Here is a 113,567-nt window from a genome sequence, read left to right on the forward strand (position 1 = left end):
CTGGCTGCCGGCCTGCTGGCCAAGAAAGCCGTGGAAGCGGGCCTGAAGGTCGCGCCGCACATCAAGACCTCGCTGGCTCCCGGCTCGCGCGTCGTCACCGAATACCTGACCGCCGCCGGCCTGCTGCCGTACCTGGAAAAGCTGGGCTTCGGCGTGACCGCCTACGGCTGCACCACCTGTATCGGCAATGCGGGCGACCTGACGCCCGAGCTGAACGCAGCGATTGCCACGCACGACATCGTCGCGTCGGCCGTGCTGTCGGGCAACCGCAACTTCGAAGCGCGCATTCACCCGAACATCCGCTCGAACTTCCTCGCTTCGCCACCGCTGGTCGTCGCCTACGCCATCGCCGGCAACATGACGCGCGACCTGATGACGGAACCAGTCGGCAAGGGCAAGGGCGGCAAGGACGTCTACCTGGGCGACATCTGGCCGACCTCGGCTGAAGTGTCGGCCATGATGAAGTTCGCCATGAACGCCAAGGTGTTCAAGGACAACTACGCCGACGTCAAGGGCGCGCCAGGCAAGCTGTGGGAAAAAGTCACGACCGTGTCCGGTCAAGTCTACAACTGGCCGAAATCGACCTACATCGCGGAACCGCCGTTCTTCGACAACTTCTCGATGACGCCAGCGGCAGTGGCCACCGGCATCGAAGGCGCGCGCGCACTGGGCGTGTTCGGCGATTCCATCACCACCGACCACATCTCGCCAGCCGGCTCGATCCAGGAAAACGGTCCTGCAGGCAAGTGGCTGAAGGAAAACGGCGTCCTGAAAGCGGACTTCAACTCCTACGGCTCGCGCCGCGGCAACCATGAAATCATGATGCGCGGCACGTTCGCCAACGTGCGCATCAAGAACCGCATGATCCCTGCCAAGGCAGACGGTTCGGCGGTCGAAGGCGGCATCACGATCCACCAGCCTTCCGGCGAACAGATGTCGATCTACGACGCAGCGATGAAATATGTTGCTGAAGGCACGCCAACCATGGTCTTCGGCGGCGAAGAGTACGGCACGGGCTCGTCGCGCGACTGGGCAGCCAAGGGCACCCAACTGCTGGGCGTGAAAGCCGTGATCACCCGTTCGTTCGAGCGCATCCACCGTTCGAACCTGGTGGGCATGGGCGTGCTGCCGCTGCAATTCATCGGCGACGACAGCGTGCAGACGCTGGGCATCACCGGCAATGAAACCTTCGACCTGAAAGGCCTCGAAGGCGAAATCAAGCCACAGCAACTGGCTACCCTGGTGATCCACCGCGCCGACGGCAGCAGCCAGGAAGTCAAGGTCCTGCTGCGCATCGATACGCCGATCGAAGTCGATTACTACAAGCACGGCGGTATCCTGCCATTCGTGCTGCGTCAACTGCTGGCCGAGTAATCAGCCCAGCCGTGAGGTAAGATAAAAGCGCCGGTTCCGACCGGCGCTTTTTTTTGCCCCCATGCCCCGTTCTGACTTGAAATTTCGACTATTGGCATGATCTGAGGACAGCTTATGTATTGCGTGCGGCTGAATCCTCTACAATACGGTTATAAGGGTTTATCATTGTTTGACTGATCCATTTTTTTCACTTTCCGAGACTCTTATCCCGCTATGCGTCGTCCTTCCAAAGATTCATCCCATAAACTGACTGCCGACAGCCAGCGCCTGGTCACCTTTGCCCAGGCGATCGTACAGGCAGCCAGCCGTCTCGAAGAGCGGTCCTGGGAACACAGCCTGGATACGCAGCTCCAGAAATTACTCAAAACCGGCCACCAGGACACCATCGACAACACCCTGGGCAGCCTGTTCAAGGAAGACTTGAACGCCTACGACGTGCTGATGGACTGCGTTGAAGCCGTCAGCGAATCGACCGTCGTCACGCATGAAGACGTGCGCTACGACGCCCTGCTGGTGGCCGTGCCCATCCTCGCGTGGACGCGCTTTTCCATCGCCTCCGGCCCCATGGCCGGCGATGCGCACGGCGTGCTGTCGGCGCATTTCGCCGCCCACCTGCTGGCCGACGGCACGAAGATGGCCATGGCGCCCACCCTGTACTCGATCGACCAGTTGCCGCGCAGCCACGTCGAAACCTATGCCAAGACGCAGAAACTGGCCCTGGCCGCCCTGAAGGGCACGGCCGTCAAGCCGTCCAGCAAAGAGGCGGAAACGGCGCCTTTCCTGGCCGACACGCGCTACCTGCTGGTGGCCGTGGTCGCGCCTGCCGGCGCACCGTTGTTCCGCTGGCAGACGCCTTCGAGCCAGCTCGACTTCATCGCCGAGCGCAGCGCCGCCCTGGAACAATGGCGCACGCAGGCGACGCCGACCATCGCCCGCCTGCTGCCCGGCTGCGGCCTGGAATTGCTGCTGCCGGAAGCATATTATGTGGCGTGCCGCGAAGCGGACAAGCTGATACGCCCCGTCTCCGTGCGCGCGGCCGTGCACTACCTGACGCATACGCTGGCCATCGAGCCGTCGGAACTGCGCGCCGTCATCGCGGGCTTCGGCGAGGAAGCGGCCGACGGCCAGGTGGACGAGTACCGCATCGCCTTCACCCTGCGCCAGGCGCCGGACGTCATCTACGGCATCGTCTGGCCCCTGTACGGCCAGGAAGACGAGGATGGCACGCCGATCGAAGGCCTGATCCAGGTCGGCATCGCCGCGCTGGACAAGCAAAAGACGCCCGTCGATGAAATTATCGAGCACCTGAACGCCGCCGGCGTGACGCAGATCAAGCGCCACGCGGAACGCTTCGTCGGAGAGTACTGCGACGACTGCGGCGCGCCCCTGTTTGCCGACCCGGTCGGCGAGCTGGCGCATGCGGAAATGCCGGAAGATACGCCGCAGGGTACCGAGCATTTCCATTGATCTGATGACACACTCTTCAAACCTACTGCGCAGCCCGCTCTCGGGTCGGCGTTACTCGCTGTACCTTTAGTACAGCTGCGTTACTCAACCCGATATCGGGCTTGCTCGCTACGGTTTGAAGAGGTGTCGATGCAATAGGTGTCGATGCAATGGTTGAAAGGCAGGCCGTAGGTCGGATTAGCCGGAACGGCGTAATCCGACAACAGCGTTGGCACATAAAAAAGGCGGAACTTCGGTTCCGCCTTTTTCATTTCAACGTCATTTAAAACACTATCACCACTGCGAGAACGGGTGGCGGATCAGATTCGCGTTGTAATAGCGCGCGTCGCCCGACACTTCCGCGCCTATCCATTCCGGCTTCTCGAAGGGCTGGTCTTCCGACGCCAGCTCGATCTCGGCCACGAGCAAGCCCGCATTGGCGCCGAGAAATTCATCGACTTCCCACACCATGCCCGCGTGCTCGATGCGGTGGCGGTATTTTTCGATCAGCGGCTGTTCGCACAGGCCGTCGAGCAGCTCGACGGCGTCGGCCAGCGGAATCGGATACTCCCACTCGCCGCGCGTCGCGCCCACGTTGGCGCCCTTGATGGTCAGCATCGCCTGCTCGCCTTCGATGCGCACGCGCACCACGCGCTCGCGCGCGGACGACAAATAGCCCTGGCGCAGCAGCACCGCCTGGCCCAGGCCGCGCCAGGCATCGCCTTGCAGCAGGAATTTACGCTCGATCTCGACGCCCATGATCAACGCCGTTCAATCCAGCGACAGCAGGATAGGCTGCAGCATGGCCGCGCCCAGAGCCGCGCTGCGCGCGCCATTCCAGCCCACGGCCGGATCGGGCAAGTCGGCGTTTTCCTTGAACGGCATTTCCAGCGTCAAGGCCAGACAGCCGAAGTGGTGGCCGATGTATTTCGACGCCAGGGTCAGCATGTCCGACTTGTACTTGCTGGCCGCATAGCCGAACTTGTCCTGGAAGTCGGGGCTGGCCTGCTTGTAGCGCTCGATGAAGGCTTTCTGGTGCGCCGCTTGCGCCGGCGTGAAGTTTTCCAGCATTTCGTTGCCGGCCACAAAGTTGTACGGCAGCGCTTCATCACCGTGGATATCGAAGAACATATCGACGCCCGTTTCGTGGATCTTGTTTTTCACGCACAGCACTTCCGGGCTGGACGCCAGCGATGGCGTCATCCATTCACGGTTCAGGTTGGCGCCGGCCGCATTCGTGCGCAGGTTGCCGCGGATGGAGCCGTCCGGGTTCATGTTCGGCACGATGTGGAACACGGCGCGCTGCAAGAGCTTGCGCGCGATCGGGTTGGCATCGTCCAGCAGCGAGTCGATCAAGCCTTCGACGAACCATTCGGCCATCGATTCGCCCGGATGCTGGCGCGCGATGACCCAGATTTTCTTTTCCGCCTGCGGATTGCCGATGGTGACCATGTTCATGTCGCGGCCGTCGACCGTGCTGCCCAGGTCGGAGACGCGCGCCAGCGGATGCTCGGCCACTTCGCCCAGCAGACGCAGATGGCGTTCCCACGAGTACGGCTCGAAATAGGCGTAGTACACGCTGTCGAGTTCCGGCGTGTGCGAGATCGTCATGACCTGGCCGTCGAACGCCGTCGGCACGCGGAACCAGTTTTCGCTGTCGTAGCTGGCCACGGCCTGGTAGTCTTCATAGCCGGCCGGATACGTGGCCTGGCCCGCGTTCAGGAAACGCATCGTGCATGCCTGGCCGCGCGCGCCCTGCAGGCGGAAGTGGAACCACTGGTGGATGTCGGCGTGGCTATCCTTGCGCAAGTTCAGGTCGATGGCGCTGGCGCTGGTGGCGCTCACCACGTCGATGGCGCCCGAGTCGAAGTTCTGGCTGATTTTAATGGTCATCAATGATCCCGTCCAAATGTAAGTGTTCCGGCGCTGCCTCGTGGGCCACCGCCGTCGCGCTAAAAAACGCAGTGTAAGGTATCCCGCTATTTTCCGCCCTTTGGCCCCATTCGCAAAGCCTGCCCCGGCGATTTATGCACCAATCCGGGGCATCGATGGAAAAGCACGGATCAAAAGCGCGAAAAATCGGTCCACTGTCGCATCCGCCGGACAAAAAACTGAATTGTAACAATGCCAGACACATTGGCAGCCCATCGCCCCCCTATAATTCCAGCTTTCATAGAGTCGCCAGGAAAGAGTCGTGGACAAGAAGCTGACCAATATTCAGGAAAGAAAGTTACGCGAAGCGCAGGCGCGGCGCGAGCACATCATCGACGTCGTCAAAGACCTCATCAAGAAGGGCGGAGCGCGCGCCGTTTCCATCCGCAAGGTGGCCGAGGCGGCCGGCTTTTCCACCACCGTCGTGTACGCCTTGTTCCGCGACAAGGCCACCCTGATCGCCCAAGCCATGGACAAGGATTTGCTGGAACTGGTACGCGCCATGCGCACTGCCTGCGACACCAGCATGGACCCATGGGAACGCATCAGCCTGGTCGGCCGCGCCTACATCGAGTACGGCTTCCAGCATCCCGACGAGTATTCGCTGATCTTCATGGAGCTGCGTCCGCACGCGGAAGTCGACGCCGTCGAAGTGGAACACGGCAATATCGAGCAAGACCCGTATGCCTACGCGCTGCACCTGTTCGGCGAACTGGCGCAGGCGGGCCAGGTACGCCAGGACGAGCCGGCGCTGCACACCATGACGCAAATCTTCTGGCAGTCGCTGCACGGCCTCGTTTCGCTGCGCATCGTCATGGATGCGGGCGACCCATGGACGCCGCACCCGGAAATGAACGCGCATATCGACGACTTGCTGGCCGTCGTCACGGCAGGCATCCGCCTGCGCTTTGCACCAGCTTCCTGACGTTTGATCCAGCGCAAACCGGGCCGCTCAAAAAGGCGGACAGTGGGGTGACGCCGCCTGCGCTGGTGCAGCGCGGCCCGCGCGAAGGGGTGCGAGATGAACGATGCCTATGCCACGGACCGGCTTGACAAACAGCAAAGCGCGAACAATGCTGTACGCATGGAAGCGCGCCTGACAAAACTGGAAACGGACCGGGAACATGACCGGCAATGGTTCAAGACCCTGGAACAGCGTCTTGGCGAGGGCCTCGACAAGGTGCGCACGGAGTTGCGCGACGAGTCGCAGTTGCTGCGCGCCGACCTGACGCAATTTCGCGGCGACCTGCGCGGCGACTGCCATGCCTTGCGCACGGAACTGGGCGACATCCGCAAGCACATGCATACCCACTTCCTGTGGTTCATGGGCATCCAGGCCACCACCACGTTTGCCCTGCTGGGCCTGGGCGCCAAGGCGCTGCATATGTACTGAATAGTGAAAAAGGCAGGTGCGGTGCTGCACCGCCCTGCCCTGTGTTTGCGCTGACGCAAACTTACTGCGCTGCCAGCATACTCTGCGTTTCCTGATAGCGCGTATGCCACGACAGCGCCTGTTCCAGGATGTGCGGCGTGTGGCCGCCGCGCTGGCATGCCGCGTCGTAATACGCGCGCAATTGGTCCCGGTAAGCGGGATGGGTGCAGCGCTCGATGATCAGCGGCGCCCGTTCGCGCGGCGCCAGGCCGCGCAAGTCCGCATAACCCCACTCCGTCACCAGCACGTCGACATCATGTTCCGTATGGTCCACGTGCGAGACCATCGGCACGACGCTGGAAATGCGCCCGCCCTTGGCCGCCGATTTCGACACGAACATCGACACTTGCCCGTTGCGTGCGAAGTCGCCCGAGCCGCCGATGCCGTTCATCATGTGCGTGCCGCACACGTGCGTGGAATTGACGTTGCCATAGATATCGAACTCGAGCGCCGTATTCAGGGCGATGATGCCCAGGCGGCGCACGATTTCCGGATGGTTGCTGATCTCTTGCGGGCGCAGCACGATTTTCGAGCGGTAATGGTCGATATTGTCCATCAGCTTCTGGTGCACGGCGGCCGACAGGGTGATCGACGAAGCCGAGGCGAACGCCAGCTGGCCCGAATCGAGCAGTTCAATGGCGCTGTCCTGCAGCACTTCCGAATACATCGTCATGTTCTGGAAGGGCGAACCGATCAGGCCGTGCAGCACGGCGTTGGCGATGGTGCCGATGCCCGCCTGCAGGGGCAGCAATTCCGGCCCCATGCGTCCGGCCGCCACTTCGCCTTCGAGGAAGGCGATCACATGGCCGGCGATCGCCTGCGTTTCCGCGTCGGGCGGCAAGGCGTTCGACGGGCTGTCGGGGCTGTCCGTGATGACGATGGCGGCGATGCGGGCCGGGTCGATGGCGATGGCCGTGCTGCCCAGGCGCTGGTCCACGCGCGTGAGGGGGATCGGCTCGCGGCCCGGCAGGGTTTGCGGAATATAAATGTCGTGCAAGCCTTCCAGCGCCAGCGGCGTGGACAGGTTGATTTCGATGATCACTTGCGTTGCCTGCTGGGCGAAGGCGGCGGAGTTGCCGACCGACATGGTCGGGATGATGGCGCCGGCCGCCGTGATGGCCGTCGCTTCGATGACGGCGATATCGACGGCGGCCAGGTTGCCCGAGCGCAGCTGCTCGGCCGTTTCCGACAGATGCTGGTCGATGAACATGACTTCGCCGTTGTTGATCTTGCCGCGCAGCACAGGGTCGACTTGGAACGGCATGCGGCGCGCCAGCACGCCCGCCTCGGCCATCAGGCCGTCGCTGCCATTGCCCAGCGAAGCGCCCGTGATCAAGGTCAGGCTCAATGGATCTTGCAGGGCGCGCTCGGCCAGTGCACGCGGCAGGGCCTTGGCGTCGCCGGCACGGGTAAAGCCGCTCATGCCGACACGCATGCCGTTGTGGAACAATTTGGCTGCCTCATCGGCGCTCATGATTTTGCTGAGCAAGCCTGGGTGGCGGATACGGTCCTCGTACATCGTGATGCTCCTGATATTCTTAATATTCTCAAACTGGATGGCTGTCATACACCAGCCCCATAAGTGGTTTCAGTATAAAATCCCGCTTACATGCATGGCATGAATTAATTTCGCCACATCCAGTCGATATTTTCATGTCTTGCCACTGCCGAGCACCCTCTTGGATATCCGTTCCCTGCGCTATTTCGTGGAAACCGTGCGCCTGTCGAGCTTTACGCAGGCGGCCGAATCGCTGCACCTGACCCAGTCGACCATCAGCAAGATGGTGCGCCAGCTGGAAGACGAGGTGGGCGCGCAGCTGCTGGTGCGCGACGGGCGCAAGCTGACCCTGACGGACACGGGCCGCATCGTCTACCAGCACGGCCAGGAAATGCTGGCGAACATGCGCCAGCTGACCCTGGAAGTGCGCGACACGCAGGCCTTGCAGCGCGGCAGCCTGACAGTGGGCATCCCGCCCATGATCAATGTGCTGTTTACGCCCGTATTAAAGGCCTTCCGCGCGCGCCATCCCAACATCAGCCTGACCCTGCAGGAAGACACGGGCCAGCAGATCGAGCGCAAGGTGGCGGCCGGCGAACTGGAAATCGGCATGACGGTGCTGCCGGCCGACCCGGAGCTCGATCTCGTGGCCGTGGAAGTGGCCAGCTACCCGATCTGGGCCCTGGCCGAACCGGGCACGTTCCAGAAAAAACGCACGACGCTGCCCTTCAAGGCGCTGGCCGACTTGCCGCTGGTGTTATTGAAAGATGATTTCGCGCTGACGCGCAGCCTGCGCCAGCATTTCGCGCAAGCGGGCTTCACGCCGACGATCGCGGCGCAGAGCGGCCAGTGGGACTGGCTGGTGGCGATGGCGTCGGCCGGCCTGGGCGTGGCCCTGTTGCCCGAGCCGTTCATCCACCGCCTGGCCGGCGAACCGTTGGAGGCGGTGCGCATCGTCGAGCCGGAAGTGGCGTGGCAGGTGGCGCACGTCTGGAGCGGGCGCTATCTGTCGCACGCGGCACGCGCCTGGCTCGAAGTGTGCCAGGACGTGCTGGGCACACAATTCGCGCACTGACGCACGCACTGACGTAAAAAAAGGGTGGCCGAGGCCACCCTTTTGCTTGCTCGCGACAGCGCGGTTTATTTGGCGTCGTCGTTGTACATGCTGGCGTATTTCCAGCCGAAGTACAGAATGAAGGTATAGCACAGGGCCGGCACGAGGAAGGACAACTGCAGGTTGATGTGGTCGGCCAGGAAGCCCTGGATGAACGGCACGATGGCGCCGCCGACGATGGCCATGCACAGGATGCCCGAACCTTGCCCCGTTTGCGCACCCAGCTTGTTCAGGGCCATGCTGAAGATGGTCGGGAACATGATGGAATTGAACAGGCCGACGGCGATCAATGCCCACATGGCCGTATGACCGCTGGAGAACACGGCGACGAGGATCAGCGCGATGACGACGGCGGCGTTGAAGGCCAGGGTCTTGCCCGGGCTGACATAGCGCATCACGGCAAAGCCGACGAAGCGGCCCAGCATGGCGCCACCCCAGTAATAGCTGACGAAATAGGCGGCGTCGGCGTGGCTGAGGCCAGCGATATGGCTCTCGCCCAGGAAGTTGATCAGGAAGCTGCCGATGCTGACTTCACCGCCCACATACAGGAAGATGGCCAGCGCGCCCAGCACCAGGTGGCTGTGCGACCAGATCGAGACCTTGTTGCCGTCCTGCGCCAGGGCGGCCGCATCGTCGGCATGCGAAATCTTCGGCAGCTTGGCCAGCGCGAACAGCACGGCCAGGATCACCAGGGTGGCGGCCAGCACCAGGTACGGGCCCTGCACGGAAGCGGCTTCCTTGGCGCGGTAGGCCAGTTGCTCGGCCGCCGGCAGCAGGTCGAACTGCTGCACCGTCAGCACGGTGCCGGACAAAATCAGCATGCCGCCCAGGGCCGGCGCCACGGTGGTGCCCAGCGCATTGAACGCCTGCGTCAGGGTCAAACGGCTCGACGCCGTCTGCGGGTCGCCCAGTTCCGTCACGTACGGATTGGCAGCCACCTGCAGCACGGTGATGCCGGCCGCCAGGATGAAGAAGGACAACAGGAACAGCGCATAGCTGCCGGTGGACGCCGGGTAGAACATGGCGCAGCCGGCGGCGGCGATCAGCAGGCCGGCGACGACGCCGCGCTGGTAGCCGATTCTCTTGATCAGCATGCCGGCGGGCAGCGAAACGATGGCGTAGGCGCCAAAGAAGCAGAACTGCACCAGCATCGCCTGGACATAGGTCAAGGTGTAGATCGAGCGCAGATGGGGAATCAGCACATCATTGAGCGAGGTCAGCAGTCCCCACATGAAAAACAGTACCGTGACAATGATCAGGGCGCCTGTATTGTTTTGCGTGCCAGCCTGTGCGGACTGGACGCCCTGGCCTTGCTTTACGTATTCCATACCTTCTCCATTTTTCAATTCCAAGTTGATCTTGCCAGGCATGGAAGCGTTTCCACCCGGGCAGCACCAGGACGCGCAAGCGCCACGCAGATATCAGCGTGGGCCATGACTGCCATCAGCGATACGGGGGCAGGCACGGCAATCGCGCGCGCGGCAGGCGCACGGCCGACCGTTTCTCGTCAGAATGATGTCTTGTGGGCGCGGCACGCCTGCGGGCTGCGTCTGAAAACAACATCCGGGATAAAACAGTTTTGTAGTAAAACTACGATACTTGGCCGGCATTATGCCTTAAAGCCCCGTATTGCGCAGCTTTCCCGCCTGTTATTTCAAAATTGAATAGCTGACATTTGAAATCAAAAGTAGCCTTATAACTTGGAATCGCTATACTTATATTGCAGTGCAGCACAACGCGGCACGCCACATAAGGAGTCTGCCATGTCTACCGCATTTACCTACCACACCACGCAAAACAGCAATATCGTCGCCACCCTGGTCCACGCCGCAAAACGCGTCGGCGCCTGGCTGAACCAAAGCAGCGACCGCCGCGAGCGCGCTTACGAAGAAGCCTATCTGGCCGAATCGACCGACCGTTACGATCTGGAATACCGCATGCGCGAACTGGCCCGTGCCAACCCGCAGCCAAGCTGGATGAGCGGCCTGAGCCGTTAAGAGTGCCGCCATACCTGGCCACTCATGGCAGCCCATTATTGGCTGTTGCAACATCGATAGCGCCATCCTGCTCGCCTTGCGCTTGAGCACAGGATGGGCTATACAGGCGGGATGCAAACACCCATTACCATCCTCGCCATCGCCGGCAGCCTGCGCACCGCCTCCCTGAACACCGCCCTGCTGCGCGCCATTGCCGGACTTGCTCCAGCGTCATTCGACGTCCGCATCTATCCGGGACTCGGTGAACTACCCCTGTTCAATCCCGACCTCGACGCCGACAGCCTGCCGCCCGTGACGGACCTGCGCGACGCCATCCTGGCGGCCGACGTGCTGATGCTGTCCAGCCCCGAGTACGCGCACGGAGTGAGCGGGCCCATGAAGAATGCGCTGGACTGGATGGTGGGAAATGAGTCGTTCATCGACAAGCCGCTGGTGCTGCTGAACGCCTCGCCGCGCGCCACGCACGCACAGGCGGCCCTGCGCGAAACGGTGCGCACCATGTCGGCGCGCCTGATCGACGAGGCCTGCATCAGCCTGCCCCTGCTGGGGTCGGGACTCGATGCGGAGGGCATTGCAGCGGACCCGGCATTGCGCCGGGCCATCCTCGATATGCTGCAGTGCATCAGGTCATTTTCATGACCGTCTGCACGTTTTACTATCAATTCATCTAGTTTTACTACGTACTTCTACGGACCGCTCAATGCGGGATCATGCCGGTAAACACATAGGCTTGCAGCATGGTGATGATGCCGATGATCACGGCAAACAACAGGCTGTGCTTCAAGGTGAAGCGGAACAGGTCCGATTCCTTGCCCACCAGGCCCGTTGCCGCGCAGGCGACGGCGATCGACTGGGGCGAGATCATCTTCGCCGTCACGCCGCCCGTCGTATTGGCCGCCACCATCAGGGTGTCGGACACGCCGATCTGGTGCGCCGTCGTGTTTTGCAGGGAGCAGAACAAGGCGTTCGACGAGGTGTCGGAGCCCGTCAGGAAAACGCCCAGCCAGCCCAGGAAGGGCGAAAAGAACGGGAAGGCAGCGCCGCTGCCGGCCAGCAGCAGGGCCAGCGTGGACGACATGCCCGAGTAATTGGCAACGAAGGCAAACGCCAGCACCAGGCCGATCGACAGCACGGGACGGCGCAATTCCACCACGGTTTCCACGAACGCCTTGACGCCATCGCGCGGCTTCATGCGCAGCATCAGCATCGACAGCACGGCCGTCAGCAAGATCGCCGTACCCACGGCCGACAGCAGATCGAGCTTGAACACGGCGTCATACGCTTTCGGCTGCGCCACGATGGGCATCGTCTTCATCACCAGTTTATCGAGGTAGGGCACATGGATCTTCATGACCAGGCCAGACAGCGCGCCGCCGGCGGCAAACAGGGCCTTGAAGCCGGGCAGGCTCCACACGGTGACGATGGCCGTCAACAGGCCGAACGGCGCCCAGGCGCGCATGGTCTGCGCCGTCGTGTAAGGCGAAGCGGCGCGGTTGCCGCCGCCGCGCAGGTCCGCAGCACCGCCCGCGCCGCCAAAACCGGACAGCGCGGCCGTGCCGCCGCCGACGGCATGCGCCACTTTTGCATTCTTCGGCTGCCACACCTTCAGGAACAGGGTCAGCGACACCAGGCTGACGAGGGCCGAGGTGATGTCCGGCAGTTCAGGGCCGATATGGTTCGACGTGAAGTACTGGGTCACGGCAAAACTGAAACCCGTCACCAGGGCGGCCGGCCACACTTCGCGCACGCCGCGGAAGCCATCCATCATGAAGACCAGCCAGAACGGCACCAGCAGCGACAGCAGCGGCAGCTGACGGCCCGCCATGGCGCCGATCAGGAATGGGTCGATGCCCGTCACCTGGCCCGCCACGATGATGGGAATGCCCATGGCGCCGAAGGCCACTGGCGCCGTATTGGCGATCAGGCACAGGCCCGCCGCGTACAGCGGGTTGAAGCCCAGGCCCACCAGCAACGCCGAGGTGATGGCCACCGGCGCGCCGAAGCCGGCCGCCCCTTCCAGGAAGGCGCCGAAGGCAAAGCCGATCAAGAGCACCTGCAAACGCTGGTCGTCCGTCACCGACAGCACGGAGGCGCGGATGATCTCGATCTGCCCCGTCTTCACGACGATTTTATACAGGAAGACGGCCGTGACGATGATCCAGGCGATGGGCCACAGGCCATACGCGAAGCCGTAACCGGCCGCCGCCAGCGCCTGCGGCACGGGCATGCCGTAGGCGAAAATCGCCACGGCCAGCGCCAGCACCAGGGTGACGGCGGCCGCCACGTGACCCTTGATGCGCAGCGCCGCCAGGGCGATGAAGAAGAAAATGATGGGAACGGCTGCCGCCAGCGACGACAGCCACAGGCTGCCGAGCGGTGTATAAAGTTGGGTCCAGGTTTGCATGTCGGGTCTCCTCCGGTGGATGCGGGTTGAATGAAAAAACGGCTTTTGATGTAATTGTGTGCAGCGTGTTTTTCGCGGTATGGCGGGGCGTCGCTATTCTTCCTGCCCCCGTGCATTGAGCAGGTCGGCCAGGCTGCGCGGCGCCGGCGTCAAGGGCTTGCGGTGCTGCGTCCAGCCCAGCTGCGCGCGCGGCGTCAGCATCCGCAAGCGCGTGGCGGCCCAGCGGAACAAGCGGTAGCTGGCGGGGCGCGCGAAGGCGCCGCTCCAGAAGCGCCAGATCAGGCTTTCGCCGCGGCTGAACTTGGCCCCCTGACCGCGCAGCGGATGCGCCACCTGTTCGTCAGGATTGCGGTTCGCCTCCGTGCGCAGGCGCACCAGCAGCTGCGGAATCGGGATGCGCACGGGGCACACTTCGCCGCAGGCGCCGCACAGGCTCGACGCGGTGGCCAGGTCGGCCGTCGCGTCCAGCCCCAGCAGATGGGGCGAAATGATCTTGCCGATCGGCCCCGGATACGTGGTGCCGTAGGCGTGGCCGCCGATGCGCGTGTAGACGGGACAGTGGTTCATGCAGGCTCCGCAACGGATGCATTGCAGGGTGGCGCGCAGCTGCTCGTCGGCATAGGCCTGGCTGCGGCCGTTATCGAGCAGCACCAGGTGCACTTCGCGCGGGCCATCCAGTTCACCGGCGCGGCGCGGGGCGGAAATCAAATTGAAATACGTGGTGATGGCCTGCCCCGTCGCGGAGCGCGTCAACAGACTCGCCAGCGGCACGATATGTTCCAGCTTGGCCACCACCTTTTCCATGCCCATGATGGCGATGTGGACCTCCGGCACGGACGTCGTCAGCCGGCCATTGCCCTCGTTTTCCACCAGCCACAACGTGCCCGTGTCGGCCGCCGCGAAGTTCACGCCCGACAGGCCGATGTCGGCCTCGACGAAGGCCTGGCGCAGGGCGCGCCGCCCCGTCTGGATCAGGCTGTCGACGTCTTCCGTGTAGGGCGCGTCGGGAATGTGCTCGGCGAACAGGCCGGCGATGTCGGCCTTGGTCTTGTGGATCGCCGGCATGACGATGTGCGACGGCTTTTCGCCTGCCAGCTGCACGATGTATTCGCCCATGTCCGATTCCAGGCAGCGCATGCCGCGCGCTTCCAGGTAGTGATTAAGCTCGATTTCCTCGCTGGCCATCGACTTGCCCTTGATGAAGCGCGTCGCCTGATTGCGCTGTGCGATGGCGTGGATGATGGCGTTGGCCTGTTCGCCATCCTCGGCCCAGTGCACCTGCACTCCGGCCGCCGTCAGTCTGTCTTCCAGCTGCACCAGCAAATCGGGCAGGTGCGCCAGCGCGTGCCGGCGCACGGCTTCGCCGATGTCGCGCAGGCGTTCCAGCTCGTCGCCGTCGGGGAACTGGGCGCTGCGCTTGTCCTGTAAAAAATCCATGGCGCCGCGAAAGCTCTGGCGCAGTTTCGGGTCGTCCAGCGCGGCGCGGGCGCGCGCATGGAAATCGGCCGGTTTGACGAATTGCAGGGGCTTGGCGTTCATGGCTGGCCTCCTTCATGGGCTGGCAAGTCATCGACGATCAGCACCCACAGCCAGCGCGGGCCGTGCGCGCCATACGCGAGGGTTTGCTGGATATCCGACGTTTTCGAGGGGCCCGACACCAGCACCAGGTTCGATGGCATGCCGTCCATCCAGCGCTCCGCGCGCGCCGCCGCGTGCAAGTCCACGTGCAGGCTGCTCGCATACACGAGGCAGATGTGCAGCGGAGGCGCCAAGGACACCGTGCGCGGCGTCGCCGCGTCGGGCGCGATGACCAGGGTGCCGGTGGCGGCGATGCCGGAACGGGCGACGGTAAAACCCGCATCGACGGTGTCGAACAGTTCGCCCTTCCATTGCGCCAGCGGACGGTCAAAGGACAGCGCTTCCACGCCCTGCGGCAAGGCGGCGCGCAAGGCCTGCCCTTCGGCGCTGCCGGTATCGAACAGCAAACGGCGCACGCCGTGTTCACCGAGGCGATGCGCCAGCAGGGCCGGCCAGGCATCGCCACGCACGCAGTCGACCTGCGCATGCGCGGCGCGCAAGGCTGCCTGCATGGCGGCTATCCTGTGACGCGGCGACAAGGGCGCTGCGGCGCGGCGCGCCTGGTAGTGATTGTCGATGGCCGTATCGATGGTATCCACCGCTTCGGGCGCCGAGGGCGCGGCGGCGCGCAGGCGTCCCAGCATGCGTTCGCGGGCGGTCAATGCCGTACTCATGGCGCGCCTCCCGTGCGGCGCCACAGAAAGCTGGCCAGGTGCTCGACGGGCAGCGGCGCGCCCTGGTGCTGGGCGGCGTGGCCGATATTGAGCAGGCAGCCGCAGTCGGCCGAAACGAGCCGGTCGCAGCCCGTGGCGCAGGCCGAGGCGATCTTGTCGCTGACCATGGCGCCGGAAATGTCCGGATGTTTTAGTGAAAACGTGCCGCCAAAGCCGCAGCATTCCGATTCGCGCTGGTGTTCGATACGCGTCACGCCGGGCAAGGCGTCGAGCAGCGCCACGCCGTGGGTGCGCGTGCCCATTTCGCGGCGCGCCCCGCACGAGGTGTGCAGCACCACGTTTTCATCGGCCTGCCCGACCGCAGCCAGGCCGGCCAGGTCGAGCTGCAGCACGCAGACGAGAAATTCGCTCAGTTCATACACGCGTCCGGCCAGTTCGACCGCCTTGGGGCCGGCCACGGGATCGTCGTGGAACAGCTGCGGCCAGTGGTGGCGCATCATGCCGGCGCAGGAGCCGGACGGCACGATCACGGGCCAGGGCTGCGCAAACAGGTCCAGCTGGGCGCGGGCCACGGCGCGCGCCTGTTCCGGGTTGCCGCTGCTGTAGGCGGGCTGGCCGCAGCAGCTCTGGCCGCGCGGATAATGCACCAGCAAGCCTTCCCGCTCCAGCAGGCGCACCGCGTCGAGCCCCGCCTGCGGCACGAACAGGTCGACCAGGCAGGTGGCGAACAGGTACACCTCGTGTGGTGATGGCGGATAGTGACGCGGCTGGCGCGGGTCTGGCTGCATGAGTGTGTCTCCCCCGGCGCTCTGTGTGTTGCTGCGGCGCCGCTGTGTGTTGTTAAGAATGACCGGTTCACGCATAATTCCAGCTTCCGCAAGCCACTTCAAATTGCTCGGACCACTTTAAAACAACACCGGAAGACAGTGATGGCGACAGGCATGCAGACGCGGGGCAGGGTCGAGATGACGATGCGCAGGCTGGAGACGGCCCTGCTGGACGGCAGCTTGCCGGCGGGCGCGCAATTGCCGGCCGAGCGCCTGCTGGCGCAGCAATATGGGGTCTCGCGCAACACCGTGCGCGAAGCGGTGCAGCGGCTGGCGGCGCGCGGCCTGGTGCGCAGCCGGCGCGGCGCCGGCGTGTTCGTGACGGATCAATTGCGCACCGGCATGGCGTCGCCGTGGAGCCAGCTGGTGGCCGACCACCCCGCCCTGCGCGACGACATCCTGGAATTTCGCCGCGTACTGGAAGGGGCGACGGCCTACTTTGCGGCGCAGCGGGCCAGCGGCGACGAGCGCGCACAGATCATGGCGCTGCTGGCCGAACTGGAACAGGCGCGCGCCAGCGACGACAAGCACGGCGAGGCGCAGGCCGACGCGCGGCTGCATGAAGTCATCGCGCAGGCCTCGCACAACACCATGTTTCTGCACTTGCACACCAGCATCATCGGCATGCTGCGCGAACACATCACCATCAACGGCACGGGCTTGCGCCAGCAGGACGACGCCACCTCGCTGCAGCTGCTGTCGCAGCACCGCACCCTGTGCGTCGCCATCTGCGCCAGCCAGCCCGAGGAAGCGCGCACGGCCATGCAAAGCCACATCGATTTCGTGCGCACGCGCGTCACCGGCGATGACGATTGAGGCCACTGGTAGGACCAGTGCATGCGCACAGCGGCGGCGAAAGCTGCTAACATCGCGCGCCGCCAACTGATCCGTCCTGCCATGACCGTCCTCGCCCACACCCATCCGCTGGTGCTCCAGCTGGAAAACGACTTGCTGCCCCTGTTCCGCGCCGCCCTGCCCGCACTCGCGGCCGCCGCGCCACGGGCGCTCGCCTCCGTGTTCGCATTTTCCAACGGCACGGCCAGCGCCTTCCACGATTATCATTTCGGCATTTCCTGCCTGCTCGAAGACGTGCCAGACGATGCCCCGGAAGAAGTCGCCCTGCTGGTCAGCGTCACGGGACTCGACGCCATCGCCAGGCTCAGCGCACAGGTCGTCTGGGGCCAGCCATCGGGCCGGGTGGAAACGCAGGCCGAACTGGCGGCGAGCGACCTGCCGGCCTTGCATGCGGCCCTGCCCGGCTTGCTGGCCAGCCTGCAAGAGGCAGCCAGCCGTGGCGGACCGGGAATGTAACAAGCGCATGTGACAGGCGCATGAAAAAGTGCCAGGAAACAACAACTTACGCTTTCCGCAGCGCAACTTTATTGACTTCCACTAGTCCCAGCCCCTATCCTTTCAGTTACGTTTGGTGAGAATGTCTGACTGCTCCTGCGAGCATGCGGACAGGCCGCCTCGCCTCTGCAAAAGTCCATTCCGCATTTTTATTGCAACCATCAGGGCAACGCGCCTGGACGGCCGCTGCCAGCAAATACGGAGCTGACTGCCATGCCATCGCACCACCATTTTCCTGGAATATCCTTGCTGGGCTGCCTCTTCCTGCTGGCCGCCCTGCCCGTGCAGGCGCAGACTGCGGACAGCCCTGCCGCCAGCCTCACCGCCAATGCCAGCCTCGCCTCGCAATACATTTCGCGCGGCTTTCGCCAGACCTGGGGCAAGCCCGCGCTGCAGGCGGGGGCCGACTACGCGCACCCGAGCGGCTGGTCGCTCGGCACCTGGGCTTCCACCGTCAGCGACCGCTATATCCAGGATGCGAGCATCGAATGGGACCTGTACGGCGGCTACGGCGGCACGGTGGGCGAGTTGGGCTACAGCGTGCTCGCGTATTACTACAAGTATCCGGGCGCCGTCTACCGCGCCACAGGCGTCAAGTACGACTATGGCGAACTGTCGCTGGGCCTCAGCTACAAGATGCTGTACGCCAAGTACAACCATACCGTCACGCGCGACTTCTTCGGCATCACGCATGCGCGCGGCACGGGCTACCTGGACGTGGGCGCGAATGTCGACCTGGGCAATGCCTGGACCTTGAACCTGCACGCCGGCAATGGCCGCGTGGCGGGCACGGGCAATGCCATCTGGAACTGGCGTGACGCCAAGGTCGGTGTCACCCGCGCCTTCGACGGCGGCTGGAGCCTGAGCGGCGCCGTGACGCGCGCCTGGGGCGCCACCGATGCCTACGATCACTACACCTTGGGCATCCCGAATGCGGCCGGCCAGTTCGACACCTCGAATCCCGCCGCGGCCACGCTGGTCGTGGCCATCAGCAAGACGTTCTAGGCGCGCCACCCGCGACGCCCACGACACCGATACCCCTCCCCATCAAGGAACAGCATCATGCAACTCTCACTGAACAGTAAAATCTGCGTCGCCGCCACCGCGCTCGCCGTCCTCAGCCTGGGCGTCACGGCGGCCGTGATCGGCTACAAGAGCAGCGCCAGCGCCGAGGCGGCCGCGCTGGACCTGGCGCGCACGTCGGCGCGCGAAGTGGCCGGCGCGCTGCAGGCGCGCATCGCCAGCAACCTGTCCAGCGTTTCCAGCCTGGCCGGCGCCATGCGCGGCACCAGGAGCGCCAGCCTGCCCCTGCAGCGCGAGCAGATCAACGAACTGACCAAAGCCACCCTGACCAGCTCGGAAGACTTGCTGGGCGCGGCCGTGACCTGGGAGCCGAACGCGCTCGACGGCAAGGATGCGGATTTCGCCAACCAGAAGCCGAATTACGACGCCAGCGGCCGCTTCATGCCCTACTGGACGCGGGGCGCCGGCGGCAAGCTGCAAGTGGAACCCATCGTCTTCGACCCGAAACCGGGCGCCAACGACTGGTATGACGTGCCCAAGCGCACGGGCAAGACCTACTTTACGGAACCGTACATCTACCCCGTCGACGGCAAGAATGTGCTGATGGCCTCGCTGGTGGCGCCCATCATGATCGACGGCGGCTTCAAGGGCACGGCCAGCGCCGACTTCATGCTCACGCGCCTGGCGAAGATCCTGGCCGACCTGAAGGTGATCGAGGGCGGCAAGCTGGCCCTGATCTCGAACGGCGGCCTGTACGCCAGCCATCCCGTGCCTGAGCGGCTGGGCAAGAAGGCCGACGACGTGCCGGCCGCCGGCCTGGAAAAGGTGCGCCAGGGCCAGCCGTACGAATATGAAGACGGCCAGGGCTACATCCATTTGCTGCAGCCGCTGCAGATCCACCCCGATATCGCGCCGTGGAGCGTGGAATTGAATTTCCCGAAAAGCGTGGCGACGGCCTCGGCGCGCGACCTGATGATCTACACGCTGATCGTCGCCCTGCTGTGCGCGGCGGCCACGGCCGGCATTTTGATCCTCGTCGTCAACCAGCTGACGCGCCCCCTGCGCACCTTGGGCCGCACCATGACGGACCTGTCCAGCGGCGACGCCGACCTGCGCGTCAAGCTCGAAGTCAAGGGCACCGACGAGCTGGCCGTGATCGGCAAGGGCTTCAACGCCTTCGTGGAAAAGATCCACGCCGTGCTGCTGCAAGTGCAGGCCAGCGCCGACAACGTGGCCCGTGCCAGCGCGGAAATTGCGCAAGGCAATAACGACCTGTCGGCCCGCACGGAACAGCAAGCCAGTTCGCTGGAAGAAACGGCCGCTTCGGTGGAAGAATTGACGGGCACCGTCAAGGAAAACGCCGACCATGCGCGCCAGGCGAATCAGCTGGCCGCATCCGCGTCGAGCGTGGCGCAAAAGAGCGGCGAAGTGGTCGGCAAGGTCATCGAAACGATGACGTCGATCAACGACTCGTCGAACAAGATCGTCGACATCATCAGCGTCATCGACGGCATCGCTTTCCAGACGAATATCCTGGCCCTGAACGCGGCCGTGGAAGCGGCACGCGCGGGCGAACAGGGCCGCGGCTTCGCCGTGGTGGCGACGGAAGTGCGCAACCTGGCGCAGCGCTCGGCGGCGGCCGCCAAGGAAATCAAGCTGCTGATCGACGATTCCGTCGGCAAGGTAGCGGCCGGCAGCAAGCTCGTCGATGAAGCGGGCGCCACCATGGAACAGGTGGTCGACAGCGTGCGCAAGGTGACCGCCATCATGGCCGACATCAGCGTTGCCACCACCGAGCAAAGCGACGGCATCGCCCAGGTCAACCAGGCGCTGGCGCAGATGGATGGCGTGACGCAGCAGAACGCGGCCCTCGTCGAGGAAGCGGCGGCGGCCGCCGAAAGCCTGCAAGACCAGGCCAGCCACCTGGCCGAGGTGGTCAGCGTGTTCAAGCTGGGCGCGCAAACGCAGCAACAAGTGACAGCGGCGCCAGTGGCGGCAGTCGCGCCGCGCACGCCACCCGTCGTCAAGGCGCCGGCGCCAGGCAAGCGCCTCGCTGCGGCCAAACCGGCGCCAGCAGAAAGAACGCAGGCCAAGGCGCCAGCCGGGGACGACTGGGAAGAGTTTTAAGCCTGCCATCCCGGGCGACAGCCGGTGCCGGAGCGTGGCGCCGGCCTGCGCACTGATGTTGATCCAAATCAAGTCACCAATACATTCGGTGAGAATTGCCCCTTATCCATCCTTTTATACTGTTGCCGCGCCTACGGCACGCATGCTTGCCGAAATAAAAGGATGGGGCATGAAAAAAATCGTGGCAGTCTTCTTGACATCAAGCACCGCACTGCTGGCTGGCTGCGGCGGTGGCGGCGGCAGTGGCGATGCAGGCAATATCAATGCCGGCTCGACACTGGCCTCCTACGTCGGCACCTGGCAAGCGCCATGCGACGAGCATGAACGCGAGACCGTGGTCATCGCGGCCAAGGCCGATGGCAGCGGCGCGATGGAACTGACCTCCACCACCGAAACCTATCTCAAGACGGGCTGCAGCGGCACCTTGCTGGGCACGGAAACCATGAGCGCGAAAATCACGGCGACACCCGATGGCGTGGCTGACGTTCTCGCCAAGCTGACGGAAAACGGTACCGCGAGCAACGTGCGCATCGACAAGCTGAACCTGTTCATCCCCGCCTATAGCTTCAGCGTCGCGGGACCTGGCGTGCAATACGTGAAAAAAGATGGCAAGCAGCAATGGTGCATCGATTATGAAGGCGGCTCCACCTGCCTGCTTGATGAAGGCATGCGCCCGGCGCAAACCATCAAGGGCGGCATCTTCTTGCGCGACAACAACCTCTACACCTTCTCGCATAACGGCACCAGCTATGTGCCCGACATGCTGTATGTAAAAAAGTAAGCGCGCGACTTGCCGCGGGACCCATGGCCCTGCGGCTTCATGGCCCCCGGGTCCGTCGGCGGGGGAGGTGTAGAATCGGACAGACATTGCAAAAGCAAAAAGCTATCCTGCTGAAAAAGGAGCTTGCCATGTCGATCGACGCTTTCTCCCTGCCGTCCAGCGCTGCGCTGGCCACCCTGCTGCAGCCGCAGGACAGCGCTTTTCTCCCCATCGAAGGCTTGCGGCGCCTGCGCGACGCGGGGCTGGACCAGTTGCCCCCGCCCGGCCATGGCGCCACCCTGTTGCGCTGGCAAATGCTGGCCGCCGTCGCCGCCATCGACCTGTCCCTGCTCAAGCTATATGAAGGCCATACGGACGCGCTGGCCATCCTGGCGGAAATCGGCGGCCCCGGCGTGCCGGCCGGCAGCCTGTGGGGCGTCTGGAGCGCGGACCTGCCGGGGGCGCGCGTGCGGTTGCGGCAGATGGCCGATGGCCGCCATGTGCTCGACGGGCGCAAGGCCTGGTGTTCCGGGGCGAAGGGACTCAGCCATGCCTTGATCAGCTGCTGGAACGACGATCGCCAAGCCTGCCTCGCCTCCGTCGCCCTGTCGCAGCCGGGCGTACACGTCACGGACGAAGGCTGGCGAGCCGTCGGCATGGCCGCCTGCGCCAGCGTCGACGTGACCTTTTCCGCCGCGCGCGCCTTTCCCGTGGGCGCGCCGGGTGCCTATCTGGCCCGCCCCGGCTTCTGGCATGGCGCCGCCGGGATCGCGGCCGCCTGGTATGGCGCCGCCTGCGCCATCGCCGGCCACCTGCACGCGCGCGCGCAGCACGCCGCCCCCGATGCAGTCCGTCTGGCGCAACTGGGCCAGATCGACTGCGCGCTGCGCGCCGTGGCCGCCCTGCTGCGCGAGGGTGCCGCCGAGATCGACCGGTGCCCGCATAGCGATGCGATGGCCCTGGCGCTGCGCCTGCGCCTGGCAACGGAAGACGCGGCCACGCTGGTGCTGCACCTGGCCACGCGCGCGCTGGGGGCCGGCCCCCTGTGCCGCGACGCCCACTTCGCGCGCCTGGCGGCCGACCTGCCCGTATTCCTGCGCCAGAGCCATGCCGAACGCGACCAGGCCGTGCTGGGCGGCATCGTCGCCGGTGCGGAAGAACATCCGTGGGCGCTGTGACGGCGCACGAGCAAAAAAAATCGCCGGACCGGAAGTGTTTCCCGGGCCGGCGATCAGGGTTAGCCTGACTGCGTGACTGATTACTTGAGCGGCATGGCGATCCCGAATATCACCGACTGGGTACGACCGCTATCGATATTCAGATTGCTGTTGTAGTCCAGGGTGATGGTCATGCCGTTCGACAGCAGCAATTTGACGCCCAGCCCCGCCGCCCAGTTACCCGTCTGCTGCGGCACGGTGCGGATCACGTACACGGGGCCGTCGGCCACCAGGTCGGCATATGCCAGGCGCGCATCATCGGCGCCCTGGAACTGGTGGCGGTACTCGAGCCGCGCACGCGGGAACCACGTGCCCAGGCCGCCGACATAGATGCCCTCGGCCCGCACGCCCAGCGCGCCGATGCGCGAACGCACGGTTTGCTTGAAGTAGCTCAAGGCATTGATGCCCGCCGCCTTCTCCGTGTACGGGTCGAGCTTGGCCGACATCAGTTCCACGCGGCCATATGGCGACCACATCCAGGTGTCATGGCGCATCTCGATACCGCCCACCAGCGCGCCGAACACCTGTTTGCCGTCGCGTTCGCCCGTGGCGAAACCGCTGCCATCGGACAGGTAGCGCGAAGCGTCGTACTGCAAGGTGCCGTAGCCAAGCACGCCGTCGAGGAAGACGCCCTTGCTCGGACGCAGGCTGCCATACACGGCCGCCACGGCGCTGTCGGCCGTGCTGCGGCTGCCGTTCTGGCCCACGTCGCTGCGGTCATGGCTGAAACCGGCGCCCACGCCCAGGGTCGCCAGGTCGCTGAGGCGGTAATCGCCCCCCACGCTGACGCCATTGGTGCGGAAGCGGAAGCCCGTGTCGCGGCCATTCACATAGTGCTGGCCGAAGTCGACCGCGCCGCCGAGCCACAGCGCCAGCGCCTGCTTCTGCGTGTCCGGCTTCTGCGGCATGTCCGGCAAGCCGCTGGTGGCCTGGCTCACATCCACAGGCTGCCGCTCGCTGCTGAAACCGGCGTCAGGCTGGCGCAAGGCCGCCTTGCGCATGAACGGTTTCACCGCCGTGCCGAACACGCGGTCCGCTTCCTGCTCCTGCCAGCGCGCCAGCGCCGCCGTCGGATTGCCGCTGTCGTTCGGCGGCGTCAGGCTCAGGCCAAAGTTCGAGCGTCCCCAGCCATCGCCATGCAGGCTTTCCAGGCGCTGCGTGAAGTTCGACAGCTGCGCGCTGGCGAAGCGCCGCGCCGCATCGGCTTGCGCCGCCTGCAGGCCGATCACTTCCGGATCGACCGACGGGTCGCGGCGCGCCGTCACGGTGACGTTGACCACGCCCGGCTTCGAGGTGGCAAAGGCATTGCTCAGGGTGTAGCTGACGACGGCCGCGCCGGAGAACTTGCCCGACGCCGCAAAGCTCAGCTGGTACGACGGCTTGCCGGCCGTGCCCGCGTCGCGCACCACCACCTTGCCCGCCTCCGCCGGCGCCACGCTCAGTACATTGGCTGCCGTGAACGGGCCGCCCGTGGCGCCCGCCGTCAGGTCGACCGTCACCGTCAGGCCGGCCACCACCGTGACGCTCTGGCTGACCACTTGCGGCATCGGATTGACGGTAATCGTCGATTTCACCGGCGCCGAGGTGCCGAACACGTTCGACAAGGTGTAGCCGATGCTGACGTCGCCGCTGGTATTGATGCCCGGCGTGTAGACGATGTCCATGCCATTGACGACCGCCGTGCCGCTGGCAGGCGCCGTGGTGATAGCCACTGCCGTGAACGGCCCGCCCGTCGCGCCTTCCGTCACATGCAGGGTCACCGGCGTGCCGGCCAGTACCGTCGCCGTCTTGGCGACAGGTACCGGCACCGGCTGCGGCGCCACCGTCAGGCTGAAGGTGGCAGGTGCCGATACGCCGCCGGGGCCCGTCAGCGTATAGCTGAAGCTGTCAGGACCGAAGTAATCCTTGTTCGGCGTATAGGTGACGATGAAGCGGCTGACAGCAGGGGCTGCTACTGCTGCTGCGACGCCGCGTGCCATGCTTGCCATGCGCGCCGACGAAACGATATCGACCCGCCCATGGCTGGGCGGCGTGACGATGGTGACTGCCGTGATGGGACTGCCGTCGGCCGCATCAATGGTCAGACTCACCTCCTGGTTGGCCGAAGTCGTCCCCGACTCATTGACCACGGGCGGCGGCGCCTGGTTCACCAGCAAGGTCAGCGCTTGCTGCACCGTGAACTGGTGCGCATCTTTCGCTTGCACGGTGAAGCTGAAGCTGCCGAACGCGGTCGGTGTGCCGCTCAGCACGCCACTGGCGGCATCGAGCACGAGGCCGGCCGGCAAGGCACCGCTGCTCACCGCATACGCATACGGCGCGACGCCGCCGGCCGCCGTGAATGGCTGGCTGTAGGCATCGCCGGCGCGGATGGCGGCCAGGCTGGACGGTGTCAGGCTCAAGGCGGGTGCCGCCACGGCCAGCGTGTAGCTGTTGCTGGCGCTGAACGGCGCCCCCACGCCCGTGCTGCTGTCCGTCACCTTGATGCCGAACGTGAAACTGCCCGCCACATTCGTCGTGCCGGACAGCACGCCGGTGGACGCATTCAGGCTCAGGCCGGCTGGCAAGGTACCGCTGCCGACGCTGAACGTGTATGGCGCCGTGCCGCCCGCCGCCGTCAGGGTGGCGCTGTAAGGCGCTTCCGCCGTCGGATTCGGTAGGCTGGCCGGCGTCAGGCTGACCGTGGCCGACGCCACGACCAGGGTATAGCTTTGCGTGCCGGCAAACAGGTGTGCATCTTCCGCCTGCATCGTCACGGTGAAACTGCCGGCCGCCGTCGGCGTGCCACTGAGCAAGCCGCTGCTGTTCAGCGTGAGACCGGCAGGCAGGCTGCCGGCGGACACGGTGTAGGCATACGGAGCGACGCCGCCGCTGGCCGTCAGTTGCTGGCTGTAGGCCGTGGCCACTGTCGCTGCCGGCAAGGTGCCGGGTGTCAGCGCGATGGCTGGCGCGCCGACGCTCAGGGTATAGCTGTTGGTGGCACTGAACGGCGCGCCAGTGCCCGTGCTGCTGTCGGTGACCTTGATGCTGACAGGGAAGCTGCCGGCCACATTGGTCGTACCGGACAACACGCCGGTGGACGCATTCAGCGTCAAGCCGGCAGGCAGGTTGCCGCTGCTGACACTGAAGGTGTACGGCGCCGTGCCGCCCGCCGCTGTCAAGGTTGCCGTATAGGCTGCCTCAGCCGTGGCATTGGGCAAGGTCGCTGGCGTCAGACCGACATTGGCCGACGACACCACCAGGGTATAGCTTTGCGTACCGGTGAACTGGTGCGCGTCGGCCGCCTGCACGGTCAAGGTGACGCTGCCGGCCGCCGTTGGCGTACCGCTGAGCAAGCCGCTGCCGCTCAAGGTGAGGCCGGCAGGCAGGCTGCCGGACGACACCGTATAGGCATACGGAGCGACGCCGCCGCTGGCCGCCAGTTGCTGGCTGTACGCCGTGGCCACTTTCGGCGCCGGCAAGGTACCTGGCGTCACCGCGATGGCGGGGGCAACGACAGTCAAGGTGTAGCTGTTGGTGGCGCTGAACGGCGCCCCCGCCCCCGTACTGCTGTCGGTGACCTTGATGCTGACAGGGAAGCTGCCGGCCACATTCGTCGTGCCGGACAGCACGCCGGTGGATGCATTCAGCGTCAAGCCGGCAGGCAGGCTGCCGCTGCTGATGCTGAAGCTGTACGGCGCCGTGCCGCCCGCCGCCGTCAGGGTTGTCGTATAGGCCGCTTCCGCCGTCGCATTCGGCAAGGTGGCCGGGGTGAGGCTGACGCTGGGAACGCCCACCGTCACTGTCACAGTGGCGGGCGCCGACGTGCCGCTGCCATTGGTGACCGTATAGGTAAAACTATCCGGACCGGCATAGCCGGCCGCTGGCGTGTAAGTGATGCTGGTGCCGTTGGCCGTCGCCGTGCCGTGCGCCGCGGCGGAGGCCACCGCCACCGACGTCGCCGCCCCGCCCGTCAGATTCAGGGTAATCGCAGTGGCGCCGCTGCCGTATGGCACCGTAGCGTTGACATTGCCCGCCACCGGCAGCGCCACCGCCACCGTTCCCGTGTAACGCATCGTGCCAGCATACGGACCGCTGCCCGTGCTGTGGTCGGTCGCCGTGACGGTAAAGTCATACGCGCCTGCGGTCGTCGGCGTACCCGACAAAGTACCGTTCGGATTCAAGGTCAGGCCGGCGGGCAAGGTGTTAGGAGTGACGGCAAAGTCATACGAGCCGGTACCGCCGGAAGCGCTGATGGTCTGGCTGTAGACGGTACCAACCATCATTGCCGGCAGGCTATTAGTCGTCACAGTCACCGTCGGCGCGCCGACCGTGATCGCCACGGTCGCCGTCGCGGACGTGCCGGCGCCATTGCTGGCCGTGTAGCTAAAACTGTCGGAACCGGCATAACCAGCCGCCGGCGTATAACTGATACCGGTGCCGTTGATCGTCGTCGCACCATGGCTGGCGGCGGACGCCACCGCCACCGATGTCGCCACGCCGCCGGTCAGGTTCAGCGTGATCGCAGTCGGGCCGCTGCCGTAGGCCACCGTGGCGTTGACGGCGCCGGCAATGGGCACAACGTTTGCCACCGTGCCGGAATAGGTGCGCGTCCCCGTGAACGGAGCGCTTGCACCGGTGCTGCTGTCGGTCGCCGTGATGGTAAAACTGTACGCGCCTGCCGCCGTCGGCGTGCCGGACAAGGTGCCGTTCGACGCCAGGCTCAGGCCCGCCGGCAGGCTGCCGCTGGAGACATAGCCATACGGCGATGCCCCGCCACTGGCGGTGATGGTCTCGCTGTAGGCGACGCCGAACGTCATCGCCTGCAAGGCCGCCGGCGCCAACGTGATCACCGGCGGACTGACCGTGATTGTCACGGTAGCTTGTGCCGAAGTGCCGACGCCATTGCTGGCCTTGTAGCTAAAACTGTCGGTCCCGGAAAAACCTGCCGCCGGCGTATAACTGATACCGATGCCGTTGACCGTCGCCGTGCCATGGCTGGCGGCAGACGCCAACGTCACCGACGTCGCCACGCCACCGGTCAGGCTCAGAGGAATCGCCGTGCCGGTGCTGCCGTAGGCCACCGTGGCGTCGACGTTACCGGCAATGGGCGCAACGTTCGCCACCGTGCCGGAATAGGTGCGCGTCCCCGTGAACGGAGCGCTTGCACCGGTGCTGCTGTCGGTCGCCGTGATGGTAAAACTGTACGCGCCTGCCGCCGTCGGCGTGCCGGACAAGGTGCCGTTCGACGCCAGGCTCAGGCCCGCCGGCAGGCTGCCGGTGGAGACATAGGCATACGGCGATGCCCCGCCACTGGCGGTGATGGTCTCGCTGTAGGCGACGCCGAACGTCATCGCCTGCAAGGCCGCCGGCGCCAACGTGATCACCGGCGGACTGACCGTGATTGTCACGGTAGCTTGTGCCGAAGTGCCGACGCCATTGCTCGCCGTGTAGATAAAGCTGTCGGAACCGACATAACCAGCCGCCGGCGTATAACTGATACCGATGCCGTTGATCGTCGTCGTGCCGTGGCTGGCGGCGGAGGCCACCGCCACCGATGTCGCCACGCCACCGCTCAGGTTCAGCGTGATCGCAGTCGGGCCGCTGCCGTAGGCCACCGTGGCGCTGACGGCGCCGGCAATGGGCGCGCCAGCCGCCACCGTGACGGAATAGGCGCGCGATCCCGTGTAAGGCGAACCCACGCCCGTGCTGCTGTCGGTGGCCGTGACGGTAAAGTTATATGCTCCCGCCGTCGTCGGCGTGCCGGACAAAGCGCCGTCCGGCGCCAGGCTCAAACCCGTGGGCAGACTGCCGCCGGTGATGGCATAGCTGTACGCGGACGTTCCGCCACTGGCGACAATGTTCTGACTGTAGGCGACCCCTGCCGTCATTGCAGGCATGACCGTCGGCGTGATACCGATCGTCGGCGCGGCCACCGTCATCGAATAGGCGCGCGCGCCCACGTACGGGCCGCTGCCCGTCGAGCTGTCCGTGGCCCGCACGGTAAAGTTGAAGGTGCCGGCGGCTGTCGGCGTGCCGGACAGCGTACCGCCGCCGGACAGGCTCAGGCCGGCCGGCAAGGCGCCGGCGCTGATCGCATACGTGTACGGCGCCAGGCCGTTCGCGGCGGTGATGCTCTGACTATAGGCCGCGCCCACGGTAGCGCCGGGCACGGTTGATGGCGCGACCGTGATGGTCGGCGCACCGACGGTGATCGTCACGGTGGCCGGCGCCGACGTGCCGCTGCCATTGGTGGCCGTGTAGGTAAAGCTGTCGCTGCCGCCATAACCTGCCGTCGGCGTATAGGTGATGCTGGTGCCGCTGGCCGTCGCCGTGCCATGCGCAGCAGCGGACGCCACGGCCACCGAGGTCGCGGTACCGCCGCTCAAGGCCAGGGTGATCGGATTGGCGCTGCTGCCATACGCCACCGTCGCACTGACGGCGCCGGCAACGGGTGCCGCCACAAAGGTGAACTGGTCCGCCGCGCTGGTGGCGCTGGTGCCGCCTGCCGTGGTGACGCGCACGTCCACCGTGCCGGCGCTGCCGGCCGGCGCCGTCGCCGTGATCTGCGTGGCGCTGTTGACCGTGAAGCCCGTCGCCGCCGTGGCGCCGAAGGTCACCGCCGTGGTGCCGCTAAAGCCCGTGCCCGTGATGGTGACCGTAGTGCCGCCGGTTGCCGGACCGGCAGTCGGCGAAATGCTCGTCACCGCCGGGGCCGCCACAAAGGTGTACTGGTCCGCCGCGCTGGTGGCGCTGGTGCCGCCGATGGTGGTCACGCGCACGTCGACCGTGCCGCTGCCGGCCGGCGCCGTCGCCGTGATCTGCGTGGCGCTGTTGACCGTGAAGCCGGTCGCCGCCGTGGCGCCGAAGGTCACCGCCGTCGTACTGGCAAAACCCGTGCCCGTGATGGTGACGGTAGTGCCGCCAGCGGCCGGGCCGGCAGTCGGGGATATGCTCGTCACCGTCGGTGACGCCACAAAGGTGTACTGGTCCGCCGCGCTGGTGGCGCTGGTGCCGCCCGTCGTGGTGACGCGCACGTCCACCGTGCCCGTGCCGGCTGGCGCCGTGGCCGTGATCTGCGTGGCGCTGTTGACCGTAAAGCCGCTCGCCGCCGTGGCGCCGAAAGTCACCGCCGTGGTGCCGCTAAAGCCCGTGCCCGTGATGGTGACCGTGGTGCCGCCGGCGGAGGGCCCGGCCGTGGGAGAAATGCTGGTGACCGTTGGCGCAGGAATATACGTGAACTGGTTCGCGGCGCCGGTGGCGCTGGTGCCCCCGGTCGCCGTAACGGTCACGTTCACGGTGCCGGCACTGCCGGCTGGCGAGGTGGCGGTGATGGTCGTGGAATTGACGACGGTGACGCTGACGCCATTGTTGGCGCCAAACTTCAGCGCCGTGACGCCCGTAAAGCCGGTACCGGTGATGGTGACGCTCGTACCGCCGGCCGTAGGGCCGGAGGCGGGCGACACGCCGGTGATGGTTGGCGGCGGCTGGGCGTTGATCACCATCGAATAGCTTCTGGACGTGTTGTACGGTCCATTGCCGCCCGTGACATCCGTCGATTTGATCACAAAGTTATAGGTGTTGATGGCGCTGGGCGTGCCTGATAACAAACCGCTGGCCGACAAGGTCAGGCCCGGCGGCAAGGACCCCGATTCCACCACATACGTGTAGGGCGCGGTGCCGCCGGAGGTGCTCAGTTGCTGGCTGTAGGGCGTCGATATTCCGCCCGCCGTCAGCGTGGTGGGCGTGATGGACAGGGTGGGCACCGCGATCGACACCGAATAATTCTTGGTGACGGTCAGCGGCGTGCCTGATGTCGAGTCCGTCACCTTGATGGCGAACACATAGGCGCCGGTCGCCGTCACGGTGCCGGAAATCACGCCACTCGACGACACGGTGATACCTGGCGGTAAGGTGCCGGAATCCAACGCGTAGGTGTAGGGAGCCACACCGCCGCTGGCCGACATGGCCTGGCTGTACGGCACGCCAATCACGGGCGCCGTCAAACTGCCCGGCGAAACGGTAAAGGCCGCCGCGGCAGGCAAGACGGTCACCGTAAACGTCATTGTCTGGCTATCCTCATCCAGCAGGACAAAACTGTCGGACAGCGCCCCGTCGCCATTGTTGATATAGGTCGCGATGCCGGTACCGTTATTGACAAGGCCGGTAATCGTGCCGTGCAGCGCCCCGGGGTTGTTTTCCGTCAGGCCAAAGCTGCTGCACGCTGACATATCAATCACATGGGAGCCGCCGGAGGCGACGGTAAAACTCTGATTGGCAGGACATTTTATGCTCGGCCCCGCCTGTGCCGGGCCTGCGCCGAACGCCAGCACCAGCAGGCACAGCGAAGCGAACCAGTGCACGAAACGGCCGGACACTGACGGCCCGTCAGCGGCACGGCTTGGCATGCACCCCTTGTTTCCAGAAAAAAAATAAAGCAAAAAAGAAAACGCCGGGCGGACGAGGATATCGTTGCTAATACGCAACATATTTTCTCCAATACACAGTTTTTTAGACAAAAAAGGAACGTGAATTCAGGCTGCAAGCCAGGCCTGTCAAGGCTCTTCTACAGGGTCAACAGATGTTGACGCTTGCCATATGACAACGTATGCTACTCCGAGATTTCAATAAAGTAACTATAACAAAAAGGGTTTTTCAAAAAACAATATTGATTGCAAATGGAAAATGTTAACCATTTGGCATTTGATGACATTGCAACCGTGGGAGAACGACGATGGCTGATGTATATCTGGGACAAATCATGATGAGCGGATTTGGTTTTGTGCCGCGTGGGTTTGCAGCATGTAACGGGCAATTGCTACCAATTGCGCAGAATCAGGCGCTATTTGCACTGCTGGGCACCTACTACGGGGGCAACGGCTCGACCACCTTCGCCTTGCCCAACCTGCAGGGCAGCACCCCTGTCGGCGCAGGCGCTTCGGTGGACGGTTCCTGGCAACCTGCGCCCTATCCGATCGGTATGCGTGCCGGTGCGGAAGCTATCACTTTGACACTGACTGAGATCCCGGCGCATACGCATGCGCTGAATGCCTCGACCACTCCCGGCACCACGAAGAACCCGACCAACACGCTGTATGGCGGCAGCGGCGCGGAATTCATCTATGGCACGGCGGGCCCGCAAGTGTCCTTGAACAGCCAGACCCTGGGCCAGACAGGCGGCAACCAGGCGCATAACAATATGCAGCCATTCCAGGTGCTCAATTTCAATATCGCCCTGAGCGGTATCTTCCCGTCGCGCAACTAACGTGCCAGCCACTTCCCACGGAGCATAGTCATGTCCACACCCTATGTCGGCGAAATCCGCCTGTTTTCCTTTCCCCGCATTCCTTCCGGCTGGTTTGCCTGCGACGGCAGCCTGAAACCGATCGCCAATAACGAAGTGCTGTACACCCTGCTGGGCACCACCTACGGCGGCGACGGCGTCAATACCTTCGCCGTGCCCGACCTGCGCGGCCAGGTTCCCCTGCACCAGGGTACGGGTCCTGGCCTGACGCCACGCGTCCTGGGGCAAAAAAGCGGCAGCGAAACGGTGACCTTGCTGCAGACCCAGCTTCCCGCGCATACGCACGTGGTCAGTGCGCTCAGCTCGCTGGCGACGGTGGATACGCCAGCGGTCAACACGCAGCTGGCGGCCCCGGTCAATAACGACAAGATGTACACCAGCAGTCTGGCTGGCCTCACCACCTATGCATTGGCGCCGGCGGCAACAGGCAGCGCAGGCGGCAACTTGCCGCATGAGAACACCATGCCAACCCTGACCGCGTCATTTTGCATCGCATGGGCAGGTATTTTCCCATCCCAGCAATAACAGCCAGCAAGCATACGCTGCCAACAGAATCGATCAGGAGAAACTACCGTGACATCACCATACATTGGCGAAATACAAGTCTTCGGGTTCAATTTCACGCCCTACGGGTGGGCCAGCTGCAATGGCGCCACTTTGCAGATACGGCAATACGCCGCCCTGTTTTCATTAATCGGCACGCAATATGGCGGCGATGGAGTCAATACCTTCCAGTTGCCCAACTTCACGGGACGTGCGCCCTGCGGCCAGGGACAAGGACCGGGACTCACCCCGCGCGTGATGGGCGAGACGTTCGGCAGCAACACGGTCCAGCTGGGCGCCACGCAGATTCCTGCGCACACCCATCAACTGACATTGAGCCGCCAGACCAATGCCAGCCTGCAACGCAACGTGCCGCAAACGGGCGATGGCCTCACCAGCATCACCGGTACGAACGCCTTCGTGCCGGCGACAACACCCAACACGACGTTCTCGCCACAGACCGTCGCCTCGGCGGGCGGCGGGCAGGCGCACGAAAACCGCCAGCCCATGCTGGCGCTGAATTTCTGCATCGCCCTGCAAGGCGAGTTTCCCGCATTTGATTGATACTTAACGGGGGGCCAGGCGGCGCCGGCACGGCGCCCGCCTGGCCCTGCCTGCCTCCGCGTCTGCCCCCTCCGGCAACACGCTCAGTTGAACACCGCCTGATACAGAAAACCGTCGCTGTCACGTGCCACCGGCACCAGAAAGATGCCCACTTCGCCCAACGCATCATGCCGCAGCTGAAAGATTTTTTGGCTGAAGAGGATGGGGGATCGATTGTGGAACACCAAGCTGAACGGCGCGCGCAGCATGCCCTCCAGCGTGGCGGACGGCAAGGGACGCACTTCCTTCAGGATGAAAGCGGCATTCCCGTCGCTAACGGCGGCAAATGTATCGTTGACGCGCGTGGCGAAGTGTTCCAGAGTCAATACATTCATCATTGCAGGTAGTCCATTCCGTGAGCGCTGTGATTAAAGCAATGATTTATTCTAATGCAAGCATTGCCCCTCTGGCACAGCTTTTGACGTGAGATTTCCCCCATCTGCGCCCGCCGGCAACGCGGCGGCCCGGGCCATCGAGCCCGGCCGCCGTCACTGCAACCGCCATGCGGCTTTCGCTACCGAAGTAATCCTCAGGAAATTATTGTGCATTTATGACGAACAGAACCGGATGCTATGCAAGGCGCCCGCTGCGACGCAGTGCGAGCACTGCTAGCAGCGGGCAACGCCGCAGAGCGCCGGTTATGGAAGTCAGAAATCACAATAATTTATTGGGGGTTACTTAGCGCATCGCCTCCTGCAAGCCCGGCGCAAACTCGGCGCCATGCTTGACCTGCGCGGTGGACGCCTTCAGGGTGGCGCCGATCGGCTCGGCGCGGCCGGCCAGGCATTGCCCCAGGAAGTTTTCCGTCACGGCATTGAAGGCGATGTTGTTGACGGGCCGCGCAAAGCCGTGGCCCTCATCGGGGAACAGCACATACGTGACGGGAATATTCTTCGCCGCCATGGCCGCCACGATCTGGTCCGATTCAGCCACGTTGACGCGCGGGTCGTTGGCGCCCTGGCCGATCAGCAGCGGGTGCTGGATGTTCTGCGCAAAGTTCAGCGGCGAGCGCTCCTTGAGCAGCGCGCGGCCCTCTTCCGTGGTCGGGTCGCCCATGCGCTTGTAGAACTGCTGCTTGCCCGCTTCCCAGTACGGCGGGATGGTTTGCAGCAAGGTAAACAGGTTCGACGGGCCGACGATGTCGACGCCGCAGGCAAACGCCGTCGGCGTGAACGCCATGCCGGCCAGGGTGGCGTAGCCGCCATACGAGCCACCCATGATGGCCACCTTGTCGGCGCTCGTCACGCCGCTCTTCACGGCCCACTGCACCGCGTCGAGCAGGTCGTCATGCATCTTGCGGCCCCACTGCAGGTCGCCGGCCGAGATGAACTGCTTGCCGAAACCCGTCGAGCCGCGGAAATTCACCGACAGCACGGCATAGCCGCGGTTGGCCAGCCACTGGTGGTAGCCGTTGTAGCCATAGGTGTCGCGCGCCCACGGGCCGCCGTGCACCAGCAGCACCATCGGCACCGCCTGCGTGGGCTTGCCGCCGGCGCCCGCCTTCGACGCCTGCGGCAGGGTCAGGTAAGACACCAGGTTCAGGCCGTCGCGCGCCTTGATTTGCTGCGGATACATGGGCACCAGCGGCGCGCCTTCCAGTTCCGGACGCGTCACGTACAGCCGCGTGAGTTTTTTGGTCTTGCGCTCGTACAGCCAGCTCGATGGAGGCGCCGTGACGGCGTCGACATTCACCAGCCATTTATCGTCGGCATCCGTGCGCGACGTCACCGTAAACTGGCCCTGGGTATTTTTCTTCAGGAAGGCCAGGTCGGCTTTCAGGTCGTCCGCCAGCGGCAAATATTCCTGCTGCAGGTAATTGACCGTATACGCCTGCACGCGGCCCGTGCGCGTGTCGTACAGCGCATCGGCGATGTCGGCGCGCGGGTCTTGCGCCATGACCGTGGTCTTGCCGCTGGCCACGTCCTGCGCCAGCAGCGCCGAGGTATTGCGGCCGCGCGAATCGGTCCAGTACAAGGTCTTGCCGTCGACCGTAAACGCCAGCGGCACCGTCGTCTGCGAATCTTCCAGAGCGACTTCGGTCAGCGGCGTGCTCTCGACCTTGCCATCCGTCAGGCGGAAATACTGCATGCCGCCATCGGTGCGCGCCTTGCTGGCGATACGCAAGTTGAGCAATTCATCGGCCAGGTAGCCGCCATAGCCATCGTTCTGCTGCACCAGCGTCAGCTTGCCGCTGGCCAGGTCCAGGCTGTACACGTCGTGCCAGCGCGCATCACGGTTATTGATGCCGACGAGGATGCGGTCCCTGACCTTGCTGCTGATCTGGACGATGCGCACGCGCGTCTTCTCGAACGGCGTGTAATTGACCTGCTTGCCGGTCGCCACGTTCACCCCGTACAGCAGGAAATTCTCGTCGCCGCCCTTGTCCTGGATGAACAGCAGGGTTGTCGAATCGGGCGACCAGAAGCTGCCGCGGATGGGCCGCACCTTTTCGTCCGTCAGCGGCCGCGCCTGCGCCAGGTCGCCGGCCGGCGCCACCCACACATTGAGCACGCCATCGCGCGGCGCGATCCACGACAGCCAACGTCCATCGGGGCTGAGCTTGCCACCGGACTTGCTGGGATTGCCGAACAGCTTGGCCCGCTCGATCAGCGGCGTTTCCTTGACGGGGGCTTGGGCGTGCGCCGGCAGTGCGCCGGCGAACAACAGGACAGGCAGGACATAGCGAATCATGGACACCTCATGGTTGTTGAATGAAGGGAAAACATAATCATTGTGCACGTGCCAGCCCATCATAGGCGAAAGCCGTGTTGCCAGGTTGATGGCAGCGACAGGGGACGAAAATCGGGGCACAGGATGGCGAAAACGGGGGCTGGCTGGCATCTGCATAAGAACGTGACTGCGGATGTTTCCGGGATGCCCATGGCATTACCCTTGCTCGGGCATGCCCGCCCTGGACAGTCAGACCACAGCAGCGCTGAACGACTCGGGCCGCCGCGCAAGCAGATGAGACAGCCGTTGCAGACCCGCCTGCAAGCGGCCACGGTCCTTGATGCTGCCCAAAGAGATCCGGATGGCGTTCACCGATGCGCTGCCCGTGGCGAATGCCTCCGCCGGCGTGACCGCGATGCCGGCGCTGGCGGCTGCGCGCGCAAGCTGCGAGGAGTTCCAATACGCCGGCAACTCGAGCCATACGTGCAGGCCGTCGCCACAGCCGCTGTAGCGCCCCGCCAGGATATCGCGCGCCATCCGGTGGCGCAGGCGCGCCTCGTTGCGCACGCCCTCCATCAATCCGTCAGCCGAACCGTCGAGTATCCACTGGGTGGCCAGTGCGGCCGTCAGCGGAGCGGCCATCAGCGCAAAGGATCGTAGCGCGATCAGGAAACGTTCGCGCGCAATCGGGTCGCGCATCAGCACGAAGGCGACACGCAGGCCGGGCGTCAGGCATTTCGACAGCGTCGAGATGTAGACCACGTGTTCCGGGGCAAACGTGGCAATGGGCGGCGGCGGGGCATCGGCGAGGAGCCAGTAGGGATCGTCCTCGACGATGCGTACATTGCAGCGCTGCGCGATGCCGGCGAGCTCCCTGCGCCGGCGTTCCGGCATGGTGATGGCGGTCGGGTTCTGCAATGTCGGGTTGAGGTAGACCAGCCCGGGCTGGTGCTGGCGGCACGCTTCCTCGAGCATCCCGGGCAGCATCCCGTGCTGGTCCGCTTCCACGGCAATGACGCGCCGGCCGAACTGGGTCGCCGCGGCACGCAAGCCGGGATAACTCGTCGGCTCCGCCAGGATCACCTCGCCAGGCTCCGTCAGCGCAAGGATCAATGCGGCGATCGCCGCTTGCGCGCCCGGACACACCACGACCTGCCGGGAATCCAGATGTCCGAACATCGGTGCCAGCCATTCGGCGCCAGCCTTGCGGTCGGAGTCGCTTCCCCCGCCCAGGTGGTAAGTCATCAGCAATTCATTGTCTGCCCGCATCAAGACCTGGGACAAACCTTGTTTCAACATGTCGTCGAAGTCCACGCCCTCCGGCGGTGGCGGGGTATTCATGCTCAGGTCGAGGATAGCGGTCAATTCGACTTTCGGCGCCGCGGCATACGTGCCCCGCGCGCCGCGGCCCTCCAGCAAGTTGCGGCGCCTGGCTTCGTCGTATGCGCGCGTGATCGTCGTCAGGTCGACGCCCAGCTGTGCTGCCAGCTGGCGCTGCGTCGGCAGGCGGTCGCCCGGCTTCACCGAGCCCTCTGCCACCGCCGCTTGCAAGGCATCCGCGATCTGCAAGAAACGTGGCCCCTTGTTCCCGGTCAATCGCGGCAACCAGATAGCCTCATGTTCATCTTGTATGGGTTTCAACTGGGACATTTTGTCTAATTGTATGGAAATTGTTTTCAAGTAGTATGCATCAGAACGTGCAGCAACACCATCCTTGCATGGCAGTCGCTGACGTTTTTTCCTCGCTCACCTGCATCATGCGGCAAATCACGGCGCGCGATGCCATGCTGATTTCATAGCTGGATATAATGAAAGAGTCAAACAGGATGCCTGGGGGATGGTGTGAACAGAAGCTGCTGAAGCAGCGTGTTGAGGTAGTGCTCCTCAGATAGTGTCAAGTAATAGACTGGAAATACGCAAAATGATCGATTGGACCCCCATAGTCTTCGTGACGTTCAAGGCTCTCGTGCTCGCCACGGGCATGTTCTTCGCCATCAAGTGGCATTACGATCAAGGGAAGAAGGATAAGGACAAGGCGAAGCAGAATCGCGCGGTGCTGCGCGCCAGCGGCAAGGTGGTCGCCATCTTCGCGCTGTTGCTGCTGGCCCTGGGGATCGTCACCTTCGTCGTTGTCAGCATGGTCGGCCTGGACATGACCCTGCCATAACGGCAAGGAACAGCCAGCCGATATCCGGCGATGCGGCAGCAATTCCCCGCTGCGGCTCGGGCAGCTCGCCTGACGTCCCGTCATCGCCGCCTCCGCCTGTTGTTTGCCGGGACAGTGGCAAATCGTGAAGATCGCGTGCGCAGCTGGCGTACTTCAACGCGACAGGCCGATAACGGACATCGGCATGCGGCAATGAAATCATACGTCGCGTAAACGGAAAAACCCGGCACCGATATTAGACAATTATCTAATATACAGTGCCGGGTTTTGATACAGCTTGCGCCGTAACTCCTTGAATCTAATGGTCGGGGCGAGAAGATTCGAACTTCCGACCCCATGCACCCCATACGCGACGACACCAAGCTGGAACCCGCATGGACGCTACATTTAGGGAGCGAGTCGTATAATATACAGTACTTTTCGATGGGCACTCAAGCCCGCATGCTTCGGCGTTCTTTCTTCGAAAATTATACATTTCTCGGCTGTTTTTCACGCCTTCCCACCTCATCCATACCGTACTCATTTCCGGAAAAATCCGATGAAGCTGTGTAATGCGAATAGTTAAGTTCAATGAGGCCTGTACGCCGCCCTACAACCACCGTACCTACCAAAATACCTACACACCGACATAGGTAGAAAAAGTCTTAGCGTATCAGCACCACATGCGCGATGTAGTTCTAGCCTTTCCCCAAAACATACATTGCAAATAGAATCATAATGATGACAACTCCGTGGAAAAACAGTAACGTCTTTGAGAAAAATATTGAAAACATAGATTGAGCGTCATCACGCACCACCGAAGGATCTAATGTAAAGTGAGTACTATTTATTACGCCCGCAGCCACTTTTTCATATAATTTCCTAAATAATGCTTCTTGATGCAAAAAATAACAATCGAGCCACCAAAAAACACAAGCAGGGAAATACGCGAGCAACATAAACCGTTTATCAGCATCTTTAACTGCAAGTGCAAACAGTGCAGCCACCAAAGTGACACTCCAGCCTTTTAATATAAAGGAATTTGATCCCATACGGGAAATTATACCTTGAATAAATCCCAAATGAGCGATCACACTTTCCATTTCTATCCTAACATTGGTAATGAAAAATACTAAATACTGGAATTTTATTCCATTTAATTAAAATACTACTTTTGAAGAGTTACAACACCAAGTCGTTCGCTGAGCTTAAAAGCAATCTCATCTGTCACTCGCACTTTCGTTAATTCGAAATCCTGATTCGGACTCTGATCCAATTCAAACTTAATTCCAATTATATCTTTCGAAATCCCCACAAACGCCGTATCATCAAGGAAAATAGGAATGACTTCGCCCAAAGGAACGCGAGGCAAGAAACATTCTTTTTCAAATGTTGGCCAGATTTTTTCTCGGTAGTTTGCATCGAGCAGACAAATTATCAATCTTGCGTCTTTGCCAAAAATTTTTTCAAACTGTGCCGACCAAGCCCCCCCTAAGAAGTTTGTTTCAAAATGCTCATCATAAAATACATGTGCGTCTAAAGTCGACAACTGCTCAGTGATTTCGCGTGCAAGATCACGGTTTTCCCCAGCAAAGGATATTGCAAAATCATACTCAAAATCTCGATCAGAAGGTCTAAACCCACAATCGAAACGTAGTTTTTCCCAATCAAGATGTTTTAGAAAATAGAAAAGGGCTGGATCCTCAATTGCGAAATTCTTTGTTTCCACATTATAATAAAAGTGCCGCGCACAAGTCGGCTTTTCATTAAGCAAAAGTGCAAGACGGGTTTGCTTAATATTATTAATACTCCCCCTAATATCTACGTTTGAATTTGCCAACTCATTTAAATCGACAATCGAGCTTTCCTGTTGCCCTATTTTCTGTAGTAATTTAAGATAAGGATCATTATTCGGCCGAAAACGCATTCCCCGGCAAAATTCCTTTACTGCCGGATAAAATGCAGCAGTAAGCTTTTCAACAACCTTCTTTCTTAGGTTTTCTACAGTAAAGGTAAGTAATTTCCTATCCCCATCAATAGCATCCAAAACATCATTCATAACACAAATTGTCTGACATAACTGCTGGGTTAACCAATAATCACCCTGCGATTCTTTATATATAGCATCAGCATCAGATATAATTACACCAAGTGTGTCTGCGCCCTTAGATACTAGAGTTTCTATATTTTCTTTGGTTCCGGCATGAATACGATGAATACCCATACGTTTCGCAATGTCCGGAACCAATTGAATCAATGCCGACCCAACTTCATTAATTCCAATTAAAACGAGTTTAGTCTTTGGTACACTCTCATGCACAGATTCCGCTGAGAATTTCGCAATATCAGCAAGTTTTTCCTGTGTTTTCCGTGCTAGTCGATGGAAGTCATCTATAACGAATCTACCCTTGATTGAGGAATTAGCAATTTCTTCAATTTTGTGCACATCGACGGCCGATCTTGCGGTTAAATACAATGGTGCAGCCCCACCTAATTGTTCAAGGATTTTCCTGACACATGTGGTTTTTCCCGTACCTGACTGTCCTTCAACAATCACAGGCTTTCCCGGGTGACGAATATCTAGCAACACTTCGTTAAAATTTGGAGGCTTCACAAATGTCAAATTAGGGAGGCCTTCTGTGACAAATACTTCTTCAACAAGTTGTGGCACGATAATTTCCTATCACATGAAAAAATAAACTCAACCCCAAGGACCGATAGGCTGAAAAATTACTCAGTTTGAAGCCTGTAGTATTTCATTTAACATACCAACCATTAGAATTGTAACTTATCTAAGTTCTCGTATGACTTTTTGTCAGCCGATCAAGGAAAGGCATTCACAGGTAGCATAGGTAAATTGCACTAGATGCTCAAGTACAGGGGCGAGGATCAAGTCCGCAATTCGGGTACGGAGTGATGCGCGGGACGCTGTCAACGCTGGCTCGGTCGAAAAGATAATTTGCATCACTAACGCTGCGCCCTCGGCGCGCGCGGCTGCCGCGCAGCGGCAGCGGTTGGAGAACTCCAAGGGCTAGGAAATGGCACTCTCCTGAGTTCCGCTAGAAACACCCAAGAAAATTCATGGGAAAGGAACTGCTACTTCCCTCTAGGGGACACTTGGCGGAGTGGGGTCCATTCCCTCCGTCTCCACCTTTGAATTTCTTAAAATTAAGTAGTTAGCAACGAGATAGCTATCGTTATTTGATTCTTTGGGGGTGTTTAGGCGCAAAAATGACAACAAAATGATAGCCTTTTTTTATGGCTTTTCCCTTCGTAGGCACTACAAACCCCAAGCACTGGGACTCATGTTCATTTTTTCACGCGCGGCGGAAGCGGATCAGCTACAGCTACGAGGCGTTCTGCTGGATACTGCTGAAACAAATCCTCTTCAGTCACAAGAGAACCATCGAGCCAGCCGTGATACTGATCCGGGTCGAGAATCATCACCATGCGTTTTTCATCGTCAGGCTTGTGGAAACGTTGCATGAGCGGATGTCCGTCGGCATTTATCGTCAGCATCGAGAACGACAACAGCAAATCTTGCGGCCGGAACTCCCATATCCCGGCGATGGCGGCAGGCATGCCATCGGCGCGCTCGATGCGCCAGCGGATCGGCTTCCCTGTTTCGTAGCAGGGTTCAAAAAAGTTATCCGCAGGGATAATGCAGAACTGTTTGCGCTTCCATGCATTGCGGAAGGACGGCTTCTGCGCCACGGTTTCGGTGCGGGCGTTATAGGTCTGGCGCGCCAGCTTCATATCGGCCCAATGGGGCACCATTCCGAAGCATGCCGGCGCAACTTCCAGCTCGCCGGGCACGTCGTGCGAGGCGCGAATGATCGGCGCCATGTATCCTGGCCAGGCCTCCGGCGGCAAATCAAATTGAGGCGAACGGACAGCAAAATGCTGTTCGATTTGATCGCTACGGCTGGGGGTATAGTCGGCGCACATGCAATTTATTCTACCTGCCTTCCGGCATTGGCGGCGGCTCCGTCCCGACAAAACACAGCCAGGACTGCGCGTAGTCGCAAAATTGCATATCTTTTTTGCTGCGCTCAAACCCTGACAACACCATGCGCCCATCCCGATACCAGAGCAAATTCACATCGAAAAGTGTCTCAACGTGGTTTCCGCTCCCTTCATGAGTGAAGCGGGCCAGCTTCACCAGACGGTGCAGGCCCTGGTCCGTCGTTTCAACGACTTCCAACTTGCCGGACTGTGCCGAATGGTAGCGATCATGCAGCCGTCGCTTGGGCACCTCCACGCCAGCAAGGCGCATCTTTAACATTTTAACAATCATCATCACACCTAAATAAAATACTGTATATACGTACAGTATATCAAGAGTTCTTGAGGTCGCAATACGCGGCAATGATGCGACGGCGTGAAGATGAATGATCCTCAGAATAAAGACGCCCATACATAGCCCAGAACCGCGCCAGGACGCGGCGCAGCGCGAAAACAACACCATTCCCACGTCGCAACAGCACCCGCACGAAAAAGCGCTCAAAGTGCGTCAAAACGCGTCAAATTGCACGCCCCCTCTTCGCCCCGCCGCGCCAGTCCTCATGCGCCTTCGGCCATGGCGCACATTTGAGTCAAAAGAGCCCTATATAGCGGGCAGGTGTGGAGGGGGGACAACTGCGCGCGCCGGGCCTAAATGGGCTTTTTCTTGCCTCCATGGCAATATCAATCGCCGGGACGTGAAAAAGCCGCCTCGTGGGCGGCTTGTGCGGTGGCTGGGGCGCTTCTAGCGCGGCCGGGCTGCGCTGCCCGGCCCTGCCCATCAGCGCGGCGTGGCGGTCATGCTGGACGGCCGGCGCGCGCCTTGGCCGCCTGTTCCTTCTCGTAGTCGTCGCGGCAATCGACGTCGCAGAACGGCAAGCCGGGCGCCAGCGCCTCGTCGCAGTAGTGGCAGCAGCCATGCGCCACCAGGCCCGGCCGACGCCGCACGGCGGCCAGGCCGCGCGCCACTTCGGCGAAGATGATCTTGTCGGTATTGTCCACGTGGTCGCTCATTGCGCGCCCTCCCCACTCAGGCCCAGGTCATACGGGGCGAAGCGCACCACTTCCACGCCGGCCCATTCGTTGATCGCCATGAACTGCGCCTGCAGCGGCACCAGCTCGTTACGCGCGAAGACGCGCGCGGCAGGCTCGACGGCGCCGAAGCCGCCGGCGTTGTTCGGCAGGATGCCCATGAGCTGCGGCGGCACGCGGTGCGCGGCCAGCTGGTCATCGCGCGTGACGCTCTTGATGTTGAAAAACTCGTCCTTGGCGGCCACGTCGGACACCGGCAGAATCTGGATACCGTCCTTCTTGCCGTTCGGCGCGTACATGAACAGATTGCGAAAGTTGCCCGGCCCCTTGCTGTCGCGCATGGCCTGGCGCAGGTTGTCCACGTCCTGCGTGTTGGCGGCGGCGTCCGTCATGTAGAAAACAAAGCCGGCGTGCGAGCCGTTCTTGTAGTACTTGCGGCGGAACAAGGTGGCTGCTTCGTTGAGCCAGGCCGATTGCAAGGCGCTCAGGTACTGCGGCACGCCGTACAGCTCCTGATTCACGTCCGGCTCCATCAGGTGGAAGACGCGGCCCTTGTCGAACTGGTGCACGGCCTGGTAGCCGTTCACGAAGAAATACGTATCCAGATCGACGCCGCGCCGCATGTACTTGGCCAGCGCGTGCTGGTACGCCAGCGCCTTGCCGCTGCGGCTGGGCCGGTCTTCCAGGTAGGCATTGCCGAAGGTCAAGAAGTCCAGGGCCATGCGTTTAAAAGCGTCGCGCGACAGGTACTTGCTGGGAATCAGGGTGGACGCCAGCACGTTGGCCTTGAAGTGGATGGCGCTGCTATGGTGCACGCCGGCATTGAAGGACTTGGCCAGGCCGGCCAGGTTGACGGGCGGCTCATACCAGTGCCCATTCTTCCAGCATTCGAAGCAATCGAGGATATCGGCGTGCTCGAGCACGGGCGTCGGGTCGCCGAAGGAAAACGCCTCGATGCCGGCGGCGGCCGGCACCGTGGCCGCTGTGGATAGGGCGCCCTCGGCCTGCCGGCCGCGCGCGCGCAAGTGTCGTGCTTTGCTCAAGAATAAATCTCCATGAAAGAGTGATGGTTGTCGGTGGTGCCTTCGAACGGTTCATGATCGAGGGCGTGCATGCAGGCCCACGCCAGATCGGCGTGGCCGGTTTCGTCGCTGCGGCCAGCGATGTAGGTCACGTGCCGCCCGCTGGGGGTGAGGGTCTTGTGGATGGCCATGAAGGACTGCGCGATGTCCGTCCAGCCGGCATCAAATTCCAGCCGGCCCTTGCTGATGATGTTTTTCGCCTTCAAGACCATGCGGGTCTTGACTTCGGGCGAGTAATTCAGGGCCGTGACGGCCGGGAAGAAGCCGCGCACGATGGGCAGCACGCCGATGCCCATGCCCGTGGTATCGATGCCGATGTAGGCAACGTTGTAGCGCTGGGTCATCTGGCGGATGGCGTCGGCGTGATCCTCGAAGCTCTGCCCGCGCCACTGGTGGCGCTCCAGAATGCGGAACTTGCCGCCGGCCGTCATGGGCGGCGCCAACACGACGCAGCCGGCGCTGTCACCGTTCAACGCCGGGTCGTAGCCGATCCACACGGGCCGGTTGCCGAACGGACGCAGGCCCAGCAACGGCTTGTAGTCGTCCCATTCCACCCAGGAATCGACCATGCAGCGCTGCAGCTCGGCCAGCGGGAAGACTGAGGCCGAGTCGTCGATAAAATTGCACATCAGCAGGTTGTCGAACTGGTCGGGGCTGTATTCGAAATTGCGCAGCTCGTCGATGTCGAACAGGTTGCAGCCGCCGCGCTCGGCATCCAGGATCGTGACAATCTGGCGCCAGATCTTGTCCTCGCCGGTAAAGCCCGACGACAGGCGGCCATGGCTCACGTCGATATTCACCTGGTCCGCCTTGGCGCGGCGCTTGTTGAATAGCTCGCCCGTCCAGAACGGGTAAGCCTGGTGCGTGGTCGAGGATGGCGTCGAGAAATAGGTCTTGCGCCATTTCTTGTGAATGGCCATGCCCGAGGCCACCTTGTTCAACTCCTGGAAATTCTGTGTCCAGAAGAATTCATCGAAGTAGAAATTGCCGTGGTAGCCCTGCGCCGTGCGCGCGTTCGTGCCCAGGAAGTACAGATGCGCGCCGTTCGGCAGCACGATGGGGTCGCCCGTCAACTCGATGCCGGCCGCCTCGCGCGCGAATTGCACGATGTATTGCTTGAAGACGTGCGCCTGGCTCTTGGAGGCGGACAGGAAAATCTGGTTCCGCCCGGTTTTCATCGCGTCGGCCAGCGCCTCGCGCGCAAAGTACCAGGTGGCGCCGATCTGGCGCGACTTCAAAATGGCGCGCGTGCGCTGGTCGGCGTTGCGATACCAAACTTTCTGGTAATCGAACAGCGAGTCCTGGAAGGCGTCGAGCAGCTGGATTTTCTGTTCTTCACTGAAATCGTTGCGCGTCGGCTTCTTCTTCGGGCCGGCATTGCGGTTCGCCAGCTTGGGGTTGAGATCCACCTCGTTGCCGCCCGGCTGCTCATAACGGCGCACGCGCGCCATCTGCACGATGGTGCGCGCCAGCAGGTCAATTTCCTTGTAATCGCTGCCGCTCTTGACCTCTTTTTCGATCAGTTTCACCAGGCGCAGCTCGGCGGACGCCTCGACGTGCTCGATGGCCTGCGCCTTGTCCCATTCGTCGCGCTCTTTCCAGCTGTTGATCGTGCTGCGCTTGATCCCCAGGTGGCGGGCGATGGACGAAATACGCCAGCCCTTCCAGTACAGGGCGCGCGCGGCGCGGCGCGGCTCGGATTCGGGCACGGCCAGTTCGCCGATGATTCCATCGACGGTTTGTTCGCTTGTTTTCTCGATTGTCAGCATGCCGCCAGCGTAGGCCGCGCGCGCGCGGAACGGGGAAAGGCAAAAGTCGCTATGGCCCATAGCAACCCGCACCGCATTGAATCGCGGCGCCAAGACGTTGACCATGGCGTTATCCGATCAACCGAGACACGCCACCATGCCTAAATCCCAATTCTTCCGCGTCGCCACCGAAGGCGCCACCACGGACGGCCGCAACATCGACCGCGCCACCATCGAGCAGATCGCCGCCACCTACAACCCGAAAACCTACGGCGCGCGCATCTGGCTGGAACACATTCGCGGCATCCTGCCCGACAGCCAGTTCAAGGCCTACGGCGACGTGATCGCCGTCAAAGCCGAGGAAGTGGACACGGACAGCGGCAAGAAACTGGCCCTGTTCGCGCAGATCGAACCCACACCCGAGCTGGTCGCCATCAACAAGGCGAAACAGAAGCTGTACACCAGCCTGGAAATCCAGCCCGACTTTGCCGACTCGTCGCAGCCCTACCTGGTCGGCCTGGGCGTCACGGACAGCCCGGCCAGCCTGGGCACGGATGCACTGAAATTCTCCGCCGGCCGCAAGCAGCAAAGCGCCAACCTGTTCACGTCCGCCGTCGAGGTCGAGCTGGAATTCGAAGAGCAGGGCACCAGGCTGGCCGATGCCGTGAAAAACCTGCTGTCGCGCTTCTCCAATAAATCCGGCGCCGACGCCGCGCAGTTCGCCGACATCAGCGAAGCCGTGGAGGCGCTGGCCGGCCACGTCGTTACCGCCAACGACAACTACGCGGACGCCGCGAAGCGCATCGACGCGGCCGAAACGGCATTGAAGGCCACGCAGGATGAGCTGGCCGCCTTCAAGGCGCAGATGGACGAAGCACCCGGCAACGGCCCGCGCCGCCCGGCCGCCACCGGCAACGACGGCGCCGTGCAGACCGAGTTTTAAGCGCCCTCGCCCTTTCATCCCCCTATTCAACAACGGAGCAATGATTTATGAAAAAGCAAACGCGCCAGGTCTTTGGCCAATACGAAACCCGCCTGGGCCAACTGAACGACACGGACAACGTGGCCAAGACCTTCAGCGTCACGCCCAGCGTGCAGCAAAAGCTGGAGACGAAAATGCAGGAATCGAGCGAGTTCCTGACGAAAGTGAACATCATCGGCGTGGCGGAGCAGGAAGGCGAAAAGCTGGGCCTGGGCGTGTCCGGACCGATTGCCGGCCGCACCAACACCAAGGACAAGGAACGCAAGACGCGCGACCTGTCCACCTTGGACGGCACCAAGTACCGCTGCGAGCAAACCAACTTCGACACGCATTTAAACTATGCCAAGCTCGACGCCTGGGCCAAGTTCCCCGACTTCCAGTCGCGCGTGGCCAATGCCATCCTGACGCGCCAGGCGCTGGACCGCATCGTCATCGGTTTCAATGGCGTCAAGGCCATGGCCGACACCGATCTGGACGCCAATCCGCTGCTGCAGGACGTGAATAAAGGCTGGCTGCAGCATCTGCGCGAGCTGGCGCCCGAGCGCGTGCTGGGCCTGGTGGCCAACGGCATGCCGGGCAAGGTCGTCATCGGCGACGTGGACGGCGCCGACTATGCCAACTTGGACGCGGCTGTCACCGATGCCGTCAACCTGCTGGACCCGTGGTATCAGGAAGACACCAATCTGGTGGCCATCGTCGGCCGCAAGCTGCTGAACGACAAGTATTTTCCATTGGTCAACACCAAGCAGGCGCCGACGGAAACCCTGGCGGCCGACATCATCATCAGCCAGAAACGCATCGGCGGTTTGCCGGCCGCGCGCGTGCCTTTCTTCCCGGATAACGCCATCCTGATTACGCGCTTCGACAATCTGTCGATCTACTTCCAGGAAGGCGCGCGCCGCCGCCGCGTCGAGGACGTGCCCAAGCGCGACCGCATCGAAAACTACGAGTCGTCGAACGACGCCTACGTGATCGAGGACCTGGGCCTGGCCGCGCTGGTGGAAAACATCGAGCTGAAAGACAAATGATGGCGAACCAATCCCCCGCCCTGCGCCACCGCGCGCGCATGCTGGCCGAGCGCACGGCCGGCGCCGCCGCGCCACAGGGCGTGACCACCGGCACGGCCTACGAAATGATGCTCTACAAGCTGGCCGATGACCGCCGGCGCCTGAAGTCCATCCAGTCGGTGGAACGCAAGATCGAGGTCAAGGCCACCTTGCTGCCCGACTATGCGCAATGGATCGACGGCGTGCTGGCCGGCGGCAAGGGCGCCCAGGATGACGTCTTCGCCACCCTGCTGGTGTGGCATATCGACACGGGCGAGTATGCGCGCGCCCTGGTCATGGCCGAATACGCGCTGGCGCACAAGTTCACCCTGCCCGACACCTACAGCCGCGACATCGCCACCCTGATGCTGGACGAGTTTGCCGAAGGCTATTTGCACGGCAAGCTGGCCGCCGATCCGCAGCACGCAGCGCAGGTACTGGGCACCGTCGAACAGTTGACGGCCGGCAGCGACGCGCCCGACCAGGCACGCGCCAAGCTGCACAAGGCCATCGGTCTGGCCCTGATCGCCGTGCTCGATCAGGCCGACGATACGGACATCGCGCCGGAACTGGTGGCGCAGGCGGAAATGGCCATGGCCCAGCTGAAACGCGCCCGCGCGCTGTCAGAGTCCTGCGGCGTCAAGAAAGATATGGAACGGCTGGAACGGCGCCTCAAGCGCGCGGCCGGGTCCACGTAAAGAGCATCCCCCGCAGCACGGCGGCACGGGGGGATTCTGGCCACGCATCGGCAACGATGTTGACCTGATGAACCCCGTCCACCGCCCTATTCTTTGAAAGCGCCCCTATGTCCTTCATGGCCCTGCCCCCGTCAACCCCGCCCGGCGCCACGCCCGCGCCGCCTGCGGCTGCGCCCGGCATCATCGAGAACGACGGCTGGTTTCCCGACGTCAATCTGGCCGACATGCGCGACGCCATGCGCCTGGACGGCACCGTCACCGACGCGCGCCTGGTGCAAGCCGTGGTCGATGCCATCCTGCAGGTCAACCGCGAACTGGCCGACTGGCAGGGCAAGCAGGCTGCTACCGGTATCGCCGCCCTGGTCGATGTGCCAGCCACGCACATCAACCGTGAATCCCGCCTGCTGGCGCAGTACCGGCGCGCCGTCTACAGCACGGCGAAGGCCGACCTGATCGAGCGCTACCGCGACTACGACAGCACGGCCACGTCCGTCAGCGACAAGAAAAGCATGGAATGGCTCGACGAGGCGCCCGGCGCGCAGCGGCGCAATGCGCAATGGGCCATCGCCGATATCGTCGGCCGCACGCACCTCACCGTGGAATTGATCTGATGCAGGTACGCACGCGGCAGCACGACACGGTAGACGCCCTGGTCTGGCGCTACCTGGGCGACGGTGCGGGATACGTCGAGCACACCCTGGAAATGAATCCCGCGCTGGCGCGCCACGGCGCCGTGCTGCCCGCCGGCCTGGTCGTCACCCTGCCGGAACCTGCCGCCAACGTGGCCGCCGTTGCTGATCTTGTGCAGCTATGGGACTAACTTTTTTAACAACACTTCTACTTATCCTCATCATGGAGAAACAAGCAATGTCCGCAGAATCGTTTGGTGGTTTCGCCACCCTGGTCAAACTGTACGGCTTCAAGGCGGCGCTGGGCATGGTCGGCGCGGCCATGCTGTACATCGTGCTGCCGCCCTTGAACGCCGACGGCACCTTCAACAAGGGCGAATTCGTCGCCCGCCTGGCCTGCGCGGGCGTGTTCTCGTGCCTGCTGGGCGGCACCGTGTACCAGCTGCTGTGCGCCCAGCTCCCGGCCATCGGCGCCATGGTCAACGCCTCCGCCATCGATCTGATCGTGGGCGCACCCGGCTGGTGGGTATCGCGCGCCGTGGCCCTGTGGTTCCAGCGCCGCAGCGACAAGGATATCGCCGAGCTGGTCAAAGACGCGAAGGAACACTGATGGCCGCCACCGACAATCAACTGATCGCACGCGTCATCGACGCCATCCTGCGCGCCGAAGGCGGCTACGTGAACGACCCGCAAGACAAGGGCGGCGAAACCAATTACGGCATCACGGTGGCGGTGGCGCGCGCCAACGGCTACGCGGGGCCGATGCGCGAGCTGCCCGTGGCTGTGGCGCGCGCCATCTACACGGCCCGCTACATCACGGAACCGAAGTTCGACCAGGTGCTGGCCACCCATGCCGGCATCGGCGCCGAGCTGATCGACACGGGCGTAAACATGGGGCCACACCGCGCGGCCGAGTTCCTGCAGCGCTGGCTGAACGGTTTCAATGACACGGGCGCGCGCTACCCGGCCCTGTTTGTCGACGGCCGCCTGGGCGCGCAGTCGCTGGGCGCGTTGGCCGCTTTTCTCAAATGGCGCGGCCAGGATGGCGCCGCCGTGCTGCTGCGCGCCCTGAACGGCCTGCAAGCGGCGCGCTACCTGGAAATCACCGAAGCCAACAAGAGCCAGCGCCGTTTTCTGTTCGGCTGGATCAAGGAACGGGTGGCCATGTGACCGCGAGCAACTTGCGCCCGCTGGCCACCTGCCTGCTGTGCGGCGCCATCGCGGGCTGGACGACGCAGGGCTGGCGCAAGGACGCCAGCATCGCCGCACTGCAGCGGGCGGCCGCTATCCAAACATCCACCGCCGCCACCGCACTGGCCCAGGCCACCGCCCGCGTGCTCACCTTGGAGCGTGCCGCCGGCGCCGCCCTGGCGCAGCGCGCCGACCACCTCAACCAGGAACAAACCCATGCGAAAACTGAGCGTGACCGTTTCAATGCTGACCTGCGCAGCGGCGCTGTGCGCCTGTCAATCCCCGTCGCCAGCGGCCAGGGCGCCGCAAGCGCAGATACCTCAGCTGCCGCAAGCCATCGGAGCCAAGCGCGCGCCGAACTTGACCCAGCGACTGCGACAGCTCTTGACGCCATTGCCGGCGACGGCGACGACGCCACCCGCCAGCTGAACGCCTGCATCGACGCCTACAACCTAGTACGAGACACCTACCATGTACAAACCGAATAGCCTGCGCCAGCACCTGGCCGCCGCCATCCCCGACCTGCAGCGCGACCCCGACCGCCTGCTGGTCTTCGCCGACGAGGGCAACGTGGTGGCGTCGGCCACCGCCTCTCTCTCCTTCGAATACCGCTTCAAGCTCAACCTGATCGTCACCGACTACGCGGGCGACGCCGACGCCGTCATGGTGGCCCTGATCGCCTGGCTGAAAGTCCACCAGCTCGACCTGATGGCCAACGAGGAAACCCGCAAGCACGGCATCGCCTTCGAGGTGGATTTTAATAACCACGAAACGGTCGACATTTCCATCAAGCTGGATCTGACCGAACGCGTGGCCGTCAAGACCGGCGAGGCCGGCCGCCTGGACATCAAGCACCTGGCCGAGATACAGCACATGCCGGCCTACGCAGACGAGTTCTGGAAACTGTACGACGGCGACACCCTGCTGGCCGAATGGCGCACGCCCGAGGCGACGCCATGAGCGATGACCTGCACGCCCTGGAAGCCTGGGCCGGCGCCCTGCTGGCCAAGCTGCAGCCGGCCCAGCGCCGCGCCATCAATCACAAGGTCGCCATCGACCTGCGCCGCAGCCAGGCCCAGCGCATCAAGGCCCAGCAGGGGCCGAATGGGACAGCGTATCCGGCGCGCAAGCGGCGCAAGGAATTCAAGGGAAAGAATGGGCGCGTCAAGCGGCAGAAAGCAGCCATGTTTGCCAAAATCCGTACCGCGAAATACCTGAAGGTGAAGGCGACTGGCGACCAGATCGAGGTCGGGTTCTTTGGCTGGGTGGCGCGCGTGGCGCATGTGCACCAGTTTGGCCGGGAAGAACGCGTTACAAAGAAAGGGCAGGTCTACAGGTACCCGGAGCGACCGTTGTTGGGAATGAGTGAAGCGGATCAGGCGCTGGTACGTGAATCCTTACTGCGTCATATAACCACATACTAATCTATACTAATGCAGGCATTCACTGAAATTTTTTGCAAATTGGGTTAGAGTCGTATGGCGCAGCTACCGCCAAAAAATTCGGCGCTACCATGAAGGAAATGTGAGAAAAATTTCCTTCTCTTATTCCAGCGTTGCCAGCCAACTATTTCACGAAATAAAGACACTAGAAATCAGTTAACTATTTAAGTACACGAAAGATAATTGACATGCCAAGCAAAGCAAGATCTGCACTTGATGAGAACCTAAAAGACATAGAAAAACTGATGGGGCTTCATGCTCAAGAAGGCAGTGTGGGAAACGGACGCAGACAAAATCTGGAAGTCTTAAATAAATCTGCAATTGTCCTAATTACATCCTACTGGGAGGCCTACTGTGAAGACATTGCATCAGAGGCACTAGAGCATATTGTAACTAACGCCCCCAACGCTGCTGCCTTACCAAAGGAAATTAAGAAAGTTATTGCAAAGGAAATTAAGGCAGCTCCGAACGAACTCGAAGCTTGGTCGCTTTCTGACGACGGCTGGCGGGTATTTCTTCGGTCTAGGTTGAACACCATGAAAGAGCAAAGGGATAGAAAACTAAACACACCAAAGTACGCCAACATTGATGATTTATTCCACTCAGCAATTGGACTCGACAATGCTACTGCTGGTTGGGACTGGAGTACAAGGTTAACGCCACAAGAGGCTAGAGAAAAACTCGATAAGTATGTTTCGCTCCGGGGAGAGATCGCACATAGGGGTAATTCTGAAATATCCATAACAAAAACAAATGTAAATTTCTTTCTTCATTTCATTCGTAAGGCTGCAGCAAAAACAGGCGGAGCAGTCAATAAACACGTCAAATCCATTACTGGAACGCCGTTATTCCAATCTTAAATAAAAATATCCACATAGACTGTTCAGAGCGAAAACATCTAATATACATCACACTTTATTTATGTATGCATAACATTTTTCACTATCGACGACACGCCACTTTGTGAACTAATAGGGAAATGGATGAACAACTGCCATAGTTGCTAAGCTCCATATCAACCCGACCCCGCGTGCATCCGCACGCGGACTTCGGCAACATGCATTGCATGAACGCCGACCTGTCCGACCTCCTCCGCTTGCTGCAAAACCTGATCCGCCTGGGCACCATCGCCGAGGTCAAAGGGGCCAAGGCGCGCGTGCGGCTCGGGCCAAACCTCATCACCGAATGGCTGAAATGGGCCACCCGACGCGCCGGCAGCACACGCACCTGGTCGGCGCCTACCGTGGGCGAACAGGTCATCGTCTTCTCCCCGGGCGGCGAGCTGACGCGCGGCATCATCGTGCCCGCCCTGTACTCGCAGGACTTTGACGCACCCGAATCCAACCCCACCATCCACACCACGCATTACCCCGACGGCGCCGTGGTGCAGTACGACCATGCGGCCCATGCCCTGACGGCCACCCTCCCCGGCGGCACCGCCACCATCACCGCAGACAAGGTGACATCGAACGCGCCCAGCACCATCTGCACGGGCGACCTGACCGTCATGGGCAATCTGCTTGTCGAGCAATCGGCGACCGTCAACGGCGCCACCGCGCTGAACGGCGGTGTGAACGCCAAGGCCGGCGCCGCTGGCGGCGTGGCCATGGCCGTGCAAGGCACTGTTAAAGCCAGCGCGGACGTGCTGGCCGGCGCCATCAGCCTGGCCAAGCATGCGCACGGCGGCGTCAAAGCCGGCGGCGACCAATCGGGCGGGCCACTGCCATGATGGGCATGCACGCCGCCACCGGGCGCAGCCTGACGGGCCTGGGCCACCTGCGCCAGTCGGTCACCGACATTCTCACCACGCCCATCGGTTCGCGCATCCGGCGCCGCCGCTATGGTTCCGAGGTGCCCGAGCTGATCGACCAGCCCCTGAACAGCGCCACGCAGTTGCGCATCTATGCGGCTACCGCCTTTGCCCTGCGCCGCTGGGAGCCGCGTTTGCAGCTCGCCAGCGTGCAGCTCACGCGCGACACGGACGGCGCCATCGCCCTGCTGCTCGATGGCACGGCGAATGGCCAGGGCATCACGATGGCCGTGCCCGTCAAGCAAGGCGGCGGCGTATGAGCACGCCCATCGACCTGACCCAGTTGCCGGCCCCCAGCATGGTCGAGGTGCTGGACTTCGAAGCCATTCTGGCTGGCCGCAAGGCCCATCTGGTCAGCCTGCTGCCCGAAGCCGAGCGCGCCGCCGTCACGGCGCTGCTGGAGCTGGAATCGGAACCGGCCACCAAGCTGCTGGAAGAGAACGCGTATCAGGAAACCATCCTGCGCAACCGCGTCAACGAGGCGGGCAAGGCCGTCATGCTGGCGTTTGCCCTCGACGGCGACCTGGACCAGCTGGGCGCCAACGTCAACGTGGCGCGCCTGGTCATCACGCCGGCCGATCCGACCGCCCTGCCGCCCGTGGCCGCCGTCATGGAAGACAACGACGCCTACCGCCTGCGCATTCAGGAAGCGCCGGACGGCCTGTCCGTGGCCGGGCCGAAAGCCTCCTACGAATTCCACGCGCGCAGCAGCGACGGCCGCGTCAAGGACGCGAGCGCCACCAGCCCCGCGCCGGCCAGCGTTACCGTCACCGTGCTGGCGAACAACGACACCGGCATCGCCGACGCCGCGCTGCTGGCCATCGTGGCGCGCGCGCTCAACGCCGAGGACGTGCGCCCCCTGGGCGACCGCCTGACGGTGCAAGCGGCCCAGGTCATCGATTACCAGATCGAGGCCACCTTGTTTATCGGCGTCGGCCCGGAAGTGCCGATTCTGCTGGACGCCGCGCGCGCCAACGCCGTGCGCGTGTCGCAGCCGCGCCGCCCGCTGGGCCACAGTATCTACCGTTCCGCCTGCAGCGCCGCCGTGCACGTCGAAGGCGTGCGCAAGGTCGTCTTGACCAGCCCGGCGGCGGACATCGAACTGAACGCCACCCAGGCCGCGCGCTGCACGGCCGTCAAGCTCAATGTCGTGGTGCTCGATGAATAAGACCGTGCCGACATTGCCGCCCAACACCACGGCGCTGGAGCGCGCCATTGCCGTGGCCTGCGCCGAGCTGGTCAACGTGCCCGTGCCGCTGCGCGACCTGTGGAGCGCCGACCGCTGCCCGGTCGCCCTGCTGCCATTCCTGGCCTGGGCCTGTTCCGTGGACCGCTGGGACGACGCCTGGCCGGAATCGACCAAGCGCGGCACCATCAAGGCGTCCTACTTCATCCACAAGCACAAGGGCACGATTGCCGCCGTGCGCCGCGTGGTGGAGTCCCTGGGCTATTTGATCCGCATCACCGAATGGTGGCAAACCACGCCGCCGGGCGTGCCGGGCACGTTCCGTCTCGACGTGGGCGTGCTGGACGCTGGCATCACGGACACCATGTTCCAGGAAATGGAACGCCTGATTGCCGACGCCAAGCCCGTCAGCCGCCACATGACGGGCCTGGCCATTTATCTGGAAAGTCGCGGCAACGTCTACGCGGGCGCCTGCGCCTACCACGGCGACAGCATGACCGTGTATCCCTGGATCGCGGAAACCATCGAAGTGCGCGGCACGCTGTTACAAAGCGGCGCATCCCATACCATCGACACTCTCACCATCTATCCATGAGCACATACTTTGCCATCCTGACGCAGGTGGGCGAGGCCAAGCTGGCCAACGCCATCGCCCTGGGCCAAACCCTGAAACTGAAGAACCTGGCCGTGGGCGACGGCAACGGCAATCTGCCCATGCCCGTGCGCACGCAAAAGGCGCTGGTGCGCGAGGTGCGCCGCGCCGGCCTGAACCATCTGACCATCGACCCGGCCAACCCCAGCCAGATCATCGTCGAGCAAGTCTTGCCCGAGGACGTGGGCGGCTGGTGGATACGCGAAATCGGCATCTTCGACGAGGCCGGCGACCTGTGCGCGGTGGCCAACTGCCCACCCAGCTACAAGCCCCTGATGCTTGAAGGCAGCGGGCGCACGCAAGTGGTGCGCATCGTGCTGATCGTCGCCAGCACGGCCGCCATCGAATTGAAAATCGACCCGTCCGTCATCCTGGCCACCCGTAAATATGTCGATGACCAGGACATTACCGTGCGCGCCTACAGCGACGCGCAACTGGCCAAGCACCTGGCCGCCGCCGATCCGCACCCGCAATACAGCATGAAAGAGGTGGCGACGCTCAAGAAATTCGACGCCTCGAAGAAGCTGGTCAATGCGGAGTTTGTCCAGCAGGCACAGGGCAGCATGGTCAAATTCGTTGGCGTGGGCGCGAGTCGCACCTTGACGGCGGACGATATGGGCGCCGCCCTGTACTTCACCGCCCCTGGCCTGACGCTCACCATTCCCAGCCCGGACACGCTGGGTATTCCCGCCAATTCGGGAAAATACTTCAAGCTCTTCGGCCGGAACCAGGCCGCCGGCACGATTGCGTCCGCTGCTGGCGTGGTCATTGCCTATGACGTCAGCGACGTGAAGAATATTGTCATCAAACAGGGCCAGTTCCTCACCTTGATGGCGACGGCCGGCCAAGTCTGGCAAGTCATCGACGCGACGGCCGAAATGTGGCGCAACGTCGATTTTGCCGACTACTTCAACAACACGGCCCCGACGCAGGCCCAATTCGACAGCAGCACAAAGATCGCCACCACCGAGTACGCCAATCGGATAGGCATGCAGGCGTCCAAAATGGTCGTGGTCGGTGCCGGCAAGTATCCCTTGTCGAAAGACGATGCCGGTGCGAGCTTCATCAACAATGGCGTATCGGGCCTAGGCCTGGCGGAATTCACGCTACCCGGCTCCAGGCAATGCAAACGCGGCACGCGCATCGAATTCTTCTGTGTTGTCAGCGTCAGCCCTGGCATGAAGGTCAATGTCGTCCCGGGCGACCTGCTATATGCAAGCGTAGCGGCCATCCAAAGCATCGACGTCAATGCTGGCGAATCGCTGACCGTGGAAAGCGATGGTCTGGGCAACTGGGTCTGTGTCAATGGTTCGGCACAACTGCGCCATGTCGAAGCGTTCAAGAATTACTTTGGCAACGTCGCGCCAACGCCCGAGCAATTCAACAGCGGGCCGCGCATTGCAACCACCGAGTTTGTCCGCCGCACACAAGGCAGCATGACGGGTTACACCCGCGTGGAAGCGGACCGTTCGCTGACCGCCGAAGACGCCGGTTCGGTCCTCTTGCTGGGCGGCGCGGCAATGGTGCTCACCCTGCCCCCTCCCGTATCGCTGGGCATTCCCAACAATGCCGGCATCTGCGTGCGCGTCCATTGCACCGGCCCGCAAAGCGCACGGCTGGTGCCGGCCAAGGGCGCCTTTCTCATGGCGCCCGATGAAACAAACAGCATCACGGTCAAAAAAGGCCAGTCGCTCACGCTGATGGCGACCACGGATCAGGTGTGGCGCGTGATCGATTCCACCGCGGAACTGAGCCGCAATGCCGCATTTTCAGGCGTGCTGGCCGGTAGCGGCCACAAGTTTCTGCCGGACGACTTCATCATGCAATGGCAAACCGTCGACGTGCCCGTCGCATCAAACGGCATTGCAACGAAGAATTTCTCCTTTCCGGTGGCGTTCAAGGAAGCGGCGTTCGGCTGCACGGCCAGCGTCCTGGGGGTCGGTGCGAGTCCCAATTCCAATGCGTTTGTCGCCGCCATGCCCACCTCCGTGAATGGCGGCGTGGCGCAGAACAATTACACCAACAGCAACGTTTCCGTTTTCATTATTTCCATAGGCAAGTGAAATGACCATTCGCTACTCTTACTCGACAGGCAATTTTTATCCCCAACACATTGAGTATCCGCACCTGCCTGACGACTTGATCGAGGTGGATGAGGAAGACTACGCGGCGGCGATGGGCAGGCCCGCAGGCCATGCCTTTCAATTTGAGAACGGCCGGCTGGTCATTACCGCACCGACGCCCACGCCGCTGCTGGTGCAGTGCGACACCTTCCTGGTCGGCGTCAGAAAAACACGCGACGGCATCCTCAACCGCCTGGCCGGCATCGGCTTTGCGGCCGTGGCCAGCGGCGACACGGACACCGTGCAAGCGATCGTCACGGCGCGCACCTGCCTGCTCGACATCACGATCTGCCCAAGCGTGACCGCCGCGCGCGATCTGGACGAGCTGCAGGCAGCCGTCAGCGCCGAGTTCCAGCGCATCGCGGACACGCTGCCGCAAGAGGCGCGGCGTGCCTTCGATGAAGCAGGCATCACACAGTAACACCCCGACACTCACCACCTACCAGGAGAACAACATGGCCACCGACTATCACCATGGCGTGCGCGTCATTGAAATCAACGAAGGTTCGCGCCCCATCCGCACCGTCTCCACCGCCGTGCTGGGCCTGATCGCCACGGCCGACGATGCCGACCCGGCCGCGTTCCCGCTCGACACGCCCGTGCTCGTCACCAACGTGCTGGCCGCCATGGGCAAGGCCGGCAAGACCGGCACCTTGTACCGCGCGCTCGAAGCTATCGCCGCGCAGACCAAGCCCTTGTGCGTCGTCGTGCGCGTGGCCCAAGGCGAAACCGAAGCGGAAACCACGACCAATGCCGTGGGCGGCGTCTCGCCGGACGGCAAGTACCTGGGCACCCAGGCGCTGCTGGCCGCGCAAAGCAAACTGGGTGTGAAACCGCGCATCCTGGGCGCGCCGGGGCTGGATACCCAGGCCGTGACCAACGCCCTGGCCAGCGTGGCACAGCGCTTGCGCGGCTTCGTATATGCGTCCGCCTATGGCTGCGCCACCGTCACGGCAGCGACCACCTATCGCGGCCAGTTCGGCCAGCGCGAGGTCATGATGATCTGGCCCGATTTTGTCAACTGGAACACCGCCACCGACGAGGAAGCCAGTATCTCGGCCGTCGCCTACGCCATGGGCCTGCGCGCCAAGATCGACGAGGAAACGGGCTGGCACAAGACGCTGTCCAACGTGGTCATCAACGGCCCCACCGGCATCACCAAGGACGTGTTTTTCGACCTGCAAGACCCGGCCACCGATGCCGGCGTGCTCAACGCCAAGGAAGTCACGACCCTGATTAACATGAGCGGTTACCGCTTCTGGGGTTCGCGCACCTGCGAGACGCCGGGCGGCTTCTTCTATTTCGAAAGCTACACGCGCACGGCCCAGGTGCTGGCCGACACCATCGCCGAAGCGCACTTCGCCTATGTCGATGTGCCCTTGCATCCGTCCCTGGTGCGCGACCTGCTGGAAAGCATCAATGCCAAGTTCCGCGACCTGAAACTGCAGGGCTACATCATCGACGGCCATGCCTGGTATGACGAGCAGTACAACGACAAGGCCGGGCTGAAAGACGGCAAGCTGGCCATCGATTACGACTACACGCCCGTGCCGCCGCTGGAAAACCTGAAATTCCAGCAGCGCATCACCGACCGCTACCTGGCCGACTTCGCCTCGCGCATCGCGGCGTAATAGCCATCACCACCCTGCCCGCGCCAGCGCGGGCGCATTGAATAACTGGAGAACACCATGGGCCTGCCCCGCAAACTGAAAAATTTTAACTTGTTCCAGAACGGCGTCTCCTTCATGGGCATGGTGCCCGAAGTCACCCTGCCCAAGCTGAGCCGCAAGATGGAAGAGTACCGCGCCGGCGGCATGAGCGGTCCCGTGTCCGTGGACTTCGGCAACGAGGCGCTGTCGCTGGAATGGAGCGGCGGCGGCCTGATTGCCGAAGCCCTGAAACAGTACGGCGCGCACACGCACGGCGCCGTGCAACTGCGCTTTGCCGGCGCCTACCAGGAAGACGATGACGGCACCGTCGCCGCCGTGGAGGTTGTCGTGCGCGGCCGCTACAAGGAAATCGACATGGGCGGCGCCAAGATGGGCGACGACACCACGCACAAATACACGATGGCGTGCAGCTACTACAAGCTGATGATCGACGGCGCCACCGTCATCGAGCTGGACTTCATGAGCGGCACCGAGAACTTCGGCGGCGGCGACACCAACGCCGCCATCCGCAAGGCCATCGGCCTGTAATCCCCCTTTTACTTTTCACCACCACCTTACAAGGGCAACACCATGCACAACGATACCCAAAACCAAGCCGTCATCGAGCTGGACGACCCGATCAAGCGCGGCGACGGTTTCATCACGTCGCTCACCGTGCGCAAGCCCAAGGCGGGTGCCCTGCGCGGCATTTCCCTGATCGAGCTGGCCAACCTGAACGTGTCGGCCCTGCAGATCGTGCTGCCGCGCATCACCGAGCCGACCTTGACCGCACATGACATCGCCAACATGGACCCGGCCGACCTGCTGGCCGTGGGCGCCGAGGTTGCCGGTTTTTTGGCGAGCAAAGCCGATCGCCTTTCGGTATCCCCGGCGAAGTAGAAGACGCGATGGCCGACATTGCCGGCGTCTTCCACTGGACGCCGGCAGCGATGGACGGTTTTACGATTGATGAACTGATGGCCTGGCGCGAGCGCGCCCGGCAACGAAGCGGAGCGGAATAGATGGCTGGTCGGGATTTGAAGTTACAGGTAGTGTTTGCAGCGCTGGACAAAATCACCGGCCCGCTGAAAAAAATCATGGGTGGCTCCAGCGAGACGGCCAAAGCCTTGAAAGCCACCAGTGACCGTTTGCGTGACCTGAATGCCCAGCAACGAAACCTGGGGAAATTCCGCGAACTGCATAGCGGTATTCGAACAACGGGGGTTGAGCTGAAAGAAGCTCAAAAGAAAGTAAAAGAGCTGGCCGCAAGCATAAAACAGACCGAGTCTCCTACACGCGCCATGACGCATGATTTGAAAGCGGCGACGAAGGTCACGCAGGCCTTGACGCTGAAAGGCCGAGAACAGAGCCAGCAATTCCGCGCCCTGCGCGCCAGCCTCAAGGAGGCCGGCATCGACACGCGCCAACTGGGCAAGGCCCAGGAGTGGCTTAAAAACAGTATCCAGTTGACGAACGTTGAGCTGGCGTCGCAACAAAAGCGCCTGGCCGCCTCTGCCGCCAAGCAGCAGCGCGTCACCAACGCCACCCAGCATGCTGACAAACTGCGCAGCAAGGCAGGTAGCATTGCCATGGCGGGGGCCGGCGCAACCGCCACCGGCGCCGTGGTCGCTGCGCCGGTCGTCAAGGGCTTGCACGAAGCGAAACACTACGAAATCGAAACGGCGCGCATCCGTGCGCTGGGTACGCGCACGGCCAAAGAAAAAGAGCACGCGATTGCCTTTGCCAAAGAACTCAAGACGTACGGCGTCAGTCAGCTGGAAAAGACGGAAATGATCCGCGATTCCATCTCGATCTTTGCCGATGGCCACCACGCCGAAATGGCCCTGCCCACCATGTCGAAGATGAAATTCATCAACGACACCCTCTACCCGGAATCGGCCGGCGAGCGCAACGCGCAACTGTTCGCCATGCAAAAGGTCATCGAGCTGCGCGGAAACGCCGGTTCCGTCGAGGCCTTCAAGAGCGATGCGGACCGCGTGCAAAAGGTGATCGCGGCGACGGGCGGCCGGGTCGGCGGCGAAGACTGGCGGCAATTTACCATCCGCAGCGGCGTGGCCGGCAAAGGCCTGAACGACAATGCCTTCTTCAACCAGATGGAACCCATGCTGCAGGAACTGGGCGGCTCGACTGCAGGCGTCGGCTGGCGTTCTCTGTACAACAACATTTACCAGGGCAAGGGCACGCAGCGCGCGGCCAGGGAAATGCAAAGCCTGGGCCTGTTGAGCGGCAAGCACATCAAGTATGACAAGGTGGGGCAGATCAAATACATCCAGGCCGGCGCGCTGCTGGAAGGGGAAATTTTCCAGAAAAGCCCGCTCGACTGGATCGAGAAAGTCTTTCTGCCCAAGCTGGCGGCCAAGGGCATCACTGACAAGGACGAGATCAACAGCAAAATCGGCGCCCTGGTTTCCAACAGCAACGGCGCCGCCTTCCTGATGCGCATGGTCGACCAGCGCGTGCAGATCCGCAAGAGCGAACGCCTGAACCAGAATTCGGAGGGTATGGACAGCTTGCACATCCGCGCGCGTGGCCTCGGGGCCGGCGCGGAGCGGGAAACGCTTGCCAAGGTTTCCGACCTGAAGCTGGTCATGGGCGAAAAAATCCTGCCTATGTACACGCAGGGACTGGAAATGGCGATTGCCGCCATGACGCGCCTGAACGGCTTCATGGAACGCAACCCGACCGTGGCCAAGGTCATGATTACCGCCTTTGCCGTCCTGGCCGGCCTGCTGCTGGTGCTCGGCCCGCTGATGCTGGGCATCGCCGCCATGATCGGCCCGTATGCCATGCTGCACGTCATGTTTGCCAAGATGGGCGTGACGGGCGGCGTGCTCACGCCCATCTTGCGCGGCCTGGGCGGCGCCTTCATGTGGGCGGGCCGGGCCGTGCTGGGATTGGGCACCGCGCTGCTGACGACGCCTGTTGGCTGGGTGCTGATGGCCATCGCCGCCATTGCCGGCGCCGCCTATCTGATCTACAAGAACTGGACGCCCATCAAGGCATTCTTCCTGGGTATCTGGTCGCACATCAAAACCGCATTTTCCGGCGGATTCGTCGGCGTCAACAACCTGATCGCCAACTGGTCGCCCCTGGGCCTGTTCTACCGCGCTTTCGCGGGCGTGCTGGGCTGGTTCGGCATTGCGCTGCCGGCCAAGCTCACCGACTTTGCCGGCAACATCTGCCGCAGCATTGTCGCGGGACTGGCGCCGCTGAGTGGGTTCATTGCTGATCTCTGGTCGCGGCTGCAAACCACATTCAGCGGTGGCATGGCCAGTATCAGCGCCCTGATTATCAACTGGTCGCCGGTCGGCGTGTTCTATCAGGCGTTCGCGGGCCTCATGAGCTGGTTCGGCATCAAGCTGCCGGCCCAGTTCACGGAGTTTGGTGCCAACATCCTGCGCGGCCTGGTCAATGGCATCACGGGTTCCATGGGCGCCGTCAAGGAGGCCATTAGCAATGCCGGTTCCAGCACCATTGCCTGGTTCAAGGAAAAGCTGGGCATCCACAGCCCGAGCCGCGTGTTTGCCCAGCTCGGCGACTACACCATGCAAGGCTTGGCCGTGGGCCTGGACCGCAGCGAAGGCGCGCCGATTGCCAAGGTGTCCGGCCTGGCGCAGCGCCTGACGCAATTGGGCGCCGGCATCGCTATCGGCACGGCCACCGCTCTGCCGGCCAGCGCCTTCGACACGCGCGCGCCGCTGACACAAGGCGGGGTCGGTGCCGGAATGACGATTCAAGGCGACAAGATCGAAATCACCTTCCATGTGCAGGCCGGCACCGATCCGCAGGCCATCGCGCGCGCCGTGAGCGCAGCGCTCGATCAGCGCGACCGCGAAAAAGCGGCACGCATCCGCTCGTCCCTGCGCGACCACGATTAAGAAAGAACAGCACCATGATGATGATTTTAGGAATGTTCGTGTTCAGCCTGCCGACCCTGGCCTATCACGAGCTGCAGCGGCAAACGGAATGGAAGCATGCCAGCACGGCCCGTGTGGGCCTGCGCGATGCGCACCAGTACGTGGGGCCGGGCGACGACACCATCACCCTGTCGGGCTGGGTGGCGCCGGAACTGACTGGCTCCCTGTATTCGCTCGATGCGCTGCGCATGATGGCCGACACGGGTAAATCGTGGATTCTGATCCAGGGCACGGGCCGCATTCTCGGCTCCTACCGCATCACCAGCATGACGGAGGGGCGCACCATCTTGGACGGCAGCGGCGGCGCGCGCCGCGTCGAGTTCTCGATTGCGCTCAAGCGAGACGACGACGGCGTGCTGGCCATGGTCGGCCTGGGCGACATCGGCGACCTGAAAAACATGCTCAGCATCGACGGCATGACCAGCAGCATTGCCGGCGCGGCCAAGAATGCCGTGGGCAGCGTGGTGGGCAATGTAGTCGGCGGCATCACCTCGAAATATGGCGGCGTGGTCAGCGAGATGAAAGACAAGATCGGCGGCAGCATCAGCGGCGCCATCGGCAGCGCGGCGGACAAATTCAAATGAGCGAGCATATCCCCGCCTTCAAGGTCAGCATCGAGGACAAGGATTTGACGGCCATCGTTTCACCGCGGCTCATCAATCTGACCTTGACCCTGTGCCGTGGCGACGAGAGCGACCAGCTCGATATTTCCCTGGACGACAGCGACGGCAAGCTGGCCCTGCCGCCGCGCGGCGCGCAGATCGCCCTGGCTCTGGGCTGGCAAGCCACCGGCCTGGTGGACATGGGCAAGTTCACCGTCGACGAGGTGGAGCACAGCGGCGCGCCCGACACCATCACCCTGCGTGCCAGGTCGGCCAACCTGATCGACACATTTAAACAGCAGCAGGAACACAGCTTTCACAAGACCACCCTGGGCGCCATCATCGAGGCCATCGCCTTTCGCAACGAGCTGGCGTCGGGCGTGTCGGCGCGCCTGCGCGATACCGCCATCGAGCACATCGACCAGACCCACGAAAGCGATGCGGCCTTCCTGCGCCGGCTGGGCAGGAAATACGACGCGGTGGCCACCGTCAAGAACGACACCTTGCTCTTCATGCCCATCAACCAGAGCCGCACCGCCAGCGGCAAGGCGCTGCCCGTCATTCCCATCACGCGCGCCCTGGGCGACGGCCACCGCTACCACAGCGCCGAAAGCGACGCCTACACAGGCGTGCGCGCCTTCTGGCACGACGAGCGCTACGCACGCCGCCGCAGCGTGGTGGCCGGCGTGCCCGGCAACAGCAAGCGCCTGCGCACCACCTTCGCCAATGAAGCCGACGCGCGCGCGGCGGCCGTGGCCGAATGGCAGCGCATCTTGCGCGGCCTGGCCACCTTTGAAATGAGCCTGGCCCTGGGCAACCCGGCCGTGTTCCCGCAATCGCCCGTGACCGTAACAGGCTTCAAGCCCGAGATCGACGCCACCGAATGGCTATCGGTCAAGGTCACGCATAACCTGGGCGGCAGCGGCTTTACCACGCGCGTGGAATTTGAAACGAAAACGGAGGCGGTGGAGGCTGAACGCGAGGACGAGAAAGACCCGGACGAAGGCATCACGGGTGTGGTGGCGAAGTGGAAGGACGTGGCTGCGAAGAAGAAAAAAACGGGGCAGGAACAGGCCGGCGCCACGGGAACGCTCAAGACGCTGGAACATCTTTACAAGAGCAAGCAGGCCGCCAAGCGGGCGGCCCTGCATGGGTGGAAGCATATCGAAGAGGTGCGGGACATCATCCGAGAGAACAGCCAGGAACCCCGAAAACCTTCGCAAGCGGTAGCTGGCGAAGAAGCGGCGTGAACCTGTTTCTTCCACTTCCGCTCAACGACTGCTTTCGCCCCATCTCGGACCTTAATAATCATTTTAGAATTCGCCAAGGATAATTCATAAGTTTTTCTTCTAATCAAGTGCACCCGACTCAAACATCTTAAAAAATATCTCCTCTAAATTCCCTTCTTTCCCCAGCAACTCAAACGCCAAATCATCGTTACCACTCATGATTGCTTTAAAAAGCTGAGGATTTCTAATAATATTAGAAAATGCCTCTGCCTTCAACAAATTTGAATTATTTTTATTAACGTAAGAGATTTTCTCTTTTATTAATCCAACAAATTCTTCTGGCGTAATATCTTTCAGTGAAATATATCCAATAGTTTGTGGAACTCCGGGAATTTCCGTATCATCAAACCTTGCTGGCAATATGTATTCTTTACTTTCATTAAAGGCCCTTGCTTGGGCAGATTGCATTTCGTGATTTGCCCAAAGCTTTTTCTTGTAATGCTCGGAGATAAAAATTACCGTGTATTGAGATTTATCTTTATATACTCCAGACAAATGCTGATATAAATCCTTTCCCCATAAGTTTGCTTTTTCAAAGTTATCATAAAAAACCTTGACATTACCTGCCTTTAGAAGATTTGCAACCTTATCTACATAAACGCGGTCTTCACCAGCAAACGAGAGCGCAACATCATATTCAAATTTTTTCATTTTAATAAAAATATATAACCATTATTTAATAATTAATTTTATTTAACTAGCATGACTCAATCGAATTGAGCGATAGCGGCCTAGGATTCGAAGGACATAAAATTCAACGGTCAAATATTCCGGTACTCGCCGTTAGACGACGACAGGGGCCACCGACAATACCTTTACTTTTGATGACGGATCATGAATCTCATCCTCGCTATTTAGATAGTTCCAAAAGTCCTCGTAGACAATTTCAACATCTCGAATCGACACACAAGCATCGAAAATCGCATTACTCTCCGTGTCAATAATTTCATCGCGCGCCTCAGTAAAAGTATGTGGTTCCACGGTCAAGTTGACAGACAGCGCTCTAACATTGAATTTCATATTTCGTCCAAATAGTTACACACAGTTATTTCGGAAGTCGGCCTCTCCCAGCAGGGAGAAATTTCCGTCAAACACTAAACTACAATCAGCCATAGTGACTCTAGTCAACTCCAGTTAGCGCTCACCCATATTGGCAAACCATCAGAAGCAGCACTGACACACTCGCACTTGGTACCTTGTACCGTCTCGATGACGATACCGACCGTGTAAGCTTTCCCATCGTAATAGCAAGAATTTCCAATGAGCCTGTTGGCAACCGTAGCCATCAGTTCACATCTGTATTGCGGCAAGCAACAGGCAAAGAACAATGGGGCTAGAGCGGCAACCTTCCATTTTCTGGCACTTTTTAAGAACGAAAAGGGTCCCGTCCTCCACGATTTACGTCGGTGATTTTTTTTTGCGCCCAACGTTGATCGTTTGGGGAGCTGTAATATCCCCATGAATCTGCTGGCCAACCTTGCCATGAAAAACCATTTGAGTATTGCGTTCAACTGATCTGGACGGAGACGTAACAGCTGGCTCAGCAATTCCCTCTACAACACCCAGCACTCGTGCTTTTCCGCGCAAATCCAGGCGCCGATATCCCACTAGCAACTCATTTTCATCATCAGTCAATGAGTTACTGGCTGGCACTCCGAGCATCACATATGAGATGTCGACGCCTATCCCGGCCAATGCAACCAGGTAGCCTGCATCGGGCAAGGTCTTTCCTTGCTCATAGTTAATCTGAGCGAGTTTTTTCACCCCACCGATTGCCGCGAACGCTTCTTGTGTAAGGCCCAGGCGTGTTCGCTCCTGCCTTAATCTATCACCAAAAATATTTTTATCCATACATCTATATTGACAAGTATGTTTTGACATACTATAGTTACGCCATCCTGTAGCGATTACACATCATAACATTATGAAAAACGTATCCAAAATCGGGCGCACTCCCAAGGGCGCCACTTCGCAGCCTCTAGGCGTCCGTCTGGCGCCTGATGAGGTGCTGGAAGTCGAATCCTTTGCCGCTGCGCAACAACGGTCCCGTGCCTGGTTCTTACGCTTCCTGATCTTGCGCGGCCTCGCCGACTATAAGCGCGAACTCGCTACCCAAACCACCCACTAAGGACAACGTCATGTATCCCGATGCAAAACGTATCCGCAGCCATAAAGTCATGCTGCGCCTGGACGATTACGAGCACCAGCTCGTTTCCTCTATCGCCAATTACCAAGGCGAAGAAATCGCGGTACTTGTGCGCCAGATCGTCATGCGTGAAGCCCTTGCCACTATTGCTGCTGACGACATCAACAGCGTACAGCGTCGCAGCGCTTAAACCGAGTCCCTGAATAGTAACTTTTGAGTAACTGAAAAGCTGCCGAACATGCCCGATCACGAAATTCATATCAATGACGAAGAACTTGCAGCGCTGGAAGTAGTTCGTCAACGGCAAGGGCTGGCAAGTATCGAGCAAGCAGCCGAATGGCTCGTCAAATCGCGCTTACGCAAGCAGTCAAAAAACATGACGGGTCGCGGTCGCGCCCTGTACCAAGTGGAAAGAAAGCTGAAATGAGAGTCATCGGCCTGCCCTGCCCGCATTGCGAAAACACCGTCCGCGCCGTCAAAAGCCGCACGATGTCCGCCATGTTCAAGGAAATCACCTACATGTGCCAGAACCCGGACTGCGGGCACTCCTTCGTGGCAGGCCTGGAAGTACTGCGCACCCTCTCGCTGTCCGCCATGCCCAAGCCGGATATTCGCATCCCAATGTCCCAGCATGCGCGCGCGGCAGCCACCAGCCAGCTGGCCCTGGACCTGACGGCGGGCTGCTGATGACTATCCCGATCCTCGCGCCGCCGTAGCCCGGCCGCTGTAACTCCCCTCTTTTGCTGTGCACTGCAGCGCTCCCTTTTGAGCGTGCGGGATTCGTTCAACCAAAAATAAGGAAACCGATGGAAACCACGCTGCACGCCGCCAAGCAAACCGGCACTCTTTCCGCACCCTGCAGTGCCGGCCCGGCCCCGCAACAATGTGTTGTTCCAGTCGCTCCAGCTTGCTTCCTGCTGCAAGCCAGCGCTGGCTCCAGCATCGACGCGCTGTCCTATTCCATCCACGAGATTGCAAAAACCTATCATGCCTTCGGCGCCGCCAACCTCACCTTCATCATCAGCGATGCGCAAGCGCTGAACGTTGCGGGCTTTTTCACGCCTAGCCACCAGCGTGTGCTCGTCGGCCAACTGCCCATCGAACTGCACTTCATGTTTGCCAGCGAACACGGCGTTCGCCACTGCAATGGTTCCTCGCGCACGCTGTCCTATTGGGCCGAGTATTTTTCAAGGCAAGGGGCACGCTGATGCTGCGCCTGGCCAAGACCTGCGGCATCTGGCTACTGTCGCTCCTGATCGTCATTGCACCCGATCTGCTGCGGGCCATTGGCTTCATCAAGGACTGAACCATGCCGGCGTCCCTTATCGACAATCACCTGTCGTTCCTGCCGGCGGCGGCCATCCTCGCCGCCCGTGACAGGGACGTGCCGACGCCCCCAGGGGCGCCGGAGGCGCTGGCCGCCATTGCAGCGGCGAAAGCCAGCCTGGCCGAGCGGGCCAGCTTGCGCGCCATCGAGCAGCGGCGTGCCAGCGAGGCGCGCTTTATCGCCCAAGCCTGGGGATTGTCGCCGCGCGGCGCGCGCCGCTCCGTGCTGATTGCCGCCGGCCTGGACGCCGACCGCTGGGAATCGCCGATTCACTCATTTACCGAGGAAGAGCGCATCGCGCTGCGCGCCGCCACCTCTGCCGCCATCCGTGTGTACGAAAGACTGTTGAATGCAATCTAAACAAATCCTGCTGCCTGACGCACAGCGTCACGAAGCTTTCTTGCGATCCGCCCAGTTCGCGCCCGAGCTGGCCCGCATTCCCTACAAGTGGCGCAACCGCGTCATCACGGCCGCCATGGCAAAAATGGCCTGGTCGTCCTGGTACAGAGTCTATGAATCCATCGCCACCAGCTTTGTGCGCGAGTTCGCCGAGCAGTACGTGCCGGCCGGCGTCGACCTGTCGCAGAGCGACGCAGACATCGTGGCCACCGCCGAGCGCGCAGCGGCCGGCGTGACCAAAATGCTGTGGATGGCCTTGTCCGACACGCACGCCCTGCAGATCATGGAAAGTGAATGCGCCTCGTATGGCATCGAGCTGCCCGAGTTCGACACGCTGGCCGACACCATCGCCCGCCTGGTGGATGCACGCTGGTGGCGTCGCCAGTTGCGCAAGCGCGTCAAGCGCGCCTTTGAAGCCGGCAATATCCGCCTGGGCTACGTGAACTATCGCGGCGAACCCTACGCCAGCAATGATGCCGTGCTGTCGCGTCTGGCGCAGAACCGGCGCAACGCGGCAGCGCTGGCCGCCACGCTGGTGCAAAACGAGAACGGCCAGCAATTCAGCATCGCCGAGCTGGCCGAGAAAACGACGGCGAATAAAGCCATCCGGCGCGGCGAGCTGATGTTGCGCATCAACGGCTTTGAGCAGATCGCCCGCGAGTGCGGCGACCAGGGCATTTTCATCACCTGGACGTGCCCATCGCGCTTCCACGCCATGCAGCACAGCGGCAAGCCGAACGACAAGTTCGACGGTTCCACGCCGCGCGAGGCCAATGCATATTTAGGCAAGATGACATCGCTGTGCCGCTCCGCGCTGGCGCGCCGTGGCATCGGCCTGTACGGCTTTCGCATTGCAGAGCCGCACCACGACGGCTGCCCGCATTGGCATCTGCTGCTGTTCGTGCGCCCCACCGCGAAATACAAGACGACCCACCTGCAGGACGTGGCGGGCCGCGCCATCCGCATCATGAAGCGCTACGCCTGGCGCGTGGACCGTGGCGAGCCGGGCGCCTTCGCGCGCCGCCTGGACGTGAAACGCATCGACTGGGCCAAGGGCAGCGCCGCCGGCTACATCGCCAAGTACGTGGCCAAGAACATCGACGGCGTGGCCGAGCACAAGACAAAAGAAGGCTATGTCGTCACGGCCGACACCGACGGCGATGTCGAGCTGACGCCATCGGCACGCGTCGAGTCCTGGGCCGCGTGCTGGGGCATCCGTCAATTCCAGCAATGGGGCGGCGCGCCCGTCACCGTGTGGCGCGAACTGCGCCGCATCGAGGAAAGTATGCTCAACGAAGCGCCTGCCGCCATGCGCCGCGCCTGGGACGCCGTGCAAAAGATCGACGGCGAAAAGCGCGCCTGCTGGGCCGAGTACCTGCGCGCCCAGGGCGGTGCCCTGGTGCCGCGCAAGGAACTTGTCGTCACCCTGGCCAAGGACGAAAAGACCGTCATCGGCCGCTATGGTGAAACCCTACGCACCACGCCCTACGGCGTGCGCTGCAGCGACCTCATCGGCGTGGTCTTCAAGTCCGTGCGCCATACGTGGACGCCGGTACAGGCCACAGGCGCTCGCGCGGTGGCTGTTGGGGTTGCCGTTCCTCGGACTCGTGTAAATAACTGTACGCACCCCGACCGCCCTGCCCCGGCCACGCCGCCAGCGGCACCCGTGCCCAATCTGCCCGACGAGGCAAAAACTGCACTGATTGCCGCCTGGGCGGCCGTCAACGCCTGCCCGTATCCCCGGCTGATCGTCCCCGACAACCCACCCCACGAAGGAAATGGCACATGAGCACCTTTGCCGTGATCGTTCGCACGCAAACCGAACGCTTTGAATTTTTTGAGGTTGCCGCATCCAGCGGCGACGTGATCGACGCCGCCATCGACCGCTACGGCGTGTGCGGTGTTACCGCCAAACTGAAAGGAGCACCGCAATGCTGAACACCCTGACCAATTCACCGCGACAAATCGCCTTGGGCGACCGCGTGACATTCGATACCGATGAAGGCTACCAGGCCGGCACCGTCAACGACTTGCGCCGTGATGTGGGCAATGGCGAGCTGCATGCGTGGGTGGAGCTGGATCACCAGTGGCCGGGCGTGTTTCGGGCCGTGCCGCTTGCTGCTGTGCAGCCGCTCACTGCGACAGCAACATGACGAGGTGTATCACAAGCGACAGATGGCGCGGTGAGCGCGCCAAGCCTATCGATCCAACGGCGGTGCGTTTCAAGGCGCGGGAAGCAGAGGCAGCGAACTGCGAAGGTTGTCTGTTTGAGCGATCGTTCGGTGTGTGCTCCACTGCAGCAGCACTTGCCATAGCCAATGGTCAACCAGACCGCGAGGAGTGTGCGCCAGGCGGCATGGCCTATATCTACGTGCTGGACCAGAGCGACCCGCGCCAGCTCGACCTGATAAAAACTATTTCATAGACCAATAAGGATAAATACCGACATGAGCGACTTGGCATTGAGCGATCAAGAGGTTATCGACCTGACGCACTACCGGCGCGCGGCAGAGCAGCTGCGCGTCTTGAAGGAAATGGGCGTGCCCGCCACCAGATTGCACGACAACACAGTTCGCGTCCTGCGCATGCATCTGGTCCATCCCGCCAGCATGCCGGCGCCCCCTGCCCCTGTAAGGAAATCTGCCAGAAAATGAATCGTCACCGCAAAACCAATCGCGGCCTGCCGCGTCGGGTCTATCTGAAAAACGGCGCGTATCGCTACCTGGCCGCCGCGCCCATGCGTAACCCGGCCAATGGCAAAATACAGAGCTGGATTCACCTTGCCTATGCGGTCGAGGGAGAAAGCAAAATGCTGACGGCCCTGGCCGCGCTGCTGGGCAGTCCGCAACTTGTCGAAGGCTCGATGCCTCATGCCTGCGTGGAATTCAAAGAAAATAAACTGGGCAACTATGGGAAGGATACGCAAGATGCCTACCGTCGCTACCTGGACGTGATCGCCGACGAGTTCGAAGAGTTCCACGCATCCCAGGTGACAACCAAGGACTGCGCCGGCTTCTTGCGCGACAACTTCAAAAGCACGCCGAACACAGCGAAGAAGTATGCGGCGCTGATGAGCAGGCTGTTCAAGTTCATCATCGGTGAACTGGGCCTGCGCCAGGACAACCCTATCGATCAACTCGACATGTCCAGCTACAAGACCGGACGGCGCGAGGTGCTGGCCACGCATGCGCAAGTGCAAGCGATACGCGAAGCCGGCATGATGAGCAAGGAACGCAAGGGTACAGGTTTGAGCATCCCGACGGCCAGCGGCCCCATGTTCGCATGCATCATCGATATGTCCTACCTGCTGTGGGCACGCGGCATCGATATCCGCATGCTGAAAGAATCACAGATCGAGGATGGGCGGATCAGGATCAAGCCAAGCAAGACGCAAAAAACCAGCGGCAAGGCCGTCGACATTATCGTCACGCCTGAGATTGCCGAGGTGATCGCCCGCGCCCGTGGACTGAAAATCAAGTATGGGCTGATCAGCCAGTTCGTGTTCCCGACGCAAAAAGGCGGCGCCTACACCCGTTCAGGCCTCAGTTCGATGTGGGACCGTGCAAAGGAGCGCATTGGCATGAAGGATGACGTGGTATTCCGCGATATCCGGGCACTGGCGGCCACGGATGCGGCACGCCGCGGGGAGAACCGCACCGACATTCAAAAGCGCCTGGTGCACACGTCAGGCAAGACCACGGATATCTACATCAAGGAAGTGATCGCGGATGTTTCCGAGATTCCGATGGCATTGCCCTGGCTTGAGTGAAGCCCGACTTTTACAAATTGCCGCCGTCCTATATCAACGCCGGACGGCGGTTCCACCTCTCAACGGAACCACCCATCGTGATGAACGTTCAAGCTCGCCCGCATGTGGCATCGAATCCGCTGGATGTTCAATAGGCACTCCAAGCAGAGACTTGCGCCAGCTGTTACGTCGGATATCCTTCCTTCAACTGTTTGTGCACTAGTCGATGACAGTTCGCGCACAGGCACTGAAGGGAGTCCAAGCGAGTCGTATGTCCCAGTTTCATCTCGCTCACTTGAGTTTCGCTGTGATGGACTTCAATACAGGCCTCACCATCGATCGATCCGTAAAACTCAACAGGGTCAAGCTTGCAGCGTTCACAAAACAACTTTCCGTGATCGCGCTTAAAACGTAATCGTTTTGCTTGCGCAAGTCCCTTAGCACGCTCACGCACAAGATGCCTTATGAGCTTCGGCCTACCCTCGACCCATTCTCGGTCATCCTCAGATAATTCAAGTGTCGGCTCATTCTGCGAATCCTCAGAAAATTCGTTTGTAGACTCGTCCTGCCTTTCCTTCGGTACGATTTGATAGCCCGCCCGTCGAAGGATGCGAAAGCAAGGGGACGTCTCACCTGCCGTGAAGTGCTGAGGCAAAACATCGAATCCTAAAGCAAGCCGCGCCGCAAGGCCGAATACTGCTTTAGGTGGCAACGTAACGCCATCCGAGTCGATCAAATCATAGTCTGTCGAAGGACCAAACTGATGCTCAGCACTGCCATCGCGGAGTAATTGAACTGCTTGATGAACGTGGTCTTGGCCAATCTTTTTTAACTCTTTTGCTGGTAGCCGTCCCGAACTGCCCAACAGTTTGACATCCCCTTGATCAGCGCTGAACCGCCAACGGACTCTGACTGGCGTTTCGTCCCAAACCGCAACTGCTTTCCCCAGCCCTGCATAAGTAAAGGGATCGCGGTCACCTACGCGCCAAAAAACATGAACTTCCGCATCTGCCCCTGTCATTCTCTCGATAGTAGGCTGATAAATGTGGCTGTTAGTCTTCCCGCGCCAGATCAAATCTTTGCCTTCAAAGTAATTGTTGTAGTTATGACCCGTGCGGCTGGTACCGCCTACAGTGCAGAACACAAAATCGGCCCCGTTCCGCTGCACATACCCAGTGTCAACAGAACCACCTTTCGATTTTGGGTCGAGTCCGAGGGCGGCTCTAATTTCACTGCGCTTGTACTGTTGATTGAGTTGGAACGAGTATATGCTCATGGCTGGTATCTAACCGGTTTATCGATCCGTAGTGGTTCTGAACAGCGATGCCATTTGCAGAACGTTCTCCGGCAAAGGCCCCAAACGATTGTTGAGCGGTCTATAGTGACTCATCGGAATGCGGTAATGAGCAAATCATACGGCACGTAAACGGAAAAACCCAGCACCGATATTATACAAACGTATAATATACAGTACTGGGTTTTTATACAGCTTGCGCTGTAACTCCTTGAATCTAATGGTCGGGGCGAGAAGATTCGAACTTCCGACCCCATGCACCCCATGCATGTACGCTACCAGGCTGCGCTACGCCCCGACGAGGTGGGAATTATAGCAGACGCTTTTAGGTTTTTGCCATGCTTTTGCGCACGATTCATGTCGATCTGCGCAAACTTTTTTGCATGCCCCGTTCAAGCGCCCTATTCGCTCAGCAGAAGCGCCGTCAGGACGATGCGAAAGCCCGCGATCAGCGGCTCGACCTTCACGTCCGGATTGTGAATGAAGCGCACGGGCAGACCCTGGTACATGGCCACCAGGGCATCAAGGCGCCCTTGCAGCATTTCCTCGCCAGCCGGCAAGCCGCGCTTGATGCGCGCGTCGCGTATGATGGAGAGAAATAACTGGCGCGAGCGCCGGTCCGAGCATTGCAGCATTTCCGCGATCACCGGATTGCGCGACGCTTCGGCAAAGATTTCCAGCGGCATCATCCACGTGGTCGGGTCCAGCGCTTCGAGCACATGCTCGCCCGCATTGTCGATCACCGCCTGCAGCGGATCGTCGCGCTGCGCCAGGTCCTGCATCAGGTTCGACACCCGCTCCGTATTCTGCATGACGAAGGCGGCGATGATCGCGTCCTTGCTGTCAAAATAATTATAGATGTGGCCCGCGCTCATGCCGGCCGCCTTCGATATCTCGGCCATGCTGGCGCCGTGGAAACCGCGGCGGCTGAAGCAGCTTTCGGCCGCATCGAGCACCTGCTTGCGCCGCGTGTTGGCGCGCTCGGGATCCGGATGCTTCTTTTCAACTTGGTTCATGACTTTTCCAGTAGCGCGCCGGCCCTGCCCTTGCGGGCAAGGCCGGCGTCGGCGTCCCCGTGATTATTGGGCGCCGCCAGCCGCCGCGACGGCTGTCTGCTCAGGCTGCCAACCGCCGCCCAGCACCTTGTACAAGGTGACCAGGTTGGTCGATTTGGCCAGGCGCGCCGTGATCAGGCTTTGCTGCGCCGTGTACAGCGCGCGCTGGGCCACCAGGGCGTTCAGGTAGGACTCGGCGCCCTGCTTGTAGCGCGCGTCGTGGATGGTGTAGCTCTTCGTCGACGCCTCGACCAGCGAGACCTGCGATTGCAGGCGCTCGTCGATGGTGCCGCGCTGGGCCAGCGCATCGGACACTTCACGGAAGGCCACCTGGATCGCCTTTTCGTATTGCGCCACGGAGATTTCACGCTGCACCTTGGCGATATCGAGGTTGGCGCGATTCACGCCGCCATCGAAGATCGGCAAGCTGATCTGCGGCAGGAAACTCCACGTGCCGCTGCCGCCCTTGAACAGGCCCGACAGGTTGTCGCTGACCGAACCGGCCGTGGCCGTCAGCGAAATGCGCGGGAAGAAGGCCGCGCGCGCCGCGCCGATGTTGGCGTTGGCGGCGCGCAGGGTGCGCTCGGCCGCCAATACGTCGGGACGGCGCTGCAGCACGTCCGACGGCACGCCGGACGGAATGTCCGTCAGCGCCGTCACGGCGCCGAACTCGGCTGGCGGCAACAGGTCGGCCGGCACGGGGCCGCCCACCAGCAGGACCAGCGCGTTCTGGTCCAGCGCCACCTGGCTCGTGTAGACAGCCACGTCGGAACGGGCCGACTCGACACTGGTCTGGGCATCGTACTTGTCCAGGCCCGAGGTGGCGCCCGCGCTGAAGCGGCGCACGGCCAGGTCATACGACGACTGCTGGCTCTTCAGGGTGTCCTGCGCCACGCGCAGGCGCTGCTGGTCGGCCACCAGGTTCAGATAGGTGCTGGCCACTTCGGCCACCAGGCTGATCTGCTGTGCACGGCGTGCTTCTTCCGTGCCCAGGTATTGCTCCAGCGCGCTGTCGGACAGGCTGCGCACGCGGCCGAAGAAGTCCAGCTCGTAGGCCGACACGCCCAGGTTCGCCGTGTACTGGCGGTTGATGGACGCTTCGCCCGTCGGGCTGGCGTTTTTCGAAATGCGCGTGGCCGACTGGCCGCCCGAGGCCGACAGGGTCGGGATCAGGGCGGCGCGTTCGATGCCGTAGGTGGCACGCGCCTTCTCGATGTTGAGGATCGAGACGCGCAGGTCGCGGTTGTTGGCCAGCGCCAGTTCCAGTACCTGGCGCAGGCGCGCATCGGCAAAGAACTCGCGCCAGGCGACGTCCGCCACCGGCTTGGCGTCGGCGGCGGCCGTGTCGGCCTTGTAGGAAGGGCCCGTCGGCCACGCCGTGGGCGCCGGCGCTGCCGGACGCTCGTACGTGGGAGCCAGGCTGCAACCGGCCAGCAAGGCCAGCGCCGCCATGGAGAATAGTGATTTTTTCATATTAATGTGCATCCTTGGAAAGCGTGACGGCTGGCGAACCAGGCGTCGCCGGCGTGGCGGGCGCATCCGGCTTCGAGAAGAAGCCGCGCACCAGCACGAAGAACACCGGCACGAAGAAGATACCGAGGAACGTGGCCGTCAACATACCGCCCAGCACGCCGATACCGATGGCGTTCTGGCTGCCGGAACCGGCGCCGCTGGAAATGGCCAGTGGCAACACGCCCAGGCCGAAGGCAATCGAGGTCATCAGAATCGGACGCAGACGCAGACGCACCGCATGCAAGGTCGCGTCCAGCAGCGACATACCCGATTCCTGCATTTCCTTGGCAAATTCCACGATCAGAATCGCGTTCTTCGCCGACAAGCCCACCACCGTGAGCAAGCCCACCTGGAAGTACACGTCGTTCGACAGGCCGAACAGCCAGGTACCGAGCACGGCGCCGATCACGCCCAGCGGCACGACCAGCAGCACGGAGAATGGAATCGACCAGCTTTCATACAGCGCAGCCAGGCACAGGAAGACGATCAGCAGCGACAGCGCGTACAGCTGCGGCGTCTGCGAACCGGATTCGCGCTCTTCCAGCGAGACGCCGGTCCAGCTGAAGCCGATGCCAGGCGGCAGCTTGGCCACCATCTCTTCCATCGCGTTCATGGCGGCGCCCGTGCTCTGGCCCGGCGCCGGCGTACCGAGGATCTCTACCGACGGCAAGCCGTTGTAGCGTTCCAGGCGCGGCGACGCGTAAATCCACTTGCCGGTGGCAAAGGCCGAGAACGGCACCATCTGGCCAGCCGTGTTGCGCACGAACCACTTGTTCAAGTCTTCCGGCAGCATGCGCGATTCGGCATTACCTTGCATGAACACTTTCTTCACGCGGCCACGGTCGAGGAAGTCGTTCACATACGAGCTACCCCAGCCCACGCTCAGCACGCGGTTGATTTCCGAGATCTGCAAGCCCAGCGCGGTGGCTTTCTGCTGGTCGATGTCGATCTTGTACTGCGGCGTATCTTCCTGGCCGTTCGGGCGCACGCCCACCATGGCCGGATTCTGCGACGCCATGCCCAGCAACTGGTTACGCGCCGCCATCAGGGCGTCATGGCCGACACCGCCGATGTCCTGCAGCTGCATGTCGAAACCGGTGGCGTTACCCAGTTCCAGCACGGCAGGCGGGGCGAAGGTAAACACCATCGCATCCTTGATCTGCAACAGCTTGCCCATGGCGCGACCGGCCACGGCCGGCGCCTTCTGCGCCACGTCCTTGCGCAGCGACCAGTCTTTCAGGCGCACGAAGGCGATACCCGTATTCTGGCCGTTACCGCCGAAGCTGAAACCGGCGACGGCAAACACGGAAGCGACGTTGTCCTTCTCGCTGTTCATGAAGTGGTCTTCGACCTGTTCGATCACCTTCAGGGTGCGCTCTTGCGTGGCGCCCGTCGGCAATTGAATCTGCGTAAACAGGATGCCCTGGTCTTCTTCCGGCAGGAACGAGGTCGGCAGGCGCATGAAGATGAACACCAGGCCAGCCAGCAGCAGCACGTACAGCAGCATCGAGCGGAAACGGTGCGTGATCATGGCGCCGACCCAGCCCTGGTAGGTGTTGCTGCTGCGGTCGAAGCTGCGGTTGAACCAGCCGAAGAAACCCTTGTTCGTCGCGTGATGGCCCTTCTCGACCGGTTTCAACAGGGTGGCGCACAAGGCTGGCGTAAACACCAGCGCGACGATGACGGACAGCACCATCGACGAGACGATCGTGATCGAGAACTGGCGGTAGATCACGCCCGTCGAACCGCCGAAGAAGGCCATCGGCACGAACACGGCCGACAGCACCATGGCGATACCGACCAGCGCGCCCGTGATCTGCGTCATCGACTTGCGCGTCGCTTCCAGCGGCGACAAGCCCTCTTCGCTCATCACGCGCTCGACGTTTTCCACCACCACGATCGCATCGTCGACCAGCAGGCCGATGGCCAGCACCATGGCGAACATGGTGAGCGTATTGATCGAATAGCCGAAGGCGTTCAGGATGCCGAAGGTACCCAGCAGCACGACCGGCACGGCCATGGTCGGGATCAGGGTGGCGCGGAAGTTCTGCAGGAACAGATACATCACGAGGAATACCAGGATCACCGCTTCGACCAGGGTTTTCACCACTTCTTCGATGGACAGTTTCACGAACGGGGTGGTGTCGAACGCCACCTGGTAGCTCATGCCTTCAGGGAATTGCTTGCTCAGGTTGCCCAGCATGGCTTTCGCCGCATTGGCCGTATCGAGCGCGTTGGCGCCCGTCGCCAGCTTGATCGCCACGCCGGTGGCCGCATGGCCGTTGTAGCGGGCCACGGTGTTGTAGTTCTCGCGGCCCAGTTCCATGCTGGCCACATCCTTCAGGTACACCATGGCACCGTTGGTCGTGGTTTTCAGCAAGATGGCGCCGAACTGCTCCACCGTTTGCAAACGGCTTTGCGCCGACACGGTGGCGTTCAGCTGCTGGCCCTTGACGGACGGCGTGCCGCCCAGTTCACCGGCCGACACTTCCGCATTCTGCGCCTGCACGGCCGTGATCACGTCCGCCGGGGTCAGGTTAAAACTTTGCAGCTTGGCCGGGTCGAGCCAGATACGCATGGCGTACTGCGAACCGAACAGGGTCACGTCGCCCACACCGGCAACACGGCTCAGCGGATCGACGACGTTGGCGGCCACATAGTCGCTCAAGTCGGTCTGGTCCATCTTGCCGTTTTCGGAAATGAAGCCGAACACCATCAGGAAGTTCTTCGTCGCTTTCGACACGACAAGACCCTGTTGCGTGACAGCCGTCGGCAGCAGCGGCGTGGCCAGCTGCAGCTTGTTCTGTACCTGCACCTGGGCGATGTCGGGATTGGTCCCGCTGGTAAACGTCAGCGTGATGCTGATGCCGCCAGTCGCATCGCTCGACGAGGACATGTAGCGCAAGCCGTCGATACCCTTCATCTTTTGTTCGATGACCTGGGTGACCGCATCTTCCACGGTCTTGGCGGAGGCGCCAGGGTAGGAGCCGCTGATCGAAATCGACGGCGGGGCGATGCTCGGATACTGCGCGATCGGCAGGCTGAGGATCGAAATCACGCCGGCAAGCATGATGACGATCGCGACCACCCAGGCAAAAATCGGGCGGTCAATGAAAAAACGGGCCATTAATATTCTCCTGAATTAGTGGGCGCTGGCAGCCGATGCGGCGGCAGAAGCGGCAGCGGCGGGCGCAGGAGCAGCTTCGGCCTTGGCCGGCACGGCAACGGCTGGGGCGCCTGGCTTGACTTTTTGCAAGCCTTCCACGATCACGCGGTCGCCTGCGGCCAGGCCGGACGTCACCAGCCAGTTGGTGCCGACGGTGCCGCTGGTGGTCAGCACGCGCTGCTCGACCTTGTTTTCCTTGTTCAGGATCAGGGCCGTGGCCTGGCCCTTCTGGTTGCGCGTCACGCCCACTTGCGGCACGGTAATGGCTTTCTCATCCACGCCCGTTTCCAGTTGCGCACGCACGTACATACCTGGCAGCAATTCGCCTTTCGGGTTCGGGAACAGCGCGCGCAAGATGACGTTGCCGGTGGTCGGATCGACCGTCACGCCGGCGAACTGGAGCTTGCCCGATGCGCCGTACTTGCTGCCGTCCGGCAGGATCAGGTCGACCTTGGCCTGGCCTTCGCCCACTTTCTTCAGCGAACCATCGGCCATCTGGCGTTTCAGGCGCAGCAGGTCGGTGCTCGACTGGGTCACGTCGACATAGATCGGGTCGAGTTGCTGCACGGTGGTCAGCGCTTCGGCCTGGCCCGCCGTCACCAGCGCGCCGGCCGTCACGGTCGAGCGGCTGGTGCGGCCGCTGATCGGCGCCGTCACGGTGCTGTAGCGCAGGTTGATGTTCGCCGATTCCAGCGCCGCAGTGGCGGACTCGACGTCTGCCTTGGCTTGCTCGAACGCGGCGACGGCATCATCGTATTCCTGGCGGCTGACGCCTTCGATGGCCACCAGTTCCTTGTAGCGCGCGGCTTTCGGACCGGCCGTCAACAGGTTGGCCTTGGCTTTCGACAGCGCGGCCTTGGCCGAATTGGCGGCGGCCTGGTAGGTGGCGGAATCGATCTGATACAGGGCCGTGCCCGCTTTCACATCGCTACCCTCGACGAACAGGCGCTTCTGGATCAAACCGCCCACTTGCGGGCGCACATCGGCGACCTGGTAGGCATTCGTGCGGCCGGGCAATTCGGCGCTCATCGGCAACGCGGCCGGATTAACAGTAAACACGACCACCTGCGGCGCTTGCTGCGCGTGAGGTGCTTCCTGTTTTTTACTGCAGCCGGCCATGATTACAGTGGCGCACAGAACGGCAATAGCGCCGCTCGTACGCGGCGACGTCAGGGAAAAGGTTGGTTGCATCTTGGACTTTCTGAAAAAGAAGCTGGCTAGTGTCGTTAGAAATGACTAAATTTATTAACGCAGATCAAAGAATGAACGATCATTCTAAAATCGTCAAGCATCGTTACAATTGAAACATAGTAACTATCAAGCGAATTAACTTATCAATGAGGCAATAAAATGAAGACAGCAACAGCGGTGGCACGCCAGCACAGTTGAGCAGGAACCTGGCGAGCGGTGGCTAAAACGGCAAAGCGGAAAAGGTGGATTGAGTGAATACTTTAGCAGGGTCAAGAGTTCTTTGCTGAACTGGCCGACAAGGACGCAACACTCCGCCCTGCCCGCAAGTATGTCGAGGTAATTATTTACCAATGGTATCGAAAAGACATGCCGCGGCGGACACGCTAATATATTGGCCACAGCATGGCGAAGCGAGGACGCGATGATGACAGCACAGGCGCAAGGAACGGCGCAAGACGATGGCGCGGGCGGCCTGGACGCGCCGCCGCTGCTGTCGACGGGCATCCCGGGCCTCGACACCATATTGACGGGCGGCCTGCTGGCCGATCGCCTGTACCTGCTCGAAGGCGTGCCAGGCACTGGCAAGACCACCCTGGCGCTGCAGTTTCTGGCCGAAGGGGCGCGCAACGGCACGCCCGTGCTGTATATCGCCCTGGCCGAATCCGAGATCGAGCTGCGCGGCGCGGCCCTGTCGCACGGCTGGGACCTGGCCGGCATCGCCATCGAAGAAGTGGCGCCCAGCGACGACATGCTCAATCCCGAGCGCCAGTACACGATCTTCCACCCGTCCGAAATCGAACTGGCCTCGACCAACCAGCGCATCCTGGCCGCCATCGAAAAACACCGCCCGGCCCGCCTCGTGCTCGATTCGCTGTCCGAACTGCAGCTGCTGGCGGAAAACCCCTTGCGCTACCGGCGCCAGGTCGTGGCGTTGAAACAATATCTGGCCAGCCGGCACTGCACCACCGTGCTGATCGATGACCGTTCCGCGCTGGACGACGGCTTGCAAGTGCGTAGCGTGGCCCATTGCGTGATCGCGCTGGAGCTGCAAAACCAGGCCTATGGCAATGACCGGCGCCGCGTGCGGGTGGTGAAATACCGGGGCGTGCCATTTCGCAGCGGCACGCACGACTACAAGATCGCCCGTGACGGCCTGGTCGTCTATCCGCGGCTGGTGGCGGCCGACACGCGCCGCGATGGCGGGCACCGGCGCCTGTCGAGCGGCGTGCCCGAACTCGACGCCATGATAGGCGGCGGCCTGGAAGAAGGCATGAGCACGCTCCTTTCCGGCCCGGCCGGCAGCGGCAAGTCCACCCTGGCGGCGCAATTCGTGCACGCGGCCACGACGCGCGGCGAACCATGCGCCATGTTCCTGTTCGAGGAGGCGCGCAGCAAGCTGCTGAACCGGACCGACAGCGTGGGCATGCGCCTGCAGGCGGCGCTCGACACAGGCCTGCTGAGCGCGCAGCAGATCGATCCGGCCGAGCTGACACCGGGTGAATTCGCCCAGGCCGTGGTCGACGCGGCGCAGCGGGGCGCCAAGGTGATCGTCATCGATAGCCTGAACGGCTACATGCACGCCGTGCCCGATGAACGCTTCCAGAGCACCTACCTGCATGAACTGCTCAATTACCTGAGCCAGCACGGCGTGACGACCCTGCTCGTCGGCGTGCAGCAAAACATGCTGGGCACTTCGATGACGACGGCGGCCGACGCCAGCTATCTGGCCGACAGCGTCATCATGCTGCGCTACTACGAAACGGAAGGCGAGGTGCGGCAAGCCATTTCCGTCTTCAAGAAACGCGGCAGCGCGCACGAGCGCAGCATCCGCCGCTTCGAGATCAGCCCGCAGGGCATCCGCATCGGCCCGGCCCTGGCCGGCTTTCACGGCATCCTGTCGGGCTTGCCTACCATCGGCGGCACGCCTTTCCCTTAGGAATGCCATGGAGCAGCGCATCCTGATCTACGCGCCTGCCGGCCAGGATGCCGCCCTGGCCGGCACGGTATTGGCGGGCAGCGCCATCGCCAGCCACGCCTGCCGCTCGCCGGGCGAACTGGCCGAGCAGCTGGCGCTGGGCGCCGGCGGCGTACTGACGGTCGACGAGGCGCTGCATGCGGGCGTGTATTCCGTGCTCGACGCCTATGCCCGGCAGCAACCGGACTGGTCCGACTTGCCCATCATCCTGCTGACGCACGCGGGACTCGATTCCCTGCCCGTGCGCCAAGCCATCGCCGCCCTGGGCAACCTGACCCTGCTGGAACGCCCCGTGCACATCCTGACCCTGATCACCTCGGCGCACGCCATGCTGCGCGCGCGCCGGCGCCAGTACCAGGTGCGCGAGACGCAGCGGCGCAAGGACGAATTCATTGCCAGCCTCGGGCATGAACTGCGCAATCCGCTGGCCCCCATCAAGTCGTCGGTGGCCCTGCTCAAGCACCTGTTTCCGGCATCGGAGCAGGTCGGCAAGGTGAGCGACGTGATCGAACGCCAGGTGACGCACCTGACGCGGCTGGTGGATGACTTGCTCGACGTGGCGCGCATCACCAGCGGCAAGGTCCTGCTGCAGCGCAAGCAGTTTGAGTTACAGCAAGTACTCGAGCATGTCATCGAACTATGCCAGCCCGCGGCCAGCAGCCGGCACATCCGCATCACCCGCGATATGCCGCCGCATCCCATCACATTGCATGCCGACTATGCGAGGGTGGTGCAGATCTTTGCCAATATCGTCTCGAATGCCGTGAAGTTCACGCCGGACGACGGGCTCATCCACATTACGGCGCGCCTGGCGCAGGGCCAGCTGCAGGTGATGGTCGAAGACAATGGCATCGGCATCGACCCGGACGCCATCGCGCGCATCTTTTCCATGTTCGAACAGGGACGCACGGTGGCGGGCCAGATAACCAGCGGCCTGGGCATCGGCCTGAGCCTGGCGCGCCAATTTGCCGAAATGCATGGCGGCAGCATCGAGGCCTACAGCGACGGGCCGGGACGCGGCAGCCGCTTCATCGTCACCCTGCCGGCCGGCGCCAGCGCCCCCCCGACCGCCACGCCGACCGCCGCCGGAAGCGACACGCCCGCCGGCGCGGGCCAGCCCGTGCCAGTGCTGGTGGTGGACGACAACCGCGACGCGGCCGATTCCCTGCAAAGCCTGTTCCAGCTCGAGGGCTATGCCGCCCAGGTCGCGTATGGCGGCGCGCAGGCGCTGGCAGCCGTCGACAGGGTATGGCCGCAACTGGTGGTGATGGACCTGGGCATGCCGGACATGGATGGCTACGAGGCGGCGCGCCAGATACGCCAGCGTGCGCACGGGCGCGACGTGCTGATGATCGCCCTGACGGGCTGGGGCCAGGGCGAAGCGCGCGCGCGCACCGAGCAAGCCGGTTTCGACCATCACCTGACGAAACCCGTGGATTTCGACGCCATCACCGCCCTGCTGCGCGCGCACCTGGCACGGCAGGAAGGGACGGCTACGCAGACAACGTCATAGCGCTTATTTCCACTTGCCGCGCAGCTCCTGCACCTTTTGCTGCAACAGTTCCGGCGTGGCGGCCTCGGGCGCCACGGGCATGCCCACGGCCAGCGACAGACGCGAGCGCAAACCCGCCTTGAAGGCGCGCTCGAACAAATGGCCATTGCGATGGCTCAACAGATGTCCCCACAAACCGCGCAGCGCCAGCGGAATCACCGGCACCTTGCTGCGCTCGACGATCTTGGCGATGCCGCCCTTGAATTCGCTGATCTGGCCCGTGCGCGTCAGCTTGCCTTCGGGGAAGATGCACACCAGCTCGCCTTCATGCAGCGCTTGCGCGATATCGATGAAAGCCTTTTCCATCAGGAAAGGATCTTCCTTGGCCGGCGCGATGGGAATCGCCTTGGCCGTGCGGAAAATCCAGCCCATCAGCGGCATCTTGAAGATGCGGTGGTCCATGACGAAGCGGATCGGACGGGGGCTGGCCGCCATGATGACGATGGCGTCCACGTAGCTGACGTGGTTGCAAACCAGCACGGCCGCCCCCTCCGCAGGGATGCGCTCGCCATCGACGACTTTGACCCGATGCACGGTCTGGATGAGTATCCACGCGAGGAAACGCATGAGGAATTCCGGCACCAGCGAGAAGATGTAGGCAGCCACCAGCGCATTCAGAATCGCCGTGACGAGGAACAGCTGCGGGATCGTAAATCCTTGTCCCAGCAGCACGATGGCCACTCCGGCGGCAGCCACCATGAACAGGGCGTTCAAAATATTCATGCCGGCGATCGTGCGCGAAATGTGTTTCGGGTCGCAACGCGTCTGGATCAGGGCGAACAGGGGCACGATGAAGAAGCCGCCGAACACGCCGATCATGACGATGTCGAGCAAAATGCGCGGCACGCCGGCCTGGCCCACAAACGCCAGGGCATCGACGATGTGCGTATTCGCGTAGGCATTGCTGGCGAAATACAGGTCGATGCCGAACAGCGACAGGCCGATGGAGCCGAACGGCACCAGGCCGATCTCGATCTTGTGGCCCGACAGCCGTTCGCACAGCAAGGAACCCGTGCCGATGCCGACGGAAAACACCGTCAGCAGCAGCACGAACACGCTGTGGTCGCCATGCAGGAAATCCTTCGAGTATACGGGGAACTGGGCCAGGATCAGGGCGCCGTAGAACCAGAACCAGGAGTTGCCCAGCATGGCCAGGAAGACGGGGCGGTTCTTGCGCGAAAAATTCAGGTTGCGGAACGATTCGGCGACAAAATTCAGGCTCACCTTCAGCTCCGGCTCGGGCGCGGGCGTGCGCGGCACGCGGTAGCTGGCGATCAGGCCCAAGACGGCCACGGCGATCGTCGCGCCCGCCACCAGTTCCACGCCCAGCGGCTTGTGCACGATCAAGACGGCGCCGAGGATTTCGCCCAACAAGATGCCGACAAAGGTGCCCATCTCGATCAGGCCATTGCCACCGACCAATTCCTCGGGTTTCAGTTGTTGTGGCAGATACGCATATTTCACGGGGCCGAACAGGGTGGAATGGATGCCCATGCCCACCACGGCGGCCACCAGCAGCCACAGCGTGTGCGTCATCCAGCCGGCGGCGGCCACGGCCATGATGGCCAGTTCCATCCATTTGACGAAACGGGCCAGGCCCGCCTTTTCAAACTTGTCGGCCAGCTGGCCGGCCGTGGCCGAAAACACGACATAGGGCAGGATGAACAGGCCGGGAATCAGGTTGGTGATGGTGGACGGGTCGAGCGTGGTCCAGCTCAGCGCATCGTAGGCGAGGATCACCATCAGGGCCGTCTTGAACAGATTGTCGTTGAAGGCGCCAAAGAACTGGGTCCAGAAGAAGGGCCCGAAACGGCGCTGCGACAATAAGGAAAACTGACTGCTTTGACTCATGGCATGGGGAACCGGCAATTAAGGAATTGCTAAAATACAGCACTATCCTGCGCGCGACAATCTGAATGTCGTCATCTTGCTTGGCGTCAATACGGAAAACAGCCTGCCGCGCAATGCTGGCCACGTCTTCCTGATGCCGTCCCCGGCACTTACCCTGACACAACAGAAATCGCCTGTCTCTTGATAATAAGGTAATGTGCGCATACTTCGGGCGCCTTCGCCCTGCCCTTCCAGGAAAGCTACTCCATGTTTGGATTGATCACGCTGTTCATCCTTGGCTTGCTGATTGCCGCCTTTGTGCAGGCATTGCAATACCGCAGAAAGGTGGCCGACCTGGAGCTGCTGACGGCGCGCCTACGCAAGGAAGTCAACGGCATCCAGCAGCGCCTGCAAGCGCTGGAAGGCCAGGCCGACGCGCCACTTGCCCCGCCCGCCGAGGAGAGTGCAGTACCGGCGCCTGTGCCTGTTTCCGCGCCGACACCGGCACCGCAAGCGGCCATGACCGAGCCGCTCGAACTGGCAAAGGCCGCGCCGGCAGTGCCGGCGGCAGCCCCGCCCAGGCCTGCGCCGCCTACCGCGCCGGCGCCTGCCAAACCAGCATCCGCCGCCACCAACACCCCGTCCTGGATCGCGCGCCCGGATGGCCTGTTTGCCAAGGCGAAGAACTGGCTGTTTACCGGCAACCTGGTCGCCAAGCTGGGTTTATTGATCCTCTTCCTCGGCGTCAGCTTCCTGCTCAAATACGTGTCGGCGCAGGTCACGCTGCCCATCGAGCTGCGCCTGGCCGGCATCGCGCTGGCCGACATCGCCCTGCTGGCCTGGGCCTGGCGCATCCGCGTCAAGCGTCCCGGCATCAGCCTGCCGCTGCAGGGCACGGCGCTGGCGATATTGATGCTGGTGACGTTCGGCGCCTTCCGCCTGTATGAACTGATCCCGGCGGGCCTGGCGTTTGCCGTGCTGTTCGTGCTGACGGCGTTCACGTGTCTGCTGGCCGTGCTGCAAAACGCCGTCTGGCTGGCCGTCTTCGGCATCGTCGGCGGCTTTGCCGTGCCCCTGCTCGTGTCGACGGGCAGCGGCAACCATATCGGCCTGTTCAGCTATTACGCGCTGCTCAATGCGGGCGTCTTCGCCATCGCCCTGCAACGCGCCTGGCGCGTGCTGAATGTGCTGAGCTTTGGCTTCACCTTCGTCGTCGCCACCACCTGGGGTCTGCTGCGCTACACACCCGAGCACTACCTGTCGACGCAACTGTTTTTGATCCTGTTCGTGCTGTTCTATATCGGCATCGCGATCGCCTACTGCGCACGCCAGGCGCCGCGCCTGAAACACTACGTGGATGGCACGCTCGTGTTCGGCACGCCGCTGGCGGCCATGGGCCTGCAATACAGCCTGGTCTGGAATTTTAAATTTGGCCTGGCGTTTTCCGCCCTGGTCGCCGGTTTGGCCTACACGGGCCTGGCCGTGGCCCTGTGGCGCAGGAACGGTTTCAAACTGCTGGCCGAAGCCTTCCTCGCGCTGGGCATCGTCTTTGGCACCCTGGCCATCCCGTTCGCCCTCGATGGCCGCTGGACGTCGGCCGCCTGGGCGCTGGAAGGCGCGGGCATCGTCTGGGTCGGATTGCGCCAGCGCCAGACCCTGGCCTGGGCCTTCGGCCTGCTGGTGCAGGGGGCCGCCTGGCTTGCCTTCCTCACCGCCATGCAGGAACTCGATACGGCATCGGCCCTGCAGGCCAACATCTGGCTCGGCTGCGCGCTGCTGGCCGCCGCTGCGCTGGTGATGGCCTACAATTTCCGCCGCCACGGCAGCCACTTGCATCCGGAGTTCATGAGCAGCATGTCCGTGCTGTTCCTGACGGCCGCCACGGTCTGGCTGCTGGGCGGCATCTGGAGTGAAATCCTGCTGCGCACGGATGCCATCACGCAACTGAATCTGCTGACCGTCAGCGCGCTGGCAGTGGCGGCCCTGCTGGCGGCGCTGGCGCGGCGCGAACAATGGCATGCGCCGCGCGCCCTGCTGCTGGCCGTGCAGGTACTGGCAGGCATGGTCATGCTCAGCCGCGCCAGCTGGGCCTGGGACCAGCACCCGGCCAGCCTGTTCGGCGGCTCCTTCCTCAGCGCCCTGCTGCTGGGCGCCGCCGCCTTTGCCAGCGCCCGTTTCCTGGCGCTGCGCGCGCGCGGCGGCGACGCGCTGCTGGCGCTGGCAGCGCGTCCCCTGCTGGTGTGGAGCAGCTTGCTGTGGTTTGCCGCCATCCTCATGGCCTTCACCAGCTGGCTGCTGCGCCTGATCGACGGCAACCTGGAACTGCAGCCGCACGCGGGCGAGCACTGGCTGGCGCTGTACCTGATCGCCGTGTGCGTCACGACGCCCTTGTTCGCCATCCTGGCGCGGCGCCTCGATTGGCCGCAGCTGCGCTGGTTCACCGTAGCCACCTGGATCGGCCTGGGCCTGTGGAGCGCCAACATGCTGCTGGCGCTGTATGTGCGCGACTACCTGCCGACGGGCTTGAGCTGGCTGGCGCTGGCTGGCGCCCTGGCGGCCGGCGAATACCTGCTGCTGGCCTGGCCCAAGGCCGGCAGGCAACTCGACGTGCGTGCGCTGCGCCTGTTGCATACCGTCCGCACGGCGGCGCCGTGGCTGATGCTGTGGCCCGTGGGCGCCATGCACGTCGGCGCCTGGCTGGCACAGCATGAAGATAGCGTCAGCCCCGCCTGGGCCCGCTACTTGCCGGCCTGGGCCATGATGCTGGCACTGGCCTGGCTGATCCGCCGCTGCCGCGCCGGCGCCTGGCCGGTGGCGCCGCTTGACGCGTGGTACCAGCGCACCCTGATACCGCTGGGCGCCCTGTGGTCGCTGCTGCTGATCGCCGCATGGAATATTGTCGATGACGGCGCCATGGCGCCGCTGCCCTACTTGCCGCTGCTCAATCCTCTGGACTTGAGCACGGGCTTTGCCGTCCTGCTGGCCATCGCCAGCTACCGTTTATTCCCGGCCGGCCAGATCCCCCTGCCGTCCCTGTGGCAAGCGCGCTTGCCCGTCGTGGCCGCGTGCTTGCTGTACGGCTGGTTCAACCTGATGCTGCTGCGCACGGTGTCGCACTACCTGGGCGTGCCCTACACCTTTGACGCCATGCTGGCCTCGCAGTTCGTGCAAGCGATGCTGTCGCTGGTGTGGAGCGTCACGGCCCTGCTGCTGATGCGCCATGCGGCCCGCCAACAGCGGCGCCAGCAATGGAGCATGGGCGCCGTACTGCTGGGAATGGTTGTCCTGAAGCTGTTCCTGATCGATCTGTCGAACGTGGGCGGCATCGAACGCATCGTGTCTTTCGTGGGTGTCGGCTTGCTGATGGTCTTGATCGGCTACCTGGCCCCCTTCCCCAAGGCTGCCGCGCCAGCGCCAGCCGAACCCCAAGCGGGAGCAACATGAAAACCACACCCATGTTCGGCATCATGTTGATGGCAGGCGCGGCGCTGGCCGCGCCTGGCCAGGACCGGCCGCTGGACTATCGCTGGAGCATGCCCATCCAGTCGCCAGCCGGCGCGGGCATCGTCCAGCTGGCGTTGCCCAGGGAAGTGTACCTGCACGCCAGCTCGGCCAGCCTGGCCGACCTGCGCCTGTTCGACGCCGACGGCAAGCGCCTGGCCTATGCCATCGGCGCGCAGCCCGCGCAATCGGCCACGCAGCGCACGAACATTCCAGCCCGTATCTTCCCCGTGACGGGCACGCCGGCAACTGGCGATGGCTTGCAAGGCATCGACATCCGCACGGCCGACGATGGCCGCTTGCTGTCGGTCAGCACGCGCGCCGGCACGGCAGCGAGCACGGCGGCGCTGCAGGCGCTGATCCTCGACCTGGGCAAGCAAACGCAAGACAGGCGCATCGCCGCCTTGCGCTTCACGCCGCCGGCCCGCACGGACAATTACAGCGCGCAAGTGCTGCTGGAAGTGAGTGATGACCTGAAGCAATGGGACGCCATCGGCACCACCACCCTGAATTGGCTCAGCAACAGCGACACGCAAACCCTGGCCAACGACAGCATCGCCTTTGCGCCGCGCGCGTTTCGCTATGCACGCCTGAGCTGGCAAGCGGGCGAGCCGCTGGCCTTTGCCGCGATCACGGCGCAAGCCGTCAGCGAAACGGACATCGCCGCGCCGCGCGCCAACGTCGTGCTGCAAGGCTTGCCCGGCAAGCAGGACAATGAATGGCGCTACGCCACGCCCCTCGCCATTCCCGCCGACAGCATCGCCCTGCAATTGACGCAGACCAATACGGCGCTGCCCGTGACCCTGGGCGTGTATCGCCAGAACAGCTATGTTCCCCGCCACCGGCTGCACCTGCGCCAGCAGGCGCGTCCCGCGCAAGGCGCATACTTCGATCCCCTGCTGAGCACCACGTTTTACCGCATCGGCCTCGATGGCAAGGAACGGATCTCGGGCGATCTGGCCATGCCCGTGACGCAGACCGGCGAATGGGTATTGCAGACCTCCCCGGAACACCCGCTCTCCGCCGGCAATGCGCCCGCCTTGCGCCTGGGCTGGACACCAGCCACTGTCGTCTTCCTGGCCAGCGGCAAGCCGCCCTACCAGCTGGCATTCGGAAACAGCGACGCCGCCGCCGTCGCGCAGCCGCTGTCGCAGGTGGCGCCCGGCTTCAAGGCGGACGAACTGCTGGCACTCAAGACGGCCGGCGCCGGCCCGCTCCAGCCCAACGCCGGCGCGGCGGCACCCCCGCGCGTCACCAAGGACGGGGCACCGTGGCACCTGGCCGCACTGTGGGCGGCACTGTTGCTGGGCGTGGGCGTGCTGGGCTTTTTCGCCTGGCGTTTGCTGACGCAGATGAAAGAGGAGCAAGGCAGTACCGACAAGCAGGAACCTTAGCCGCTTGAGCGCGGTACTCGCCGACTCACTGCCGCAACAGCGCCTTGAACGTCTGCGGCATCCAGGGACGGGCCGCCAGCATGAAGCTGATGGCCAAGCGCTCGTTGCCGGGCAAGCGCGCGTCTTCCTGGTGCTGCTGCGAAAATTCCACCGCCACTTGCTTCAGCCGTTCCAGCAAGGCCGCCGTCGATTTCTTCGACAGCATCACATTCACCAGGCGCAGCAATTCCGTTTCGCCATCGAACTGCGAATTCAAATAGTCGCCATAGGCTTCCTTTTTGAAATACGTGTGGATGGGACCGTTCGGTATCCACGCAAACGTGCGCGCCACCAGCAGTTTGACCCGGTTATTCGGCAGCAGTTCCAGGAAACCGATCTTGTCGAGGCGCAGCAGGTATTTCACGGCTTGCGCTTCGCTGATGTCGTAGATGGCGACGATCTGTTCCAGCGGCAGCAGGTTCAGGGCGGAGACGGCCACCACGAATAGCCGGGTGTCCTCGAGGATTTCCTTTTCCTGCGCATACGTCAGGCCCGTGATCAGGGTGGGCGCCGCCTGGGCTGACTGCACGGCCAGCGCCAGCTGCTGGAAATCGCTGCCGACGGCCACCAGGATCTGGTCCAGCCGCTGCAGGGTAAATTGTTTCTGCGAAAACATCCGCTTGACGCTGGCTTCGGACACGCCGATGCGCTGGGCCAGCTCGGCATACGTGACGGCGCGCGCCTTCAACAGGCGTTTCAGGGCCTCGATCAGGGCGTGGGTTTGCGGCATGCACTTCCTTTATAAAAATAGCATCGGTTCCGGCGGCAAAAAAGTAGCGCAATACGCTACCTGCGGTATGCCTGCCCGCTACGAGTAGCGTTTTCATTGACCAATTGCCCACAGTCTACAATGATGGCGTTGCCACTTGGCACACTTGAAGGAGAAACACATGAAACGCCTGCTGCCCCTCTGCCTGTCCCTGTCGCTGTTGACGCTCTCCGCGGCCGCTCCCGGCCTGGTCCACGCCGCCGCCTCGGAGAACCTGTCGAAAGGCTCGCAAAACCTCAGCCAGGGTTCCGCCATCGTCGTCGCCGGCTCCATGTCGATGCTGGTCGCCTCCGGCCAGGTGGTCGTTGCCAGCGTGGAAACGGTGGGCGAAGGCATCGTCATCGTGCTGAAAGGCGCTTCCGAGGCGGGCGGCGCGTCCATCCAGATGAGCACGCAAGCGGCCAAGGGCCTGTCGCTGGCGGCCGGCACCGTGGTCAACGTGGTGGCGCTGTCCACCGGCCATATGCTGGTCCTGTCCGGCAAGGCCATCGCCTTCATCCCGAACGAACTGGGCAAGGCGCTGCTGCACCACTCCAAAGTGTAACCACCATGAAGAACGGAAATCCCATGAAACAGTTGCTCGCCACCGCCCTGCTGTGCGCCGCCAGCTTGGCGCCGCTGGCCCAGGCCAACTCCGACACCACCAACGCGTCCGACAACGCCAGCATGGCCTCGGCCATCGTGCTGGTCGGCTCCATGTCGGTGCTGGCCGCCGCCGGTGAAATCGTCATCGACAAGGTGGAAGACGTGGCCGACGGCAGCGTGCTCGTGCTCAAAAGCGCGGCCAACGGTGCCTCGCAGGCGGCCACGGCCTCCGTCAAGCTGAGCCAGAAGGCCACGCAAGGCCTGTCGCTGGCGACCGGCACGGCCATCAAGGTAGTGGCCGTCTCGACGGGCCATATGCTGATGCTGTCGGGCAAGGCCATCGCCTATGTGCCGAACGCGGCCGGCAATGCCATCCTCCACCATTCGAAAGCGTGAACCCGATGAAACGCCTTACCCTCATTGTTCTCAGCCTGGCCCTGGCCGGTGCCGCCCATGCGGGGCGCTCGTGCGAGGAAAAGCAAACGGATGCGACCACCCTCGTCAAATCGATGGACCTGGCGCAAAAGACCCTGCAGGCGCTCGACGCTTCGGGCGCGCAGGTGGCGCTGCTGGCGCGCGCCGGCCAGGACCTGTCGAAATACCATTTGCGCTATTCGCACATGGCGCTGGCCTGGCGCGACCATCCGAAGGGCCGCTGGCTGGTGGTGCATGAACTCAATGAATGCGGCACGGCGCAATCGTCGCTGTACAACGAAGGCTTGGGCAATTTCTTCATGGACGATGTGTTCATGTACGAAACGCTGATCCTGATTCCCGCCCAGGATACGCAGCAGCAACTGGCGCGCCTGCTGACCAGCAACACGCCCAAGCGCCTGCATGAGGCGCACTACAATATGCTGGCCTACCCGTTTTCCACCAAGTACCAGAATTCGAACCAGTGGGTGCTGGAAACCCTGGCCGCCGCCAGCAACGAACCCGGCAAGATCGAGACGCGCGCCGAAGCGCAAGGCTGGCTGCGCAGCGCCAGCTACGCGCCGCAGACGCTGAGCATCCCCGCCGCCACGCGCCTGGGCGCGCGCATGTTCCGCGCCAATATCGCCTTCGACGACCACCCGTTCGAGCGCCGCATGACGCGCCAGATCGACGTCGTCACCGTCGACTCCATCGTGCGCTTCATGCGCCAGCGCGAGCCGCAGGTGCAGGAGATCGTCGTGCGGGGGAATTAGTCTGGCGTCAGGCCGGACAATAACAAGTCGGGCGCCTGCGCCAGCGGCGCCGCGCTGCACAGCACGATGGACAGCTCGGCATGCGCCAAGGTCACGCAGCTTGCCGCATCCATGCCCAGCTTGTAGCGCGCCTCCGCCTCGCTCCAGCGCTGGCAGAACAGCGCCAGCCGCTCATCCGCTGGCAAGCCTTCCAGCTCGGCGGTCACAGCCGCGCCAAACGCCTGGCGCGCCAGCGCCAGCACGTCGCGCCGCGGGTCGCGCAACTCAATATCGAGTCCCAGCCGCGTAGTACCGCTCAGCGCGCAGGCGATCCAGTGGCCGCTGTGCGAAATACTGAAGTAGGGACCGCCGGCGGGCGCCAGCAGCCGCGGCGCCTGGCCCGGACGCTCCTCGAGCGCGATGGCCGCCGGAGACAGCCCCAGCATCCGTCCCATGGCCGTTCGCAGCAAGGCGCGCCCGAGCAGGAACTGGCGCCGCCGCAGCGGCCGCGCAAACCGCGCATAACGGGCCGCTTCCGTCGCACCCAGCCACGTTTCATATTGGCTGATCTCCGCGAGATCAATGCTGCGGGAATCGAGCAGCCAGATGCTGGCGCCGTTACCGGGGAAAGCTGGTGGCATGACAATATTTGGATACGTAAAGGCGCAGTCTGCCACAAATTGCCAGCATGCATGCGGTAAAAAAAATGGCAGCGCGGTTGCCCGGCGCTGCCATTCTCAGCAGGTCTGCTGGCGCTTGCGCGCCGCGCCCATCTTAGTTCGTCATTGCTGCTTCGACCGCTTTATTGTCGGCGCCAGTCGGGCCGCCTTCGGCACGTACATAGTTGGCCTTGATGTAAGCGCTGGTCAGGTTGGCGATGCGGGTCAGCATCAGGTTATCGTGCACGCCAAACGTGAATCCGGCCGCCATCGCGTCGGCGCGCTGGAAGAACTCTGGCGTCGCGACCAGGGCGCCCTTGTTGTCGCGGATCATGACGCGCATGCGCACGCCGGAGCTGCCGGCCAATGGTCCCAGGAATACGCGCTTGGCGCCGCTCTTGAACTGGATTTCTTCGACGATAGGCTCGATGATCAGCACGCGGCCATTGGCCGGGGCGGCATTCCAGCTGGTCAGCGATTCGGCCAGGTCCTTGCGGATATTCTCGTCGATTTTCGCCATGGCGGCCTGGTTGCCCTTGTAGCCTTCGGCAAAGACTGTTGACTTGACTTCAATGCGGCCAAACGACGAGAAAGCCTCGCTCGGCGGCGGATTGGCCGTCGACGATGCCTTGATGCGCGTGGCGCAGCCTTGCAACATGGTCAATGCCAGCAACGCGCCAGCCAGGACGACAGTTTTCGATACTTTTTGCATATTCTCTTTCTACTTTTTATTGGAATGGCTTCCAGGCGCCAGCCTTCCTGCAAGCGGGCGCCGGTTACCGATATGGACGATTTCCCTGCTACTTCTTTGCTGCTTACTTACTTGCCTTCAACTTCACGAACTCACCCTTCAAGGCCACGCCCGTCATCATCGTGCCTTCGTGGCACTCGAATTCCGTGGCGCTGGAATTTTCGATGTTTTTGTAATTGCTGACGATATTGACGACGGCATCGGCGCCCACCGACTGGGCGCGCTTTTGCAGTGCCAGCATGGCGGACAGGAAGGCCCAGTTGCACGAGGTTTCTGCCGATTTTCCGACGCCATTGGTTTTCTGGCTCGTCTTGTCGCTGCTGATGCGCGTGGCAATCGGGGGCGTTGCCTGGTCGCCAAAGTAGAATTTGACGGTATCGCCAAGCCGGGCCTGGGCATCGTTGGCGGACATCGCATTGGCGATCGGCATCATGTGTTTGGTATCGCCTGCCTGTGCCGGCAAGATAACCGTCAGCGCTGCACTCATTGACGCCAGGATCATCATTTTTTTCATGCTGTTTTCCTCGATAAGTTAAAGATAGTAAAAAAGGAGCCACACTTGCCAATTGCGCCAGAACAAACGGACTTCACGGCCGGTAACGCTTGAAGATGAGCGACGTGTTAATGCCGCCAAAGGCAAAATTATTCGACATCACATACTCGCATTCGATAGCCCGGCCTTCGCCGGCGATGTAGTCGAGCGGCGCGCATTGCGGGTCGACCTGCTGCAAATTGATGGTGGGGGCAAACCAGCCTTCGCGCATCATCTCGATGCTGATCCACGCTTCCAGCGCGCCGCAGGCGCCCAGGGTGTGGCCCATGTAGCTCTTCAGGGAGCTGATAGGGGTATGCGCGCCAAACACCTCGAACGTGGCTTGCGATTCGGCGATATCGCCCTGCTGCGTGCCGGTGCCGTGCGCGTTGATGTAGCCGATGTCGGACGGCTGCAGTCCCGCGTCGGCCAGCGCCAGCAGCATCGCCTGGCGCATGGTGGCGGCGTTGGGCTGGGTCACGTGGCAGCCATCGCTGTTCGTGCCGAAGCCCACCAGTTCCGCGTGGATGGCGGCGCCGCGCGCCTGCGCGTGCTCGAATTCTTCCAGGATCAGGCAGCCGGCGCCCTCGCCGATGACCAGGCCATCGCGGCTGGCGTCGAACGGGCGCGGCGTCGTGTGGCCGTCGTCATTGCGCGTGCTGGTGGCGAACAGGGTATCGAAGACGGCCGCCTCGGTGGCGCACAGTTCTTCGGCGCCGCCGGCGATCATCGCCAGCTGCTTGCCGCCGGCGATCGCCTCGTAGGCGTAGCCGATACCCTGGCTGCCCGAGGTGCAGGCGCTCGAGGTGGTAATCACCCTTCCCGTGACGCCGAAAAACACGCCGATGTTGACGGGCGCCGTGTGCGCCATCATCTTGATGTAGGTGGTGGCGTTGATGCCCTTGGTGGTGCGCTCTTCCATCATGCGGCCAAAGTCGCCGATGGCGCTGGGCGTGCCGGCGGACGAACCGAAGGAAATGCCCATCTGCCCGCCTTTGACCACGGGGTGTCCGGCCAGGCCCGCGTGTTCCAGCGCCAATTCGCTGGCGCGCGTGGCCATCAGCGCGATGCGTCCCATGCTGCGCATGGCCTTGCGGTTGTAGCGGTCCGTCAGCGCGAACGGCGCGGCCGGCGCGCCCAGTTGCGTATTCAAGCCTTCGTAATCGGCCCATTCGTCCATGCGCACGACGGCGTTGCGGTACTCGCCCAGGCGCTGGCGGATGGCCGGCCAGTCATTGCCGATCGGGCTGATGCCGGCCATGCCGGTCACTGCGACCCGGCGGCTCATGCCATGCCTCCATTGACGGAAATGACCTGGCGCGTGATATAGCCCGCTTCCTCGCCGACGAGAAAACTGACGGCGGCGGCCACCTCTTCCGGCGTGCCGACTCTGCGTGCGGGAATCATCTTCAACGCTTCGTCGAGCGGCACCTCGCTGATCATGTCCGTCTCGATCAGGCCCGGCGCCACGCAGTTGACGGTGATGGCGCGCTTGGCCAGTTCCAGCGCCAGCGCCTTGGTGGCGCCGATGATGCCGGCCTTGGCGGCGCTGTAATTGACTTGTCCCCGGTTGCCGATCAGGCCGGAAACGGACGCCATGGTGACGATGCGCCCCGGTTTGCGGCGCTGTACCATCGGCATCACCAGAGGGTTCAGCACATTATAGAAACCATCGAGGTTGGTCTGCAGGACGATGTCCCAGTCTTCGCCCGACATGGCGGGAAACGCATTGTCGCGCGCCACGCCGGCGTTGCACACGACGCCGTAATAGCAGCCATGTTCGGCGATGTCCGCTTCCAGCGCGGCAGCAGCCGCGGCACGGTCGCCGATATCGAACTGCAGCACGCGCGCCGCGCGTCCCATAGCCTGTACCTGCTGCGCCACCGCGTCGGCTTCGCCGCGCGCGCTGCGGCAATGCAGCACCACGTCAAAACCGTCGCGCGCCAGCCGCAAGGCGATAGCCTTGCCGATGCCGCGCGACGATCCCGTCACCAATACACTTTTACTCATGCTGCGCTCCATTCATACTCTCCTGCAGAAATTGCTTTGCATCTTCGGGCTGGAATACCGTAATCGTCGCCTGCGCCAGCACGGCGCCCGCCATCTCGATACGGCACTCGAACGCGCCCAGTCCATTCTCGCCCTGCAAGGCCTGCTGCACATGCACCTGCAGCACGCTGCCATCCACAAACAGGGGCAACTGCGCTTCGTAGCGCCGCGCCCCCAGCAAAAAACCGATCTTCACGGGCGCGCCGGCCAGCCGCGCCAGGTAGCCCGCATGCGCGGCGATCGCCTGCGCCATGTATTCGATGCCGACCCAGCTGCCCACGCCTGCCGATGTCGCCTCATAAAACACGCTGCCGGCGTGGATGGCCACTTCGGCGCACAGGTTTTCCGCATCGGCCGACAACACCCGGTCGAGCAGCACCATGGCGCCGGAATGGGGCACCAGCTCGCGAATAGGTGGAAAACTCATGCTCCCCTCCCGAACAGCAGGGCGGCGTTCGAGCCGCCGAAGGCAAACGAATTGCTCAGTGCCCAGTCGAGCGGACGCCCCAGTCGCGCGCCGGGCAAGGCCAGGCGCAGCGGCGGCAGCGATTCGTCAGGCACGCCATCCCACAGGTGCGGCGGCAGCAAGCCCTCGGCGTTATCGTCCTGCATCGCCAGCCAGCACAGCGCCGCCTCGATGGCCGCCGCCGCGCCCAGCGCATGGCCTGTCAGCGGCTTGGTGGAGCTGCTCATCGCCGTGGCGCCGAACAGGTCGGACACTACGCGCGCTTCCATCGCATCGTTCTGCGGCGTGGCCGTGCCATGCAGGTTCACATAGTCGATTTCCGATGCCGTGACGCCCGCGCGCGCGAGTGCCTGGGCGATGGCCAGCCGCGCGCCGCCGCCTGCGGGATCCGGCGCCGACATGTGATGGCCATCGGACGACTCGCCCCAGCCGCGCAAGGCCACACTGGCCGGTTGCGCCGTCATCAGGAACAGGGCAGCCCCCTCGCCGATATTGATGCCGTCGCGGTTCGCGCCCAGTGGGTTGCAACGCCGCGCGCTGACAGACGCCAGAGCGGAGAAACCGGCCACGGTAAAGCCGCACAGGGTATCGACGCCTCCCGTCAGCACGGCGTCGCACAGGCCCATGCGGATCATGCGCGCCGCGCTGGCCATCGCCTTCGCGCTCGACGAACAGGCGCTCGAATGCACGAGGGCCGGGCCATCGATACCCAGTTCCTCGGCCAGCATCAATGCCGGCGACGCCATCTCCTGCTGGCCATAGTGGAAGGTGCCAGGCAAGCCGTCGCCCGCCATATGCCGGCCGATCGCGCCTTCCGTCTCTGCAATGCCCGAAGTACTCGTGCCGATCACCACGGCCACGCGGTCCGCGCCGTAGCGGGTGATGGACTGCTCCACGGCCGGGCGGATCTGCGCCAGCGCCGCCAGCGCCATCCGGTTATTGCGGCTGCGCGCGGCGATGCAGTGATGCGCCGCCGATGGCAAGGCCGCATCGACCACGCCCAGCGGCAGAAAGCGCCCCGGCGTGTAGGTATCGACGGGTACCACACCGCTATCCGCGGCAAACAGGCGCGCGCGCACCTCTTCGCGGCTGGCGCCCAGCGCGCAGACGATGCCGCAGTCATTCAGGTACACAGTCAAGCCAGTCATTCAACTTCCTTCCGGAGCATTCTGTATCGTCAGGCGATAGCGGTAGCGCAGGTTGTCGAGCACCACCGTACCGCTCCAGCGCGGCATGCCGCTGTAGTCGATCACCGTCACCGCCTCGTCATGCAGGAACAGGGTGCGCCGCAGGCCGCTGTCCTCGATGCGCCAGCCGGCCGGCAGGGCTTGCGCGATCGCCTCACGCGGCCACAGGGTCAGCTGCATGTCTTCCAGCACGTCCTCGGCGCGCACCTGCGCCGGCAGCATCAGGTGGCGCCATGACGTCATGTCCTTGCCGTCGAAATGCAGTGATAGCACGCGCTGGCCAAACGCCAGTCCCACCAGATCGAGATGCGACGGCTCCACCTCCAGCGCCGCATCGAGTTCATCGATGCGCCCCGCCCGTTCGACTACCAGGTGCTGCTGCACGCTGACCGTGGCACCCAGCGCCTGCGGCGCCAGTTTCAGGCCAAGGCGTGCGGGTGCCGAAGGCGGCATGCTGGCGCAGCCCGCAAGCGCCAGCAGCAATGCCGGCGCCCATCGTTGACAGTGCAAAAACATCAGATTTCTCCTGCGGCATCAGCCGCGCTACGGTTATCGGCTTCGGCAAAGCACGGCGACAGCAGCCATACCAGCGCCGTGCCGATCAGCATGGTCAGGCCAAATGCCTGCAATGCAGCTGTCTTGCTCAGGGCCAGCAAGCCGAAAGACAGAATGGTATTCGCCGCCGACAGACCCACGGCCAGCCATGGCGTATCGTTGCGGCGGTCAGGGTGCTCCTGCATGAAGATGCCGTAATCGACGCCCACGCCCAGCAGCAGCATCAGTGCGAGCACGTGGAACAGCTGTAGCGGCAGGTTCAAATAGCCGAGCAAGGCCAGGACCGCCACGCTGGCCAGGGCCGTGGGCGCCAGTACGCGCCAGGTGCGGCGCCGGTAACGGGGCAGCAGCAAGCCGAAGACCACCAGGTAGGCGCCCAGCACCACGGCGCCCATATAGACGCGGTAACGGCCCAGCACCGAGGAAATTTCACTCACCTTGTCGACCCACTGCACCCCGGGCATGCCCTCGCCCGCCTGCGCCAGCAGGGGAATGGCCGCATACTGCATGCCGCGCAAGGCGACGATGGAGGCATAGCCGCCTTCGACCTTGCCCAGCCACAGGTGGCGCCATGGCTCGCTGGCCGGCACCTTCAGGAAGGCGTCGATCGACAGCGGCGCACCGGCTTGCGCCAATTGCGCGCGCACCTTGCCGGCCCACTCGGGGCCTTCGTCGACGGACTGCGCCAGCAAGTCGAGCGCGGCACCCGGCTGCAGGATGGCCGTCTCGAGCAGCGTGCGCCGCGCCGCCTGCGTCTGCAGCGACGGCACCCAGTTCGACATGGCCTGGTAGCCGCTGATGTGCTTTTGTGCGATCAGCGGCAGCAGGCGCTGTTTCAACGTTTCCTCGCGCTGCAGCACGGCTTCCGCGCTGTCGCCGCGCACCAGGTAAAACTGCACCGGAGTGGGGCCATCGAGCAATTTGCTCAATTTGATCTGGTCGCGTATCAGGTGCGCGGGCGGCGTTTGCAGCAAGCGGATATCGTCATTAACGTCCAGGCGGCTGACGCCGAAGAGCGCAAACAGGGCAAACAGCACGCCGCCCACCAGGGTGGCGCGGTTGGCCCGCAACAACGGCCAGCGCGCGCGCGCCACGCCATACTGTTTGACCAGCGCGCCGCTCTTCAAGGTGCCGCCTTTGACCAGCGCGGGGAACCAGAACACCACCGTCAGCCAGGCAAACACCAGGCCCAGGGCGGAAAATACGGCCATATGGCGCAAGCCGGGAAATGGCGTCAGAGCCAGACCCATGTAGCCGATGACGGCGGCCAGCAGGGTCAGGCACAGGCCCGGCAGCAAACGGCGCAGCAAGGTGCGCGAATCGAGCGCCGGATCTGCGCCCAGGCGGTTGCACAGGAAATAAATCCCGTAGTCCTGCGCCACGCCAATCAGGCTGGCGCCAAAGACCAATGTCATCAGGTGTATTTTGCCAAACAGCAGCCAGCACACGGACAGGGAACCCAGGCAGCCGATGCTGATCGACAGCAGGATCAGCGAGATCGGCTTGAACGAGCGGAAGGTGAACCACGTCAGCAGGATGATGCCGGCCAGAGACCCCAGGCCGATGGTCGACATTTCGCCTGCCGCCTGGCTGCTGGCGGCCGCCGCATGCAGGATCACGCCCGCGCTGATGATTTCCACGCCAGGCATGGCCTGCCGCGCCGCCGCTTCGGCTTGTGCCAGCGCGGGCAACACGCTTTCCTGCGCACCCAGCGAAAAGGCGGGCAGGCTCAAGGTCATCGGCAGCAGCACATACTGGCGCTCGCCGTCGGCGACGAACAAATGGCCGTCGCGCGGACGCACGGGCGTTTCCTGTGCGCGCTCCTGCACCCAGCCGCCGAACAGGCCAAAGGGATCGTCCTGCCAGGCGCCAAGTTTCGGCCCGCCGAAAGGACTGTAGAGCTGACTCAACGCCGAATCACGCCAAAACGCGGGTGATTCCTGGCGCAGCTGCGTTTCCTGCGGCGCCGTCAGCAAGGTCAACCGGTGCTGCTGGAACAACGCCAGCCAGTCGTTCTGCGTCTGCTCGTCGAGCGGCGTGGACCGGAACAGGCCCGCATGGCGCGCCAGCACGGCGCTGTAGGCATCGGCCGCTCGCTTCGCATCGGCCCAGTCGGGCGCGCCGACCAGCACCACTACGCGCTGCTGCGCCGCGTCGACCATGTGCGTAAACGACGCCTGCAGCACCGGATCGCGCTCCTGCACCGGCAGCAAGGCCAGGATGTCGGTTTCCGGCGCGATGCGCTTGCCCAGCCACAGATAGGCGTTATGCGCCAGCAGCAGCGCCACCACCAGCGCCCAGGCGATGGCCAGCAGGCGCCCGGCGTTGCGGCCGCGGTTCGTCAGGGAATTCAAAACAGAGCCGCCTCTTGCGCCGTGATGGCAGCGGGTCCCGTCTCAATCGCCGAGAACACGATGCTCGTACGGTCGCCGCTCGCCTCGCTGATGCTGATGTTTTTCACGAAGGCGCCGCCATCGAGGCGGATGCTGCCGATGGCCTTGGCCAGCGCCGGCTGGCGCGCCTTCAGCGCCACCTGCCAGGTCGCGCCGTCGATGCTGCCGTCGACTTCAAACAAGGTATCGAGCTGCGCCAGGTCGCCGGCCAGCAGCGAAAACAGCACGCTGTTGATCATCTTGACCACCGGTTCCGTCTTCGCGTCCAGGCGCATGGCCACGCGCTCGCCCTGGAAATGCACGATCTCGTCGCGCGTCAGCCGCAATGTATTGGGAAACGGATGCAAGGTGCGCCACAAGACGCCCTTGCCCGCCACCACGCAAAAGCGGCCATTCGACGCCAGCGCCTTCTTCATGCCGGCCAGCTGCTTGCTCTGGTCGAAGCGGCCGCACAGCTGCTGCGGCTTGGCCAGCATGGCCTCGATCTTCGCCACCGGCGCGGCCGCGTGCAGCGGCGCCATCGCCAGCAGGCACACGCCCGCCAGCAGGATTTTGAGTTGTTTTTTCATGCGGACTTCAATCCCAGTTTTTCAAACAGTACGGGCGGCGAGGCAAAGCACATCTCGCCGCTGGCGATATCGACGGCCACCTGCGTCGTGCTGGCGCGGTTCAGGCGCTTGCCCGTCGCGCTGTCGCTGACCAGGTACTCGATCTTCAGGCGGTCTTCCCACTCCACCAGGTCGGCGCGCAGGGTCAGGCGCTGGCCAAAGGTGGCCGGCGCCACATAGCGCAAGTGCATGTCGATCACGGGCCAGGCATAGCCGGACGCTTTCATGTCGACGTAGTTGTAGCCGATGCTGTCGAGCAGCGCACAGCGCACCACTTCGAGGTATTTCACGTAGCGGCCATGCCAGACGATCTCCATCGGGTCGAGGTCGAAGAACTGCACCTGCATCTCCACTTCGGCGTGCCAGCGGCTGGGCGCGGCCTTCCTGCCGCGCACCTTATGCGTCTCAGTCATGCCCGGCTCCGTACAGTGGCCAGGCTTGTGCGCGCATGCGTTCGAGCAGCACGCGCAGTTCCGGATCGAGCCGGCGGTCTTCCTCGACGGGCGCGATATCGGCGGTCAGCGCCTCCATCATCGCCGCCAGCGCCGCTTGCGGCTGCACGTCGGGATTGACCTTGCAGCGCAGCCAGACGCCCTGGCGCACGGTAATCAGCAGGGCCGCGGCGACCTGCTCGCACAGTTCCAGCACGCGCAGGCAATCGCGTGCGGCGATGGTGCCCATGCTGACCTTGTCCTGGTTGTGGCATTCGGTCGAACGTGAAAAAACCGAGGCAGGCATGGTCAGCTTCAGCGCTTCGGCCGTCCAGGCGGAGGCGCTGATCTGCAATGCCTTCAGGCCGTGGTTGATGGCCGCGCGCGGGCCGGTGGCGCCCGACAGGTTGGCCGGCAAGCCCTGGTTGTAGCGGCTGTCGACCAGCAAGGCCATCTGGCGGTCCAGCAAGTCGGCCAGGTTGGCCACCGTGTTCTTCATGCTGTCCATGGCGAAGGCGATATGGCCGCCGTAGAAATGCCCGCCATGCAGCACGCGCTCGCCTTCGGCGTCGATGATGGGATTGTCGTTGGCGCTATTGAGTTCATTCTCGATCGACGAACGCAGCCACGGCAAGGCGTCGGCCAGCACGCCGATCACGTGCGGCGCGCAGCGGATCGAATAGCGGTCCTGCAGCCGCTTGCCGTTGCGTTCCCAGCTATCGGTGGGCAAATCGGCGCGCAGCCAGGCCGCCACTTGCTGCATGCCGGGATGCGGCTTGACGGAGAACAGGGTTTCATCGAAGTGGTGCGCGTTGCCATCGAGCGCAAACGAGGCCATGGCCGTGATGCGCGTCGTCAGGCGCGTCAGATACTCGGCGCGCTCATACGCCAGGCAAGCCAGCGCCGTCATGACGGCCGTGCCGTTCATGATCGCCAGGCCTTCCTTCGGACGCAGGCGCAGCGGCGTGATGCCCGCTTCGCGCAGCGCCTGTTCCGCCGGCACCTGTATCCCGTCACGCCAGACTTCGCGTTCGCCGCACAGCACCGCCGCCAGGTAGGACAGCGGCGTCAGGTCGCCGCTGGCGCCGACCGAGCCTTCCGACGGGATCAACGGCAGCAGGCCCGCATCGAGCAGGCGCGCGATCTGCGCCAGCAGTGCCACGCTGACGCCGGAAAAACCTTTGGAGAGCGACGCCAGGCGCGTGGCCATGATGGCGCGCGTCTGCGCCGGCGTGAAGAATTCGCCCAGGCCGCAGCCGTGATAGGTGTACAGGTGGTGCGGCAGTTCGGCCACCAGTTCCGGCGGCACGGTCACGGTGCAGGAATCGCCGTAGCCCGTGGTCACGCCATAGATGGTGCCGTCCTCGCGCAGCAGGCGGTCGAGGAAATCGGCGCCGCGCGCGATCGCCGCCAGAAAGACGGGGTCGCTGGACAGTTCGGCGCTGGCCCGGCCATGCGCGATGTCGGTAATGTCTTCGATGCGCAGGCGTTCGCGGTCGAAGCGGACGGCGCGCCGGGTGTTTTTCAGGTCAGCGAGGTGCATCGGGAGTATCCAGTCTTGAAGTATCGGGGAGTTGCCAAAAATCGTAGAAGTTGAACCATTCGAGCGGCGCGCGCAGGCAATGGTGCTGCAGGCGCGCCGCATAGGCGGCCGCCAGTTCGGCCAGCATCGCCTCGCGTGCCTTGCGCGGCAGGTGCAGCGACTGGCGGAACAGTTCGAAATGGATTTCCGAGCGCTGGCCGATGCGCATGGAAAACAGCAAATACACGGGGCATTGCAGCACGCTGGCCAGCACATACGGACCGATCGGAAACGCGGCCGCCTGGCCCAGGAACGGCGCCACGGCCACGCGTGGCTGCGGCGAGACGGGCACGCGGTCACCGGCGATCACCACGAACTCGCCCTGCGCCACCTTTTCCGCCAGCAGCATGGCCGTGGCAGGCGTGATTTCCGTCACCTGCATCAGATTGAGCTGGCTGTCCGGATTGAGGCGCTCCAGCATGCGGTTGAACGCCGGCGCATGGCGCGTGTGCACGAGCACCGTCAGCTTCAGGCGCGGATTGCGCTGCGACAGTACGCGGCACAAATCCAGGTTGCCCAGGTGGGCGCAGATCAGCAAGGCGCCGCGCCCCTCGTCCAGGCAGCGGTTGACGCCAGCTTCGCCCTCGACGCCGTACAGGCTCACGCTACGCGTGTCGTACAGGCCACCCCATAGCAGCATCTTGTCGAGGATGGTTTCGGCAAACGCGGCGAAGTGCCGCAGCACGCTCAGGTTTGCCGGGCCGCTGCAGGCCGCGACGCGGCGCAGATAGCTGCGCGAGACGCGGCGCGCACGGGCATTCGTCAGCACGTACCAGGCCAGCACCGGATACAGCACGATACGGAAAGGCCAGCGGCCGAAGACGCGGCAGATCCAGAACAGCAGGCGCATGCCGGCCACGAAGCTGACTTCATTGAATCCGGACCAGTGTCCGCGCGAATGTTGCGGTGCTGCCGTCATCGCGTGCGCCAGTGGCGGGCCAGCAGGCGCGGTGCGCGCCACAGCATGCCGAAAAACAGACGCGCGTGCATGCGCGAAATGAGCACGTTGTCGCGCCACAGCTGGAAATGCGAGACGCCGTCGGTGGGATAGCCGACTTTCGTGGGCAGATTCGCCATCTCCAGGCCATCCCAGTACAGGCGCACCAGCACATCGGTGTCGAAATTCATGCGCAGGCCCAGCTGGCGCCTCTCCGCCAGGGCTGCCAACGGCGCCAGCGGATAGACGCGGAAACCGCACATGGAGTCGCGGATCTGCAGCGACAGGGTATTGATCCATACCCAGATATGCGTGGCATAGCGGCCGTAATAGCGCGCCTTCGGCACCGAGGCGTCGTACACGGGGTAGCCGACCACCACCGCCGTCGGCGTGGCCTGCGCCTGCGCCAGGAAGCGCGGCACATCGTCCGTCTCGTGCTGCCCGTCGGCATCGATCTGCAGCGCATGGCTGTAGCCGTGCGCATGCGCGTGGCGGCAGCCGGTCAGCACCGCCCCGCCCTTGCCCTGGTTATGCGCATGGCGCAGCAAGGTCACGCGCGACGGGTGCTCGGCGGCCAGCGCATCCAGGGTGCCCGCGCCGGCGTCGGCGCTGCCATCATCGACGAGGATCAGCGGCACGCCATGCGGCAGCAGGCGCCGCACCACGGCGCCGATCGCCTGTTCATGGTTGAACACGGGGATCACGATGCAGGGGCGAAAACGCACTTCAGTCACTGCGGGCTCCGGCGCGGCCGAAACGCAGCAGCGAGTGGCAATAGCCGATGCCATCGCGCGTGGTCAGCAATTCCAGGCCGGCCTCTTGCGCCAGGCGGATATAGTCGGTGCTCTGGTAAATCTTGCTGTTCCCACTGGCCATGGCCGTGAAGTACGGCGAAGTATTGATCAGGCAGTAGGCGGCGATATCGTACTGCTGGCGGTCCCAGAAGGTATCCATGATCAGCACCTGGCCGTTCGGGCTCAGCGCCTGCGCCACGCGGCGCAGGATGCTGGCAATCGCCGGCTCGGAAAAACAGCTGAGGAATTGGCTCATCCAGATCAAGTCCATGCCGGCCGGCAGCGGCGCCGCATCGTCGAGCAGGTCGCAGGCGTGCAAGTGGGCGCGCTCGCGCACGCCCGCATCGGTCAGGGTCCGGTCGGCTACCGCCAGTTGGCGCTCCAGGTCAACCAGATGCAATTCCACGCCCGCATGGTAGGCCAGTGCGGCGCTGGCAAACTTGCCCGTATTGGCGCCGATGTCCATGATGCGGTGCGGCGCCGTGGCGAAGACATCCGGGAATATCTCTGGGAAGGACGTATCCGAATAATGGTGATCGAAGGCGAACCAGCTGCCCTTGGCCGGCTCCGAAAGGGCCGACAGGCCCTGGTACAGGGTGGGCCAGTCGCCCAGCGCGGCCAGTCCCAGCGGCTGCTCGGCGTCGAGCGAACGGTCCAGGTCGAACAAGCCCTGATAGCAGACGTCGTGCATAAAGTCCAGGTTGACCTGGGTGATGCTGTCCGTCAGCATGCAAAAACCGACCTTATCGAGCACATACGCGCCATCGCGCAGCGAGACGACGCCGGCCGACAGGCACGATTCGAGCGCCACCTTCAACGCATACTCCGTCCAGCGGCCGCTGGCGGCCATGTCGGCGATCGTCAGGCCGCTGTGGCCCGTGTCGGCCAACGCCTGCAGCATGCCGCGCTTCCAGGCATAGCGCACGCATTGAAAGACGACGGGGCCGAAAGCGATTTTTTGCGCCTCGAAACGGGCGGCAAAGGCGGTCTGGCGTTCGGGTGAGAATTTTTTATCTAACATGCGCTCGCTGCTGGAGTGGGTGTATCGGCGCAGCCACCGGAAACGGCAGCGGCATTCGGGTGAAACAGGATGCGGCCGCTGGCATGCTGGCCAACGTCCGACAGATAACGAAACTGCAGGCTGGCCTTGGGCGCGTCATACTCGAGCGCCAGCCGCACGGGCCGGTCCGGCAGCACCGGCTGCTGGAATTTCAGGGCATGCATGGCGCGGAACTGCGCGGGCAGGTGCAGGTACCGGCGCGCAAAGTGCAGCGCCCACTCCACCTGCACCACGCCAGGCAGCAAGGGCGCGCCCGTGAAATGGCCATCGAAATAGAACAGGTTCGCCGGCACCCGCAGCTCGAACAGCAGACGTGGCGTGTCGCCTTCGGCCGAGCGCTCGATCAGCTGCGCATGCGGCAGCCGGGGTTTCTCCAACAGGGCCAGCAGCAGCGCATGCGTCGTCTTGCCCTGCGCATTGATGGGCAGTTGTTCCAGGTAGCGCCAGCGGCGCGGCAAGGCAACGGCGTCGACCTGTCCAGCGAGCGCCAGTTGCAGCCGGCGGTTCATGGCCAGCTTGCCATCTGCCTCGAACAGCACGCGGCCGGCTGCGCTGCAGACGATAAAGGCGGCCACCTTCTGGCGCTCGCCTGCCGGCGCGTCGCACAGCAGCACTCTTGCCTCGGCCACCAGCGGGGTGGCCAGCAAGGCCGTCTCGATGGCGCTCAGGGAAATGCGCTTTTCCTCGATCTTCACGATGCGATCGCAGCGTCCCAGCAGCTGGAAGCGTCCCGGCGCGGTTTCGCGCGCGCGGTCGGCCAGGCAAAGCCAGCCCTCGTCGGCCAGATGCGCCGAACGCACTTCCAGCGCGCCGTTGTCCAGCAGACGCCAGTCCACGCCGGGAAAACCCTGCCAGCTCTCGTCGTCAGGGCGCTCTGGCACGCGCTGGCGCCAGGCTACGCCGCCAGTCTCCGAGCTGCCATAGATTTCGCGCGGCACGCGGCCCAGCAAATGCCCCGCCGCCAGCGCGCTGTCCAGGGCCAGCGGCCCGCCCGAGGAAAACACGGCGCGCAGCTGCGCGCGGGCGCCGGACCAGTCGATGTGTTCCGGCAGGCGTTTCAGGTGCGCGGGACTGGCGGCCAGCACGCACGGACCGCGCGCCAGCAAGGCGGCCAGCTGTTCCGGGTAATCCACGCTGTGCGCATGCACGGCACGCCCGGCAGCCAGCGGCCACAAGACCTTGAACAGCAAGCCGTAGATATGCTGGTGCGAGACGGTGGCGACGACGGCCGCGCCATCGGCGTGTTCGCCAAACAGCTGCTCCAGCATGACCACCTCGCTGGCCAGTTGTGAGAGTTTTTTCGGGATGGCTTGCGCCGCACCCGTGCTGCCGGAGGTGTACACCACCAGCGCCGGGAAATCGTCGGCAAGCTGCATCCACGTACGCTCGGCAAGGCTGTCCGCTGGCAGCGGCAGCGGCGCATGCGCGGCCGGGAACTGCCCCAGGAACCCGTCCACCGACGCAGCCAGCGAGGCGCAGCTGACCGGCAGGGTATCGGCCGTCAGCCAGATGGTCTTGCCTGCCTGCCAGGCGCCCAGCAAGGCGGCGCCAAACTCGATGCTGTCATCGAGGTACAGGGCAAAATGACGGCCAGGCTGGCGCTCCAGCATGCCGGCCCAGGCGGTCATGCGCGCCGCAAAGTGGGCGCAATCGAGCGCGGCGCCATCGCGCCAGCCAACAGGCATGGCCGACGAGCGGTCGAGCATGGACAGCGCGAGGCGGGCAAGGGAATCGATCGGAGAGTGGGTTTCCGGCATGAGGGCTTCAGGCATGGTGCAAACGTTTAAAACGCAGGCGGACGAGATACTCGCCGCCAAATAACAGGGCCATCAGGACGTATGCGACGACGCCCGTGTACAGCGACCAGACGGCTTCGCTGGCCCAAAGCGCCGTGCCCAGCGCGATGCCGCCATTGACGATAAAAAAAACGCACCAGACCTGCGTCACGCGGCGCGTGTAGCGCACGGCCGCCGGCGGAAAGTCCTTCTCGCGCAGGCGCGCCAGGCGCTCCACCACGGATGGCGGCGCCCACAGGCTGTAGCCGAAGGTGGCCAGCAAGACGACGTTGACCAGCACCGGATACAACTTCAGCGGCAACAGCAGGTTGCTCCACAGGGCGATGGCGGCCAGCAGCAGGGCGGCGGCCACCGACCAGCGCGCAGCGCGCTGCAGCTTCAGCGCGGGCAGGCGGCAGGCGACGGCCAGCAACAGCAGCAGCGCCAGCCAGCGCGGCTCGACCTGGCCGTAACCGAACCAGATCGCCAGCGGATACAGTACGGTCAGCAGCAACGCGACGGCATTGAGCAGCACGCGTTATGCCGCCTGTTCCGACACCGACATCGCGCGCAACGCTTCGACCACATCGTCGATGGTGCGAATGGTCTTGAAGACTTCCGGCTGCAGGCGCTTGCCCGTCAGCTGCTTCAGCTTGACGGCCAGATCGACCGCGTCGATGCTGTCGATATCGAGTTCGGCATACAGATTCGACTGCGGCGTCAGCGCCGCCGGATCCAGTTCGAACATTTCAGCCAGCAGTTGCACCACCCATGCGTACAGTTCCTCGCGGTTCATTGCGCTCATATCTACCATTTTGCTGCTCCTTACTTCTTTCTGTGAGTGTCAACCAGCGCCGCCAGCGCCCGTACCGAGGCAAAGTGGCGGCGTGTATCGGCCGAATCGGCCGACAGGGAAATGCCGTACTTTTTTTGCAGGGCGACGCCCAGTTCCAGCGCATCGATCGAATCGAGTCCCAGGCCCTCGACAAACAGGGGCGCATCCGTATCGATATCGGCAGCACTCATGTCTTCCAGCTGCAGCGCCTCGATGATCAGTTCCTTCACTTCTTGTTCAAGCATGTTGTTCCTGTTTCCCGCTAAAGTAATGTTGCAAATGAGTGGTCAAGGTACGCGCCGCCATCACGTCGCTGGCGCCACCGCCGGTAAACTCGCCGATCGCCAGGTCGTCCTGCACGGCGATCTCGAAATGCGCACGGCGGGCCGGCACGCGCCACCATGGTTCGCCCTTGCCCAGGGTCCTGGGCAGGCAACGGATCAGCACGGGCGTCACGTCGCGGCGGCCGCGCACGGCGATATTGGCCGCGCCCCGCTTCAGCACGACCTCACCGCTGCATGGCGTGCGCGTGCCTTCCGGAAAAATGATCAGGTTATTGCCGCTTTCCAGCGATGCCAGGCAGGCGTCCACCAGTTCGGCGCCGCCCGTGTTATTGATATAGCCTGCCGCGCGCACGGGACCGCCCGTAAACGGGTTATTCCACAAATCGGACTTGACGATGCAATCGGCCTGCTTGACATACGCCATCAGGAAAATCGTGTCGATCAGGGTCGGATGATTGGCCAGGATCAGCAAGCCGCCGCGTTCCAGCTTGTCGAGACCGCGCAAGTCATAGCGCAGCACACCAAGAAAACGCATCAGGCCGATATACAGGCGAAAACTCCAGCGGATGATGGCGCGCGCGCAGGCAATGCGTGTCTCGCGCCGCCACACCAGCACCTGCAGCACGGGGAACACCAGCACGCGCAGCAGCAAGCCACCAAGACCGAAGGCGGCAAAACTGACCGCGGTCGCGATGGTACGCCAGCCTATCGAGATACCGGTGCGGACAGCCTCCAGCTTACGCATGGCGGCTCCAGCGCCATGCCTGGCGGTTGGCCGCATGCTCGAACGTGCGGGTCCCGCCGAGCATGAATCGCAACACGGCCAGGCTGCCAGGCATGCCGCCAGAGCCCACCGCCAACGCGTCATCGCTGCCGCGGGTGCGCCACGTCAAACTAAAAGCGGCGCCAGGGGCTGCCTCGGCCTGCAGCAGCCAGGCAAACGCATGCGGCTGCTCATGGCAGTCTTCAAAGGCCTCGAATGGATCCGGCAAGGGACACTCCGCCAGCACAAGCAATACCTGCGCCGCGCCATCGGCCAGCAAGCCGCACGCCTCGATCACCGCAGCCTCGAGGCTGGCCGCACCGGCGGCAATAGCCAACTGATTCGCCGTATCGGCGCGGGCGATGGAAAACAGACCGGCGCTGGCGTTATGCACGGCCATGCCGAACGCCGTCGGCGACAGGGGTTCGCCCTGGATCAGCGCCGACAGCAGTTCGACGGCGCGCGCCACCTCGCCATGACGAGAACAGAAGACGAGCGGAATATCGCGCTGTTCGCCGAGGCAAGTGTACGCCACCTCGAGCGCCATCTTGCCCAACTGGCCAGCACGGCGGCGCAGCATCGGCGCCATCGCGCGCACGCCAGGCTCGCCGGCGACGGCTATTGGCGCGACGGGCAAGGTGCATTGCGCCCACGCTTGCCATTGCTCCGGTGCTTCCAGGCCTGGCGCCCAGGCGGCATGTCTGATAATTGAAAAACGGACACCATCGGTGCGCATATACATTTTCCTGAGCTCAAAAAAAGGGCGAACTCACGTCAAAACTGCGCAAAAAGCCCCGCCGGCGTTCTTTTCAAATTATAAACGAAGGAAGTAAAAATAACTAAAATAAATGGCCATGGAGCAACTTTTTAAATGCAAATACAAAAAATTACGTTTTAAAGAATGCCCCGTTCGAGTTACTATTTGTAACACTCCCATCCATTATCTTCCAATGGAAATCGGCACTCTCCCGCAAACCGCCGGCATTCCAGGAAACGGTGTATTTTTATCAATGAGTAAAACAAGCTGCGCATGCCTGCCTTCAGAGCGTTGTTTTTAGATGACACCTGCTGTGTGGCGCAGCAGCGCGGCAAGCGCGGCCATCGGGCATGATTGCCCCGCGCGCCGCCGAGACGGAAAACCCAAAACAACCGCTATCCACATATTGCCAGCACATGGCGACGGCAATGCGCCCGCATGCGTCGGCGGCGATTAAAGCGGCTGCGCAGCAAAGGCAATACAGAGCGATTGCTTTATGCCAGTTCCCGCAGGCAGATTCAACTCCGGCGGCGCTGTTTTGGCAGCATGAGAAAAGAATGGGCCGATCAACCATACTGGCACCGGCATGCGCGCCGCGTGAAGGGCCGTGGCGATGGGCGCGCCCGGAGGCAAGGTCTTGTGGCCGCCAGCACCAACATGAGCATGGTGCCGAGGGCAACGCTGGCGATGCGGCAAGGCGCCGCATGCAGGAAGGGGGCCGAAGCGGGCAGATGACCCCGGCCACCACGGCACCCTTAAAACACCCAGAGTTTATCGGCCGGCATGTGCAGCCAGTACTTGCCCGCTTCGAGCTTGTGGCGCGAATACGCGCGCAGGCTGATGTTCTCGGCGCCGCCGCGCTCGAACAGGCATTCCCAGCGGTCGCCCAGGTACATGCACGTCAGCAGCGGCAACTCGATGGCGTTGTCCACCTGCGTGGCGCTGATCTTCACTTCCTCGACGCGTATCATGGTCGTCACTTGCGTGCCCACGTTGGCGCCGCGCGCCACGCCCTGCATGGAGGCGCCGTCGACCAGCAGGCGCACGGCGCTGCCGTCGCGCTGCACCACCTTGCCGGGCAGGCGGTTGTTGCTGCCCATGAATTCGGCTGTAAACAGGGTGTCCGGCGTTTCATACATGCTTTGCGGCGTGCCCTGCTGCTCGATCTTGCCGTTATTGAGCAACAGGATGCGGTCGGAAATGGCCATCGCCTCGCCCTGGTCATGCGTCACCATCAGCGCGGACAGGCCCAGGCGCACGATCAGTTCACGCAGGAAGGCGCGCGCTTCCTCGCGCAGCTTGGCGTCCAGGTTCGACAGCGGTTCGTCGAGCAGGATCACGGGCGGGTTGTACACCAGCGCGCGGGCGATCGCCACGCGCTGCTGCTGGCCGCCGGACAGCTGG

Annotated in this window: 112 protein-coding genes and 1 tRNA gene (2 of these 113 running past the window's edge); 60 read left to right on the top strand and 53 right to left on the bottom strand. The window is 62.8% G+C overall.

From position 1 onward, the window contains the following. A protein-coding gene (acnA, locus tag AC07VH_RS10525) for an aconitate hydratase AcnA (RefSeq protein WP_121670133.1) crosses the window boundary here: on the top strand, positions 1-1,374 show its 3' portion. It extends 1,347 nt beyond the left edge of the window; the window shows 1,374 of its 2,721 coding nt (coding positions 1,348-2,721); the start codon falls outside the window, past its left edge; it ends in the stop codon at positions 1,372-1,374. Positions 1,375-1,587: 213 nt separating this feature from the next. Next, positions 1,588-2,841 (top strand): DUF2863 family protein, encoded by a 1,254-nt coding sequence (locus AC07VH_RS10530; protein ID WP_475415489.1) that lies wholly within the window; start codon positions 1,588-1,590, stop codon positions 2,839-2,841. A 273-nt stretch (positions 2,842-3,114) separates the two neighbouring features. Here AC07VH_RS10530 and AC07VH_RS10535 read toward each other — a convergent pair whose 3' ends face one another. Further along, entirely contained in the window at positions 3,115-3,579 is a 465-nt protein-coding gene (locus tag AC07VH_RS10535) for a CYTH domain-containing protein (RefSeq protein ID WP_475415490.1), read from the bottom strand. Between the two features lie 12 nt (positions 3,580-3,591). Continuing rightward, positions 3,592-4,713: a M14 family metallopeptidase gene (locus AC07VH_RS10540; RefSeq protein ID WP_475415491.1), complete on the bottom strand. Its 1,122-nt coding sequence runs from the start codon at positions 4,711-4,713 to the stop codon at positions 3,592-3,594. A 301-nt stretch (positions 4,714-5,014) separates the two neighbouring features. On the opposite strand from AC07VH_RS10540, the gene AC07VH_RS10545 reads away from it, so the two are divergent. Both AC07VH_RS10545 and AC07VH_RS10550 read left to right on the top strand, forming a co-directional pair. Then, complete coding sequence (locus tag AC07VH_RS10545) at positions 5,015-5,677, top strand: TetR/AcrR family transcriptional regulator (RefSeq protein ID WP_475415492.1); 663 nt, start codon at positions 5,015-5,017, stop codon at positions 5,675-5,677. Positions 5,678-5,773: 96 nt separating this feature from the next. Further along, complete coding sequence (locus tag AC07VH_RS10550) at positions 5,774-6,145, top strand: hypothetical protein (protein ID WP_077407401.1); 372 nt, start codon at positions 5,774-5,776, stop codon at positions 6,143-6,145. Positions 6,146-6,206: 61 nt separating this feature from the next. Here AC07VH_RS10550 and scpC read toward each other — a convergent pair whose 3' ends face one another. Further along, entirely contained in the window at positions 6,207-7,703 is a 1,497-nt protein-coding gene (gene scpC, locus AC07VH_RS10555) for a succinyl-CoA:acetate CoA-transferase ScpC (RefSeq protein WP_494787412.1), read from the bottom strand. Between the two features lie 160 nt (positions 7,704-7,863). Between scpC and AC07VH_RS10560 the strand changes: the two genes are divergently transcribed. Then, positions 7,864-8,757: a LysR substrate-binding domain-containing protein gene (locus tag AC07VH_RS10560; protein ID WP_494787413.1), complete on the top strand. Its 894-nt coding sequence runs from the start codon at positions 7,864-7,866 to the stop codon at positions 8,755-8,757. A gap of 65 nt (positions 8,758-8,822) precedes the next feature. Here AC07VH_RS10560 and fucP read toward each other — a convergent pair whose 3' ends face one another. After that, entirely contained in the window at positions 8,823-10,124 is a 1,302-nt protein-coding gene (gene fucP, locus AC07VH_RS10565; RefSeq protein ID WP_494787414.1) for an L-fucose:H+ symporter permease, read from the bottom strand. Positions 10,125-10,559: 435 nt separating this feature from the next. Here fucP and AC07VH_RS10570 point away from each other — a divergent pair, with 435 nt between their 5' ends. Further along, positions 10,560-10,793 (top strand): DUF3563 family protein, encoded by a 234-nt coding sequence (locus AC07VH_RS10570; protein WP_080698581.1) that lies wholly within the window; start codon positions 10,560-10,562, stop codon positions 10,791-10,793. 111 nt (positions 10,794-10,904) lie between these two features. Further along, positions 10,905-11,432, top strand: coding sequence for an NADPH-dependent FMN reductase (locus AC07VH_RS10575; RefSeq protein ID WP_494787416.1), 528 nt, complete (start codon positions 10,905-10,907; stop codon positions 11,430-11,432). Between the two features lie 58 nt (positions 11,433-11,490). On the opposite strand, the gene AC07VH_RS10580 is transcribed toward AC07VH_RS10575, so the two are convergent. The 4 genes from AC07VH_RS10580 to AC07VH_RS10595 form a co-directional block, all read right to left on the bottom strand. Continuing rightward, positions 11,491-13,197: a lactate permease LctP family transporter gene (locus AC07VH_RS10580; RefSeq protein ID WP_494787417.1), complete on the bottom strand. Its 1,707-nt coding sequence runs from the start codon at positions 13,195-13,197 to the stop codon at positions 11,491-11,493. A 93-nt stretch (positions 13,198-13,290) separates the two neighbouring features. Continuing rightward, on the bottom strand, positions 13,291-14,736 hold the full coding sequence (locus tag AC07VH_RS10585; protein WP_494787418.1) for a LutB/LldF family L-lactate oxidation iron-sulfur protein: 1,446 nt from the start codon (positions 14,734-14,736) through the stop codon (positions 13,291-13,293). Next, entirely contained in the window at positions 14,733-15,449 is a 717-nt protein-coding gene (locus AC07VH_RS10590) for a LutC/YkgG family protein (RefSeq protein ID WP_494787419.1), read from the bottom strand. The genes AC07VH_RS10585 and AC07VH_RS10590 overlap by 4 nt, the downstream gene beginning before the upstream one ends. Continuing rightward, positions 15,446-16,237 carry a (Fe-S)-binding protein gene (locus tag AC07VH_RS10595; RefSeq protein WP_475415500.1) on the bottom strand — a complete coding sequence of 264 codons (792 nt, stop codon included), beginning with the start codon at positions 16,235-16,237 and terminating at the stop codon, positions 15,446-15,448. Before AC07VH_RS10595 ends, AC07VH_RS10590 begins: the two co-directional genes overlap by 4 nt. A 141-nt stretch (positions 16,238-16,378) precedes the next feature. Between AC07VH_RS10595 and AC07VH_RS10600 the strand changes: the two genes are divergently transcribed. The 6 genes from AC07VH_RS10600 to AC07VH_RS10625 all read left to right on the top strand — a co-directional run bounded on the left by AC07VH_RS10600 (position 16,379) and on the right by AC07VH_RS10625 (position 22,714). After that, complete coding sequence (locus AC07VH_RS10600) at positions 16,379-17,092, top strand: FadR/GntR family transcriptional regulator (protein WP_475415501.1); 714 nt, start codon at positions 16,379-16,381, stop codon at positions 17,090-17,092. Between the two features lie 21 nt (positions 17,093-17,113). Continuing rightward, entirely contained in the window at positions 17,114-17,587 is a 474-nt protein-coding gene (locus tag AC07VH_RS10605; protein ID WP_475415502.1) for a hypothetical protein, read from the top strand. A 285-nt stretch (positions 17,588-17,872) separates the two neighbouring features. Next, positions 17,873-18,631 (top strand): TorF family putative porin, encoded by a 759-nt coding sequence (locus tag AC07VH_RS10610; protein WP_494787420.1) that lies wholly within the window; start codon positions 17,873-17,875, stop codon positions 18,629-18,631. 57 nt (positions 18,632-18,688) lie between these two features. Beyond that, positions 18,689-20,776 carry a methyl-accepting chemotaxis protein gene (locus AC07VH_RS10615; RefSeq protein WP_494787421.1) on the top strand — a complete coding sequence of 696 codons (2,088 nt, stop codon included), beginning with the start codon at positions 18,689-18,691 and terminating at the stop codon, positions 20,774-20,776. Positions 20,777-20,945: 169 nt separating this feature from the next. Beyond that, positions 20,946-21,557: a hypothetical protein gene (locus AC07VH_RS10620; protein WP_494787422.1), complete on the top strand. Its 612-nt coding sequence runs from the start codon at positions 20,946-20,948 to the stop codon at positions 21,555-21,557. A gap of 128 nt (positions 21,558-21,685) precedes the next feature. Next, positions 21,686-22,714, top strand: coding sequence for an acyl-CoA dehydrogenase family protein (locus tag AC07VH_RS10625; protein WP_494787423.1), 1,029 nt, complete (start codon positions 21,686-21,688; stop codon positions 22,712-22,714). 80 nt (positions 22,715-22,794) lie between these two features. Here the strand turns inward: AC07VH_RS10625 and AC07VH_RS10630 are convergent, their stop codons facing one another. Further along, complete coding sequence (locus tag AC07VH_RS10630) at positions 22,795-31,137, bottom strand: putative Ig domain-containing protein (RefSeq protein WP_494804025.1); 8,343 nt, start codon at positions 31,135-31,137, stop codon at positions 22,795-22,797. A gap of 353 nt (positions 31,138-31,490) precedes the next feature. On the opposite strand from AC07VH_RS10630, the gene AC07VH_RS10635 reads away from it, so the two are divergent. The 3 genes from AC07VH_RS10635 to AC07VH_RS10645 are packed head-to-tail and all read left to right on the top strand — an operon-like array spanning position 31,491 to position 33,140. After that, positions 31,491-31,994 carry a phage tail protein gene (locus tag AC07VH_RS10635; protein WP_494789625.1) on the top strand — a complete coding sequence of 168 codons (504 nt, stop codon included), beginning with the start codon at positions 31,491-31,493 and terminating at the stop codon, positions 31,992-31,994. Positions 31,995-32,024: 30 nt separating this feature from the next. Further along, positions 32,025-32,558 carry a phage tail protein gene (locus tag AC07VH_RS10640; protein WP_475415508.1) on the top strand — a complete coding sequence of 178 codons (534 nt, stop codon included), beginning with the start codon at positions 32,025-32,027 and terminating at the stop codon, positions 32,556-32,558. Between the two features lie 48 nt (positions 32,559-32,606). After that, positions 32,607-33,140 (top strand): phage tail protein, encoded by a 534-nt coding sequence (locus tag AC07VH_RS10645; protein ID WP_475415509.1) that lies wholly within the window; start codon positions 32,607-32,609, stop codon positions 33,138-33,140. Positions 33,141-33,223: 83 nt separating this feature from the next. Here the strand turns inward: AC07VH_RS10645 and AC07VH_RS10650 are convergent, their stop codons facing one another. The 3 genes from AC07VH_RS10650 to AC07VH_RS10660 form a co-directional block, all read right to left on the bottom strand. Then, positions 33,224-33,517 (bottom strand): DUF6916 family protein, encoded by a 294-nt coding sequence (locus AC07VH_RS10650; protein WP_475415510.1) that lies wholly within the window; start codon positions 33,515-33,517, stop codon positions 33,224-33,226. A gap of 340 nt (positions 33,518-33,857) precedes the next feature. Next, positions 33,858-35,870: a S9 family peptidase gene (locus AC07VH_RS10655; RefSeq protein WP_494789376.1), complete on the bottom strand. Its 2,013-nt coding sequence runs from the start codon at positions 35,868-35,870 to the stop codon at positions 33,858-33,860. 228 nt (positions 35,871-36,098) lie between these two features. Further along, positions 36,099-37,499 carry an aminotransferase-like domain-containing protein gene (locus AC07VH_RS10660; protein WP_494789436.1) on the bottom strand — a complete coding sequence of 467 codons (1,401 nt, stop codon included), beginning with the start codon at positions 37,497-37,499 and terminating at the stop codon, positions 36,099-36,101. A gap of 271 nt (positions 37,500-37,770) precedes the next feature. Between AC07VH_RS10660 and AC07VH_RS10665 the strand changes: the two genes are divergently transcribed. Then, on the top strand, positions 37,771-38,016 hold the full coding sequence (locus AC07VH_RS10665; RefSeq protein WP_475415512.1) for a hypothetical protein: 246 nt from the start codon (positions 37,771-37,773) through the stop codon (positions 38,014-38,016). Positions 38,017-38,693: 677 nt separating this feature from the next. On the opposite strand, the gene AC07VH_RS10670 is transcribed toward AC07VH_RS10665, so the two are convergent. The 7 genes from AC07VH_RS10670 to AC07VH_RS10700 form a co-directional block, all read right to left on the bottom strand. Next, positions 38,694-39,098, bottom strand: a complete 405-nt coding sequence (locus AC07VH_RS10670) for a hypothetical protein (protein WP_494789377.1) — start codon at positions 39,096-39,098, stop codon at positions 38,694-38,696. Between the two features lie 65 nt (positions 39,099-39,163). Then, complete coding sequence (locus tag AC07VH_RS10675) at positions 39,164-40,666, bottom strand: hypothetical protein (protein WP_494789378.1); 1,503 nt, start codon at positions 40,664-40,666, stop codon at positions 39,164-39,166. Between the two features lie 638 nt (positions 40,667-41,304). After that, entirely contained in the window at positions 41,305-41,943 is a 639-nt protein-coding gene (locus tag AC07VH_RS10680) for an SOS response-associated peptidase (RefSeq protein WP_494789379.1), read from the bottom strand. A 10-nt stretch (positions 41,944-41,953) separates the two neighbouring features. Further along, a complete protein-coding gene (locus tag AC07VH_RS10685) occupies positions 41,954-42,412 on the bottom strand; it encodes a hypothetical protein (protein ID WP_494789380.1) in 459 nt (152 codons plus the stop codon). 383 nt (positions 42,413-42,795) lie between these two features. Then, a complete protein-coding gene (locus tag AC07VH_RS10690) occupies positions 42,796-43,011 on the bottom strand; it encodes a hypothetical protein (RefSeq protein ID WP_494789381.1) in 216 nt (71 codons plus the stop codon). Next, positions 43,008-44,072: a phage portal protein gene (locus AC07VH_RS10695; protein ID WP_494789382.1), complete on the bottom strand. Its 1,065-nt coding sequence runs from the start codon at positions 44,070-44,072 to the stop codon at positions 43,008-43,010. Before AC07VH_RS10695 ends, AC07VH_RS10690 begins: the two co-directional genes overlap by 4 nt. Then, a complete protein-coding gene (locus AC07VH_RS10700; RefSeq protein WP_494789383.1) occupies positions 44,069-45,880 on the bottom strand; it encodes a terminase ATPase subunit family protein in 1,812 nt (603 codons plus the stop codon). Before AC07VH_RS10700 ends, AC07VH_RS10695 begins: the two co-directional genes overlap by 4 nt. A gap of 136 nt (positions 45,881-46,016) precedes the next feature. On the opposite strand from AC07VH_RS10700, the gene AC07VH_RS10705 reads away from it, so the two are divergent. The 21 genes from AC07VH_RS10705 (at position 46,017) to AC07VH_RS10805 (ending at position 60,289) form a co-directional block, all read left to right on the top strand. Further along, positions 46,017-46,802 (top strand): GPO family capsid scaffolding protein, encoded by a 786-nt coding sequence (locus tag AC07VH_RS10705; RefSeq protein ID WP_494789384.1) that lies wholly within the window; start codon positions 46,017-46,019, stop codon positions 46,800-46,802. 47 nt (positions 46,803-46,849) lie between these two features. Then, a complete protein-coding gene (locus AC07VH_RS10710; RefSeq protein WP_494789385.1) occupies positions 46,850-47,869 on the top strand; it encodes a phage major capsid protein, P2 family in 1,020 nt (339 codons plus the stop codon). Continuing rightward, on the top strand, positions 47,866-48,585 hold the full coding sequence (gene gpM / locus AC07VH_RS10715) for a phage terminase small subunit (protein WP_494789386.1): 720 nt from the start codon (positions 47,866-47,868) through the stop codon (positions 48,583-48,585). Before AC07VH_RS10710 ends, gpM begins: the two co-directional genes overlap by 4 nt. Positions 48,586-48,692: 107 nt before the next feature. Then, positions 48,693-49,196 (top strand): head completion/stabilization protein, encoded by a 504-nt coding sequence (locus AC07VH_RS10720; RefSeq protein WP_494789387.1) that lies wholly within the window; start codon positions 48,693-48,695, stop codon positions 49,194-49,196. After that, positions 49,196-49,405 carry a tail protein X gene (locus tag AC07VH_RS10725; protein WP_494789388.1) on the top strand — a complete coding sequence of 70 codons (210 nt, stop codon included), beginning with the start codon at positions 49,196-49,198 and terminating at the stop codon, positions 49,403-49,405. Before AC07VH_RS10720 ends, AC07VH_RS10725 begins: the two co-directional genes overlap by 1 nt. Before the next feature lie 47 nt (positions 49,406-49,452). Further along, positions 49,453-49,824, top strand: coding sequence for a hypothetical protein (locus AC07VH_RS10730; protein WP_070224671.1), 372 nt, complete (start codon positions 49,453-49,455; stop codon positions 49,822-49,824). Then, the gene (locus tag AC07VH_RS10735; protein ID WP_494789389.1) at positions 49,824-50,384 is read left to right on the top strand and encodes a glycoside hydrolase family 108 protein; all 561 of its coding nucleotides are present in this window, start codon (positions 49,824-49,826) and stop codon (positions 50,382-50,384) included. The genes AC07VH_RS10730 and AC07VH_RS10735 overlap by 1 nt, the downstream gene beginning before the upstream one ends. Next, positions 50,381-50,893, top strand: a complete 513-nt coding sequence (locus AC07VH_RS10740) for a lysis system i-spanin subunit Rz (RefSeq protein WP_494789390.1) — start codon at positions 50,381-50,383, stop codon at positions 50,891-50,893. The genes AC07VH_RS10735 and AC07VH_RS10740 overlap by 4 nt, the downstream gene beginning before the upstream one ends. Further along, positions 50,877-51,365 carry a phage tail protein gene (locus tag AC07VH_RS10745; protein ID WP_494789391.1) on the top strand — a complete coding sequence of 163 codons (489 nt, stop codon included), beginning with the start codon at positions 50,877-50,879 and terminating at the stop codon, positions 51,363-51,365. The genes AC07VH_RS10740 and AC07VH_RS10745 overlap by 17 nt, the downstream gene beginning before the upstream one ends. Next, on the top strand, positions 51,362-51,829 hold the full coding sequence (locus AC07VH_RS10750) for a phage virion morphogenesis protein (protein WP_494789392.1): 468 nt from the start codon (positions 51,362-51,364) through the stop codon (positions 51,827-51,829). Before AC07VH_RS10745 ends, AC07VH_RS10750 begins: the two co-directional genes overlap by 4 nt. 206 nt (positions 51,830-52,035) lie before the next feature. Beyond that, positions 52,036-52,707, top strand: coding sequence for a HEPN domain-containing protein (locus tag AC07VH_RS10755; RefSeq protein ID WP_494789393.1), 672 nt, complete (start codon positions 52,036-52,038; stop codon positions 52,705-52,707). A 206-nt stretch (positions 52,708-52,913) separates the two neighbouring features. Beyond that, a complete protein-coding gene (locus AC07VH_RS10760) occupies positions 52,914-53,576 on the top strand; it encodes a phage baseplate assembly protein V (protein WP_494789394.1) in 663 nt (220 codons plus the stop codon). After that, a complete protein-coding gene (locus AC07VH_RS10765; protein WP_494789395.1) occupies positions 53,573-53,917 on the top strand; it encodes a GPW/gp25 family protein in 345 nt (114 codons plus the stop codon). Before AC07VH_RS10760 ends, AC07VH_RS10765 begins: the two co-directional genes overlap by 4 nt. Beyond that, entirely contained in the window at positions 53,914-54,825 is a 912-nt protein-coding gene (locus AC07VH_RS10770; protein WP_494789396.1) for a baseplate assembly protein, read from the top strand. Before AC07VH_RS10765 ends, AC07VH_RS10770 begins: the two co-directional genes overlap by 4 nt. Beyond that, entirely contained in the window at positions 54,818-55,438 is a 621-nt protein-coding gene (locus AC07VH_RS10775) for a phage tail protein I (protein WP_494789397.1), read from the top strand. The genes AC07VH_RS10770 and AC07VH_RS10775 overlap by 8 nt, the downstream gene beginning before the upstream one ends. Next, a complete protein-coding gene (locus tag AC07VH_RS10780) occupies positions 55,435-57,558 on the top strand; it encodes a phage tail protein (RefSeq protein ID WP_494789398.1) in 2,124 nt (707 codons plus the stop codon). The genes AC07VH_RS10775 and AC07VH_RS10780 overlap by 4 nt, the downstream gene beginning before the upstream one ends. Position 57,559: 1 nt before the next feature. Further along, the gene (locus AC07VH_RS10785) at positions 57,560-58,039 is read left to right on the top strand and encodes a hypothetical protein (protein WP_494789399.1); all 480 of its coding nucleotides are present in this window, start codon (positions 57,560-57,562) and stop codon (positions 58,037-58,039) included. A 34-nt stretch (positions 58,040-58,073) separates the two neighbouring features. Next, positions 58,074-59,249: a phage tail sheath protein gene (locus tag AC07VH_RS10790; RefSeq protein WP_494789400.1), complete on the top strand. Its 1,176-nt coding sequence runs from the start codon at positions 58,074-58,076 to the stop codon at positions 59,247-59,249. A 57-nt stretch (positions 59,250-59,306) separates the two neighbouring features. Next, positions 59,307-59,816 (top strand): phage major tail tube protein, encoded by a 510-nt coding sequence (locus tag AC07VH_RS10795; RefSeq protein ID WP_046682355.1) that lies wholly within the window; start codon positions 59,307-59,309, stop codon positions 59,814-59,816. A 42-nt stretch (positions 59,817-59,858) separates the two neighbouring features. Further along, positions 59,859-60,167 (top strand): phage tail assembly protein, encoded by a 309-nt coding sequence (locus AC07VH_RS10800; RefSeq protein ID WP_494789401.1) that lies wholly within the window; start codon positions 59,859-59,861, stop codon positions 60,165-60,167. Positions 60,168-60,175: 8 nt separating this feature from the next. Then, positions 60,176-60,289: a GpE family phage tail protein gene (locus AC07VH_RS10805; protein ID WP_071650284.1), complete on the top strand. Its 114-nt coding sequence runs from the start codon at positions 60,176-60,178 to the stop codon at positions 60,287-60,289. A gap of 21 nt (positions 60,290-60,310) precedes the next feature. Here the strand turns inward: AC07VH_RS10805 and AC07VH_RS10810 are convergent, their stop codons facing one another. Further along, complete coding sequence (locus AC07VH_RS10810; protein ID WP_494789402.1) at positions 60,311-60,469, bottom strand: hypothetical protein; 159 nt, start codon at positions 60,467-60,469, stop codon at positions 60,311-60,313. Positions 60,470-60,568: 99 nt separating this feature from the next. Here AC07VH_RS10810 and AC07VH_RS10815 point away from each other — a divergent pair, with 99 nt between their 5' ends. From AC07VH_RS10815 to AC07VH_RS10825, 3 genes are read left to right on the top strand one after another with little or no spacing between them, the layout of a single operon-like run. Next, a complete protein-coding gene (locus AC07VH_RS10815; RefSeq protein WP_494789403.1) occupies positions 60,569-63,166 on the top strand; it encodes a phage tail tape measure protein in 2,598 nt (865 codons plus the stop codon). Between the two features lie 14 nt (positions 63,167-63,180). Further along, positions 63,181-63,789 (top strand): phage tail protein, encoded by a 609-nt coding sequence (locus tag AC07VH_RS10820; RefSeq protein ID WP_046682352.1) that lies wholly within the window; start codon positions 63,181-63,183, stop codon positions 63,787-63,789. After that, positions 63,786-65,057 carry a phage late control D family protein gene (locus tag AC07VH_RS10825; protein WP_494789404.1) on the top strand — a complete coding sequence of 424 codons (1,272 nt, stop codon included), beginning with the start codon at positions 63,786-63,788 and terminating at the stop codon, positions 65,055-65,057. Before AC07VH_RS10820 ends, AC07VH_RS10825 begins: the two co-directional genes overlap by 4 nt. Before the next feature lie 99 nt (positions 65,058-65,156). Here AC07VH_RS10825 and AC07VH_RS10830 read toward each other — a convergent pair whose 3' ends face one another. The 3 genes from AC07VH_RS10830 to AC07VH_RS10840 form a co-directional block, all read right to left on the bottom strand. Further along, positions 65,157-65,747 carry a toll/interleukin-1 receptor domain-containing protein gene (locus tag AC07VH_RS10830; RefSeq protein ID WP_494789405.1) on the bottom strand — a complete coding sequence of 197 codons (591 nt, stop codon included), beginning with the start codon at positions 65,745-65,747 and terminating at the stop codon, positions 65,157-65,159. Positions 65,748-65,879: 132 nt separating this feature from the next. Then, the gene (locus AC07VH_RS10835) at positions 65,880-66,116 is read right to left on the bottom strand and encodes a hypothetical protein (protein WP_494789406.1); all 237 of its coding nucleotides are present in this window, start codon (positions 66,114-66,116) and stop codon (positions 65,880-65,882) included. Between the two features lie 378 nt (positions 66,117-66,494). After that, complete coding sequence (locus AC07VH_RS10840) at positions 66,495-66,947, bottom strand: helix-turn-helix domain-containing protein (RefSeq protein WP_494789407.1); 453 nt, start codon at positions 66,945-66,947, stop codon at positions 66,495-66,497. 73 nt (positions 66,948-67,020) lie between these two features. Here AC07VH_RS10840 and AC07VH_RS10845 point away from each other — a divergent pair, with 73 nt between their 5' ends. The 12 genes from AC07VH_RS10845 to AC07VH_RS10900 all read left to right on the top strand — a co-directional run bounded on the left by AC07VH_RS10845 (position 67,021) and on the right by AC07VH_RS10900 (position 72,737). Then, positions 67,021-67,224, top strand: a complete 204-nt coding sequence (locus AC07VH_RS10845; protein ID WP_086144177.1) for a hypothetical protein — start codon at positions 67,021-67,023, stop codon at positions 67,222-67,224. Positions 67,225-67,234: 10 nt separating this feature from the next. Continuing rightward, entirely contained in the window at positions 67,235-67,432 is a 198-nt protein-coding gene (locus tag AC07VH_RS10850) for a hypothetical protein (protein ID WP_494789408.1), read from the top strand. A 48-nt stretch (positions 67,433-67,480) separates the two neighbouring features. After that, positions 67,481-67,669, top strand: coding sequence for a hypothetical protein (locus tag AC07VH_RS10855; protein ID WP_086138170.1), 189 nt, complete (start codon positions 67,481-67,483; stop codon positions 67,667-67,669). After that, complete coding sequence (locus AC07VH_RS10860) at positions 67,666-67,929, top strand: Ogr/Delta-like zinc finger protein (protein WP_070281743.1); 264 nt, start codon at positions 67,666-67,668, stop codon at positions 67,927-67,929. The genes AC07VH_RS10855 and AC07VH_RS10860 overlap by 4 nt, the downstream gene beginning before the upstream one ends. A 119-nt stretch (positions 67,930-68,048) precedes the next feature. Further along, the gene (locus AC07VH_RS10865; protein ID WP_494789409.1) at positions 68,049-68,450 is read left to right on the top strand and encodes a hypothetical protein; all 402 of its coding nucleotides are present in this window, start codon (positions 68,049-68,051) and stop codon (positions 68,448-68,450) included. Between the two features lie 101 nt (positions 68,451-68,551). Beyond that, the gene (locus tag AC07VH_RS10870; protein ID WP_494789410.1) at positions 68,552-68,929 is read left to right on the top strand and encodes a hypothetical protein; all 378 of its coding nucleotides are present in this window, start codon (positions 68,552-68,554) and stop codon (positions 68,927-68,929) included. Continuing rightward, complete coding sequence (locus tag AC07VH_RS10875) at positions 68,919-70,757, top strand: replication endonuclease (protein ID WP_494789411.1); 1,839 nt, start codon at positions 68,919-68,921, stop codon at positions 70,755-70,757. Before AC07VH_RS10870 ends, AC07VH_RS10875 begins: the two co-directional genes overlap by 11 nt. Next, complete coding sequence (locus tag AC07VH_RS10880) at positions 70,754-70,906, top strand: hypothetical protein (protein WP_175445091.1); 153 nt, start codon at positions 70,754-70,756, stop codon at positions 70,904-70,906. Before AC07VH_RS10875 ends, AC07VH_RS10880 begins: the two co-directional genes overlap by 4 nt. Beyond that, positions 70,900-71,121 carry a hypothetical protein gene (locus tag AC07VH_RS10885; RefSeq protein WP_494789412.1) on the top strand — a complete coding sequence of 74 codons (222 nt, stop codon included), beginning with the start codon at positions 70,900-70,902 and terminating at the stop codon, positions 71,119-71,121. The genes AC07VH_RS10880 and AC07VH_RS10885 overlap by 7 nt, the downstream gene beginning before the upstream one ends. Further along, entirely contained in the window at positions 71,118-71,393 is a 276-nt protein-coding gene (locus AC07VH_RS10890; protein WP_494789413.1) for a hypothetical protein, read from the top strand. The genes AC07VH_RS10885 and AC07VH_RS10890 overlap by 4 nt, the downstream gene beginning before the upstream one ends. 22 nt (positions 71,394-71,415) lie before the next feature. Next, positions 71,416-71,622 carry a DUF4224 domain-containing protein gene (locus AC07VH_RS10895; RefSeq protein WP_494789414.1) on the top strand — a complete coding sequence of 69 codons (207 nt, stop codon included), beginning with the start codon at positions 71,416-71,418 and terminating at the stop codon, positions 71,620-71,622. After that, positions 71,619-72,737, top strand: coding sequence for a tyrosine-type recombinase/integrase (locus AC07VH_RS10900; RefSeq protein ID WP_494789415.1), 1,119 nt, complete (start codon positions 71,619-71,621; stop codon positions 72,735-72,737). The genes AC07VH_RS10895 and AC07VH_RS10900 overlap by 4 nt, the downstream gene beginning before the upstream one ends. Positions 72,738-72,900: 163 nt before the next feature. Here AC07VH_RS10900 and AC07VH_RS10905 read toward each other — a convergent pair whose 3' ends face one another. The 6 genes from AC07VH_RS10905 to AC07VH_RS10930 form a co-directional block, all read right to left on the bottom strand. Further along, positions 72,901-73,992 carry an HNH endonuclease gene (locus tag AC07VH_RS10905; RefSeq protein WP_494789416.1) on the bottom strand — a complete coding sequence of 364 codons (1,092 nt, stop codon included), beginning with the start codon at positions 73,990-73,992 and terminating at the stop codon, positions 72,901-72,903. A gap of 239 nt (positions 73,993-74,231) precedes the next feature. Beyond that, positions 74,232-74,308, bottom strand: a tRNA-Pro gene (locus AC07VH_RS10910). A gap of 103 nt (positions 74,309-74,411) precedes the next feature. Continuing rightward, positions 74,412-75,026: a TetR/AcrR family transcriptional regulator gene (locus AC07VH_RS10915; protein ID WP_475415513.1), complete on the bottom strand. Its 615-nt coding sequence runs from the start codon at positions 75,024-75,026 to the stop codon at positions 74,412-74,414. Positions 75,027-75,089: 63 nt separating this feature from the next. Further along, positions 75,090-76,538, bottom strand: a complete 1,449-nt coding sequence (gene adeC, locus AC07VH_RS10920; RefSeq protein WP_494789417.1) for an AdeC/AdeK/OprM family multidrug efflux complex outer membrane factor — start codon at positions 76,536-76,538, stop codon at positions 75,090-75,092. A 1-nt stretch (position 76,539) separates the two neighbouring features. Then, a complete protein-coding gene (locus AC07VH_RS10925; protein WP_475415515.1) occupies positions 76,540-79,704 on the bottom strand; it encodes an efflux RND transporter permease subunit in 3,165 nt (1,054 codons plus the stop codon). 15 nt (positions 79,705-79,719) lie between these two features. Next, complete coding sequence (locus AC07VH_RS10930; RefSeq protein ID WP_494789418.1) at positions 79,720-80,934, bottom strand: efflux RND transporter periplasmic adaptor subunit; 1,215 nt, start codon at positions 80,932-80,934, stop codon at positions 79,720-79,722. A gap of 424 nt (positions 80,935-81,358) precedes the next feature. Between AC07VH_RS10930 and AC07VH_RS10935 the strand changes: the two genes are divergently transcribed. Both AC07VH_RS10935 and AC07VH_RS10940 read left to right on the top strand, forming a co-directional pair. Further along, a complete protein-coding gene (locus tag AC07VH_RS10935; protein WP_494789437.1) occupies positions 81,359-82,870 on the top strand; it encodes a DUF7125 family protein in 1,512 nt (503 codons plus the stop codon). Between the two features lie 7 nt (positions 82,871-82,877). After that, on the top strand, positions 82,878-84,422 hold the full coding sequence (locus tag AC07VH_RS10940; protein WP_494789419.1) for a hybrid sensor histidine kinase/response regulator: 1,545 nt from the start codon (positions 82,878-82,880) through the stop codon (positions 84,420-84,422). A gap of 3 nt (positions 84,423-84,425) precedes the next feature. On the opposite strand, the gene AC07VH_RS10945 is transcribed toward AC07VH_RS10940, so the two are convergent. Then, positions 84,426-86,312, bottom strand: coding sequence for an MFS transporter (locus AC07VH_RS10945; protein WP_494789420.1), 1,887 nt, complete (start codon positions 86,310-86,312; stop codon positions 84,426-84,428). Positions 86,313-86,558: 246 nt separating this feature from the next. On the opposite strand from AC07VH_RS10945, the gene AC07VH_RS10950 reads away from it, so the two are divergent. Together AC07VH_RS10950 and AC07VH_RS10955 are read left to right on the top strand one after the other, a co-directional pair. Further along, entirely contained in the window at positions 86,559-89,735 is a 3,177-nt protein-coding gene (locus AC07VH_RS10950; RefSeq protein WP_494789421.1) for a DUF2339 domain-containing protein, read from the top strand. Beyond that, positions 89,732-91,186, top strand: coding sequence for a DUF3999 family protein (locus AC07VH_RS10955; protein ID WP_494789422.1), 1,455 nt, complete (start codon positions 89,732-89,734; stop codon positions 91,184-91,186). The genes AC07VH_RS10950 and AC07VH_RS10955 overlap by 4 nt, the downstream gene beginning before the upstream one ends. Before the next feature lie 25 nt (positions 91,187-91,211). On the opposite strand, the gene AC07VH_RS10960 is transcribed toward AC07VH_RS10955, so the two are convergent. Further along, a complete protein-coding gene (locus tag AC07VH_RS10960) occupies positions 91,212-91,955 on the bottom strand; it encodes a helix-turn-helix domain-containing protein (protein WP_475415521.1) in 744 nt (247 codons plus the stop codon). 160 nt (positions 91,956-92,115) lie between these two features. Here AC07VH_RS10960 and AC07VH_RS10965 point away from each other — a divergent pair, with 160 nt between their 5' ends. The 3 genes from AC07VH_RS10965 to AC07VH_RS10975 are packed head-to-tail and all read left to right on the top strand — an operon-like array spanning position 92,116 to position 93,766. Further along, positions 92,116-92,538 carry a hypothetical protein gene (locus AC07VH_RS10965; protein WP_475415522.1) on the top strand — a complete coding sequence of 141 codons (423 nt, stop codon included), beginning with the start codon at positions 92,116-92,118 and terminating at the stop codon, positions 92,536-92,538. Positions 92,539-92,561: 23 nt separating this feature from the next. After that, positions 92,562-92,975 carry a hypothetical protein gene (locus AC07VH_RS10970; RefSeq protein ID WP_494789423.1) on the top strand — a complete coding sequence of 138 codons (414 nt, stop codon included), beginning with the start codon at positions 92,562-92,564 and terminating at the stop codon, positions 92,973-92,975. 5 nt (positions 92,976-92,980) lie between these two features. Then, positions 92,981-93,766 (top strand): DUF2145 domain-containing protein, encoded by a 786-nt coding sequence (locus tag AC07VH_RS10975; protein WP_494789424.1) that lies wholly within the window; start codon positions 92,981-92,983, stop codon positions 93,764-93,766. Here AC07VH_RS10975 and AC07VH_RS10980 read toward each other — a convergent pair. The 22 genes from AC07VH_RS10980 to AC07VH_RS11085 form a co-directional block, all read right to left on the bottom strand. After that, a complete protein-coding gene (locus AC07VH_RS10980) occupies positions 93,763-94,386 on the bottom strand; it encodes a 4'-phosphopantetheinyl transferase family protein (RefSeq protein ID WP_475415525.1) in 624 nt (207 codons plus the stop codon). The two genes, AC07VH_RS10975 and AC07VH_RS10980, sit on opposite strands and share 4 nt — an antisense overlap. Positions 94,387-94,519: 133 nt before the next feature. Further along, positions 94,520-95,116, bottom strand: a complete 597-nt coding sequence (locus AC07VH_RS10985) for a hypothetical protein (RefSeq protein ID WP_475415526.1) — start codon at positions 95,114-95,116, stop codon at positions 94,520-94,522. A 103-nt stretch (positions 95,117-95,219) separates the two neighbouring features. Next, the gene (locus tag AC07VH_RS10990; RefSeq protein WP_475415527.1) at positions 95,220-95,669 is read right to left on the bottom strand and encodes an excinuclease ATPase subunit; all 450 of its coding nucleotides are present in this window, start codon (positions 95,667-95,669) and stop codon (positions 95,220-95,222) included. A gap of 73 nt (positions 95,670-95,742) precedes the next feature. Then, positions 95,743-96,975 carry a beta-ketoacyl-ACP synthase gene (locus AC07VH_RS10995; RefSeq protein ID WP_494789425.1) on the bottom strand — a complete coding sequence of 411 codons (1,233 nt, stop codon included), beginning with the start codon at positions 96,973-96,975 and terminating at the stop codon, positions 95,743-95,745. Next, positions 96,972-97,697, bottom strand: coding sequence for a 3-oxoacyl-ACP reductase FabG (gene fabG / locus AC07VH_RS11000; RefSeq protein WP_374106824.1), 726 nt, complete (start codon positions 97,695-97,697; stop codon positions 96,972-96,974). The genes AC07VH_RS10995 and fabG overlap by 4 nt, the downstream gene beginning before the upstream one ends. Continuing rightward, a complete protein-coding gene (locus AC07VH_RS11005) occupies positions 97,690-98,163 on the bottom strand; it encodes a hotdog family protein (protein WP_494789426.1) in 474 nt (157 codons plus the stop codon). The genes fabG and AC07VH_RS11005 overlap by 8 nt, the downstream gene beginning before the upstream one ends. Then, positions 98,160-99,350 carry a beta-ketoacyl-ACP synthase gene (locus AC07VH_RS11010; RefSeq protein WP_494789427.1) on the bottom strand — a complete coding sequence of 397 codons (1,191 nt, stop codon included), beginning with the start codon at positions 99,348-99,350 and terminating at the stop codon, positions 98,160-98,162. Before AC07VH_RS11010 ends, AC07VH_RS11005 begins: the two co-directional genes overlap by 4 nt. Next, complete coding sequence (locus tag AC07VH_RS11015; protein WP_494789428.1) at positions 99,351-99,905, bottom strand: DUF3261 domain-containing protein; 555 nt, start codon at positions 99,903-99,905, stop codon at positions 99,351-99,353. After that, complete coding sequence (locus AC07VH_RS11020) at positions 99,905-102,289, bottom strand: MMPL family transporter (RefSeq protein WP_494789438.1); 2,385 nt, start codon at positions 102,287-102,289, stop codon at positions 99,905-99,907. Before AC07VH_RS11020 ends, AC07VH_RS11015 begins: the two co-directional genes overlap by 1 nt. A 5-nt stretch (positions 102,290-102,294) precedes the next feature. Then, positions 102,295-102,906: a LolA family protein gene (locus AC07VH_RS11025; RefSeq protein WP_475415532.1), complete on the bottom strand. Its 612-nt coding sequence runs from the start codon at positions 102,904-102,906 to the stop codon at positions 102,295-102,297. Continuing rightward, positions 102,903-103,358 carry an acyl-CoA thioesterase gene (locus tag AC07VH_RS11030; RefSeq protein ID WP_475415533.1) on the bottom strand — a complete coding sequence of 152 codons (456 nt, stop codon included), beginning with the start codon at positions 103,356-103,358 and terminating at the stop codon, positions 102,903-102,905. The genes AC07VH_RS11025 and AC07VH_RS11030 overlap by 4 nt, the downstream gene beginning before the upstream one ends. Beyond that, positions 103,351-104,919: an HAL/PAL/TAL family ammonia-lyase gene (locus AC07VH_RS11035; RefSeq protein ID WP_494789429.1), complete on the bottom strand. Its 1,569-nt coding sequence runs from the start codon at positions 104,917-104,919 to the stop codon at positions 103,351-103,353. The genes AC07VH_RS11030 and AC07VH_RS11035 overlap by 8 nt, the downstream gene beginning before the upstream one ends. Then, on the bottom strand, positions 104,906-105,877 hold the full coding sequence (locus AC07VH_RS11040) for a lysophospholipid acyltransferase family protein (protein ID WP_494789430.1): 972 nt from the start codon (positions 105,875-105,877) through the stop codon (positions 104,906-104,908). The genes AC07VH_RS11035 and AC07VH_RS11040 overlap by 14 nt, the downstream gene beginning before the upstream one ends. Further along, on the bottom strand, positions 105,874-106,629 hold the full coding sequence (locus AC07VH_RS11045; RefSeq protein WP_489630206.1) for a glycosyltransferase family 2 protein: 756 nt from the start codon (positions 106,627-106,629) through the stop codon (positions 105,874-105,876). The genes AC07VH_RS11040 and AC07VH_RS11045 overlap by 4 nt, the downstream gene beginning before the upstream one ends. Continuing rightward, positions 106,622-107,710, bottom strand: a complete 1,089-nt coding sequence (locus tag AC07VH_RS11050; RefSeq protein WP_494789431.1) for a class I SAM-dependent methyltransferase — start codon at positions 107,708-107,710, stop codon at positions 106,622-106,624. Before AC07VH_RS11050 ends, AC07VH_RS11045 begins: the two co-directional genes overlap by 8 nt. Continuing rightward, positions 107,704-109,521: an ApeI family dehydratase gene (locus AC07VH_RS11055; protein ID WP_494789432.1), complete on the bottom strand. Its 1,818-nt coding sequence runs from the start codon at positions 109,519-109,521 to the stop codon at positions 107,704-107,706. The genes AC07VH_RS11050 and AC07VH_RS11055 overlap by 7 nt, the downstream gene beginning before the upstream one ends. After that, a complete protein-coding gene (locus AC07VH_RS11060; protein ID WP_494789433.1) occupies positions 109,514-110,059 on the bottom strand; it encodes a COG4648 family protein in 546 nt (181 codons plus the stop codon). The genes AC07VH_RS11055 and AC07VH_RS11060 overlap by 8 nt, the downstream gene beginning before the upstream one ends. Positions 110,060-110,062: 3 nt before the next feature. Beyond that, positions 110,063-110,329: an acyl carrier protein gene (locus AC07VH_RS11065; protein ID WP_442908084.1), complete on the bottom strand. Its 267-nt coding sequence runs from the start codon at positions 110,327-110,329 to the stop codon at positions 110,063-110,065. Between the two features lie 20 nt (positions 110,330-110,349). After that, on the bottom strand, positions 110,350-110,604 hold the full coding sequence (locus AC07VH_RS11070) for a phosphopantetheine-binding protein (RefSeq protein WP_230541064.1): 255 nt from the start codon (positions 110,602-110,604) through the stop codon (positions 110,350-110,352). Next, positions 110,597-111,388 carry a lysophospholipid acyltransferase family protein gene (locus AC07VH_RS11075; protein ID WP_475415540.1) on the bottom strand — a complete coding sequence of 264 codons (792 nt, stop codon included), beginning with the start codon at positions 111,386-111,388 and terminating at the stop codon, positions 110,597-110,599. The genes AC07VH_RS11070 and AC07VH_RS11075 overlap by 8 nt, the downstream gene beginning before the upstream one ends. After that, positions 111,381-112,142, bottom strand: a complete 762-nt coding sequence (locus AC07VH_RS11080) for a beta-ketoacyl synthase chain length factor (RefSeq protein WP_489630204.1) — start codon at positions 112,140-112,142, stop codon at positions 111,381-111,383. The genes AC07VH_RS11075 and AC07VH_RS11080 overlap by 8 nt, the downstream gene beginning before the upstream one ends. Before the next feature lie 776 nt (positions 112,143-112,918). Continuing rightward, positions 112,919-113,567, bottom strand: partial view of an ABC transporter ATP-binding protein gene (locus AC07VH_RS11085; RefSeq protein WP_494789434.1) — the 3' portion only. 425 nt of this gene lie beyond the right edge of the window; only the last 649 of its 1,074 coding nucleotides appear in the window; its start codon lies off the right edge, out of view — the gene reads right to left on this strand; the stop codon is at positions 112,919-112,921.

The sequence above is a fragment of the Janthinobacterium sp. GW821-FHT03C10 genome, assembly GCF_059420865.1.

Coding starts and splice junctions, on each gene's coding strand:
- AC07VH_RS10875 (WP_494789411.1), top strand. CDS start 68,919: ATGCAATCTAAACAAATCCTGCTGCCTGACGCACAGCGTCACGAAGCT.
- AC07VH_RS10995 (WP_494789425.1), bottom strand. CDS start 96,975: ATGAGCCGCCGGGTCGCAGTGACCGGCATGGCCGGCATCAGCCCGATC.
- AC07VH_RS10815 (WP_494789403.1), top strand. CDS start 60,569: ATGACGCATGATTTGAAAGCGGCGACGAAGGTCACGCAGGCCTTGACG.
- scpC (WP_494787412.1), bottom strand. CDS start 7,703: ATGTACGAGGACCGTATCCGCCACCCAGGCTTGCTCAGCAAAATCATG.
- AC07VH_RS10940 (WP_494789419.1), top strand. CDS start 82,878: ATGGAGCAGCGCATCCTGATCTACGCGCCTGCCGGCCAGGATGCCGCC.
- AC07VH_RS10660 (WP_494789436.1), bottom strand. CDS start 37,499: ATGTCCCAGTTGAAACCCATACAAGATGAACATGAGGCTATCTGGTTG.
- AC07VH_RS10810 (WP_494789402.1), bottom strand. CDS start 60,469: ATGCAGTTCGCGGAATTTCCCCAGGTTTCGTTGCTGGGCATTCAGGTC.
- AC07VH_RS10760 (WP_494789394.1), top strand. CDS start 52,914: ATGAACGCCGACCTGTCCGACCTCCTCCGCTTGCTGCAAAACCTGATC.
- AC07VH_RS10595 (WP_475415500.1), bottom strand. CDS start 16,237: ATGCAGCCAGACCCGCGCCAGCCGCGTCACTATCCGCCATCACCACAC.
- fabG (WP_374106824.1), bottom strand. CDS start 97,697: ATGAGTAAAAGTGTATTGGTGACGGGATCGTCGCGCGGCATCGGCAAG.
- AC07VH_RS10845 (WP_086144177.1), top strand. CDS start 67,021: ATGAAAAACGTATCCAAAATCGGGCGCACTCCCAAGGGCGCCACTTCG.
- AC07VH_RS10830 (WP_494789405.1), bottom strand. CDS start 65,747: ATGAAAAAATTTGAATATGATGTTGCGCTCTCGTTTGCTGGTGAAGAC.
- AC07VH_RS10880 (WP_175445091.1), top strand. CDS start 70,754: ATGAGCACCTTTGCCGTGATCGTTCGCACGCAAACCGAACGCTTTGAA.
- AC07VH_RS10725 (WP_494789388.1), top strand. CDS start 49,196: ATGCAGGTACGCACGCGGCAGCACGACACGGTAGACGCCCTGGTCTGG.
- AC07VH_RS10985 (WP_475415526.1), bottom strand. CDS start 95,116: ATGCAAAAAGTATCGAAAACTGTCGTCCTGGCTGGCGCGTTGCTGGCA.
- AC07VH_RS10790 (WP_494789400.1), top strand. CDS start 58,074: ATGGCCACCGACTATCACCATGGCGTGCGCGTCATTGAAATCAACGAA.
- AC07VH_RS10530 (WP_475415489.1), top strand. CDS start 1,588: ATGCGTCGTCCTTCCAAAGATTCATCCCATAAACTGACTGCCGACAGC.
- AC07VH_RS10915 (WP_475415513.1), bottom strand. CDS start 75,026: ATGAACCAAGTTGAAAAGAAGCATCCGGATCCCGAGCGCGCCAACACG.
- AC07VH_RS10960 (WP_475415521.1), bottom strand. CDS start 91,955: ATGCCGCAAACCCACGCCCTGATCGAGGCCCTGAAACGCCTGTTGAAG.
- AC07VH_RS10710 (WP_494789385.1), top strand. CDS start 46,850: ATGAAAAAGCAAACGCGCCAGGTCTTTGGCCAATACGAAACCCGCCTG.
- AC07VH_RS10820 (WP_046682352.1), top strand. CDS start 63,181: ATGATGATGATTTTAGGAATGTTCGTGTTCAGCCTGCCGACCCTGGCC.
- AC07VH_RS10905 (WP_494789416.1), bottom strand. CDS start 73,992: ATGAGCATATACTCGTTCCAACTCAATCAACAGTACAAGCGCAGTGAA.
- AC07VH_RS10550 (WP_077407401.1), top strand. CDS start 5,774: ATGAACGATGCCTATGCCACGGACCGGCTTGACAAACAGCAAAGCGCG.
- AC07VH_RS10755 (WP_494789393.1), top strand. CDS start 52,036: ATGCCAAGCAAAGCAAGATCTGCACTTGATGAGAACCTAAAAGACATA.
- AC07VH_RS10640 (WP_475415508.1), top strand. CDS start 32,025: ATGTCCACACCCTATGTCGGCGAAATCCGCCTGTTTTCCTTTCCCCGC.
- AC07VH_RS10785 (WP_494789399.1), top strand. CDS start 57,560: ATGACCATTCGCTACTCTTACTCGACAGGCAATTTTTATCCCCAACAC.
- AC07VH_RS11055 (WP_494789432.1), bottom strand. CDS start 109,521: ATGCCTGAAGCCCTCATGCCGGAAACCCACTCTCCGATCGATTCCCTT.
- AC07VH_RS10890 (WP_494789413.1), top strand. CDS start 71,118: ATGACGAGGTGTATCACAAGCGACAGATGGCGCGGTGAGCGCGCCAAG.
- AC07VH_RS10535 (WP_475415490.1), bottom strand. CDS start 3,579: ATGGGCGTCGAGATCGAGCGTAAATTCCTGCTGCAAGGCGATGCCTGG.
- AC07VH_RS10690 (WP_494789381.1), bottom strand. CDS start 43,011: ATGAGCGACCACGTGGACAATACCGACAAGATCATCTTCGCCGAAGTG.
- AC07VH_RS10650 (WP_475415510.1), bottom strand. CDS start 33,517: ATGATGAATGTATTGACTCTGGAACACTTCGCCACGCGCGTCAACGAT.
- AC07VH_RS10575 (WP_494787416.1), top strand. CDS start 10,905: ATGCAAACACCCATTACCATCCTCGCCATCGCCGGCAGCCTGCGCACC.
- AC07VH_RS10765 (WP_494789395.1), top strand. CDS start 53,573: ATGATGGGCATGCACGCCGCCACCGGGCGCAGCCTGACGGGCCTGGGC.
- fucP (WP_494787414.1), bottom strand. CDS start 10,124: ATGGAATACGTAAAGCAAGGCCAGGGCGTCCAGTCCGCACAGGCTGGC.
- AC07VH_RS10770 (WP_494789396.1), top strand. CDS start 53,914: ATGAGCACGCCCATCGACCTGACCCAGTTGCCGGCCCCCAGCATGGTC.
- AC07VH_RS11070 (WP_230541064.1), bottom strand. CDS start 110,604: ATGCTTGAACAAGAAGTGAAGGAACTGATCATCGAGGCGCTGCAGCTG.
- AC07VH_RS10925 (WP_475415515.1), bottom strand. CDS start 79,704: ATGGCCCGTTTTTTCATTGACCGCCCGATTTTTGCCTGGGTGGTCGCG.
- AC07VH_RS11010 (WP_494789427.1), bottom strand. CDS start 99,350: ATGACTGGCTTGACTGTGTACCTGAATGACTGCGGCATCGTCTGCGCG.
- gpM (WP_494789386.1), top strand. CDS start 47,866: ATGATGGCGAACCAATCCCCCGCCCTGCGCCACCGCGCGCGCATGCTG.
- AC07VH_RS10615 (WP_494787421.1), top strand. CDS start 18,689: ATGCAACTCTCACTGAACAGTAAAATCTGCGTCGCCGCCACCGCGCTC.
- AC07VH_RS10970 (WP_494789423.1), top strand. CDS start 92,562: ATGAAACAGTTGCTCGCCACCGCCCTGCTGTGCGCCGCCAGCTTGGCG.
- AC07VH_RS10750 (WP_494789392.1), top strand. CDS start 51,362: ATGAGCGATGACCTGCACGCCCTGGAAGCCTGGGCCGGCGCCCTGCTG.
- AC07VH_RS10975 (WP_494789424.1), top strand. CDS start 92,981: ATGAAACGCCTTACCCTCATTGTTCTCAGCCTGGCCCTGGCCGGTGCC.
- AC07VH_RS10935 (WP_494789437.1), top strand. CDS start 81,359: ATGACAGCACAGGCGCAAGGAACGGCGCAAGACGATGGCGCGGGCGGC.
- AC07VH_RS10885 (WP_494789412.1), top strand. CDS start 70,900: ATGCTGAACACCCTGACCAATTCACCGCGACAAATCGCCTTGGGCGAC.
- AC07VH_RS10670 (WP_494789377.1), bottom strand. CDS start 39,098: ATGGAAAGTGTGATCGCTCATTTGGGATTTATTCAAGGTATAATTTCC.
- AC07VH_RS10730 (WP_070224671.1), top strand. CDS start 49,453: ATGTCCGCAGAATCGTTTGGTGGTTTCGCCACCCTGGTCAAACTGTAC.
- AC07VH_RS10585 (WP_494787418.1), bottom strand. CDS start 14,736: ATGAACGCCAAGCCCCTGCAATTCGTCAAACCGGCCGATTTCCATGCG.
- AC07VH_RS10625 (WP_494787423.1), top strand. CDS start 21,686: ATGTCGATCGACGCTTTCTCCCTGCCGTCCAGCGCTGCGCTGGCCACC.
- AC07VH_RS11040 (WP_494789430.1), bottom strand. CDS start 105,877: ATGACGGCAGCACCGCAACATTCGCGCGGACACTGGTCCGGATTCAAT.
- AC07VH_RS11015 (WP_494789428.1), bottom strand. CDS start 99,905: ATGTTTTTGCACTGTCAACGATGGGCGCCGGCATTGCTGCTGGCGCTT.
- AC07VH_RS10630 (WP_494804025.1), bottom strand. CDS start 31,137: ATGCCAAGCCGTGCCGCTGACGGGCCGTCAGTGTCCGGCCGTTTCGTG.
- AC07VH_RS10635 (WP_494789625.1), top strand. CDS start 31,491: ATGATGAGCGGATTTGGTTTTGTGCCGCGTGGGTTTGCAGCATGTAAC.
- AC07VH_RS10700 (WP_494789383.1), bottom strand. CDS start 45,880: ATGCTGACAATCGAGAAAACAAGCGAACAAACCGTCGATGGAATCATC.
- AC07VH_RS11030 (WP_475415533.1), bottom strand. CDS start 103,358: ATGACTGAGACGCATAAGGTGCGCGGCAGGAAGGCCGCGCCCAGCCGC.
- AC07VH_RS10735 (WP_494789389.1), top strand. CDS start 49,824: ATGGCCGCCACCGACAATCAACTGATCGCACGCGTCATCGACGCCATC.
- AC07VH_RS11050 (WP_494789431.1), bottom strand. CDS start 107,710: ATGTTAGATAAAAAATTCTCACCCGAACGCCAGACCGCCTTTGCCGCC.
- AC07VH_RS10570 (WP_080698581.1), top strand. CDS start 10,560: ATGTCTACCGCATTTACCTACCACACCACGCAAAACAGCAATATCGTC.
- AC07VH_RS10945 (WP_494789420.1), bottom strand. CDS start 86,312: ATGAGTCAAAGCAGTCAGTTTTCCTTATTGTCGCAGCGCCGTTTCGGG.
- AC07VH_RS11075 (WP_475415540.1), bottom strand. CDS start 111,388: ATGCGTAAGCTGGAGGCTGTCCGCACCGGTATCTCGATAGGCTGGCGT.
- AC07VH_RS10865 (WP_494789409.1), top strand. CDS start 68,049: ATGGAAACCACGCTGCACGCCGCCAAGCAAACCGGCACTCTTTCCGCA.
- AC07VH_RS10590 (WP_494787419.1), bottom strand. CDS start 15,449: ATGAGTACGGCATTGACCGCCCGCGAACGCATGCTGGGACGCCTGCGC.
- AC07VH_RS10605 (WP_475415502.1), top strand. CDS start 17,114: ATGCGCACAGCGGCGGCGAAAGCTGCTAACATCGCGCGCCGCCAACTG.
- AC07VH_RS10835 (WP_494789406.1), bottom strand. CDS start 66,116: ATGAAATTCAATGTTAGAGCGCTGTCTGTCAACTTGACCGTGGAACCA.
- AC07VH_RS10850 (WP_494789408.1), top strand. CDS start 67,235: ATGTATCCCGATGCAAAACGTATCCGCAGCCATAAAGTCATGCTGCGC.
- AC07VH_RS10860 (WP_070281743.1), top strand. CDS start 67,666: ATGAGAGTCATCGGCCTGCCCTGCCCGCATTGCGAAAACACCGTCCGC.
- AC07VH_RS10685 (WP_494789380.1), bottom strand. CDS start 42,412: ATGGGCGTCTTTATTCTGAGGATCATTCATCTTCACGCCGTCGCATCA.
- AC07VH_RS10955 (WP_494789422.1), top strand. CDS start 89,732: ATGAAAACCACACCCATGTTCGGCATCATGTTGATGGCAGGCGCGGCG.
- AC07VH_RS10800 (WP_494789401.1), top strand. CDS start 59,859: ATGCACAACGATACCCAAAACCAAGCCGTCATCGAGCTGGACGACCCG.
- AC07VH_RS10780 (WP_494789398.1), top strand. CDS start 55,435: ATGAGCACATACTTTGCCATCCTGACGCAGGTGGGCGAGGCCAAGCTG.
- AC07VH_RS10990 (WP_475415527.1), bottom strand. CDS start 95,669: ATGAAAAAAATGATGATCCTGGCGTCAATGAGTGCAGCGCTGACGGTT.
- AC07VH_RS10980 (WP_475415525.1), bottom strand. CDS start 94,386: ATGCCACCAGCTTTCCCCGGTAACGGCGCCAGCATCTGGCTGCTCGAT.
- AC07VH_RS10795 (WP_046682355.1), top strand. CDS start 59,307: ATGGGCCTGCCCCGCAAACTGAAAAATTTTAACTTGTTCCAGAACGGC.
- AC07VH_RS11025 (WP_475415532.1), bottom strand. CDS start 102,906: ATGAAAAAACAACTCAAAATCCTGCTGGCGGGCGTGTGCCTGCTGGCG.
- AC07VH_RS10950 (WP_494789421.1), top strand. CDS start 86,559: ATGTTTGGATTGATCACGCTGTTCATCCTTGGCTTGCTGATTGCCGCC.
- AC07VH_RS11065 (WP_442908084.1), bottom strand. CDS start 110,329: ATGAGCGCAATGAACCGCGAGGAACTGTACGCATGGGTGGTGCAACTG.
- AC07VH_RS10825 (WP_494789404.1), top strand. CDS start 63,786: ATGAGCGAGCATATCCCCGCCTTCAAGGTCAGCATCGAGGACAAGGAT.
- AC07VH_RS10930 (WP_494789418.1), bottom strand. CDS start 80,934: ATGCAACCAACCTTTTCCCTGACGTCGCCGCGTACGAGCGGCGCTATT.
- AC07VH_RS10655 (WP_494789376.1), bottom strand. CDS start 35,870: ATGATTCGCTATGTCCTGCCTGTCCTGTTGTTCGCCGGCGCACTGCCG.
- adeC (WP_494789417.1), bottom strand. CDS start 76,538: ATGAAAAAATCACTATTCTCCATGGCGGCGCTGGCCTTGCTGGCCGGT.
- AC07VH_RS10840 (WP_494789407.1), bottom strand. CDS start 66,947: ATGGATAAAAATATTTTTGGTGATAGATTAAGGCAGGAGCGAACACGC.
- AC07VH_RS10680 (WP_494789379.1), bottom strand. CDS start 41,943: ATGTGCGCCGACTATACCCCCAGCCGTAGCGATCAAATCGAACAGCAT.
- AC07VH_RS10775 (WP_494789397.1), top strand. CDS start 54,818: ATGAATAAGACCGTGCCGACATTGCCGCCCAACACCACGGCGCTGGAG.
- AC07VH_RS11080 (WP_489630204.1), bottom strand. CDS start 112,142: ATGCGCACCGATGGTGTCCGTTTTTCAATTATCAGACATGCCGCCTGG.
- AC07VH_RS10895 (WP_494789414.1), top strand. CDS start 71,416: ATGAGCGACTTGGCATTGAGCGATCAAGAGGTTATCGACCTGACGCAC.
- AC07VH_RS10805 (WP_071650284.1), top strand. CDS start 60,176: ATGGCCGACATTGCCGGCGTCTTCCACTGGACGCCGGCAGCGATGGAC.
- AC07VH_RS10600 (WP_475415501.1), top strand. CDS start 16,379: ATGGCGACAGGCATGCAGACGCGGGGCAGGGTCGAGATGACGATGCGC.
- AC07VH_RS10540 (WP_475415491.1), bottom strand. CDS start 4,713: ATGACCATTAAAATCAGCCAGAACTTCGACTCGGGCGCCATCGACGTG.
- AC07VH_RS10745 (WP_494789391.1), top strand. CDS start 50,877: ATGTACAAACCGAATAGCCTGCGCCAGCACCTGGCCGCCGCCATCCCC.
- AC07VH_RS10620 (WP_494787422.1), top strand. CDS start 20,946: ATGAAAAAAATCGTGGCAGTCTTCTTGACATCAAGCACCGCACTGCTG.
- AC07VH_RS10855 (WP_086138170.1), top strand. CDS start 67,481: ATGCCCGATCACGAAATTCATATCAATGACGAAGAACTTGCAGCGCTG.
- AC07VH_RS10965 (WP_475415522.1), top strand. CDS start 92,116: ATGAAACGCCTGCTGCCCCTCTGCCTGTCCCTGTCGCTGTTGACGCTC.
- AC07VH_RS10870 (WP_494789410.1), top strand. CDS start 68,552: ATGCCGGCGTCCCTTATCGACAATCACCTGTCGTTCCTGCCGGCGGCG.
- AC07VH_RS10900 (WP_494789415.1), top strand. CDS start 71,619: ATGAATCGTCACCGCAAAACCAATCGCGGCCTGCCGCGTCGGGTCTAT.
- AC07VH_RS10580 (WP_494787417.1), bottom strand. CDS start 13,197: ATGCAAACCTGGACCCAACTTTATACACCGCTCGGCAGCCTGTGGCTG.
- AC07VH_RS10665 (WP_475415512.1), top strand. CDS start 37,771: ATGATCGATTGGACCCCCATAGTCTTCGTGACGTTCAAGGCTCTCGTG.
- AC07VH_RS11005 (WP_494789426.1), bottom strand. CDS start 98,163: ATGAGTTTTCCACCTATTCGCGAGCTGGTGCCCCATTCCGGCGCCATG.
- AC07VH_RS10720 (WP_494789387.1), top strand. CDS start 48,693: ATGTCCTTCATGGCCCTGCCCCCGTCAACCCCGCCCGGCGCCACGCCC.
- AC07VH_RS11035 (WP_494789429.1), bottom strand. CDS start 104,919: ATGCACCTCGCTGACCTGAAAAACACCCGGCGCGCCGTCCGCTTCGAC.
- AC07VH_RS10705 (WP_494789384.1), top strand. CDS start 46,017: ATGCCTAAATCCCAATTCTTCCGCGTCGCCACCGAAGGCGCCACCACG.